This is a genomic window from Streptomyces gobiensis (assembly GCF_021216675.1).
Lineage (GTDB): Bacteria > Actinomycetota > Actinomycetes > Streptomycetales > Streptomycetaceae > Streptomyces > Streptomyces gobiensis.
Window position 1 is genome coordinate 2015515 of record NZ_CP086120.1, and the last position, 113775, is coordinate 2129289.

Consider the following 113775-nt stretch of genomic DNA (forward strand, 5'->3'; position numbering starts at 1 on the left):
ACCTTCTTCAGCTGATCGGGCTCCAGCCCGATCAGCGCGATCTTCGCGCCCCGGGCGGCGAGCTTACGGGCCAGCAGCTCACCCACCCCACGCGCACCGCCGGTCACCACCGCGACCTGGCCCTCCAGGCTCCAACGCCTCATGGCTTCCCTGCCTCCTTCGCTACATCCGGCTCCGAACCCCGCTCCACATCCCGCTCCGAACCCCGCTCCATGTCCCGCTCCGTATCCCGCCCCGCATCGGTTGCCGCCAAGTGCTCGCGTACCAGCCCACCCAGCACGTCCGTCACGGCCTCCGGTGCCTCAATGGGGGTCATATGGCCAAGCCCTGCCAGCTCATGCAGCCCGGCGCAGTCGGGCAGCGCGGCGGCCAGCTCCCGGGCGTGCACGATGGGGGTGAGCCGGTCCTGGGTGCCGATGATGACCGCGGTGGGCGCGGTCAGTTCCGGTATCCTCGCCGCCAGATCGAGATCGCCCAGCACGGCGCCCCATGCGGCGCGCACGGTCCGGGGACAGGCGTGCACGATACGGGCGCAGGCCTCGACCTTGTCCGGGGCAGAACCGGGGCCCATCGTCGCGTACTTGACCGCCTTCTTGGAGATCGGTGTGACGGGCCCCATCGGCGCCCGTGAGCCGAGCAGCAGCCGGTGCGCCCGAGCGCGGAGACGCGGTGAGCGGAACGGCAGCACCCGGGCCTCGCCGGGCAGTCGGCTGGCCCCGGTACTGCACAGCAGCAGCGCTGCCGCGCGCCGACCGAGTTCGGGGCGGTCGGCGGCGGCCATGATGGTCATGCCGCCCATGGAGTGCCCGCCTATGACGGCCCGTTCGCCCTCGTCCAGGGTGGCGTCGAGCACGGCACACAGATCGTCGGCGAGCGCGTGGGTGCTGTATCCGCCGGGTGCGGCGGGGGAACGGCCGTGCCCCCGCTGGTCGTAGACGATCACCCGGTGACCGTCGGCGGCCAGCTTCCGTATCACCGGCGCCCAGAAGACGGTGGAGCAGGTCCAGCCATGTGCCAGCACTATGGCCGGTCCGTTCTCCGGCCCATGGGTCTCGGCGTGCAGCCGCGCCCCGTCGGCGGAGGTCACGGTCAGCTCCCGGGCCGGGGCGGGAGGAGCGTAGGGGCCGCTGGATATATGTATGAGACGGCTCATGCGGCGGCCTCCCGCTGCTGGGCACCCTGCCGCGCCGCGGCTCGCAGTACCTCGTACTCCTCAAGGCGGACCTCCTTGGTCACCTTGCGGAACTCGGAGGTGGTGCCCGGCCACACCGTCGTATTGCGGCCGTTGGCGTCCAGGTACCAGCTGTCGCAGCCGCCGGTGTTCCAGACGGTGCGCTTCATACGTTCCTGGAGGTGCTGGTTCCAGGCGCGCACCGCGGCAGGGCGGGCGTCCAGGGCGACCTTGCCGCCGAGGGTGTCCAGCTGCCGCACGAAGTCGACCATGTAGTTCAGCTGGGCCTCGATCATCAGGATCATCGAGCTGTTGCCGAGCCCGGTATTGGGGCCGATGATCGTCAGGAAGTTGGGGAAGCCCGCCGCGCTCGCTCCGCGCAGCGCTTCCATTCCTTCCTTCCACTCCTCGGCCAGGGTCGTCCCGTTGGCACCCTTGACCTTCTTCGCGATCGGCATGTCGGTGACATGGAAGCCGGTGCCGAAGATGATCGCGTCGGCCTCGGTCTCGGTGCCGTCGGCGGCGACCAGGGTGCTGCCGCGGACCTCCCGCAGCCCGGAGGCGACGAGGTCGACATTCTCCTTGGTCAGCGCCGGGTAGAAGTCATTGGAGAGCAGGATCCGCTTACAGCCGATGCGGTAGTCCGGGGTGAGCTGCCGCCGCGTCTGCGGGTCCTTGATGACCCGCTTCATATGCGCGGCGGCGAGCCGCTGTACCAGCCCCAGTTCGGCCGGCCGCTTGGTAAAGGCGCTGACCTGGAGCTCCCGGATGCCCCACAGGAGCTGGCGGCGGAGATAGCGGGTGGCGGGGAGCATGGTGTGCAGCCAGCGCTCCACACCGGTGATCCTGCGGTCCACCCGTGGCATCACCCAGGCCGGGGTGCGCTGGAAGAGGGTGAGCCGTCCAACGGTGGGCTGGATGGCCGGGACGATCTGGATCGCCGAGGCACCCGTGCCGATCATGGCGATCCGCTTGCCACGCAGATCGTAGTCGTGGTCCCACTGCGCGGAGTGGAAGACCTTCCCCTTGAAGCCGTCCAGCCCGGGAATGTCGGGGATCTTCGGATCGGAGAGCGGGCCGGTGGCGGACACCACCAGGTCCGCGGTCAAGGTCCCCTGCCCGGTCTCGATGACCCAGTGCAGTTCGTCGGTGTCCCAGGTGAGCTGCTGTACCTCGCAGTTGAAGCGGATGTGCTGCCGCAGCCCGAAGGTGTCGGTGACCCGCTCCAGATACGCCCGAATGTGTGGCTGCCCGGAGAAGCTCCGTGGCCACTGCGGGTTGGGTGCGAAGGAGAAGGAGTAGAGATGTGAGGGCACGTCGCAGGCACAGCCCGGATAGCTGTTGTCGTGCCAGGTGCCGCCGACCGCCTCCCGGCGTTCCAGCACCACGAAGTCCGTGATGCCCGCGCGGCGCAGCCGCACGGCGGCGCCCAGGCCGCCGAATCCGGATCCGATCACCGCCACCCGTACATGCTCATGCTCACGCTCGGCCATGCCGCCGCCTCCCGAGTTCTCTTCGGTGCCACCGACCATGCCAGCAATCACTGGCGCAATCGCAGCGTAGGGCAGCGGCGTACTGGTGGGTAGGGGCTGTGCGGTGAAAAGTTACCGCCGGTTGCACCCCCGGCCCCCGTCCCTCTTCCGGCATAGGCTAATGATGTGGGGACCTCCGAGGAGCACAAGCAGCAGACCAGCAGTAACAGCACGACCAGCGGCACCGCCGAGCGTGAGTACCGCGCACCCGAACTCGCCGAAGCCGCCGGAATCACCACCCGTACGCTGCGCTTCTACCGCGAGCGCAAGCTGGTGCCGCCACCCCGCCGGGAAGGCCGGATCGCCTGGTACAGCGACCACCACCTCGCCCGGCTGCGCACCATCGGCGCCCTGCTCACCCGAGGCCATACCCTGGGCGGAATCGCCGAGATCCTTGCCGCCTTCGAGAAGGGCCGCGATTCCCGCAGCGCCGCCGAACTGCTGGGCCTGGCCCACACCCTGACCCCGCCCTTCTCGGAGGAGACCCCGGTCCGGCTCACTCCCGAGGAGCTGGCCGCGCACTTCCCCGGCGAGGACTCCGCAGAGAATCTGTCCGCCTGCCTTGATCTTGGCTACCTCGCGGTGGACGGCGATGAGCTGGTCCACGTCAGCCAGCGTCTCCTGGATGCCTCGTCCGCGCTGGTCGGGGAGGGGATTCCGCTCTCCGCCGTGCTGGACGCGGGCCGGGAGGTCCGTACCCATGTCGAGGCCATCGCCACGGTATTCGCGGACCTCATCCGTGAGCGGCTGCTGGCCAGCGGCCGGGACCCGGAACGTATCGCCGAGGCCGTGGACCGCCTCCGCCCGTACGCCAAGCAGGTCGTCGACGCGGAGCTGTCCATGGCCCTGGACCGCCGGGTACGCACGGAACTGGACGCCTGGCTCCAAGACCAGGCCCACGGCCCCAAGGAACCCTAGCCGCCAGGACCCCCCGGAACCGGGGCTGCGCCCCGGGGCCCCGGGGTTGGCCGGGTGCGGGCCCCACCCCCGTTGTGGGCACTCGGGCCTCCCCCAGACTTCGTCCGGGGGGACCCCCAGAGGGGCGGCACGGGTGGGCACAACGGGGCCTGGGGGCGGAGCCCCCAGTTTCGGGAAGGGGCCGGGTTAGGGGAGAACTCACCCGGCTGCCGGAGGCCCGCACGCGCCCGGCTACGCCGCTCCGGCCAAGTCGAACGTCACCGTGACCGGCGCATGGTCGCTCCACCGTGCCGTGTGGCTGGGCGCCCGCTCCACCTCGGCCTTCAGCGCCCGCTTCGCCAGGCCGCCCGTCGCCACCTGATAGTCGATCCGCCAGCCGCTGTCGTTGTCGAAGGCGCGGCCACGGTAGGACCACCAGGAGTACGGGCCCGCCTGGCCGGGGTGGAGCTGGCGTACGACATCGACATAGCCGCCGTCGGTCTCGGTGAAGATCCGGGACATCCACTCCCGCTCCTCCGGCAGAAACCCGGCGTTCTTGCGGTTGGCCTTCCAGTTCTTCAGGTCGGCCTCCTGGTGGGCGATATTCCAGTCGCCGCAGACCAGCACCTCGCGGCCGTCGGCCGCCGCGCGCTCCCGGAGCTCCTTGAGATAGGGGAAGAAGGCAGCCATAAAGCGTTCCTTCTCCTCCTGCCGCTCGGTGCCGACCTCACCGGAGGGGAGGTAGAGGCTGGCGACCGTCACACCTGGAAGGTCGGCCTCCAGATAGCGGCCGGACTCTTCGAACTCCGTCACCCCGAAGCCCACCCGCACCCGGTCCGGCTCCCGGCGGGTGAGCAGGGCCACGCCCGCCCGGCCTTTGGCGGCGGCCGGCGCGTAGGAGACATGCCAGCCGTCCGGCTCGCGCACCTCATCGGCGAGCTGATGCGGTTCGGCGCGGACCTCCTGGAGGCAGATCACATCCGCCTCGGTGGCCGCCAGCCACTCCGCATAGCCCTTCTTGGCCGCGGCTCGCAGCCCATTCACGTTTACGGACGACACCTTGAACATTCCGGCACCATACCTACGATGCAGGAATGCAGATTGTGACCGCGGGTTACGACCACCCCGACGCACAGAAGCTCGACGCCGAAGTGCAGCTGGAGTACGCCGAGCGCTATGCGAGCGGGGGCGATATCTCCCCATTGAGCCCGGAAATGTTCGAGCCCCCGAACGGTCTGTTTGTGCTGGTGTACGACGACTCGGGGCGGCCGGTCGGCACCGGTGGCTGGCGGAGCCAGGAGCGTAACGGCGAGGGCTACTCGGACGGTGATGCCGAGATCAAGCGGATGTACGTCATACCCGGGGCCCGTGGCCAGGGTCTGGCCCGGAAGATCCTCGCCGTGCTGGAGGAGAGCGCACGGGCGGCGGGACGCGTCCGGATGGTCCTGGAGACCGGCATCAAGCAGCCTGAGGCAATAGAGCTGTACACCTCCAGCGGCTACGAGCCCGTCAAGAAGTTCGGCTTCTATCGCGACTACGACGACTCCCGCTGTTTCGCCAAGCTGCTGTAAAGGACACCCTCCGGCTGCCGCGCCACGCATAACCAGCCCCCGAAGCTGGCAAGACTGTGGGGGATCGATGGGCCCGCCCGTGTTGTATTCGTGAGGAAGGTCAGACTGCCACGTGGATGAGCAGCTCCAGCACCACTACACACAGCTCGCGGACACCTACGACGACACGTGGGGCCACCGCCCCGCGTACCTGGACTGGATGGAGGAACACATCAGCCGTCGGCTGCGCGTCAGCCCCGGGGAGTGGATCGCCGACATCGGAGCGGGCACCGGCCTGTTCCTGCGCCGTCTGCTGCCGTACGCGACGGAGCAAACCCCGGTGGTATGCGTCGACCCTTCGGCGGCGATGCTCGCCCGGCTGCCACAGGACCCTCGCCTGCACCCGGTTCAGGCCACGGCGGAGGAGTTGGCCGCGGGGCAGGTGGAGCTGCCGTGCGACACCGTTGACGCTCTCGTGATCAAGGAGGCGGTGCACCACTTCACCGACCTGGACCACACCCTGGTGGGTCTGGCCGACCAGCTGTCCGCCGACGGCCGCGTCCTCATTGTGACGCTTCCGCCGCAGCTCAAGTATCCGCTCTTTCAGACGGCGCTGGACCGCTTCGCCGCCGGCCAGCCCGAGCCCGAGTCGGTCGCCGCCGCACTGCGCAAGGCGGGGCTGAAAGCGACCACCACCATCGAGGAGTTTCCCGTCTCCATTGAACGGGACCGCTGGCTACGGCTGGTAGCCAACCGCTGGATGTCCGTGCTGTCCACGTTCTCCGACACCGAGCTCAGCAGCGGCCTGGAGGAGATCGCCGAGGAACACCCCAGCCCCCAGCTGGAGTTCCCGGACCGCTTCGCCTTCATCCTCGGTCACCGCTGATTGCCCGTTCGTATCATTTACATCGTTCGTCTCGTTCGTCTCGCTTGACTCGTTTGGCTCGTTCGCCTCATTTACCCAGCCCGGCGATGGTTTCCGCACCGGGGAGCTCGCCCAGTGCGCTGCCGGGCACGATGAGCTTGCCGCGGCGCAGACCGCTGCCGATCAGAACATGGGGGGTCGCGGTGACGGCCTCATCGACCAGCAGGGGCCAGTCACCGGGCAAGCCGATGGGCGTGATGCCGCCGTATTCCATGCCGGTCTCGGCGACAGCCATATCCATGGCGGCGAACGACGCCTTGCGGGCGCCGAGGTGTTTGCGGACCGTCCTGTTGACATCGAGCTGGGTGGTCGCGAGCACGACGCATGCGGCGAGCGTGGTCTGCTGACCACGCTTGGCCGCGACCACCACACAGTTCGCGGAGACGTCGGCCGCTACGTCATAGGCCTCGCAGAAGGCCGCGGTGTCGGCCTTGTCCGGGTCGGTGTCCACGACAAGCACCGACTCCACCGGCGCCGCGGCCGCCCACTTCTCCAGCGCGTCGGCCACGGGGCGTGCCACCAGTTCGGGCCGCCGCACCGCTGGCCACGCGCCCTCGAAGGAACCGAAGGGAGTGCTGAGGGGGCTGTCCATCCGCCGAGTTTAGCCAGCGGCTTACCACGCCCGGCCGTATGGGCGCATCCCCCGACTTGGATCGTCGTTGATCGAACGTGATCACAGATGACAACGAGGTGCCGTTGTTCGACCCGGAGCGGGATCTGGTCGTACTGCCCGGGGCGCCGGGGCATACCCACCCGGCGGCTGGGCGTGTCGTGGACGCCCTGGAGCAGGTACGGTCCCGGATTCTCACGGAGCGGCTGTACAAGGTGGGGACGCTCCGGACAGGGCCGAGCAGTGACCCCTACCCCGTGATGCCCGCTGTCGCAGCACTGCACCGGCGGGCCGAGCCGGCGCTGCGGCGCCGGGCGCAGACGGCCGTGGCCTGCCTGGAGCAGCTGATCCAGCGGTACCCGGATGACCCGGAACTCCAGGATTTCCTCGATGTGCCACCGGTGCTGCACCGGTGGATTCTGCGGCATCCGGCTCCGGAGCAGCTGCGGGTCGACTTCTGCCGGCTGGATCTGCTCGGTGACACGCTGAGCTCGACGCGGGTCCTGGAGTTCAACGCGAGCAGCCCGGGTGGAGTCGTCTCCTCCGGGATGCTCAATCGCTTCTGCCGTCAGTCCTCGCTCGGCACACTGCTGGCCGAGTGGGAGGTGCCCCAGGCTCCGTTCGAACGACCGGGGTGGTTCGCCGACTGGCTGATCGACTACGGGCGGGTACGGGGAGTGCGCGAGGACGAGAGCAGCCGTGTGGGGCTGTTCCACGAACGCCTGAGCCTGAAGTTTGAGTTCAACCAGCTGCGTGCGCAGTTGCGGGGCCGGGGACGCACACCGGTGGAGACGGAACCTTCCGCGATCGACCACGTAAAGAGCCTGCGGCTGGGCTACCTCAAGTACATCCCCGAGGACCCGCGTGAGGTGGAACGCTGGGAAACGTTCTGTGCCCGGATGACCGACGGCCAGCTCGTAGCCCCGAACGCACTTGCCGCACGCTGGGTCGCGGAGAACAAGCTGTGCCTGGCGGCGCTCTCCGACCCCCGCTTCCGGCGGCTGTTCACCCCGCCGCAACGCGCCACGCTGGACGCCCTGGTGCCGTACAGCCGCAAACTGGGGGACGGTATCAGCGAGACGGAAGCGATCAACGAACGGACCCGGCTGATCATAAAGGCGCCGTACAGCCGCCATGGCACGTCGGTGGTACTGGGGGCGGAGACGCCCGCCGACGTATGGTCAGGCCTGGTCCGGGATCCCGCGCGCCGGGGCTGGCTGATCCAGGAGCGCGTCACGCCATCGGCCGTCGGCACGAACGACGGGACGTATTTCCGGGATCTTATGGTGCCGGTCCTGGGCGGACGGGTCATCGGCTACTGCGCCCGGATGAACCGGAAACGTGTGCTCAACTCGGCCCAGGGCAGCGGCACCCACGCCGTCTTCAGCCCGCACGACCTGCACAAGACCTGACCGCGGGCTGGAGGGACGTGCGGGACTCACGGAACTAGCTGGGCTAGCGGCGCACGTCCTCGGCGAGTGCGGGAATGACGCCGCCCGCGAGCACCGTCTGGCGCTGGCGTGGTGAGAGCCGGTGGTGCACCGCGTAGTCCTCACCCTGGGTGGCGTTGCGCACCCGCAGCGTCGGTTCGGCGTCCGGCGCGAGTGAGGCGTGCAGTCCCGCCAGGCGCAACTGGTCACCTACCGCGATGCGCTCCCAGTCGCCGGGATCGTCGAATTCCAGGGCGAGGACACCGTAGTTCGCGAGATTCTGCCAGTGGATGCGGGCGAAGGACTTGCTGAGCACGGCCCGCAGCCCCAGATAGCGCGGGGCGATCGCGGCGTGCTCGCGGGAGGAGCCCTGCCCGTAGTTGTCACCGCCCACGACAAAGTGCGCCCCGCCCGCTTCCGCTGCCCGGCGTGGGTAGTCGGGGTCGAGGCGGGTGAAGGAGAACTCGGCGAGTTTCGGGATGTTCGAGCGGAAGGGCAGTGCCTTGGCTCCCGCCGGGGAGATCTCGTCGGTGGAGACATTGTCGTCCGCCTTGAGCAGGACCGGCCCCTCCAGGGTGTCCGGGAGCGGGTCCAGCTCGGGGAGGGCGGAGATATTGGGGCCCCGTTCGAGGGACACACCGGTGGCGATGTCCGGGGGCGGGGGCGGTTCCAGCGCGGCGGTGTTGATCGCGGCTCGCTCGGGCAGCCGGAGGTCGGGCGGGCTCATCCTGGCCTGGGCGGCCCAGTCGCGCGGATCGGTGATGACCCCGGTCAGCGCGGAGGCCGCGGCCGTCTCCGGGGAGCACAGCCAGACCGCGTCTTCCTCGGTACCAGAGCGGCCGGGGAAGTTACGCGGGAAGGTCCGCAGCGAATTGTGCCCGACGGCCGGTGCCTGGCCCATGCCGATACACCCCAGGCAGCCGCTCTGGTGGAGCCGGGCTCCAGCGGTGATCAGGTTAAAGGTGGCACCCATTCGGGTGAGGTCCTGGAGGATCTCCCGGGAGGTGGGGTTGACGTCGAAGCTCACCCCATCAGCTGTCTGGCGTCCATGGACCATGGCGGCGGTGACGGCGAAGTCGCGCAGCCCCGGGTTGGCCGAGGACCCCACGACGACCTGGGAGACCGGTTCGCCCGCCGCTTCCCGTACGGGAACGACATTGCCGGGCGAGCTCGGCCGGGCGATCAGCGGCTCCAGTGTCGACAGGTCGATTTCCTCATCCAGATCGTAGTGAGCCCCTGGCTCGGCGGTGATCTCGGTGAAGTCCTCCTCCCGGCCCTCCATGCGCAAGAACGCGCGAACGGCGTCGTCGGCGGGGAAGACGGTGGCGGTGGCCCCCAGCTCGGCGCCCATATTGGCGATGACATGCCGGTCCATCGCGGACAGTCCGGCCAGCCCGGGACCGTAGTACTCCAGAACCCGGTCGACGGCTCCCTTCACCCCGTGGCGGCGCAGCATCTCCAGGATGACGTCCTTGGCGCTGACCCAGGGCGGCAGCTCCCCCGTCAGCCGTACGCCCCAGATGTGCGGCATCCGCAGATGGAGCGGCTGCCCGGTCATGGCCAGGGCTACCTCAAGACCGCCGACGCCAACCGCCAGCATGCCGAGCGAGCCGGCGGCACAGGTGTGCGAATCGGACCCGGCGAGCGTCTTGCCGGGGATGCCGAACCGCTGCATATGGGTGGGGTGCGAGACCCCGTTGCCCGGCTTGGAATACCACAGGCCGAAGCGGCGGCAGGCGGACCGCAGGAAGATATGGTCCTCGGCATTGCGCTCGTCGGCCTGCAGGATGTTGTGGTCGACGTACTGCACGCTCACCTCGGTACGGACCCGGTCCAGGCCCAGCGCTTCCAGCTCCTGCATCACCAGGGTGCCGGTGGCGTCCTGGGTGAGGGTCTGGTCGACGCGCAGCCCGACCTCTTCGCCGGGCGCCATACGCCCCGATACCAGATGCGCGGCGAAGAGCTGATGGGCCACGGAGCGGGCCGCGCCGCCTTGCATGCCCGGCATACTCATACGACCCACCGCAGAACCGCACCGAGCCCGCCCACCGGACCGGCCGCTACATCTCCGGGCACCAGCAGCACATCGGCGTCGGCTGCGGCGGCGGCGCGTATGAGCGCGTCATCCGCGCGGGCCCGCTCCGGCTGGGCCACGCCCATCGCCCGCGCCTCGGAGCGCTGCACCGCGACCTGCTCGGGGCTGGGCCCGATCCAGACCTCCCTGCCGGTGTCGGGCCCGTCCTCACCGAGGAGCAGGGTGGCCACCTGGCGGCCACGGGCCGCCTCAACCACCGCGGGCGCCCCCTCAGCCGCCTGACCGGGGCCGGTGTCGACACCGGCCGTCCGGTGTTCACCGGGCCGGCCCCGTCCGGTACGGAAGCGGCTGACGGCGTCCTCCAGCTGCTCGCGGGCGTACTTCTCCCGGGCCTGCACGACCTGCTCGCTCAGCCGGCTCTTCGAGGCGCCGGGGGACCTGCTGCCGTTCTCCGCCTCCACGGTGACGGCACGGATCGGCTCGGGCAGCCGGTTACGGACGGCCCGCCGTTCACGCGACTCACCGGCCAGGACCAGCAGCTGCGCCCCGGCCTCCGGCCAGCGCCGGTCGAGCTCGGCGGCGACGATGTCCGCCGTCTGGTTCAGGCCGTTCTCCACCTTGTTCTGGTAATGCCACTCGTACCGGTCCGCAGGGATGCTGCGGTGCCCACGCCCCTGCCATTCCCTTCTCTGAGCCTGGCCCAGGGGCTCGCGCCGATAGGATTCCCACAGCTCCAGATCGGCGCCGGTGCTGTCGATATACGCCACCAGACACGTCGGCTCATCGACGTGCAGACCCGCCAGCGGCGCGACATGCGGCAGCATCGACCAGAAGGCCTCGGTCTGCGGGGATACGGCCAGCGGAAGATCCAGCACGACCTCGGCGCCCGTGGCGAAGAGCGCCCGGCCAGGAGGCGTCCCGGAGACGTCCTCGTGAGCGAGCCGGTCCATCACCGCGCGACAGGTGTAGGCGTCCGCGCCCTCATCGATGAGCTGCGAGGCAACGGCACGCTCCCGGAGTTTCTGCTGCCGGGCGGCGTCCTCGGTCGTACGCGATGTGTCGATGTACACGGAGGCCCATGGGCCCGGACGGTCGAAGAGCGGTTTGAGAAAACCGGTTTCCATGATCTCCCCCAGGCTTGGGGACAGCTGAATACTACCAAGGTAGGACGTTCCGGCCAGAAGAGCCCGATGAACTGAAACGGAAACCGAAACCCGGGCCGGGAGCTCATGCGATTACGGTCAGGAGTCAGTCGTCTCACTCTGCACACCACGTCGCCCTCTCCCCGCGGTCACTTCAGCCTGACCAACACCGCAAGGAGGTCCGTCGGCGGCCGCCGGTGGCTCAACGGCCGTCGCGGACGTCAGCGTTCCTCCTCGGGCAGGTGGACCTCGGCCGTGTCGGGGCGGTGGTCGGGCAGGGATGAGCGGGCGGTCGCTTCCCGGTGGAGGCGCAGGAATTCCAGGTGCCGCTCGTACTGGTCGAGAATGTCGCCGATGAGCTGTTCCTTGCTGTAGCCCATCACGTTGTAGCCCTGGCTGCCCTCGGCGAGGTGGACTTCGAAGCGGACGTAGGTGTCATGCTCGGTAACCACTCGGACAGCGAAGGCCGGGGTGGGCACTTCGACCGGCCATACCCGGTAGAGGAATTCCTCTTTCCGGCTGATCGGCACCCGGAGCCCCAGGTGCGGCAGCCCCATGTCCTCGTCGGTCCCTTCGGTGACCGATGCGTCCGTGCCTTGCTGGCGTAGCTCCTCGGCGACGTCCTGGAACGCCGGGCGGCAGACCTCGTCGACGAATCTGGTGGCCGCTCGTTTGCCCGGGAAGGCCATCGCCCGCGCGAGCCGCTGGCGCCAGTTCCTCTCCGCCGCTGCGCCGCGGGCCGTGGTCCGTCCGGACAGCGACGACGGCAGGGAGGTGCTCGACGCGTTTTCCCGCATCCGTTCAATGCGCAGTGCCTTGTACAGGCCCCAGATGATGAGGAACATCACGAAGGAGAACGGCAGGCCCATGATGATGGTCGCGTTGGTCAGCGCGTCCACGCCTCCCACGATGAGCATGGCAAGGGTGAGCAGCCCGGTCGCCGATACCCAGAAAATGCGCAGCCACGGGGCGGCGTCGGTGATGGGGGTGGGCAGATGCGAGCTGAGGTTACTGATCACCAGGGCACCGGAGTCCGCGGAGGTGACGTAGAGCAGCAGCCCGACGAAGGTGGCCAGTCCGGCGCTGAACAGGACCCCGGGATACTGGTCGAGCAGCCCGTAGAAGCCCTGTTCGGGGGCGTTCATGGCCCTCTCGCCGAACGCGGTGTTGCCGGCCCGCACCACGCTCAGCGCGCTGTTGCCGAAGACGGAAAGGAAGGTCAGCGTAAAGAGGAACGGGATGATCAGCGTCGCCGCGACAAACTGCCGGATGGTACGGCCGCGCGAGATCCTGGCCAGGAACAGCCCCACGAATGGCGCCCACGCGACCCACCAGGCCCAGAAGAACAGCGTCCAGGCATTGAGCCAATCGGTCGGCGGGTCGTAGGCGAAAGTGTTCAGGGTCATCGAGGGGAAACGGCTGAGGTAGTCCCCGATGTTGAGGATGAGACTGTTGAGCAGCCGGATCGGGCCGCCGACGACCAGCATGTAGAGCATCAGAACGATGGCGAGCACGATATTGAGCTCGGACAGCCGCCTGATGCCCCGGTCCACCCCGGCCACGGCGGACACCGTGGCGATGAACACGGCGACGAGGATCAGCCCGATCTGCGCGGCGATTCCTTCGGGCACGTTGAAGAGGAAGTTCAGCCCGAAGTTCAGTTGCACGACGCCGATTCCGAGCGACACGGAGATACCCATAACCGTGCCGACGATGGCCGCGAGGTCGACCGTGTCACCGATCCGGCCGTGGATACGGCGGCCGATGATCGGGTACAGCGCCGAGCGGATGGCCAGAGGAAGGCGGTAGCGGAAGGAGAAGTAGCCCAGTGCCATGCCCATCAGCGCGTACATCGCCCATCCGCTGATGCCGTAGTGGAACAGCGTCCACACCACCCCCTGCCGGGCTGCCTCAATGGTCTCCGGGGTGCCCTCGGGCGGTGCGAGGTAGTGGCTGACCGGCCCGGCGACGGAGAAGAACATCAGGTCGATACCGATGCCCGCCGCGAACAGCATGGTGCCCCATGCGAACAGCCCGTAGTCGGGTCTGGAGTGCTGCGGCCCCAGCTTGATGGTTCCGTATCGGGACACGCCCACGAACACCACGAAAACCAGATACAAGGTGGCGGCGAGGAAGTAGTACCAGCCGAATCCCTCGGAGATCCACCCCACCACGATGCCAATGGTGTTCTCGGCGCCTACCGGGGTGATGATCGCCCAGACCGAGAGGGCGAGGATCAGTACGGAGGACCCGATGAAGACGAGGGGCTTGAGCCGGCTTTCTCCGGGTGGTGTCGTGACTGCTGTTCCGGGGCTTTCCTGTTCCGCTGCGTTGCCGCTCTCTCCGCCGGTCGACACGGTCTAACCCTCCTGCTCCTGGGCGCGGTGCCGGTAGAAGCCGACGGTGGACGGCGGCAATGGGGTGTTGCCGAGGATGAGGTCGGCGGCTTTCTCGGCGAGCATCATCACTGGTGCATAGATGTTGCCGTTGGTGAGGTAGGGCATCGCGGAGGCGTCGACCACCCGCAGCCCGTCGACACCGTGCACCCGCATGGAGGTTGGGTCCACCACGGACATCTCGTCGATGCCCATGCGCGCGGTGCAGGACGGGTGGTAGGCGGTCTCGGCGTCGCGAGCAACCCAGTCCAGGATTTCCTCGTCCGTGTTGACCTCAGGGCCGGGGGAGAGTTCGCCCGCGTCGTAGTCGGCGAAGGCGGGCTGTTTCAGGATTTCCCGCGCGACATGAATCGCCTCCACCCACTCTTTCCGGTCGTTGGGCGTGGAGAGGTAGTTGAACCGCAGCGCCGGATACACCTTGGGATCCGGGGACTTGATTTTCACCGACCCGCGCACATCGGAGTACATCGGTCCAATGTGCACCTGATAGCCGTGCTCGGCGCCCACCGGGGTGCCGTCGTAGCGCACCGCGATCGGCAGGAAGTGAAACATCAGATTCGGGTAGTCCACCACATCATTGCTGCGCGCGAACCCACCCGCCTCGAAATGGTTGGTGGCTGCGGGCCCGGTACGGAACAGGATCCACTGCAGACCGATTCTGGGCCGGTGACTCCACTTGATAGCCGGGTTGTACGTCACCGGCTGCTTGCACGCGTGCTGTACGTAGACCTCCAGGTGATCCTGCAGGTTCTCACCGACACCGGGCAACGCGTGCACCATCTCGATGCCCAGCGGCGTGAGCTCGTCGGGGTTGCCGACCCCGGACAATTGCAGCAGTTGCGGTGTGTTGATGGCGCCGCCGCAGAGAATCACCTCGCCGCCGTAGGCCCGTCGGCGTTGCCGGCCCCACCGGCGGTAGGCCACACCTACCGCCCGCTTGCCTTCGAACAGCACCCGGTCCACCTGGGAGAAACACCGCACCGTCAGGTTCGGCCGCTTCTTTACCGGGTGCAGATAGGCGCGGGCGGCCGACCACCGCCGCCCCCGCTTGATGTTGCGGTCGAAGGCGGCGAACCCTTCCTGCCGGTAGCCGTTGACATCGGAGGTCAGCGGGTGGCCGGCCTGCTGCGCCGCCTCCAGGAACACGGAGAACAGCGGGTTGGCCGCCGGCCCGCGTTCCAGCCACAGCGGACCGCCCTGGCCGCGCCACTCGTCGACCCCGGCCACGCAGTGTTCCATCCGCTTGAAATACGGCAGGCAGTGCGCGTAGTCCCAGCTTTCCATGCCCGGGTCGGATGCCCAGCGCTCCAGGTCCAGCGGATTACCGCGCTGAAAAATCATCCCATTGATGGAGCTCGACCCGCCGAGCAGCTTGCCGCGGCCCTGGCTGACTCGCCTGCCGTCCATGAAAGGCTCCGGTTCGGAGACGTAGCACCAGTCGTAAAACCGGTTACCGATGACCATCGTCAGCGCGGCCGGCATGTGCGTGAGAATGTCCCAGATCCAGTCCGGCCGGCCCGCCTCCAGCACCAGGACTCTATTGCCCGGGTCCGCGCTCAGCCGATTAGCCAGCGCACAGCCCGCCGAGCCACCACCGACAATGATGTAGTCGTACTCCGCCTGGCCCATGCCGCTCCTCGGATTCATTGCACTGCACAGTGTTACGGGACTAACATAGAGAGTGACGATTCCGAACGTGCAACCCAGCGTGCAACAGAGTGCAACGGTGTAGCTGCATTTGGTTCAACCGGGAAAGGAATGCTTACGTCCAGTCTGTTTATCGGCGGAAAGTGGGTGGCCGCATCGGGCGGCGCCACGCGCGATGTCCTCAACCCCTACGACCAGTCCGTGGTCCAAACGGTGGATGAGGGCGGCGAAACGGACGCGCGGGCGGCCGTGGCCGCGGCGAGGGCCGCGTTCGACAGCGGCGTATGGCCCTCTTGGACCCCGCGGCAGCGTTCCGAGCTGCTGCACCGGGTGGCCGAGTACCTGCAGCGGGACCGGGCGGAGATCGCCCGGCTGGAAACGCTGGACACCGGCAAGACGCTCGTCGAGGGCGGTATCGACGTCGACGACGTGACCGCGGTGTTCCGCTACTACGCGGGCCAGGCCGAGACCGACTCCGGACGGGTGGTGGACGCGGGCGACCCGAGCATCCGCAGCCGTGTCGTCTACGAGCCGGTCGGCGTGTGCGCATTGATCACCCCCTGGAACTACCCGCTGCTGCAGGCGTCATGGAAGGTGGCGCCCGCGCTGGCCGCGGGTAACACCATGGTGATCAAGCCCAGCGAGATCACCCCCCTGAGCACCATCAAGATGGTGGAGCTGATCGAGGAGGCCGGTGCGCCCGCCGGAGTGGTCAACCTCGTACTCGGTGCGGGCGCGACGGCCGGTGCGCCGCTGGTGGAAAGCCCCCAGGTTGACCTGGTGTCCTTCACCGGCGGCCTGGAGACCGGTCAGATGATCATGCGCTCGGCGGCCGGGACCGTGAAGAACGTCGCCCTTGAGCTCGGCGGCAAGAACCCCAACATCGTCTTCGCCGACGCCGATTTTGAGGCCGCGATCGACTACGCGTTGATGGCCGTCTTCTTCCATGCCGGGCAGGTGTGCTCGGCAGGCACCCGGCTCATCGTGGAAGACACGTTGCACGACGCTTTCGTCGCCGAACTGGTTGACCGGGCCGAGCGAATCCGGCTCGGCAATGGCCTGGACGAGGACACCGAGAGCGGCCCGCTCGTGTCCGCCGGTCACCGGGACAAGGTCGAGTCCTATGTGGAGCTCGGCATCCGGGAGGGCGCGAAGCTGATCGCGGGCGGCAAGCGCCCCGATGAGCCCGGACTGCGCGACGGCTTCTTCTACCGGCCGACGGTGTTCGACGACTGCACGCCGGACATGCGCATCGTGCAGGAGGAGACCTTCGGGCCCATCCTGACCGTGGAGCGCTTCACCGACGAGGACCGCGCCATCGAACTCGGCAACCACACCGACTACGGGCTCGCCGGTGCCGTATGGACCGCGGACGCCGCCCGGGCCGAGCGGGTGGCGCGGCGGTTGCGGCACGGCACGGTGTGGATCAACGACTTCGGCCCGTACCTGCCGCAGGCGGAATGGGGCGGCTTCAAACGCTCCGGCATCGGCAGGGAGCTCGGCCACGAAGGGCTCGCCGAGTACCGCCAGGCCAAGCACATCTACGAGAACACCGCTCCCGTGCCCCAGCGCTGGTTCGCACGACGCTGAGCATACGAAGATCCCGCCCGATCGATATGATCGGGCGGGATCTCACCGTCTGTGTCTGTCTGTGTGGACCTGAGGGGATTCGAACCCCTGACCCCCTCGTTGCGAACGAGGTGCGCTACCAACTGCGCCACAGGCCCTTGGAACGAGAGAAACTGTAGCACTCTGGCTGGCGTGCGCGGAAATCCATTCCGGTGCTGGTCACAGACCGGAAGTCACTCGTTCGCGGCACGTGGGCGGTCCTGGTCCGCGTACTGGTCGAAGAGGGGGGTGCGCCCGCGGTGGCGGGTTTTGCGGGGTGGGGTACGGGGTGTGGGGGCGGGGGTGGGGGTGGGGTCCGCGGTGGTGGAGCGGGCTGAGCTCCAGGCGTCGGAGGCGTCGAGGTCGACGCCGGGGGCGGTGCGCGGGGCGACCGGGGCGTTGACATAGGTGGGCAGCGGGACGGGGACCGGCTCCCAGCCGTCCGCCTCCCGCTGGGCGCGCTCACGCTCACGCTGCTGGTCGATCCACTCGGCGTGGTCCGTCTGCTCGACCAGTGCCCGCCGGTCGTCGCTGGGCGTGGCGGGCGGGGGCGCCGGTTCCTCGGCGCGTACGACCGGATCCGGCTCGGCGATACCCGCTGCGGGGCGCTGGCGGCGGTCGTGGAGCTGCCGCGCGGCGGCCTCCGCGCGGCGCTTGTCGAGCCGCACCGCGAAGCGCCGGCGCTCCTGGGCCCGCAGATGCACGATGTACGCGCTCAGCAGTACGGCCGGGATCGCCGGGACCCACAGAAAGCCCAGACCTCCGACGGCGGCGATGACCGCGCCGAGGGTGAAGGCGAGGAAGAGCACCATCGTGGTGCGGCGGCGCCGGGCGAGCACCTTGGCCCGCTTACCGCGGTCGCCACGGTCGTCGGCTGCCGGCTCCGGGCGGTGGTGCAGCTCGGTCGGCGCCTCGGAGACGGTCACCGGATCCGGGGCCGGGTGCACGGCGCTCGCGGGGTCGGCGAAGGCCCGGACGTCGGGCGCGTCGGGCGCGCCGCCCGGGTCACCGATATCGTCACCGTCCGTAGCCAACACGGGGGAGTTCTCCCGCGCCGCCCGTTCCCTGGCGTGGCGCCGCTCCATCGCTGCCCGGCCGGACAGCAGTCGGATGGCGGTGCTGAAGCGTTCCGTCGGACGAGAGTCATTCAACTCATCCTGGCGACGGAGCCACATCGGCACCAAGTAGGCGGCCCAGGCCCCGACGATGACTGCGTAGATGAGGCCGCTGCTGCTCACGTCACACACGGTAGAGGGGATTCGGCAAGAGCATCCGCCAATTGGCGCGGTGTGTCGCACGATCTGGCTGATATCTCGAACATTTTTTGTGATTACGAAGATCGCTGACCGCGAATGTGCTCAATTGATGTGCATCGTATGTGCGTTGGGGTATGTTCGCCGGGCGTCCAATATCGAACACTTATTTTATTTCTGCCGTGTTCCCGGCCGCACCTGATGCCAGCGGGTGAGCAGGCCTTCCGGGACTTCCTCAGCGGTCAGCGCATAGACCAGATGGTCCCGCCAAGCACCATCAATATGCAGATAGCGCGGCCGGACGCCCTCCTCCCGGAAACCCAGTTTCTCCACGACCCGGCGGCTCGGCCCGTTCTCCGGCCGGATACACACCTCGATACGGTGCAGCCCGACCGCACGGAAGCAGTGGTCGACGGCGAGGGCGACGGCCGTCGGGGTCACGCCACGGCCCGCGACCGCCTGGTCGATCCAGTACCCGACATGGCCCGAGCACATGGAGCCCCAGGTGATTCCGGCGACGGTCAACTGCCCGACCAGCCGCCCCTGGTAGGTGATGACGAAGGGCAGCATCCGGCCCGCGTGCGCCTCGGCGCGCAGATGGCGCACCATCTGCCGGTACGTGGGGCGCTGCGGCGGGAAGTGGCCCGGCGGGGTCGGCGGGATGGTGGCCTCCCAGGGGCGCAGCCAGTCCCGGTTGCGTTGGTTGACCTCACGCCAGGCACGGTGGTCACGCAGCCTTATGGGGCGGAGGGCCGTATCGCCGTCCGCCAGCTCAACCGGCCATGCGGCGTTCAGTTGGCATCCCCTCTGGGGTGATCGCCGCCGTGCAGCTGGTCGACGGCGTGCGGGAGGAGCCCGGCGAGGACGGCCAAGCCGTCCTTGACGCCCCCCGAGGAGCCAGGAAGGTTCACCACAAGGGTACGTTCGGCGACGCCCGCCAGGCCACGGGAGAGTGCGGCGGTGGGAACCTTGGCGCGGCCCACGGCACGGATCGCCTCGGGGATGCCGGGGATCTCGTAGTCCAGGACCCGCCGCGTCATCTCCGGGGTGAGGTCCATCGGCGTAAGCCCGGTTCCGCCGGTGGTGACCACGGCGTCATAGCCCGCGGCGACCGCCTCGCGCAGGACCGCTTCGACTGGATCGCCGTCGGGCACCACGGTCGGGCCGTCGACCGTAAAGCCCATCGCGGTCAGGCCCTCGACGAGCAGCGGGCCGCCCTTGTCGGCGTAGACACCGGCGGAGGCGCGGTTGGAGACCGTAACGGCCAGGGCTTTCGGGGGATTCACTGGGTTCGGGGGGTTCGGGGGGTTCGGTGGGTTCGGGGGGTTCACTTGCGGGTCCAGTCGCCGGACTTGCCACCCGTCTTCTCCTCGACCCGGAGATCCGAAATGACGGCGCCCTTGTCGACGGCCTTGACCATGTCGATGATCGTCAGGGCTGCGACGGAGACGGCCGTAAGGGCCTCCATCTCGACACCCGTACGGTCTGTCGTCTTCACCGTGGCGGCGATCTCCACCGCGTCATCGGTGACGGCGAGATCGACCTGCACCCCGGAGACCGCCAGCGGATGGCAGAGCGGGATGAGCTCCGGGGTCTTCTTGGCGCCCATGATTCCGGCGATACGGGCCGTGGCGAGGGCGTCTCCCTTGGGCAGGGTCTCTTCGGGGGATTCGCCACGCAGCAGCTCGACGACGCGCGGGGAGACCAGCACCCGCCCGGTCGCCCGAGCGGTACGCGCGGTGACATCTTTGCCCGAGACGTCGACCATCCGGGCGGCCCCGGCATCGTCGAGGTGCGTGAGGTGCTGGCTGTTCACTGATTCTTCCTCATCTTGCGTGTTACGCGTCCGGTGCCCGGTCCGGCTGGGATCGCGGCATGGGCAGACACCGTACCGGGCGGTTCCGGCGGATGAGCGCTCAGCCAAGCGGAATGACGTCCAGCTCCGTTCCCGGAGCGATGGCCGTTATCCCCTCCGGAATGACGATCAGGGCGTCGGCGTGTGCGAGGGCCGCGATGAGGTGAGAGCTGGCGCCGCCGACCGGCTGGACCGTGCCCACGGTCTCATCGCCGTGCGCGGGCGGGACGTAATTGCCCCGCAGGAACTGCCGCTTCCCGGCCGGAGAGGTGAGCGGCTTGTCGGCCGTGATCCGGGCGCGGGCGCGCGGCCGGTGGATCGGCTCGCAGCCCATCAGGGTGCGGATGACGGGGCGTACGAAGAGCTCGAAGGAGACATACGAGCTCACCGGGTTCCCCGGGAGGGCGAGCAGCGGGGTGCGGTCGGCGCCGATCAGGCCGAAGCCCTGCGGCTTGCCGGGCTGCATGGCCAGCTTGCGGAAGTCGACGCCGCCGGCTGCTTCATCGAGTCCGGAGAGCGCCTCCTTGACCACGTCGTACGCGCCCACACTCACTCCGCCGCTGGTGACGATGGCGTCGGCGCGGATGAGCTGGTCCTCGACGGTACTCCGCAGGGTGTCCGCGTCGTCCGCGACAGCGCTGACCCGGTAGGCGATGGCGCCCGCGTCGCGGGCGGCGGCGGTGAGCATATAGCTGTTGGAGTCGTGGATCTGGCCGGGGCGCAGCTCCTCCCCCGGCGGCACGAGCTCGCTGCCGGTCGACAGCACGACCACCCGGGGGCGTGGCCGGACGGTGACCGTGCCCCGGCCGATGGCGGCGAGCAGCCCGATCTGCGGCGGCCCCAGGACCGTACCGGCGGTGAGGGCGACCGAACCGGCCTGCACATCGCTGCCCCGGGCCCGTACATGCTGGCGGGGCCGGGCGGCGCGGTGCACCCGGACCTCGCCGGTGGCCGCGGCCGGGTCCGCGCTGTGCGCGGTCATCGCGGTGGCGGGGCCGCCGCCGGTGCCGCCGTCGGTCCACTCCACCGGGACGATGGCCTCGGCGCCGGGCGGCAGCGGGGCGCCGGTCATGATGCGGGCGGCCTGGCCGGGGGCGACGGACGGCAGCTCGGCGCTGCCCGCCGCCACATCCCCGATGACGGTGAGCACCGCCGGGAACTCCTCACTGGCGCCCTCGACATCGGCCGTACGGACCGCGTAGCCGTCCATGGAGCTGTTGTCGAAGGGCGGCAGGGAGGCGGGCACCAGGACATCCTCGACCAGGACGCAGCCCTGTGCCTCCTGGAGCGGGAGCTCGATGGGCTCCAGCGGGCGGACCGCCCGGAGGATGTCCTCCAGATGCTCGTCGACCGACCAGGTCTCGCTCTCGCTCAAAGCGTCACATCTCCTCGCTGACATAACGGCGCAGCCAGGCCCGGAACTCCGGACCCAGATCCTCACGCTCGCATGCCAGTCTGACAATGGCGCGCAGGTAATCGCCACGGTCCCCGGTGTCATAGCGGCGGCCACGGAAGACAACGCCGTGCACCGGGCCGCCGAGGGCAGGGTCGGCGGCGAGGGTCTGGAGGGCGTCGGTGAGCTGGATCTCGCCGCCGCGCCCGGGCTCGGTCTTGCTCAGCACATCGAAGACGGCGGGGTCGAGGACGTAACGCCCGATGATGGCCAGGTTGCTCGGCGCTTCGGCCGGGTCGGGCTTCTCGACCAGGTCGGAGACCTTGACGACATCGTCGTCGCCGGTGGGGGCGGCGGCCGCGCAGCCGTAGAGGTGGATGCTGGCCGGGTCGACCTCCAGCAGGGCGATGACGCTGCCGCCGTACTGCTCCTGGACCTCGGTCATCCGAGTGAGGAGGGGGTCGCGGGGGTCGATCAGGTCGTCGCCGAGGAGAACGGCGAAGGGCTGGTCACCGACGTGCGGGGCGGCGCACAGGACGGCGTGGCCCAGGCCCTTGGGGTCGCCCTGTCGGACGTAGTGCATGGTCGCGAGGTCGCTGGACTCCTGGACCCTGCTGAGCTTGGTGGCGTCGCCCTTGGTACGGAGCACCTCTTCCAGCTCATGGTTGCGGTCGAAGTGGTCCTCCAGCGGCCGCTTGTTACGGCCGGTGACCATGAGGACATCGTTGAGGCCCGCGGTGACGGCCTCCTCGACGACGTACTGGATCGCGGGCTTGTCAACGACCGGCAGCATTTCCTTGGGGGTGGCCTTGGTGGCGGGGAGGAAGCGGGTGCCGAGGCCCGCGGCTGGGATGACAGCTTTGCTGATCCGAGTACGTGATGTAGTCATGGTCCGCACGATAACCGCTGACATTATGCGGAAGGTAAGCGTCCGGTGCGTCTGTTGCGGTATGCGGACATAGAGACGGGCGGGGGAGGATGCACAGAGAAGGGGGCGCACGCACTGTGGATACCGAAGCTAGGGATACGGAAGCCAGGGATACGGAAGCTAGCAAGCGCGCGTTGCGGCGGGACCTCCTGGAGTTGAGGTCCCGGTTGCCGGAAGGTGACACGAGGGAGACGGCCGCGGTGCTCGCCCAGCGCGCGCTGGAGCTTCCGGAGCTGGCGGAGGCGGGCACGGTGGCGGCGTATGTCTCGATCGGCAGTGAACCGGGCACCCGCGTCCTCCTGGACGCGCTGCGCGCGCGGGGGGTGCGGGTGCTGCTGCCGGTGCTGCTGCCCGACAATGATCTGGACTGGGGCACGTACGAGGGCCCGGAGCGCCTGGTGGCCGCCCGGCGGGGCCTGCTGGAGCCGAGCGGCCCCCGCCTTGGCCCGGACGCGGTGACGTCGGCGGACGCGGTCCTGCTGCCCGGGCTCGCGGTGGATGCGCGCGGTGTGCGGCTGGGGCGGGGCGGTGGGTCCTACGACCGGGTGCTGGCCCGGTTGGAGGCGGCGGGGGCGGCGCCGGTGCGGGTTGTGCTGCTGTACGAGAACGAACTGCTCGCGGAGGTGCCCGGGGAGGCCCATGACCAGCCGGTTCACGTTGCGGTGACGCCTGCGGGGGTCACCCGCTTTCCGCGCTGAGCCGCGGCCGCGGTAGCGCGGCGAGGGGTTCCCCGTATCCCGCCCCTTCCCGGAAACCGGGGCTTTGCCCCGGGCCCCGGGGTTGGGCCGGTGCGGGCCGGTGGCCGGGTGTTGTGCCCACCCACAGCCCCTCGCGGGGCTGCGAGTGCCCACAACAGGGGTGGCGCGGCTGGTTATGGGGTCAGGGCCATCGTGTCGTTGGTTGACTTGTCGACGGCATCGCGGGAGTACGCCCAGGGCAGCAGCTCGCCCTTGGACCACTGGTCGGTCTGGTCGGTGTAGTTCTCGTGGTACGCGTGCCCCGACGCACCGGTGAGGTTTATCCAGCGGGACTTGTCGAGGTCGTCCAGGTTGACCACCATCCGCATGGACGGCACCCAGGTGACCGCGTAGCCACCGGCCGCGTTCCAGCCGGAGGCGTCGACGGCGTCCTTACCGCCGCCGAGCTCCCATGGGCCACGGTTGAGCATGCGCTGCACCAGGCTCGGGCCATTCGTGCCCAGGGTCGAGTTCCTGAGCATCAGCCGGTGCATACGGCCCCAGCTCCAGGTGTCGATGTTCTTGCCGAGCTTGGTGGTCAGCTCCTCACGGGCGCCCTTCATGGCGCGGGCGAGCAGCTCATCGCGGTTTTCGGCCTTGGGGTTGTGCAGGTTGCCGCGGGCTTGCCACCACGTGCTGTCCGGGTCCTTGAGGAGCCCGCGCACCACCTCGAACCAGCGGTCGCCGCCGTCCGGCTGGGCGGACTCAGGGCTGCGCTCGCCGCACTCGCGGACCGTACGGGCGGTGCCGTCGATGTCCTCCAGCGGGCCGGAGTCATCGGCGGGGCGGACCCGCAGGCACTTGCCGTTGAGCCGCAGCTCCTTGGGGAGCTTGTTGCCGAAGGCGAGCATGAGCGTGTTGCGCCAGACGCCGTTGAAGTAGGCGGCGGCGGCCGAGTCGGCGTCCTGGGAGTAGTCCCAGCCCTCCAGCAGCTGCTGCGCCTCGCGGACGTACTCGTCCTTGATATCGATCTTCAGCAGATACGGCACCAGCAGCTTGGCGATCTCGCTGCTGTTGTCCATCTGCATGGACTGCATATCGTCCATGGAGATCTTCCCGCCATCCTTGATCTTCGACTGGATGAGGTCGTTGATCCGCTGGCTGCGGGCTCCGTAACTCCAGTCCTCGGTCAGCAGATGCGGGTAGGTCCGCTGGTCTATGACGGCCTGGTTGGCGGTGACGATATAGCCCCGCTCGGGGTTGAGCTCATAGGGCAGCTCGGACTGCGGGACATAGCGGGCCCACCCGTACTTCGAGTCCCAGCCGGGCGCCGGATAGCGGCCGTCGCCCTTGCCCCGTATCGGGATCTGGCCCGGGGCCTGATAGCCGATATTGCCCTTGGTGTCGGCATAGATCAGGTTCTGCGAGGGAACGGCGAAGTCGCGTGCTGCCGCCTGGAATTCCTTGAAGTCCTTGGCCCGGTTGAGCTTGAAGACCGCGTCCATGGTGGTGGAGGGGTCGAGTGCGGTCCAGCGCAGCGACACCGCGTAGCCCTTGCCCCGGTCGGGGGCGACCCCCTGGACGGGGGCGCTGTCGCCGACCTTACCGAGCTCGATATGGCGGTCGGAGACGATGGGGCCGTTCTTGGTGGAGCGGACGGTGATCTTACGGTCCGTACCGCCGGCGACCTTGATGGTCTCCTTGCGGGTCTCATACGGACGGTACTCGCCGTCGTAGAGGTACTCCTCGTCCTTGATCTTCTCCAGGTAGAGATCGGTGACATCGGCGCCGAGATTGGTCATGCCCCAGGAGATGTCCTGGTTGTGGCCGATGATGACGCCCGGCATTCCGGCGAAGGTGAAGCCGGAGACATCAAAGGGGCACGCCTTGGTGACCTGGGTGCAGTGCAGGCCCGTCTGATACCAGACGGAGGGCAGCCGCGGCGCCAGATGCGGGTCGTTGGCGAGCATCGGCTTGCCGCTGGTGGTGTGCTCGCCGGAGATCACCCAGGAGTTGGAGCCGATGCCGCTGCCGTTGCGGCCGAGCAGTGCGGGGATCTTGTCGAGGGTCCTGGAGAGCGCGGACAGCTGAGTCCGCGCCCCTTCCGGGGTCTGCTGGCCCGCACGGCTGGCCTGCCGGGCCGGGGTGCCGTCCGGGTCGAAGGCGCCCGCCGCCGGGTCGACCGCGCCACGGTCGACGACGGGAGTGTTCCGTTCGTACGGATAGCCGGGATACAGCTCCTCGATCTGATCGTCGGTCAGCCGACTGGACATCAGCGCCCGGTCGACCTCGTCCCGGAGGTTGCCGCGCAGGTCCCAGGCCATGGCCTTCAGCCAGGAGAGGGAGTCGACCGGGGTCCAGGGCTGCGGCTTGTAGTCGTTGACGAAGCCGAGGGCCGCGTACTCCAGGGAGATGCCGGAGCCGCCGCGCTCCTTGAGATAGGCGTTCACACCAGCGGAGTACGACCTGAGGTGTTCCTTGGTCTGCTTGGAGAGCTTGGTGTCGTACTCCTGCTGCGCGACATCACGCCAGCCGAGCGTGCGCAGGAACGCGTCGGTCTCGACCTGGTCCTCACCGAACATCTCGGACAGCCGCCCGGCGGTCGTATGACGCCGTACGTCCATCTCCCAGAAGCGGTCCTGGGCCTGGACGTAGCCCTGCGCCATGAAGAGATCTTCGGCGCTGCTGGCGTAGATCTGCGGGACACCGTTGCCGTCGCGCTTGACGTTCACCGTGCCGGACAGGCCCTTGAGCTTGACCGAACCAGTGGTCTGCGGGAAGGACTCGCGGACGGTGCTGATCGTCCACAACGTACCGCCGCCTACGCCCGCCACGAGCAGCAGCACGACTGTGATCACGATCAAGCGGGCGCGTCGGGACCGTTTCTTGGCGGGCATCGCTGTCCTTTGAGGGGCAGGGTGGGACCTGGAAGTGCTGGAGCAACTGTAGGCGGAGCCACTGACGGCCCATACAGGGAGTCACCGGTCACCGGGGGCGATGCTTCAAGCGATGTTAAATTGTTAGGCAAGGCAACGAATGTTTTGCGCCATTCTCAGCCACTTGCGCTGTCTGTCAGACGCTGAGAACAGCTGGATGCTGAGAACAGAAAGTTGAGAACAAGAAAGAGGAACGGCCCCTGACTGTCGACCGTCTCAATGAACTCCTGCTCGTCGCTGCCGTGGTGCTCCTCATCGCGGTCACGGCGGTCCGCCTCTCCTCCCGTATCGGCCTGCCCAGCCTGCTGGTCTACCTGGGCATCGGCATCGCCATGGGGCAGGACGGCCTCGGCGTGCGCTTCGATGACGCCGAACTCACTCAGGTGTTCGGCTATGCCGCGCTCGTGGTGATTCTGGCCGAAGGTGGTCTGGGCACCAGGTGGCGGGAGATCCGGCCGACGGTCCCGGCGGCGGCGGTACTGGCGACAGCGGGGGTCACGGTCAGCGTGCTGGTCACCGCGGCCGCGGCCCACTATCTGGTGGGGCTCGGCTGGCAGCTCGCGCTGATTCTGGGCGCGGTGGTCTCCTCGACGGACGCCGCGGCGGTGTTCTCCGTACTGCGCAAGATGCCCCTGCCCAAGCGGCTGACCGGAGTGCTGGAGGCGGAGTCCGGTTTTAACGACGCGCCGGTGGTGATCCTGGTCGTCGCCCTCTCGGCGCTCGATCACGAACCGACGTACTGGTACATCCTGCTCGGCAAGATAGCGCTGCAGCTCGCCATCGGGCTGGCGGTCGGTCTGGGCATCGGCAAGCTCGGTGAGTTGGGGCTGCGGCATGTGGCCCTGCCCGCGTCCGGTCTGTATCCGATCGCGGTCATGGCGCTGTGCGTTCTGGCGTACGCCGGCGGCGCGCTCGCTCAGGGCAGTGGCTTCCTCGCGGTGTACGTCTCGGCGCTCGTCCTGGGCAACGCCAAGCTGCCGCACCGGCCCGCCGTACGGGGTTTCGCCGACGGGGTCGCCTGGATCGCCCAGATCGGACTCTTCGTCCTGCTCGGCCTGCTGGTCACTCCAAGTGAGCTGGGAGCGGACTTCTGGCCAGCGATCGTGATCGGTCTGGCGCTGACTCTGGTGGCCCGGCCGCTGTCGGTGGTGCTGTGTCTGCTGCCCTTCCGGCAGCCCTGGCGGGATCAGGCGCTGCTCTCCTGGGCGGGGCTGCGCGGCGCGGTCCCCATCGTGCTGGCCACCATCCCCATGGTGGCCGAGATCGGCCACAGTGACCGGATCTTCAATATCGTTTTTGTGCTCGTCGTTGTCCTTACGATGCTCCAGGGGCCGACTCTGCCCTGGGTGGCGCGGAAGCTACGGCTGGGCGAGGGCGAAGGCCCGACCGATGTCGATATCGAGTCGGCGCCCCTGGAGCGGCTGCGCGGACATCTGCTGTCGGTCTCCATCCCGGCGGCCTCGAAGATGCACGGCGTGGAGATCAACGAGCTGCGGCTGCCGCCAGGAGCGGCGGTGACCCTGGTCGTACGGCAGGGGAAGAGCTTTGTGCCGCAGCCGTCGACGGTGCTGATGCGCGGTGATGAGCTGCTGGTAGTGGCCACCGATCCGGTGCGGGACGCGACGGAGCGCCGGCTGCTGGCGGTCGGCCGGGGTGGCAAGCTGGCGGACTGGCTGGGCAATCGGGGTGATACGGGTAGTACGGGCATCCAGCGGGGAGACCGCTAGAGACCGTTAGCGGATCCTTTACGCCACCTTGGATTGCCAGGCAATACTGACCCGCTACACTGCAAGGGAAAGTTTTTCTCCATATCTGCCTGATGCAGAGCTGGCGCGTAGAGCGCGAGGGACAGCTCTCGGTGCATACCCGGCCGCCGGCCGTCGCACTACCAGGCAGCAGAAAGGCCAGGCCGTGGCTCCGAAGCCCGGCTACCGTCAGTTGTTGCGCACCCCTGGTGCATGGTCATTCCTGCTCCCAGGCTTTCTGGCCCGGCAGCCCTTCGCGATGCTGACCATCGGCATCGTGCTGCTCGTCCAGCACACCACCGGCTCTTTCGGCACCGCGGGGGCGGTCTCCGCCGCGACCGGTGTCGCCATGGCGCTGTGCGCCCCCCAGGCGGGCAAGCTCGCCGACCGCTTCGGCCAGCGGGCCGTGCTGCTGCCCGGTGCGCTGGTGCACGCTGCGTCCGTCTCAGTGCTCATCACCCTGGCCCTCTCCGGTGCGCCGCTGTGGGCCATGCTGTTGATGGCCCTACCCACCGGTGCCTCGGTGCCGCAGGTCGGCCCGATGGTGCGGGCGCGCTGGGCGCACCAGCTCAGCGGCGGTCGGCTGATGCCGACCGCGGCGGCCTTTGAGTCGGTGACGGATGAGTTCACCTTTGTCGTCGGCCCCGTGCTGGCCACCGCGCTGTGCACCGGCGTCCACCCGGCCGCCGGGCTGATCGCGGAGGCCACGCTGACCGTCATCGGCGGACTGCTGTTCGCCGCCCAGACCCGCACCGCGCCGCCCGCGCACCGTACGGGCCGTATGGCGGGCGGGCGACGCGCCTCGGCCCTGTCGGTGCCGGGCGTACGGGTGCTGATCGTCGCCTTCCTCGGCATTGGCGCGGTCTTCGGCGGGATGCAGGTCTCGCTGACCGCCTTCACCCAGTCCATCGGGCAGCCGGGTGCCAATGGGCTGCTCTACGGGGTCTTCGCGGGCGGCAACATGCTGGCGGGCGTGGCCTGCGGCGTCATCGCCTGGCGGTCGGCCCCCGAGAAGCGGCTGCCCGTCGCCTACGGGGCGCTGGCGCTGGCCACCGTACCGCTGTGGTTCGCGGCCTCGGTGGCCTCGGTACCGCTGGTCGGCGCGGTCGGGCTGCTGACCGGCCTGGCCATCGCCCCGGCCCTGATCACCGGGTTCACGCTGGTGGAGCGGCTGGTACCGGCGGGGGCGCGTACGGAGGCCTTCACCTGGCTGACCGGCGCGGTCGCGCTCGGCCAGGCCGGGGCGGCGACCACGGCCGGGCAGCTGGCTGACGACTTCGGCGCGAGCGCCGGATTCGCCGTACCGCTGGCCGGTACGGCACTGGCCCTGGCGACCGTGGCAGCACTGCGCGGCTGGCTGACGCCGAGGGCCGAGCGGCAGCCCGAGGGCAGGGTCGTGGCACGTGGCGAGGGTCACCGTGTGCCGGTTGCGGTGGACTAAGCCGATGGAATACTGCACCATGGAGCGTCGTTAGCACTCCACAGGGAAGAGTGCCAGGAGGAGCAAGTGCCGACCTATCAGTACCAGTGCACCGAGTGCGGCGAGGGCCTCGAGGCGGTGCAGAAGTTCACCGACGACGCCCTCACCGAGTGCCCGAGCTGCGAAGGGCGCCTGAAGAAGGTGTTCTCGGCGGTCGGCATTGTCTTCAAGGGCTCCGGCTTCTACCGGAACGACAGCCGTGGCTCGTCGTCCAGCAGCAGCCCGGCTGGCTCGAAGTCCGACTCGAAGTCCGAGAAGAAGGCTGAGGGCGGCGAGAAGAGCGAGAAGAAGAGTGACAGCTCGTCCTCGTCCTCCTCCTCTTCCACCGCTGCGGCAAGCACCCCCGCGGCCTGACCCAGGCTCTTACGGACCCCGCCCCCGGCAACGGGCAGCGGGGTCCGACGCATGCGGCCCGGCGGCCCGGGGCCGCTGTACCACTGTGCGGCTCCGCCGCGCGCCGGCTTCGCCCGGCTGCGGGTCGCCGTGGGTGGGTTTCCCGGTGTCCCTCCCCTTCCCGGCTGTGCCGATATGCGGCTCCGCTGCGTGGCGGGGCTCCGCCCGGCGCCGGGGGTGGTGCCGTGGTGTGCTTCCCCAGTCCCGCCCCTTCCCGGAAACCGGGGCTTCGCCCCGGGGCCCCGGGGTTGGACGGTGCGGAACGGTGGCCGGTGTTGTGCCCACCCGTTCCGCCCAGCGGAACGACTGCCCACAACACCGGGGGTCTGGGGGCGGCAGCCCCCAGGTTCGGGAAGGGGCGGGTCAGGGGAATCCCCTCCGCCGACAGCGGCGCCCAGCCAGCGACGCAGCAGGGACCCGTAGAGTGTCGCGCATGACTGAATGGGGTGCGCGGGCGGAGATCGGTGTCATCGGCGGGTCGGGGTTCTACTCCTTTCTGGACGACGTGACCGAAGTCTCGGTGGAAACCCCCTATGGGCAGCCCAGCGACTCCCTCTTCCTCGGCGAACTGGCCGGACGGCGGGTGGCCTTCCTGCCCCGGCACGGGCGTAAGCACCATCTGCCGCCGCACCGGATCAACTACCGGGCCAATCTGTGGGCACTGCGCTCGATCGGCGTACGGCAGGTCCTGGGCCCCTGCGCGGTGGGCGGCCTACGGGAGAAGTACGGGCCGGGCACGCTGCTGGTGCCGGATCAGCTCGTCGACCGCACCAAGACGCGGGTGCAGACCTACTACGACGGGGAGCCCCGGCCGGACGGTCAGCAGCCGAACGTGGTGCATCTGACCTTCGCCGATCCCTACTGCGAGGCGGGCCGGGAAGCCTCGCTGGCGGCGGCGCGCGGGTGCGGCTGGGAGCCGGTGGACGGCGGCACGATGGTCGTCATCGAGGGCCCGCGCTTCTCGACCCGCGCGGAGTCCAGCTGGCATGCCGCACAGGGCTGGTCGGTGGTGGGTATGACCGGTCATCCGGAGGCGGTACTCGCCCGTGAGCTGGGGCTCTGCTACAGCTCGCTGGCGCTCGTGACCGATCTGGACGCGGGGGCCGAGGCAGGCGACGGCGTCTCGCATGAGGAGGTCATGCGGGTCTTCCGGGAGAACCTCGGGCGGCTGCGCGAGGTCCTTTTCGACGCGGTGGGCGGGCTGCCTACGGAGCGGCTCTGCTCGTGTGCGGGCGCACTGGCCGGACTGGATCTGGGGATCGAGCTGCCGTAGCGCTGTCCACAACTCGTGAGTAGTCCACAGCGCTCAGCGGGATTCGGCGCGGTCGGGCACGGTGGTGGCGTTCCTTCCCGATCTCGAGGCGGTGACGGCCATGGCCCCTACCCCTTCCTCCGCTCCTCCCCCGCCCTCTCCTCCCCCGCCGTCCGTCGTACCGGAGTTTGAACCGCTGCGGACGGGCGGCTGGCGGCGGCACCGGCTGTGCGCGGCGATGCGCCGCAGACGGCGTGCGGTGGCGATCTCGCTGGCGGTGGCCGCCACGGCGATGGTGGTCTCGGCGCCACGTGCGGAGCCGCAGCCACCGGAGCGCACGTCCCGGGAGACCGCCGCTGGGCCCGCCGCCGAGTTGGTCGCGGCGCCGGTGCGGATCGCGGATCCTGCGACGGTGCGGCTGCTCAAGCCGGGCGACCGGGTGGATGTGCTGGCGAGCGCACCGGACGGCTCCGCTGCGGACCGCGCCCGCATTGTCGCCCGCTGCGCCCGGGTGGCCAAGGTGCCGGAGTCCGGCGGCACCGGGGGGTCGGCGGGGGAAGGCGCGCTGGTGGTACTGCCGGTGCCACGGCCGACCGCGGCCCAGCTCGCGGGTGCGGCGGCACACTCCCGGCTGACGGTGGCGCAGTGCGGTTGACGTACCGACCGACCGTACGGAGTCACCGACTGGACATTCGCGGCAGGGCTCGGGCAGCGTGCCTGTGGCCGGATTTATTCAGCGTGTTCAGCGTGTTCAGCTGTGAGGAAAGGCAGTCTGTTGAGCGAGGAAAAGCAGGGCGCCCTGGCGGGGTTCAAGGAATTCCTGATGCGGGGCAATGTGGTCGAACTGGCCGTCGCCGTCGTCATCGGGGCTGCCTTCACCAAGATCGTGAACTCGGTCGTGGAGGGCGTCATCAACCCCGTGGTCGGCGCGGTCGGCCCCAAGGACCTGGAGGAGTACCAGTTCTGTCTCAAGGCCCCATGCGCGGAGAACGCGGCGGGCGAGATGGAGGGCATCACCATCCAGTGGGGCTCGGTGCTCAGCGCCTCGCTCACCTTTCTGATCACCGCAGCGGTCGTCTACTTCTGCATGATCAGGCCCATGAACAAGTACAAGGCACGGCTGGACGCCAGGAAGCCGGTCGACGACACTCCCGCCGCGAAGACCGAGCTGGAGCTGCTTGCCGAGATCCGGGACGCGCTGGTCACCCAGCGAACCGAGATGGAGACGAGCAATGGAGCGGCGGTTGGCGCCCAGCGCGGACCGTCCTCCGAGCCCCGCTAGCTGCACCCGGCGGTAGCGCTACAGCGCTTACAGGTGGTGCGGTGGCTTCTCGTCCAGAAAGCGGGCCAGATCCGCCGCGCCGCCGCTGCCGCCCCCGGCGGTGGGCCGCTCGCCCCAGCCGTCGTCCGTGTCATCCGGCGAGCGCTGGCTCAGCGGATCGCTGAAGTCCAGCGCGGCCGCGGGGTCGCGGGGCTCAGAAGCAGCGGGGGTGGTCATGCGTCCAGAGTAAGCGCCTCATGCCACCAGTGGTCGCGGCCGGGGGTCCAGGGCACCGGGCGGGCCATCCGGTGGACGACCAGTACGGACCGTACCGCTGGGCAGTCCGCCAGGGCCCGGTCAAGGATCCGCTTCGCCGGATAGTAACGGTCACCGTAGAAGCAGCCGTCCGCGGTGATCACCACCCCGGCACCGGACTCCTGTATCCGGTCACGCAGCAGGTACGCGGGGTCCCCGATGGGCAGGGTGAAGCGCCGGGCTCCCAGGCGGCCGCAGGCCATGGTGGTCACCACGGACTCCGGGGTCATGGGCAGCAGCGCGGCCACCCGCTCCCCGCCATGGACGCCCAGCCGCGTCAGCGCGGCCGCCGCCCGGCGTGCCTGGTCGACCAGCCGAGTATGGATGAACTCCGCAGCCGGTACCGGAGGCTGTGCCGAGGCTGGCCCCTGCGGTGCGGTCTGGGGTATGCGGGAGATGTGGTGTTGATTGGCCGACATGTGCCACAGCCTCGCGCCGGACGATGAACGTCTGATCAACATTCGCTGTACGCGGCAACGGGCAGCAGCGGGCGGCAACTGGCGACAGCGGGCGCCACGCCCTGGCGAGTGATACGCATGGTCCGTGACTGACACGGAGACGACAACTCAGGACGCGCTGACGGATGTTCCGGGCCTGCGGGTGGGGCACGCCCAGCGGACCGAAGACGGCTGGCTGACCGGGACGACGGTGGTGCTGGCTCCGGAGGGCGGTGCGGTGACCGCGGTGGATGTACGTGGCGGCGGTCCCGGCACCCGGGAGACGGACGCGCTTGACCCGCGCAATCTGGTGCAGCGGATCGACGCCGTCGTCCTCACCGGCGGCAGCGCCTACGGCCTGGACGCCGCCTCCGGGGTGATGGCCTGGCTGGAGGAGCGCGGCCGGGGCGTGCGGGCGGGACCGGATCCGGCGCAGGTGGTGCCGGTGGTCCCGGCGGCCTGCGTCTTCGATCTGGGCCGGGGCGGCGACTGGGCGGCCCGCCCGGATGCCGCGCTGGGCCGCGAGGCAGCCGAAGCCGCCGAAGCCGCCGAAGCCGCCGAAGCCGCCGAAGCCGCCGGGAATGTGCCCGGCACTGTCGCCCAGGGCAATGTCGGCGCCGGTACGGGGGCGGTGGCCGGTGGTCTCAAGGGTGGCGTGGGCACCGCCAGTACGGTGCTGCCCTCGGGGGCCACCGTGGCCGCGCTCGCGGTGGTCAACGCGGTGGGCTCGGTACTCGACCCGGCGACCGGTGTGCTCTACGGGGAACTCTTCAGCGGCCGCCGTCCCGCCATCCCGTCAGAAGCCCAGCACACCGAAGCCCAGCGGAGGTTGGCGGAGGCCGTCAAGGCATCCGGCCCGCCCCCGCTCAACACCACCATCGCCGTTGTCGCCACCGACGCCCAACTGTCCAAGGCCCAGGCACAGAAGCTGGCGGGCACCGCTCACGACGGCTTGGCCCGCGCGGTACGGCCCGTACATCTCCTGCACGACGGGGATACGGTCTTCGCCCTGGCCACCGGCGAACGCCCGTTGCCCGCATCGGAGTCGGGGCAGCTGCAGGAGCTCAACAGCCTGCTGGCCGCGGGCGCCGACATCCTGACCCGGGCCGTGGTCAAGGCACTGCTCGCCGCCGAGACCGTGACCGGCCCAGGCGGGGTGTTCCCCTCCTACCGCGACCTCTACGGCCGCTAGGGCTCAACCCCGGGCGTTCACGCCCAAGAGGAATCCCATCCCTGAGCCCCGGACCGCGCAGCCCCGGCGAGATACCGGACAGGCGGTTGAAGCCGGGCACAGCCAGACGCACGGTCGGGCACGGGGACCCGCACAGGCCCAGGCGCGACCCGCTCCAGAGGCATCTGGGAGCAAAGAGCCCCCGGCGGTCGGGGGTCCACCGGGGGCTCGTCTATGGGGCGGCGGGTTACGCCGGGTTACGTCGGGGGTTACGCCGCGGCGTCAAAGCCAGTGTCGCGCGCCATCTTCTTCAGCTCCAGCAGCGCGTGCTTCTCGATCTGCCGGATCCGCTCCCGGGTCAGACCGTGCTGCTTGCCGACCTCGGTCAGCGTGCGCTCACGGCCGTCCTCGATCCCGTAGCGCGCCTTGATGATCGACGCGGTGCGGTGGTCGAGCCGTGCGATCAGGCTCTCCAGCTCTTCGCTGCGCAGCAGCGTCAGCACCGACTGCTCCGGGGACACCGCGGAGGTGTCCTCCAGCAGATCCCCGAACTGCGTCTCGCCCTCGTCATCCACATGCATGTTCAGGCTGACCGGGTCCCGTGCCCAGTCGAGCACATCGATGACGCGCTCGGGCGAGGAGCCCAGCTCAAAGGCGACCTCTTCCGGCTCCGGCTCCCGGCCGTGCTCACGGTTGAACTCCCGCTGCACCCGCCGGATCCGGCCGAGCTCCTCCACCAGATGGACGGGGAGCCGGATGGTCCGGGACTGGTCGGCGATGGACCGGGTGATGGCCTGACGGATCCACCAGGTCGCATACGTGGAGAACTTGAAACCCTTGGCGTAGTCGAACTTCTCCACCGCGCGCACCAGACCGGCGTTGCCCTCCTGGACCAGGTCCAGCAGCGGCAGCCCACTGCGCGGGTAACGGCGGGCGACGGCGACAACCAGCCGCAGGTTTGAACGGATAAAAATGTCCTTGGCGCGCTCGCCCTCGACGACTATCGCCTTGAGCTCCTCACGGCTCGCGGTCGCGCTCGGCGCCTCCGCGGACGGGGGTTCTTCCAGCCCGTCGAGGACCCGCCGGGCGTAGACCCCGGCCTCGATGGCCAGCGACAGCTCGACTTCCTTGGCCGCGTCCAGCAGTGGCGTGCGAGCGATCTCGTCGAGGTACATGCCGACCAGATCGCGGTCAGCGACTTCGCTGCTTGCGCGCACACTGCTTGCCGTGTCGGCACCATTGGTGGCGGCCTGACGACGGGCGACGGCACGGGTTGCCATGCGTGCTCCCTTGCGAGTGATCAATAACTGGTCGGTAACGGACCAGGAACCCTTCTCTCTTCTGCCCTCCGGGTCCCCGCTCACGAAGAAAACAACGACGAGAATCCGGACAGAATTCCCAACTTGCCCATCGTTTTCCCGATCATGCAGTACCCTGTGCCGCCACCGAAAAAGGGGCGGCCAATGACAGAGCGCAGGGAAGTCCAGGTCAGACCGGGCACCGAGGACGATCTCGAGGCCCTGACCGGCATCTACAATCACTACATCACTGAGACGCCGGTCACATTCGATACCGAGACTTTCACCCCGGAAGAGCGACGTCCTTGGCTGCTCTCCTACAGTGAAGACGGCCCCCACCGTCTCTTGGTTGCGCAGGAGACACCCTCCCGCCGGATTCTGGGCTACGCGACCAGCGGCCCGTTACACCCCAGGCCCGGCTACGCCACGTCCGTCCTGGTCAGCGCCTATCTCGCCCCGGACGCGGTCGGCCGGGGCCTGGGCACGCTGCTCTACAAGCACCTCTTCGAGGCCCTGGACGGCCAGGACCTGCACCGCGCCTACGCGGGGATCGCCCTGCCCAACGAAGCGTCGGCCCGCCTGCACGCCCGCTTCGGCTTCCGGCCCGTCGGTACGTACCGGGAGGTGGGCCGGAAGTTCGGCCGCTACTGGGACGTGGACTGGTACGAGAAGCCGCTGGGCAACTGACCGTGCGCGTACGTCGCAGGGCCCCGCTTACGCCGTGCGTGCGTAAGCGGGGCCCTGCGATCCGTACTACCGGCTCAGTGCGCCATCACCGGCACCTGCTCCGGCTCCCCGTCACCGTCGGTCGGGCCCCCGGCGGCCGCCGGGCCGCCGCTCTGAACCCGGGCGTTGACCGAGATGAACGCGATCGCCGCGGCCACCAGCAGAATTCCCACGGCCCACCAGATCGCCGAGGTGTAGCCATGCACCATGGACTCCAGCCGCAGCAGCCGCTGAGCGGGCTCCGTGGTCGCCGCGGCGGCCCGCGAGGCCACGTAGGAGGTGGTGGCGCTCGCCGCGATGGTGTTGAGCAGCGCGGTGCCGATCGCCCCGCCGACCTGCTGCGAGGTGTTGACCATCGCTGAGGCGACCCCCGCGTCCTGCGGCTGCACCCCATGTGTGGCCAGCGACATGGCGGGCATGAAGGCGGTGCCCATACCCAGCCCCAGCAGCAGCTGCGCCGGGAGGATGAGTGCGGCGTACGAGCTGTCGGTCTCCAGCTGCGTCAGCATCAGCATGCCGGCCGAGGCCACCAGGAAGCCCGGCCCCATCAGCAGCCTCGGCCGTACCCGGGTCATCAGCCGGGTGCCGATCTGCGTGGAGCCGATGATCATGCCCGTGATCATCGGAAGGAACGCGAACCCGGTCTTCACCGGGGAGTAGCCCTGGACAATCTGCAGGTAGTAGGTCAGGAACAGGAAGAGCCCGAACATCGCGATGATGGCCAGCCCCAGGGAGAGATAGACCCCACCCCGGTTACGGTCGACCAGCACCCGCAGCGGCAGCAGCGGCGCCTTCGTACGGGCCTCGACGGCGATAAAGGCGGCCAGCAGGGCGACCGCGGCGATGAACATCCAGATGGTGCCGCGCTCACTCCAGCCGTGCTCCTCGGCGCGGGTGAAGCCGTAGACGAGGGCGACCAGTCCAAGGGTGGAGAGCACCACTCCGGGAATGTCCAGCGAGGAGCGGTTGCGCGCCTCAGCGGGTTCCCGGATGACCAGCAGCGCACCGGCCGCGGCGACGACCGCAAACGGGATGTTGACGTAGAAGGTCCAGCGCCAGTCCAGGTACTCGGTGAGCACCCCGCCCAGGATCAGGCCGATGGCACCGCCACCGCCCGCGATGGCGCCGTAGATACCGAACGCCTTGGCCCGTTCCTTGCCATCGGTGAACATCACCGAGAGGAGCGAGAGCGCGGCCGGGGCGAGCAGCGCGCCAAAGGCGCCCTGTAGCGCGCGGGCGCCCAGCAGCATGCCCTGACTGACGGCGGCGCCGCCCAGCGCGGAGGCGACGGCGAAGCCGATCAGACCGGTGATGAAGGTCTGCTTACGGCCCCACAGGTCGGCGATCCGGCCGCCGAAGAGCAGCAGTCCGCCGAAGGCGAGGGCGTACGCGGTGATGACCCACTGCCGATTGCCGTCGGAGATCCCGAGGTCGGACTGAGCGGAGGGCAGCGCGATGTTCACGATGGTCGCGTCGAGCACGACCATCAGCTGAGCTATGGCGATGAAGGCGAGCGCTGTCCAGCGCTTCGGATCGGGTTGAGAAGCCGGTTCAGGCATGGCGAGGCCACCTCTTGGCGCAGATGAAGAAGAAAAGGACTGAGTGCTACTGAGCGCTTAAGTGCTTAAGTGCTTACGGTCAGGCGGTCTGCCGGAAGTCCTCCAGGGTCGCGGGCCGACCAGGCAGCCGGGACCTCGCCGGGGCGCGCAGCCCGTCGAGGAAGAGCTGCACATGGCGTTCCATAAAGCGTTCGAGCTGTGTGCATGCCGTGCCGGGCAGCGGCCGGGTGAGCTGGCTGAGGGCGACCATGAGGTCGCCGGCAGCCACATCGGTACGGACCTGATCCGCTCGCTGCGCCCGGTGGAGCAGCTCCTGGACCACCCCTTCGAGCCGTTGCCGCGCGGCGAGCAGCTCGCGGTCGTCGGCGTCAAAGCGCTGGGAGAGCAGCGGGCAGAGCGCCCCGATCCGCTCGGTCATGGCGCCGAAGACAAAACAGCGCAGCGCCTCATAGGGGTCGGCCTCCGCATCGAGGGCGGCCCGGGCGCGCTCGGCGATACGGCCGGTGACGGCGAGGACGACGCCATGGACCAGCGCGTCGCGATCCGGGAAGTGCCGGTAGAGCGTGGCGTTGCCGACACCCGCGCGGCGGGCGATCTCGTCCAGCGGCGCCTCACCGCCCAGCTCGACAAAGATCTCCCGGGCGGCGGCGACGATCCGCTCCCGGTTACGTGTCGCGTCCGCCCGCATCCCCATGTCCTCTCCTCCCCGTTCGCAGTCTGCCCAGCTAAACGGGGAAGTGTTCCCCGTTTATTTCCCGGCGGTCTGTGCCCTGCCTCACACTCCACCCAAGCGGCGCACCCAGATGGCGGAGTCCCCGTCCACCGCGGAGCATCAGCCCATGGAGCCGATAGCCCGTCCCCGTCGTCGTACGGCACTCGTCGCCGTCGGAGCACTGGCGTTCTCCCTGGGCGCCGTCCCCGTCGAGGCCAACGAACGTGTCCGCCCTGGAATGGCGCCCTCCGGCCCCTGTGCCCTGCCCGGCTATACGGGGGATGTCTCCGAGGCCATGCCCACCCCGCACGGCTACGCCCGCTCCAGCGGCACCGTGCGAGCACTGACGCTCTTCATCGACTTCCCCGACGCGCCCGCCGAGGGCAGCACGCGGGAACGCTACGCGGAATTCCTCCCGGCAACCACGGATTATTTCGCCGCCAGCTCCTACGGCCGCCTGGACTACCGGCCGGTCCCCGTACACCGCTGGCTGCGGATGTCGAAGCCCTTCGCCGCGTACGGCATAGACCGCGGCACCCGCTGGCGGGAGGGGAGCAACCGGGGCTACGACCTCCTGATACGGGAGATCGCTGCCGCCGTACGGGGCGACATCGACTTCGCCGACTACGACCTGGCCAACATCCTGGTCGCCCCCAACGCCGGGCCACCGGCCACCGAATCCGTACTCTCGGTCTCCTTCGCCGGCTATCCCCTCCTTCCCTCCCTGCGCAACATCAGCTTCATCTGGAGCCGCCAGACCGGACCCAGCGCCTTCCGGGTCCTCCCCCACGAAAACGGCCACACCTTCGGCCTGCCCGACCTCTACTGGACCCGGAAGGGGAAACCCCCGCTACTGGCCGGGCACTGGGATGTCATGGAGTCGGACTGGGGGCCCACCAATGACTTCCTGGCCTGGCACAAGTGGAAGCTGGGCTGGCTGGCCGCCGACCAGACGGTCTGCGTAACCCGCTCCGGTGTCACCGAGCACCGGATCACCCCCAGCGCCCACCCGAACGGCCTGAAGCTGGTAGCCCTCCCCATCGCCCCCGGCCAAGTCCTCACCCTCGAAGTACGCACCCGGAGCCACCTGGACCAGCTCGTCTGCCGCCCCGGAGTGCTGATAGCCCGGATCAACACCCGGGCCCGCAGCGGCCAGGGCCCCGTACGGGTCTCCGACTCCCGTCCCGACAGCGGCGGCTGCCTCACCCGGGACGACCCCAGCCTCCACCCCGAACTGACCGACGCCCCCTACACCCCGGGAGACACCTACGCCGACCACCGCACCGGCATCCGCGCCCAGATCCTCACCGCCACCCCCACGGGCACCCACCGGGTACGGATCATCCGCCCTTAGCACCCTCAGGGGCGTACGTGGCGTATTCGCCGGTACCCCGGACGACCTCAACGTCCAGCGAAACCCGGCCGGAACGCCGGAACTCAAAGACAACAGGGTGCACCTCACCCACCTGGGGGGCGCGGCCGGGCGCCCGGACGATGGCGGTCGTCGCGCCCGGTGCGCCGAGCAGAACGATCCCCCCGGCGGGGATCTCGGGCCCGGGCGAGGCGTCGGGGTTGGCCATCTCGCCCTTTCCCGGCGTCAGTTTCGCCGGAACCCCAGGCGAGCCCAGTCTGACCCCGGTCAGGGTGTCGTCGCGGGTGCCCCGATTGGAGATACCCGCGAACACCGACACCGGCCAGCCGCCATCAGGGCTGGTGACCAGCACTACGCCCTCAATATTCAGCTGCCCCAGCATGGTCGACGGCGGGTTCGGTCTGATCTGCGACGTCTCGGCTTCCGTACCAGCCCCGCACGACGCCAGGAGCAGCAGCCCGATGACCGCAGCGACGGTGCGGAGCAGCGGTCGAGTGCACGTCACAGGCACGGGTACTCCTCCGGAGTGGCCAGCGGTGGCGGGGCGGCAGCGTCGGTCCCCGCAACCACGCTCCGCGCCCCACCCCCCACCCGCAACCGGAAGTGCTCCCTCCGGACCCCGAGCACCACCCCCTGAACGATCACGCACCGCAGCCCACTCACTCGCCCGCGCCCCAATCCGCTAGTCTGTCCGTCGAGCGTCCTCGCAGCCAGGGAGCCTTAGCGCGCCCGCAGGGGTGAGAGCGCCGCTCGCACCACTTGCCAAGACCCGGGGAAGCGCGTCGCGCGTCTCGCCAGGGTTCCAGCAAGCCGTTGCCTCCGTAGCTCAGGGGATAGAGCACCGCTCTCCTAAAGCGGGTGTCGCAGGTTCGAATCCTGCCGGGGGCACCACAAAATTTGCAGGTCAGCGCACTAAAGGCCTTCCAGGGAAACGCTCTGGAAGGCCTTCGGATGCGTAATGGGAACATCCTGGGAACATTGAACTGCGCGTTAGTCGCACTTCGGACATTCGAACGGGCACGGTCAAGGGGACTCCCGTCACCGCGCGCGCTGGAACCAGGCCTACGGGAAGTGACCTGCTTCGAAGGGCCGCCGCTGGGTCAGTCGGTGCTGGTGTCGTAGAGGTGGCTGCCTGGGCTGGCTGATCGGGCGCGGGGGACGGGCGACGGGTGAGACGTTCGAGCAGCGGGGCGGTCCCGAGAGGGCAGTCGGCGATGGCGGCCCGCTTCGGGAACGAGCCTCACGAAGTGGACAACGTTGCACCTCGGAAAGCGTCCCGCCACGCCCGACTGGCCTGGCTGGCGAAGAGGCAAGACCCTCCTCGCAGGCCTTGACGGCGCCCGCAGCGCAGGGCGTCACTGCGAGGCCTAACCAGGCTCGGTAAGGGCACGGTTGTGCCCACGCGGTCGGATGACAGCCGTAGCGGCCGACCCTCTGGTGTCGCGGAGGGCCGACCGCAGGTTGCGGGGTGATTCGTTTCCCAGGCCGTCAGGCCGGGCGGTAGGCAACATGGGTTGCGTACCGCCCCGCCTGGCCTAGGGTGTCAGCTCGCCGAGGTGACCTTCACCGGCTCGGTGCCGGTTTCGCTGTGCCGCTCGGCCCAGTTCTCCAGGGCCGTGCGGCAGGCGTGGTCGAGGTGGTGCAGCCCGGACAGATCCAGCTCGACGGGCCGGTCCTGGGGCAGCGCCTCCAGGCTGCCGAGGATCTTCGGCAGGCGCAGGAAGGTCGCGTTGCCCGACAGGTACGCCTGGATCGGGCCGACGCCCTTGTCGATGACCTCCAACTTGAGGTGCGAGGCTTCCCAGGCGGTCTTGATCACCGCAAGGGCCAGGCCGATGAGCACGCCCTCGAACATGTTCACTGCGACGATCGACACGGCGGTGACGATGAGGATCAGCGCCTCACCCTTGTGGTCCCGCCACAGCGTCGCGATCTGGCGGAACGGGATGAGTTTCCAGCCCGCGTGGACCAGGATGCCGGCCAGGGCGGGCAGCGGGATCAGCGCCAGGGCGGAGGGCAACGCGGCGGCGAACAGCAGGATCCACACGCCGTGCAGCACCCGCGACGCCTTGGTCTTCGCGCCCGCCTGGACGTTCGCGGAGCTGCGCACGATCACCGCAGTCATCGGCAGCGCGCCGAGCAGACCGCATACTGTGTTGCCCGCCCCCTGGGCGATCATCTCCTTGTTGTACTGGGTGCGTGGGCCGTCGTGCAGCCGGTCCACGGCCGCCGCGCTGAACAGCGACTCGGCGGAGGCGATCAGCGCGAACGCGATGATGGTGCCCCAGATGGCCGGGTTGGCCAGCTCACCGAAGGCGTCGGACCCGGGCGGCTGGATGACGCCGAGCAGACCCTCCACCTCGACCGTGGCGACCGGCAGGCTGAAGGCGAGCGAGGCGAGAGTGGCCAGCATCACCGCCGCAAGGGCGCCGGGCACGGCCTGCACCTTCTTCGGCATCTTCTTCCACAGCACGATGACGGCGACGGTGCCCGCGCCGATCGCGAGCGAGGTCAGGGCCTCGGTGCTGCCGAGCGCGTCGGCGAACGCCCCGGGCAGGCCCACGATCTTGCCGATGCCGGTCTCCGGGGCCTTCAGGCCCGACGCCGCGTAGAGCTGGCTGGCGATGATCACCAGACCGATGCCGCAGAGCATGCCCTCCACGACGGCGACGGATATCGCCCGGAACCAGCGGCCCACCCTGAGGAAGCCCATGGCGAGCTGGAGCAGCCCGGCCATCAGCACGATCACGCCGAGCGCGGCCACTCCGAACTCGCTGACCGCCTCGAAGACCAGCACGGTCAGGCCTGCCGCCGGCCCCGACACCTGAAGACTGCTGCCGGGCAGAAAGCCGGTGACCAGCCCGCCCACAATGCCGGTGACCAGGCCCAGCTCCGCGGGGACACCGGAGGCGACCGCCACGCCGACGCACAACGGCACAGCGACCAGGAAGACGACGATGGAGGCGGTGAAATCCTGCCGCAGGTAAGGGAACCTCGACATCACAGTCATGGTGTCCCTCACAGCGCCTCGAACGTGTCGGTCTCCGCGCGGTGTTCGCGCACGGCTCCGGTGTGCACCTCGTAGTACCAGCCGTGCACCCGGAGTTGGTCCGCCTGCAGGCGCTTCTCGACGCAAGGGTAGGAGCGCAGCCGCAGCAGCTGCGTCAGGACGTGGTGCTGCACAGCCTCGGCGACCGTCGGGTCGGCGGGGTCGGAGCACTTGGGCTCGTCCGCGGCGTGCGTGAGCCAGTCACGCACGGCGGGTACGGCGTTCAGGTCATCGCCGCGCACCACAGCGCCCACGGCGCCGCAGTGCGAGTGGCCACAGACCACGATGTGCTGGACGCCGAGGACCTCCACGGCGTACTCGATGGTGGCCGCCTCACTGGTGGGGTGCTCGGAGGCGTACGGCGGGACGATGTTGCCCGCGGTGCGCAGCTCGAAGAGCTCGCCGGGGCGGGCGCCGGTGATCAGGGCCGGGACGACTCGGGAGTCGGCGCAGGTGATGAACAGGACCTCTGGCGACTGGCCTTGGGCGAGGTCCGCGAACTCCTCAGGGCGCTGTCCGAACGTGCGGGCGTTGTCGATGAGGGGTTGCATGATGTGGTGATTCCTCCTGGCGCGCCGTGGGGGCGCGTCGGCTTACAGGACAGGTAGGGGGACTGCTCTGCTGCTCAGCAGCGGAACACCTGAAGTGCCGGCAGTGAGTGGGCTGCCGAGGCTCTCGACGTGCGGTGGTGCGCGGTACGGGATGTGCCCGGCTCGCCCGCTTTCGAGGCCCCCTGCCTCAGGTGTGGACGGTCGGATGCCTCGGGTGCACAGTCGGCGGCAGTGCGGTACCGGTCGCGGGTGCGCAGGGGACCGGTCGGGTCCCCGTGACGGCTGGCGTCCCGGCAGGTGACGATCTCGTCGCGCAGCGCCTTCCCGGAGGGCTTGATTCCGGGCTGACTCTTGGCCACGGCATGACGGGCCGTGTGCGCGGATGCGAAGGACGCGGTGGGCGCGAAGACCTGAAGGCCGAGCAGGACGGCGGCGAGGATCGACACCACGGTCCGGGCCGTCGTACCTCGGAACATGAGCCTCCCTCCAGGTAGTTCACGTCTCTAGAGCATGCCAACGCTTAGTCAATGATCAACCAAGAAACACAATAACCCTGCAAAATCATTTGCAGGGTTAACTTAAGGTTTCGACCTGAAGAGAGCCTGAAGGCGTGTCGTGGGTGGCGTGAGCTGGCCCTTGATGTGCTGAAGTTGGCCGCCCGGGGCCCGGACACGAGCTCGACGAGCCGCTGGGCGTCCAGGTCGGCGCCGTCAGCCGGGAGATTGCCCGGATGCCCCTTCCTGCGGTAGCCGCCCTTCAATGTCCCCTCGCTGAACAGCGGGCCGAAGAGCAGCCCGGAGGCCAGGACCGGCACCTCAACGGCGTACAGCCGGTCTGCGAGGACGACAAGCCGCAGCGCCGTCGACTGGTCCGGCGCCAGCCGATGCCCGGCGTCCCGGTCGTCGGCGTTGCCCGGAACGCCCTGCCGCTCGCCGACTGGCTCACCGACACGCCACTGCCGTGGCTCTGTGCGGCTGGGCCACAAGAAGTGGATCGGAGCCGAACGAACTGGCCGTTGACACAAGCCTTGAAGAACCACAGGGCACGACGCCAACGCGCCCAGCAGCGCCTGGCCCCAGAAGTCGCCGCCGTACGGCACCTGGGGGAGCCTGGAGACAACCCAGGCGGAGCAGATCCTGTTCCGAACGGAGCAAGGACGAGCTAGCCTGTGATCAGGCTGCTGACCTGCGAATACGGCCACTGGCTCAACTCCCGGCCAAGGGAGCGAGCCTGTTTACTCCTCCAAAGCATCTGCGGTGCTCAATGGAATCCGACTGGGCGGCGAACCTGCGTAGATACCTCTGCCAACTCTCGAAGACCGTCCCACATGCCCTCGGCTGGGAACCTGATGGGAACAGCAAGATAAAGAAGGCCCGCGAAGCATCGTGAAAGATCACTCCCCCGCCTTCCCCCATCAGGACGCCGACCTGCGAAAACGGCGAAACATCAAGCCAGATCAGGCAAGACGAGTGAGCTAATGATCACGCTCCTAAAGCGGGTGTCGCAGGTTCGAATCCTGCCGGGGGCACTGCATTTGCGCAGCTCAGAGCGCAAAACTGGCTCCTCGCCCATTCGAACGAGGAGCCAGTTTCGTGATCAAAGTCCACATAGGGCCCACGCTCGCCGTAATGAAGTGTTCGAGTGACGGGACGCACTGCTAAGTGCGGACGCGCCCGTAACCACGCCGGCGGACTTGACTCCGCCAACCGAGCACCCCCGGCGATGCGCTCGAGCGGCCGTGCTCACCCCTGGGGTCGAACCCGCCTCCCCCTCTGTGGCAGCAGCCGCTCCGGAACCAGCGGGGTGCTGTCGTGGGCACACGCCGTCCGCCGCGACACGGACACGGCGGTGGGCTGGCTCCGCTTCCGGCGCTGAACGGAGGGCCGGGCGCGGCTTCACTGCCGCGAGGGGTCCTCCCACGGGCCGATGCTTTGGGAGCGTACGGGCTCGACGAAGCGGGGCGGCACGGTGTCGGGGTGGTCGGGCCCCCAGTTGAGCGCCTCCCCCCGCATGACCACGCGCGCGTTGCCGGTGTACCAGTCGACGAGGTCGCTGTCTGAGCGGACGAGCCAGGTGCAGCCCTTCTCGGCGTCCGCGGTGAAGTCGCCGTGGCGGATCAGCGGCGGACGCCAGAAGTAGGTGCCGGGCCACATCGTGCCGTAGTTGTACGCGAAAGCACCGTCCAGGCAGTAGGCCTCCTCACTGCACGGGTGGTGTGCCAGCGGCTCCTCGCGCCACCCCGGCTTGGCCTTGATGAGGCGGGTGTAGAAGCCCGTCTTCTGGTCGCGGTGCAGCAGCTTGATGAAGAGACCGGGCACCGGCGTGCCGCCGAGGTCGAAGCGCATGGGGCTGCCGTCCTTGACGTCGATCCACGGCATCTCGGAGGTCCGGAGCACGATGAGCTTCTGGTCCTCGCGCACATCCGGACGGTCGCGGTCGGCGAGGTCGAAACCGCAGTCGCCGTGCTCACGGAAGAGGAGTATCTCCGTTCCGGCGGCGACCTCGACCGGGGGCGTGCGGACGCCGGCGGGCGCGGTCCAGTACCCCTCGGGGCCGAGGGTCGTGTCGCCGATCGTGACCTCGCCCGACAGGACGTACCACTCCGTGTCCGCGTGATGGACACCGGCGGGCCGCGACCAGTCGCCGGTGAAACGGACCTTGAGCGAGGCCGAGCCGTCCTCCTCGTCGTAGCTGAGGTTGCGTTGTTCGGCCGTCCCCGTCGCGCGCTGGAACTCGGCGGGGTGCCAGATCAGGTCGCGCTCGTCGACGAGCTCCACGTGTGGGCGCATGGTCCTCCTCCACTGGGGTTTCCGATGCAGACCGTATCGCTTATCAAAATGCGGTGCAAGATGTATCGTCAATACGCATGACGCGACCCGGCCGGCCCGCGGGGCCCACCGACGACACCACGACGACCGTGCTGACCGCCGCCCTGGAGCTGCTGCTCACCGAGGGAGCCGCCGCGCTCACCCCGCAGCGCCTGCACACCGTGACGGGGGTCTCCCGCTCGACCGTCTACCGGCATTGGCCCACTCCGTACGCCGTGCTGGCGGCTCTCATCGACGTCGCTCCGCTGCCTTCCCAGGAGCCGACGGGCGACGTCGCCGCCGACCTGCACACCGAGGTCGACCTGCTCTGCAACCGACTGCGCGACAAGCCCGTCGGGGGGTTCCTGCAGGGCCTGAGCGCCGCGGCGTCCATCGACCCGGCCACTGCGGAGCTGCGGCGCCGGTACGTCGAGGATCTGCTGGTTCCGTTCCACCACGTGCTGCGCGCCGCCGGAATCGGCCGGCGGGACCGCGAGGACGCCGTGGCGGCCATCGCGTCGCCGCTGCTGGTGGACGCCCTGCTCCTCGACCGGCCCACCGGGCGGGCCAGGGCGCACCGCACGGTGGACGAGGTGCTCGCGAAGCTGGTGCGCGCATGACCAACGCCGTCGGCCCACGCGCCGTCTTCGGGGTCGTCGTACCCAGCACCAACACGGTCGTCGAGCACGACTACTGGACCGCGGGCGTCCGCGGCGTCGCGTACCGCGCCGGTTCGATGTACATCCCCGATCCGGTGATGGGTGACGACCGCGGCTTCGAGGCGCTGCTCGGCCAGATCAGGGCGTCCATCGGCACCGCGGTGCGGGACGTCCTGACGGCCGTGCCCGACCGTATGGTCATGGGGATGTCCGCCGAGACCTTCTGGGGCGGCGTCGAGGGAAACGCGGCGTTCGAGCGGCGGTTGCGCGACCGTACGGGACTGCCCGTGACGACGGGCGCGAGTTCCTGCCGGGCGGCCCTCCGGGAGCTGGGCTGCCACCGGATCGCGGTCTTCTCGCCCTACCAGCCGGTGGCCGACCGGGAGGTGGGCCGCTTCTTCACCGAGGCCGGGTTCGACGTCACCGCCGTGACCGGCCTGCGCTGCCCGACCGCAATGGACATCGCCCGCGTCCCGGACGAGCGGCTGCGGCAGGTGGTGGGCGAGCTGGACGGGCCGGACGTCGACGCCATCGTGCAGGTCGGCACCAACCTGTCGTTCGTGGCGCTCGCTGACACGCTCGAAGCCGAACTCGGCAAGCCGCTGATCGCCATCAACAGCGCGACGCTGTGGCACGCGCTGCGCGAGCACGGCATCGACGACCGCGTCGCCGGGGCAGGTCTGCTGCTGCGTGAGCACTGACCCCCCGGCTGCTCCGGTCGCTCCGGCGCGTCAGCGGCGGACATACCTGCCCGAGGGCTCGCCCACCACGACGCCATCGCGGTAGGCGACGCGGCCGCCGACGACGGTGGTGACCGGCCAGCCGCGCAGCTCCACTCCGTCGAACGGGCAGTGGTCCTGGCCGGACAGCAGGAGGTCCGTGGACACGGTCTGCCGTCTGTCGAGGTCGGCCACGACGATGTCCGCATCGGCGCCCACCAGCAGGGAGCCCTTGCGGGTCAGGCCGTACGCGCGTGCCGGGTTGGCGGACACCAGCTCGGCCACCCGGTGCAGCGGCAGGCCGCGGCGGTGGTGGCCTTCGGAGAGCAGCACCGGGTACAGCAGCGCGGTGCCGCCGAAGCCGGGCAGGGCGGGCCACAGTTCGTCCCCCTTGTGTTCCTCCATGCAGCAGGCGTGGTCGGAGGCGATCCAGTCGATGTCGCCGTCGAGCACCCCGGCCCACAGCGCCTCGTTGTCGTGCCGCGTGCGCAGGGGCGGGTTCACCTTGGCCCCGAGGCCGGCAACCGCCGCGTCGAGTGACGCGTGGTCCAGGCACAGGTGGTGGAGGGTGACCTCGGTGCGTACGTCGAGGCCGGGGTGGCTGCGCCGGGCGATGCGCGCCGCGTCGAGCGCGTCGGCACCGGAGAGGTGGAGCAGGTTGACCGGGCACCGGGCAGCCTGGGCCAGCGTGGTGGCCTCGCCGATGGCGACGCGTTCGGTGAGCGGCGGTCGGCCCTGGTGGTAGGCGGCGAGGGTCTGCGGATCGCCGTTCTTGCGTACGCGGTCGATGAACAGCCGCATCAGTTCGGACTGTTCGCAGTGCAGCGACAGGGAGACACGGCGCCGCCCGGGGTCGGCGGCGCCGGCTGACGCGACGCCTTCCATGAGCTCGAAGAGGTGCCCGAGATCGTACTCCTGGCCGTCGTCGGCCATCCGGAAGGACTTGGCGTCACGGGAGCTGGAGGCGAGGTTGAAGCCCTTGTAGAACATGTAGTACTTGAACGAGGTGACGCCGTGCTCGACCATCAGGCGCGGAATCTCACCGATCTGGTCGGTGGTTATCGGGGCGAGGTGGAAGCCGTAGTCGGTGAACGCCCGGCCGGCCACGGCCCGCAGCACCTCGGGAAAGATGTCCTCGTAGCGTCCGGTGCGGTTGAGGTAGTGCTCTCCGGTACGGAAGTACGACAGCACGGTGGTGGCGCCGCCGACGAGTGAGGACCGGGTCTCCTCGTAGGCGTCCAGCGCCAAGTCGCGGTAGATGCCCAGGTGGTAGTGCGCGTCGACGGCACCCGGCAGGACGACGCGGTCGGTGGCGTCGACGACCTCGTGGGCGTCGGCGGTGGACAGGTCGTGGCCCAGGGCGGCGATGCGGCCGTCCTTGACGGCGAGATCCGCACGCACCTCGCCCACATGGGGCTGGATGAGCGTGCCGTTCGTGATGAGCAGGTCGTAGCGTGCCATGCCTCGGGGCTGCCGGGAGCAGCCCCCACCCCCTTCGATGCCGGTGTAAGTCGGTGACGGTGTGAGTCGGTGACGGTGCCTCGGGGTGTGCGCTCGATGGGGCGGGGTGCTGGGACGTGCGTGACGCGGATGGCTCCGGTCGGCCGCCGAAGGCCCCTTACTTAAACCCGCCTGTTTCCAATGATGGAACAGCGTTCCCCTGTCGGGACGTGACGGCACATGCTAACTTCGGCAATCCTGTTCCACAACAAGAAACTTTATTTCACCTCACGGAACCGGGAGGCGAAACCCATGTCCGACGGACCCTTGCGCGGCGTCTCCGTGCTCGACTGCGCGACGCTCTTCGCCGGACCCCTGGCGGCGACGATCCTGGGTGACTTCGGGGCAGACGTCGTCAAGGTCGAGCACCCGCGCAAGCACGATCCCGCGCGTACGCACGGCCCCGCGAAGGACGGCATCGGCCTGTGGTGGAAGTCGCTGGCCCGCAACAAGCACACGGTGACCATCGACTTCGGCGGGCCGTCGGGGGCGGCCCTGCTGCGCCGGCTGGCCGCGCGGGCGGACGTCCTGATCGAGAACTTCCGCCCCGGCACGCTCGAACGGTGGGGTCTGGGACCGGACGTCCTGCATGAGGTCAACCCCCGGCTCGTCGTCGCCCGGGTGACCGGCTTCGGCCAGTTCGGTCCGTACGCCGGGCGCCCCGGGTTCGGCACCCTCGCCGAGTCGATGAGCGGCTTCGCCGCCGTCACCGGCGAACCCGACGGCCCTCCGACCCTGCCGCCCTTCGGGCTCGCCGACGGCGTCGCGGCGCTCACCCTGGCCGGTGCCGTACAGACGGCGCTGTACCACCGCGACGTGCACGGCGGTCCCGGCCAGGTCATCGACCTGGCCATCATCGAACCCCTGTTGACGCTGCTCGGCCCGCAGCCCACGGCGTACGACCAGCTCGGCATCGTGCCGGAACGCACCGGCAACCGGTCGGTGAACAACGCACCGCGCAACACCTACCGCACGCGCGACGGGAAGTGGGTGGCGGTCAGCACCTCCGCGCAGTCGGTCGCCGAGCGCGTGCTGACCCTGGTCGGTCACCCCGAAGTGACCACCGAGCCGTGGTTCGCCACCGGTTCCGGCCGTGCCGCGCACGCCGACCTCCTCGACCGGTACGTGGGCGACTGGATCGCGGGGCGCGACCTCACGGACGTCGTCGACGTGTTCGACAAGGCCCACGCCGCGGTGGCGCCCGTCTACGACATCCGCGATGTCTTCACCGACCCGCAGTACCAGGCGCTGGACTCGCTCACCACCGTTGAGGACGACGAGCTCGGACCCGTGCGCATGCAGAATGTCCTTTTCCGCCTGTCCCACTCCCCCGGCGCCATCCGGTGGACGGGACGCGGCCCCGGGGCCGACAACGACGCGATCTTCTCGGGCCGGCTGGGCCTCGACGTCGACGAGCTGGCCGCACTGCGCGAGGAAGGTGCCATTTGAGCAGCGGGACGAAGACGACCGGTGCCCTGTGGGAACTGGCCGCCCGCGCCCAGGTGTTCGACCTGGCGCAGCCCATGCGCCGCGGCATGCCGCAGTCCCCCAATCACCCTCCGTACCGGATGCTCCTGGAGCGGCGGCATGGCGACATGGTGCGGGCGGACGGTGGCTCGGCGGCCAACGAACTCATCGTCACGGGCGGCCATGTGGGCACCCACGTCGACGCACTCGCCCATGTCTCTCAGGACGGTTGCGTCCACGGCGGTGTGCCCGCCGGGGACGTGCAGGGCCACGAGGGCCTCAGCGCGCTGGGCATCGAGGAGTTCCCCCCGTACGTAGGTCGCGGCGTACTCCTCGACATCGCACGCCTGCACGGCGTCACGACCCTCCCCGCCGGGCACAAGGTGACGGCCGGCGAACTCGCCGCCGCCGAACGCGAAGGCGCGGCCGTCCGCCCCGGCGACGCCGTGCTCGTCTCCACGGGCTGGTCACGGCTCTGGCACGATGCCGACACCTTCGTGGGCACCATCGGCGGCGCTCCCGGGCCCGGCACCGAAGCGGCGCGCTGGCTGGCCGACCGGGGCGTGAGGCTGGTCGGCGGCGAGACCATCGCCTTCGAGCACATCGCGCCCGGCAAGGGCCACGCCACCCTCCCGGTCCACCGGATCCTCCTGGTCGAGGCGGGCATCCACATCGTCGAGACCATGCGCCTGTACGGACTGGCCGACGCGGGCGCCGCCGAGTTCCTCCTGGTGCTCGCCCCTCTCCCGCTGGTCGGCGCCACCGGTGCCCCGGCCCGTCCCCTGGCGGTGGTGGAGCGTGGCTGACGCGACCGGCACACCGGCCGTGCCGTACGCCCACCGGCTCGCCGCCTTCGCCACCGCGGCCCGGGACGAGCCGCTGCCGCCGCCGGTCACGGCCGATGTCCTCGGCCGGATCCTCGACACCGTCGGCAACTGCCTCGCCGCGCTCGCGCAGGACGACGACGCCGAGGCGCAGGCCGCCGTCGGGCGCGTCGCGCGGCGGGCCGGCGGCGTACCCGAAGCCTCGGTGATCGGCTCTGCGGAGCGGCTGCCCGCCGACCGGGCCGCTCTGCTCACCGGCACGCTCGCCCACGCGCTGGACTTCGACGACACGCATCTGCCCTCCGTGCTGCACCCCTCGGCGTCCGTGGTGCCCGCGGCCCTCGCCGCGGGCGAGGCGGCCGGTGCGTCAGGTCGCGAGCTGATCGCGGCCGTGGCCGCCGGCGGTGAGGTCTGCGTACGCCTCGGGGTCGCCTCGTACGACGCGGCCCTGCGCAACTCGGTGTTCTTCGAGAAGGGTCTGCACGCCACGTCGATCTGCGGGACCGTGGGCGCCGCCGTCGCCGCAGGGCTGCTCTACGGCCTCGACGGCACTCGGCTCGCCGACGCCATCGGCATCGCATGCTCCCTGGGCGGGGGGATCATCGAAGCGAACCGCACGGGCGGGACCGTCAAGCGCGTCCACTGCGGATGGGCCGCACACGCCGGCGTGAGCGCCGCCCAGCTGGCCGCCGAAGGGATCACCGGGCCGCCCACCGTACTGGAGGGGCGCTTCGGGTTCTTCCGTGCCTACCTGGACGACGCCTGGCAGGCGGGTCCGTTCCTCGCCCGCCTGGACCGGATGGACGAGGCCGGTTCGTGGGAACTGCTGCGCACCGTGTTCAAGCCCTATCCCTCCAACCACTTCACTCACCCGGGGATCGACTGCGCCCTCGCCCTGCGCGCTGCCGGGCTGCACCCGGACGCGGTCAAGTCCGCCGAACTGGGGGTCGCGGCGGCTCCGTTGCGGACCGTCGGCGCGCCGCGTGAGCTCAAGATCCGTCCCACGACGCCGTACCACGCGAAGTTCTCCGGCCCGTACACCGTCGCCTCCGCGCTGATCGGCGGCGGTGGGCTGGGCCTGCACCTCGACGACTTCTCGCCGGAGGCGTTCGCGGACCCACGGCGGCTCGCGCTGGCGGAGAAGGTGAGCGTGGTCGTGGACGAGCAGTGCGACGAGGAGTTTCCCAGGTCCTTCAGCGCTGTGCTCCGGGTGCGCACGTACGACGGGCGGCACTGGGAACACCGGGTGCGCTCCTCACGCGGCGGACCGGGGAGCCCGCTCACGCTGAACGAGCTGGAGACGAAGTACCGGCTCAACGCGGCACGTGTGCTGCCGGAAGAGGCGGCCACGGCGCTGGCCTCCCGGATACGGGCGCTGCCCGGCCGCGGCGACCTCCACGGTCTGCTGCCCACGCACACCGGGCGGTTCGCCCCGGGCGGCCGGGGCGGGTAGGAGGTACGGGGCGGCACCGGTCATACGGCTTCGCCCGCTGCGAGGATGCGGCGGGCGCCGCGTACGACGGCCTCGTCGATCATCCGGCCGTCGTCGGTGAGCACCGCCTGCCCGGCCCGCACGGCCGCCTCGTACCGGTCGACGAGCCGCCTGGCCCGGTCCACCTCCGCGGGCCTGGGCGTGAAGACCTCATGCACAACGGCCAGTTGAGCCGGGTGGACGCAGGCACGGGACCGGTAGCCGAGCCGTCGCAGCCCTTGCGTGGAGCGCCGCAGGGCGTCCGCGTCGCGGTAGTCGGTGAAGACGGGACCCACGGGCGGGCGGATGCCGGCGGCGGCGGACGCCAGCAGCACGTGGGTACGGAGGGCCAGCAGTTCGCGCTCGTCCTCCCCCGGTTCCATGTCCAGTTCGGCGCACAAGTCGGCCTCGCCGAGTTGGAGTTGTACGACGCGTGGTGCCGCGGCGGCAATGGCGGGGGCCGCCAGCACCGCCGCGGCGTCCTCCAATAGCGGCGAAACCGCGATCCGGCCCACGGCGATGCCGGCCTCACGCTCGCGTTCGCCGAGGACGGCGTCCAGAGCGCGGACCTGCTCGGGCCCGGCGCACTTGGCCATGCACACGCCGTCCAGAGCCGGGGCGGCAACCGCTCGGGCGTCGGCGTGGCCGGCCGCGCCCGGGTTGATCCGCACCCAGAGGGAGCACGACCCGCCGGGCCGCTGTGCGGCGATCCAGCGAGCGACCTGGTCACGGGCGGCTTCCTTCGCGGTCGCGGGCACGGCGTCCTCGAGGTCGACGATGACGGCGTCGGCGCCCCGGGTGAGGGCCCTGCCGAGGAGTGAGGGCCGGTTGCCGGGCACGTACAGCCATGAGCGCGGGGTCACGGACACTCCATCCGTTCTCGGGCGCAGCCGCCCATCGGTACCGCACACCTCAACGGGCACCGCACGCCGCGGCCAAAGCCGGGTCGGGGTGTCGGACGAGTGCCGGCAACCGTATCCACGCCCGGTTGGGGGGTCAAGACGAAATTTGTGCCGACGTTTCGCCAGCCGATCCAGCGTTTCCCGCGCAAGGCCTTGACAGTGAGGCGCGACGCGGGCTGTATAGGGGCCGAATAGGTAACTAAGTTTCCCAGACAGAAACGAGTTTCCGGCCCCACTCGCGCTCCGGGAAGGAGCACCCCATGACCGCTCAGCCACGCCGCCACCGCGTCGTACGCGGCGGGGCCGCCCTGGTCGCCGTCGCGGCCGCCGGTTCTCTGGGTCGGGCGAGGTGAGGGCGGTGCGGCCGATCCGGTCCCGGCACGCCGTGGACGCGCTCACCGGTGCCGCCACCGGACTCGTACCCGGCGCCCTGGTGGTGGGTGCTCCGCTGCTGAGCGGTGTCGTCGGGATGCCCGGCTCGGCCATCCGCTACGTCCTGCTGTCCGCGGCGCTGCTGAGCGGCCTCACGGCGGCGGTGGCCGCCCGGCGGCGCCGCCGGGCGGTGTCGCTTTCGGCCACGGCCGCCGCCCGGTGCGCCGCGGCCGCCTGCCTGCTGACGGCCGCCGCGGGGCTGTGGCCGTCGGTGGCGGTGTTCTGCACGGCGGTCCTGGCGGCGGCTGTCATCGGCGCCCCCGCGCTGTCACGGCACCGTGGTACGACGCCGTGGTACGCGGGAGCCCTGGCCGGTCTGGGCGCGGCGGGGGCGGTGACCGGAGCACTCCCGGACCGGCCCGGCACGGCGCTCGCCGTGTGCGGCTGCGCCGGAGCCGCCCTGCTGATTCCGGCGGCGGTCGGCGGCGACGGGAGGACGGCCCCTGAGGAGGGCGTGGTCCTTGTCACGGGCGCGGCTCCCGGGACGCGCGGACTCTCGGCGTCGGTCGGTGCGGGTACCACGGCCGCCTTCTTCGCCGCGCAGGACCTCTACGTCTTCCGGTGGGAACTTCTGGGCGGATCCCTCGCCACGTCCACGGCGGTCGCGGCAGGAGCGGCCGTAGGCCTCTTCACCGTCGGGGCGGCGGCCGCGTCCAGCAGTCGTGCTCCTTCGCCCGCGAGGCTGCCACTGCTCCTGCTCGCCCTGGGCGCGGCGGTGACCGCCTGCGCGGCGGCGGCGACCGCCTGGCAGCTCACCCTCGCGCTCGCGGGTGTGCTCGCGGTGGCGGCCGGGTGCGCCCGCCTGCTGTGCGCGGGCCCGGTGCCGGGCATCCCGCCCGAGCAGCACGCCAGGTGGGCGGTGGTCGGTGCGGTGGCCGGGGCGGGGATCTGGGAGTCGGCGGGGCGGCTGGTCACGGCGGGCGACGCCCTTGTCCTGGCTGCCCTGTGGCCGGTGGGTGCCGCCGTGGCGTGGACGGTGCACGCGCACCGCCGCGCTCGGGTGACCTCCTCCGTACCGGATGGCGAAGCCGCCCTCGCGGCGGCGGACCTGACCGTACGCCAGGGGCGGCGGCCGGGCGTGAAGCGGCTGTGCCTGACGCTGGCGCCGGGGGAGGTCGTCGTCCTGTACGACGCCGGGCCGGGGCGCCGGGCAGGCGCCGTGCTGCGGGCGCTGGCGGGTATCGCGCGGCCGGGCGGTGGCCGGTACACCGTCCACGGGCACGATATCCGCCGCACGGGCCCCGCAGCACGGTGGCGGCTGGGCCTGTCGGCGTTCCTGGACCCCGACGACGCCACGACGAAGGGCGCGCTGCCCCATGTCACCTCGGCCGAGAGCGTGGGCGCGGCTCTGCGGGCGGCCACGGCGGCGTACGGCGACGCCGGTCGGGCCGGGGAACCGACGGCGGCGGTTGCCGAGGCGTTCCCCGCGCCGGCGGTCCTCACCGGCGCTCCGCTCCACGCGCTGGAACCGGCGGAGCGCTGTGTGCTGGGCCTGGCCCAGACCTTGATCGCCGGTCCCCGGCTGCTGCTGCTCGATCTGACGGCACCGGCTGCCGCGCCGCTCGCCCACAACCCGCGGATCGCGGACGTGGTGCGCCGTGTATCGGCCCAGGGCACCGCCGTGCTGGTGGCCGCGCCGGGACCGGCTCCTGCCCTGCCCGGCCGCGTGGTCGATCTGCCGGGCCCGGCCCGGCGCGTACGGCATGACAGAACGGCATTGTCATGAGACTTCTCGCGCCCGGCTGGTCCGGACGGGCGGCCCCCGCCGCCGCGATGGCGTGCGCCCTGCTCCTGTGCGGCAGCACGAGCGCCGCCGCGGCTCCGAAGGAAGGGACGGCGACGGCGAGGGTCTCCGCAGCCGTCGGCCTGACCGAGGGACAGAAGATCACCGTCACCGGTCAGGGCTTCCGGCCCGGCCTCCCCTCGGTCGCCGTCGGCCTCTGCCGGAAGGGTTACACGGGCACCAAGGACTGCGATCTGGGCGGCGGCGCCACACTGGTCAACATCGACGGCTCCGGCCGGCTGCCCACGGTCACGCTCACCGTCCGGGCCAGGTTCGCCGGCGTCGACTGCCGGACCGCCGCATGCGTGGTCGGCATCTCCCCGCTGCCGTCCGCCGCCCCCGCCGCTCTGCGCGCCGCCAACACCGTCGACATTCCCGTGGGTTTCCGGGGCGGCACCGTGCCGGGCGAGCCCTCGGGCACGGGCAGCGCCGCCACCGGCACGGGCGGCGGCACTGCCCGTGCGCCGGATGCGCGCTGGGGCGGGCCGTCGACCGCGCTGTGGGCGGCGTCCACCGGCGTGACCGTGCTGTGCGCCGCCTTGGCCCTCGTCTTCCCGCGACGCAATCGATCCCCACTCCCCCACACCGGAGGTACACCATGACACCCCTATGGCTCTCCCGTTCCACCGCCGCCCTCGCGGCGGCAACGGCCCTCGCGGTCACGGCTCTTGCCGCTCCCGCCGCAGCGGCGCCCTCGCTGACGGTGAGCAAGTCGACCGGTCTGGTGCCCGGTGACAAGGTCACCGTTTCCGCGAAAGGGCTCAGCCCCAACCAGCCGTTCGTTCCGCTCGGGCTCTGCAAGCCGAACCCGGCCGGACCGACGGACTGCGCGACCGCACCGGAGTCCTCGGTCATCGGGAAGACGGACGCGTCCGGCGTCTGGCACAGCGCGTCGTCCAACGGCACCACCGCCCGGATCACCGTCAAGGCGAAGGTGGGCGGCGTCGACTGCACCGCGAAGGCGGGGGCGTGTGTCATCGCCGTCTCCATCACGGCGACCAGGGAGCTGGCCCAGGTGCCGCTGACGGTCGGCGCGGGCGGCACCACGTCCCCCTCGCCCAGCACTCCCCCGGCCACCAGCGGCGCCACCACGTCCGGCGGCGTCGGCAGTCTCCCGGAGACCGGTTCCAGCGACGGGATACCCGTGGCGCTGCTCGGCGGCGGCACCCTGCTCGTGCTGGGCGCCTCGGTGATGCTCCTGGTGCGCCGCCGACGGGCCGGCACGGACTGAAACCGGGCCGGTCGCCGGCTCAGCGAACCGGCGCCCGGCGCTCGTCCCGTTCCCGTTCGCGCGTGACACGGTCGTGCAGGCACGCCTGGTACGTGGCCGCGTGGACGGTACGGGCCAGCCGGGCGCCCCACACCGAGCGGGGGCCCATGAACATCTCCTCCACCTGGCCGTCGCCCGCGACGGGCGCGGCAACGCACACCGCATCGGTCGGCGTGCCGGACGCGTCCAAACCGGCGTCCAGCAGCGCCTGCACCTTGGCCTCCGTGGCCGTCGCGACCGCGTTGACGTACGCCGCCGGGCTCAGGGGGACGGGGAGCGCGGCGATGATGTTGATGGTCCCGGCGGGCGGCGGTCCGGCCGTGGACGGGCCGGTGGTGGCGGCCCACCCGTGCACGCCGACTCCGGCGGTGACGAGCGCTTCCGCGCCCTCCTCCGCCGCGCGGCGGACGTCCCGTACCGAGGCGGCGGTCATCAGCCCGACGCCCGGCCCGCGCAGGCCGGCTTCCGCGGCGATGGTGGACAGGTGGCGGTAGGTGTCCATCCTGCGGTAGCCACCGCGCACCTGGGCGTTCACCACCCAGTGCCGCTCGTCCCAGCCGCCGCCCAGGACGGCGGAGGACAGCATGCGCCAGCCTGGTCCGGGCGCCCATACCAGCATGGGCAGGACGGTCCCGTCTTCCCCGCGCTCCACGATCCGGGCGTCGGACAGCGCGGCGGTGCGGGTGGGAAGGGCTGCGGTCACCGGGAGACCCTAACCCACCACCCAGCGGCTTCACCGGGGCGATCGGGGCGGTCGTCCACCGAGCAGTCCACCGAGCGCGGCGCAGGCTTCGTCGAGGCCCACGGCATCGGCGTACTTGGAGTCGAGGTCGAAGAGGTTCGCCTCGTGCGGTGCGGGATCGCGGTCGGCGACGGCTTCGCGTACGACGAGGGGCTGGAAGCCGTACTGGAGGGCGTCCAGCGCGCTGGCGCGGACGCATCCGCTGGTGGAGAAGCCTCCGATGACCAATGTGTCCACGCCGTACGACGTCAGCCGTTCGTGCAGGCCGGTGCCGAAGAAAGCGCTCGGGTAGTGCTTGTACACCGTGTCGTCACCGGGGAGGGGCGGGCACGCCGCGGTGAAGCGGGCGTGTGGGCTGTCCTCGCGGAAGGCGTCGAGGCCGGGAACCTTGCGGTGGAAGTGCGGTACGTGGGAGGCGGGTTCGCGGGTGTAGCGCACGGCGGTGAACACCACCGGCAGACCCGTCTGGCGGGCGGTGCGGGCGAGGCGTTCCATGGCGGCGAGGGCGTCGGCCGCCGTCCGCAGGAAGAGTGCGGAGTCGGGGTCGGCGTAGGCCCGTACCGGGTCGACCAGCAGGACGGCCGGCCGCTCCCCCCAGCCGATACGTCGGCCGAATCCGGCGGCCCGGTAGTCCTCGTCCAGACCACCTGACGGACCGCCGGACGCCGCGTTCACGTCAGATCACCCCCTCGGCGGTGAGTTTCTCCCGCCGCTCGTCGGTCAGGCCGAGCAGCTGCCCGTAGATCTCGTCGTTGTGCTCACCGAGGGCCGGGCCGGCCCAGCGGACGGCTCCGGATGTGGCGGACAGGCGCGGTACGACGTTCTGCATGGGGATCTCGCCGAAGTCGGGGTGCGGTACGCGCACGATGGCCCGGCGCGCGGCGAAGTGCGGGTCGGCGAGCATGTCGGCGGCGGTGTAGGTCTTGCCGGCGGGGACTCCTGCCCGGTGCAGGGCCGCGAGCAGGTCCTCGGACTGCTGCTGTGCGGTCCAGGCGGTGATGAGGGCGTCCAGTTCGCGCTGGTGCGCGCCGCGCGCCGTGTGGCTGGCGTAGTGGGGGTTGTCGGTGAGGTCTTCCCGGCCCATCACCTCGGTGAGGCGCCGGAAGACGGTGTCCTGATTGGCGGCGATGAGGACGGTGGCGCCGTCGGCGGTCGGATAGGCGTTGCTGGGTGCCACATTGGGGAGGACGGCTCCGGTGCGTTCGCGCTGGTAACCGCCGATCTCCCACTCGGGCAGCAGGGACTCCATGTAGGCGAGGACGGCTTCGTACAGTGCGGAGTCGACGACCTGGCCCGTGCCGGTGCGTTCCCGGGCATGCAGCGCCATGACGGCTCCGTACGCGGCCATGGTGCCGGCGAGGGCGTCGCCGAGGGAGATGCCGGTACGGGACGGGGGCCGGTCAGGTTCGCCGGTGATGTGCCGGATGCCGCCCATGGCTTCGCCGATGGAGCCGAAGCCGGCACGGGACGCGTATGGTCCGCTCTGCCCGTAGCCGGTGACGCGGACGAGGACGAGGCGGGGGTTGAGGGCGGCGAGCTCGTCGTGGCCGAGGCCCCAGCGTTCCAGGGTGCCGGGGCGGAAGTTCTCGACCAGGACGTCGGCGCGGGCCGCGAGTTCACGGGCGAGGGCCTGGCCGTCGGGGTGGCGCAGGTTGCAGGTGACGGACTTCTTGTTGCGGGCGACGACGGGCCACCACAGCGATTTTCCGTAGGGGCGTTCACGCCCCCACTGGCGCATGGGGTCGCCGCGGCTGGGGTCTTCGAGCTTGATGACCTCGGCACCGTGGTCGCCGAGGAGTTGGCCGCAGTAGGGGCCGGCGAGCAGGGTGCCGGTCTCCAGGACACGGATGTCGGACAGAGGTCCAGTCATGTCCGTGAGTGTAGTTTTGGGAAACGCTGTTTCGCTAGAGGAATCGACGGGGCAGAATGCGGCGCATGGAGAACTCATCCGTGGACGTGCCCGCTTACTCCGTCGGCGTGGTGGAGGTCGCACCCCGCGACGGCCTGCAGAACGAAGGCACCGTCCTCACCCCCGAGATGCGCGCGGAGCTTGTACGGCGCGCCGTGGCGGCGGGCGCGCGGCGGATCGAGGCGGTGGCCTTCGTCCGCCCGGACCGCGTGCCGCAGATGGCGGGCGCCGAGGAGGTCATGGCGCTCCTGCCTCGTCCGGACGGGGTGCGCTACGGCGGTCTCGTGCTCAACAGGCGGGGGGTCGCGCGGGCGGTGGACGCCGGGATGCACGAGGTCAACTGCGTGGTGGTGGCCACGGACGCCTTCTGCCGCCGCAACCAGGGAGTGAGTACCGAAGAGGCACTCGCCGCCTGGGCGGACATCGCGAAGGCGGCGCATGCGGCCGTCGTCTCACCGACGCTGACGATCGCGGCCGCGTTCGGCTGCCCCTTCGAGGGCGAGGTGCCCGAGGAGCGCGTCGTGGAGATCGCGCACCGCGGTGCCGCGACCGGGGCCGCCGAGATCGTCCTCGCGGACACGATCGGCGTCGCCGCACCGGACGCGGTGACCCGGTTGCTGCACGCGGTGCGGGAGGCCGCGCCCGGTGTTCCGCTGCGCTGCCACTTCCACAACACGCGGAACACGGGGTACGCGAACGCCGTGGCGGCCGCGCAGGCGGGCGCCGCGTGGCTGGACGCGTCCCTGGGCGGGTTCGGCGGCTGTCCCTTCGCTCCAGCGGCGACCGGCAACATCGCAACGGAGGACCTGGTCTATCTGCTGGAGCGGATGGGGACGCGAACGGGGATCGGCCTGGACGCCGCCTGCGCCACGGGCACATGGCTCGGCACGCTGCTGGGGCGGGAGGCGCCCGCGCTGCTCGGACGGGCCGGCGGGTTCCCGTCCACGGCCGACGGCCGGGCATGAGGGAGGGACCCCATGGGCGCGCACCCGCACGGCTGGTGGATCCTGCTCCACCTCGTCCTGTTCGTCTTCTGGCTCGGCGGCGACCTGGGGGTCTACGTCTCCAGCCGCTACGTCCTGCGCGCGGAGCTGCCGTTCACGGCCCGCGCCACCGCACTGCGCATCATGGGGATCCTCGACCTCGGCCCGAAGATATGCCTGGTGCTGTTCCTGCCCAGCGGCGTCACGCTCATGGCGCTGGAGCCGCACGGGGCCGAAGCCGTCCTGAACGGCTGGACGGTGGCGGCGGCCTGGGCGGGAGCCGCCTGCTGGCTGTGGGTGACGGTCGCGGACCATCACCATCCGGGCCGACGCCCCTGGGTGCGGCGCGCCGACTGGACCGCCCGTATCGCCGTGACGACGGCGCTGCTCGGCGTGGCGGCGTACACGCTGGCCGCTCCCGAGCCCTTCGGGGTGACCACCGAGCCGCGCTGGCTCGGGGCGAAGGTCGCGCTGTACGCCGCCGCCATCGCGTGCGGGCTCGGCATCCGGCTCACCCTGCGGCCGTTCGGCCCGGCCTTCGCGGCCCTCGGCGCGGAGGGCTCGACGCCGGCGACGGAACGGGCGCTGCGGCGGGCGGTGGACGGCTGCGTCCCGTACGTGGTGACCATCTGGTGCTGCGTACTGGCCGCGGCGGTGCTGGGCGTGCTCAAGCCGGGGGCGAACCTTTGAGGGGCGGTCCGGGACGGTCCGCTGGTCAGTCGGCGGCGGGCCGGTAGCCGAACTCGGCCGACAGCCGCTCGGCCGCTTCGAGCAGCAGGGGTGCACATTCGCCCATGCGGGACTTGAAGCGGGTCTGCGGACCGGCGACGCTCAGGACGGCGATGACATGGCCGTCGTGCCCGAGGACGGGAGCGGCGATGGAGGCGGACCCGGCCTCGCGCTCCCCGACGGACGTCGCGTAGCCACGGCGGCGGATGGTGGTGAGCTCCTTGCGGAGCTTCGCAGGGTCGGTGACGGTCCGGTCGGTCAGCGGCTCCAGCGGGTGCCGGTCGAGGTACGCGTCGATCTCGGCCTCTGGCAGGAAGGCGAGCATGGCCTTGGACGAACTCCCCGCGTGCAGGGGGAAGGGGATGCCGAGGGCTACTTCTATCCTCAACTCCTGGACGGGCACCACCTGGTCGACGTACAGGCGTGTGTCACCGCGCCGGATGGACAGGGTGGCCGTCTCCCCGCACTGGTCCGCCAGGCGCCGCAGTTCGGGCGCGGCGAGGATGCGCAGATCGGTGCGGGCCAGGTAGGCACGGCCGAGCGAGATGGCCGCGGGGCCGAGGGCGTACCGGCGGGTGACGGAGTCGGTGATGATCAGGTCACGGTTGCGCAGTGCGGTGAGGATGCGGTGCACCGCGGCCTTGGTGATCCCCAGCTCCTGGGCGATCTCGGTGACGCCCAGATCGGGGCGTCCGGCGCGGCCGAAGAGGAGGAGTACGTCCATGGCGCGCTCGACCGCTGCGATCGACCTGCTGCTGTTCTCGTCGGTCACGGTGTCCCCCGGTGTGGTGCGGACGTGCTGAGCCGGCCGGGGCGACTCCGCCGACCACGGCCCAGCATAGGGCGCGATTTCCCCATGGGAAACGCTCCCCCGCCCACGTATCGCATTCCCATTGACCCCACTCTCGCGTCTCGTTACGCTGTACGTGACACTGTTTCGAGTGAGGAAACGACGTGGAGGCGGAAGTGGCCGTGGACACCGGTACCGCCGTGGACGAGACCACCTTCCGCCGGGTGCTGGCCCGCTGGCCCAGCGGAGTCGGCATTATCACCACCGCGGGACCCGACGGCCGGCGCCACGGGATGACGGCGAGCTCCTTCAGCAGCGTCAGCCTCGATCCTCCGCTCGTCCTGGTCTGCCTCGACCGCCGCATCCGCTCCCACGAACTGGTCACGCGATACGGCGTGTTCGCCGTCAATGTGCTGGGGCGCGACCACATCGGGCTCGGCCGCCGGTTCGCCGGGCTCACACCGGGCGTCACCGACCGGTTCGCCGAAGGCGACTGGCTGCCGGGCGCCACCGGCAGTCCGGTGCTCACCGACGCCGCGGCCTGGGTGGACTGCCGGGTACGCCATGTCTACCCGGGCGGGGACCACACCATTTTCGTGGGTGAGGTCATCGCGGCCGGGGTGCCCCGCATCACCTCCCCGCTGCTGTTCCACTCCCGTTCCTGGGGCCAGCTCGCCGATCCCCTGCCGGAGAGCGTCACCGTCGCCGACACAGAGCTGGCCCGCACGCCGGCGGCGGAGGCGGGGAACCGGCGGCGCGCGGCGCGGCTGACGGCCGCCGTCCGCGCCGCCGGTGTGCGGGTACGGCTGCCCCGCGACGAGCTGCGCCGCTCCCCCGCCCTGCCGGAGCGCGTCTCGGTCCTGGTGAGGGACGCCGCCGAGGCGGCGGAGGCGGCCGCTGCCGGCTGCCGGGCGGTGGAGGTGACCGTCGCGGCGGACGGCATCGCCGCCGCGGCCGTCTCCGTTGTCGTCGCCGTGGCCGGCTCGGGCACCACGGTCGTGGGTCGCATCGACGACGCCCTCGATCCCGCGCGCGGCCGGGCCGTGCTGCACACCGTCGACGCGCTGCGGGAGGCGGGCTGCGGTGAGATCGCGCTGGACGAAGCCGGGCCCCGGGGCGGTGAGGACCGCGACGACGGCTCACCGCGCCATCTGCGCAGGCTGCTCCAGGACGCCGTACCGCAGGCGGGAGACGCCCGGCTGCGGCTCGCCCTGCGCGACCACCACGGTCTCGGGCTGGTCAACGCGCTCACCGCGATGAAGAACGGCGTCAGGGACTTCGACACCGGCCTCGCCGGCTGCGGCGGACTGCTGCCCACCGAACGCCTGGTGCTGCTGTGCTCGCGGCTCGGCGTCGAGACGCCGGTGGAGAGGGAGGCCCTGCGCCCCTGCCTGAACGAGCTGCACACCCTGCGGTGCGGGCAACGGCGAGGCGGCCCCGTCCGGCCCGCCGTCTCCTGACCGTACGCGGTACGCCGTACGCCCCGCCCGAGGCACCCGAAGCCAGTGAGGAGCCGCACCCATGCCAGCGTCCCCACCACCCGCTGCCCGCCTGACCGCCGAACGCCTCCTCGACGCCATGACCCCGGCCGAGCGCGCCCGGGCCGAGCGCGTCGAGGCCGTCCTGCCCGCCCTGAGGGCCTCTGCCGCCCGGGCGGACGCCGACGCCGCGTTCCCCGCCGGCCACGTGGCGCTGCTGCGCGACGCCGGGCTGCTCGGCCTGGTCATACCGGAGGAGCACGGCGGACTCGGCGGGACGCTGCGGGACCTGGCGGCGGCGACCTTCGCCATGGGCACCGCCTGCCCGTCCACCGCGCTCGCCTACTTCTTCCACAACACCAGCGCCTCGCGCGGGCTGTTGCCCCTCGAAGCCATCCGGGCCGGGCTCTTCGACCCGGAGGAGGCGGGCGAGGTGACCGCCTTCGCCGAGCGGGTGCTGACGACGATGGCGTCCGGGCGGTGGCTCGCCAACTTCGCCAGTGAGTCGGTCAAGAGCTCCGGAGCCAACATCTCCATCGCCACCACCGCCGAACCGGCCGCCGGCGGCTGGCTGCTGTCCGGCGAGAAGTCCTTCGGCTGCGCCACTGGCGTCGCCGACACCTACCTCGTCACCGCCAAGTTGGAAGGGAAGGAAGGGCCTGACGCACTGGCCCTCTTCCTCGTTCCGCGCACCGCCCCCGGAGTCACCTCCCGCGAGCAGTGGAACGGCCTCGGCATGCGCGCCAGCGCCAACCACGGCATCCGGCTCGCCGACGTCTTCGTGCCCGACAACCAGGCCCTCACCGTGCCCGGCGCGTTCACCCGCATGCTCCAGGTCAGCCGGGGCAGCTTCGTCGGCAACCAGCTCGCCATCGCCGCCGTGTACACGGGGGCGGCGCAGGCGGTGTACGACCACACGCTGGAAACCCTCACGCGCAAGACGTTCGCCGACACGGGCAGGCCGATCGCGTCCAGCCCCGTGCACCAGGTCCTCATCGGTGACATGACGCAACGCCTGCAGACCGCCCACCTGTGGCTGCGGCGCCAGTTGGAGCTGGAGTCCTCCGAGCCGCCGGTGCGGCCCAAGTCCGAGGTGTTCACGCACTGGCGGCTCGGCAAGGGCTCGGTGACCGAGGCCTGCTTCGACGTGGCGCTGGGCGCGCTGAAAGCCTGCGGTACGTCAGGGGCCACGATGGACGGGCCGGTGGGCCGCGCGCTGCGTGACCTCGCCATGGGCCTGGTGATGACGTTCCCGGCGGAACGCGGTCGGCTCGAAGCGGCCAGGATCGCCACCGATGCCCGGGAGAACGCCCTGTTCGCGACCGTGGAGGCCGACCGGTGAAACCACCCGCGAAGTCACCCGCCGCGACCGCCGACCTGGTGGACGGTGTCTGGCAGCCCTGTTCCCGAGAGCTCGACGTGGTGCTGGAGGACCCGGCCACCGGTGAGCCCATAAGCCGGGCGGTGGCCAGTTCGCCGGAGCGCGTTGAGCGCGCCCTCACCGCCGCGGCGTCGCTCCACACGGGCGAAGGCTGGGCGGGGCTCGCCGACGAGGAGCGGGCGGGCGCGCTGGAGACGGCGGCCGCCGCGGTGGAGGCCCGCGTCCCGGAGATCGTACGGGCCGAGGCGTTCGCCACCGGCGTCCCGCTGGCCCAGACGTCAGGGCTGGGCGTCATCGTCGGCGGGGCCTTCCGCATGGCCGCCGCGCGCCTGCGCGCCGGGCTGCTGCACACCACCGCCGTCCGGCCGGACGGCCGGTCCGTCGAGGTGCGCCGTGCCCCGCGCGGGCCCGCCCTGTGCGTCGTCCCGTACAACGCGCCCGCGCCCATGGCCGCCCACAAGGCGGCGAGCGCGCTGGCCGCCGGATGCCCGGTCGTCGTCAAGGCGCCGGAACTGGCCCCGTACGGAACGCAGATGCTGGTCGAGGCCGCCGCCGAGGGGCTGACCGCCGCCGGGGCGCCGCCGGCCGTCCTCCAACTGCTGCACGGAGACGGCTCCACCGGAGCGCGGCTGGTGGCGGACGACGGGATCCGGGTGGTGTCGTTCACGGGAGGCACGGCGGCGGGCCGAGACGTCGCCGCCGTGTGCGGGCGCGCGCTGAAGCCCGTCCAGCTCGAACTCGGCGGGAACAACCCGTTGATCGTGATGCCGGACGCGGACGTGGACATCGCGGGCCGCGTCGCGGCCGAGCTGCTCACCACGCTGAACGGCCAGTGGTGCCGGGCGCTGGGCCGGCTCGTCGTCCCGGCGCGTCTGCTCACGGAGGTCCTCGACGCGACGGCGGCGGTGCTCACCGGAGTGCGGGTGGGCGATCCGCTCGACCTGGACACCGGGTACGGGCCGCTGGCGCACTCACGCCACCGTGCGAAGGCGCTGGCGGCGGTCGAGTCGCTGACCGGTGCGGGGGCGAAGGCGCGTCCCCTCACCGGTGTTCCCGAGCGGGGCAATTACCTGCCGCCCCTGCTGGTGACCGGTGCACCGGAGGCCGCCACCCGCGAGGAGATCTTCGGGCCGGTGGCCGCCGTGCACCCGTACGCCGACGAGGCCGTGGCCGTGGCCCTCGCCAACTCCACCGGATACGGGCTGGAGGGGTACGTGGTGGGCGGAGACGAGACGGCTGCCCTGAGCGTCGCGCGGCGCGTCCGGGCGGGCGAGGTGAAGGTCAACGGCTCATCCCTGCTGAGCCTGCACACCGAGACGCCCCGCCCCGCCTGGGGCTTGTCCGGGCTGGTGGACGAGGGCACGGACGAGACGATCCTGCACTTCACCGGCGCCCGGGTCACCGGCGTGGAGGGGGCCTTCGCGCTGCATACCCCCGGCGTCGGCGCGCAGCGCGGTGCGCCGTGAGCCGTGTCCTGGTCGCGGGCGCGGGGCCCGTGGGGCTGACCGCCGCGCTCCTCCTGACCCGGCGCGGGGTTCCGGTGACGGTCCTGGAGAAGGGGGCGGGCCTCGCGGCCCAGTCGCGGGCGTCGACGTTCCATCCGCCGACCCTGGAGATGCTCGACGAACTGGGGGTCGTCGCGGCGCTGCTCGACCGGGGGCTGGTCGCCCGCACCTTCCAGTACCGCGATCGCCGCACCGGACGGCCGGTCGCCGAGCTGGACCTGGCGGTGCTCGCGGACGACACGCCGTACCCGTACCGAGTGCAGTGCGAGCAGAGCAAGCTGACGCCGATCCTGCTCGACGCGCTGAGCCGGCACCCTGCGGCCGATGTGCGGTTCGGCTGTCCGGTCCGGGATGTGGCGCAGGACGGCCGTTCGGTGTCCGTGGTGCTCGGGGACGGCTCGCGGTTGCGCGGCGACTGGCTGATCGGCGCGGACGGGGCGCACTCGGTCGTACGGCGTGCCCTGGGCGCGGGCTTCGCGGGGGTGACGTATCCGGAACGCTTTCTGGTGGCGTCGCTCGACGAGGACTTGACGGCCGCGATGCCGGACCTGGCGCCGATCGCGTACGTCCTCGATCCGGACGAGTGGCTGGTGCTGCTGCGTACGCCCGACCACTGGCGGGTGCTGCTCCCCACGCCGGACGGCACACCGGACGCGGCCGAGCCGGCGCGGCTCCCGGAGCGGCTTCGCGGCGTGGGCGCGGACGGTGTGCGGCCGTGGCGCGTCGCGCACGCCGGCCTGTACCGGGTCCACCAGCGGGTGGCGGACGGCTTCCGGTACGGCCGGGTGCTGCTGTGCGGGGACGCCGCGCACGTCAACAACCCGCTGGGCGGCATGGGTATGAACAGCGGCATCCACGACGCCGTCCTCATGGGCGGCGCGCTCGCCGACGTGATCGCCGGGGAGGCCGGGGACGCGGAACTGTCGCGTACCGCCGAGCGGCGTCGGCGTTGTGCCCTGACGTACGTCGGAGCCGAGACCCATCGCAATTGGGAACGGCTGCGGGCGCGCGACGAAGCCACCCGGGCGTCGGTGCGCGAGGAGTTGCGGGCCACGGCGGCGGACCCGGGCAGGGCCAGGGAGGCGCTGCTGCGCAGTTCGATGATCGCCTCTCTGAGACCGCCGGGTGCTGCGGAGGGGGGCGCGCATGCCCGCTGAGGTCATCCTCCGCCGGAACCCGGCGCGGGTGGACGAGGTCGTCGGCAGCGTGCCCGTGGCCGAGGACGCGGCGGTGGACCGGGCCGTCGCGGCGGCGGACGTGGCCGCCCGCTCCTGGGCCGGGGAGCCGGCGGAGGAGCGGGCCAGTTCGCTGCTGCGCGCGGCCGCCGCGCTCGATGACGTGGCGGCCGAGGCCGCGCTGTTGCTGGCGAGCGAGTCGGGCAAGCCGCTGGCGGACTGCGCGGGCGAAATCCGCTTCTCCGGGGCCGTCCTGCGCTGGTACGGCGAGCACGCCCCCGGGCTGCTCACCGACCGTGTCACCGACGACGCGGCGGGCCGGCTGACGGTGCGCCACCGGCCCTTCGGCGCGGTGGCGGCGCTCACGCCGTGGAATGCCCCGGTGGTGCTTACCGTCGTCAAGCTGGCGCCCTCGCTGGCGGCGGGCAACGCCCTGGTGGTCAAGCCCTCCCCGCTGGCCCCGCTGGCCGTGTCGCTGGTCCTGGGCACGCTCGCGCGTCACTTCCCGCCGGGGCTGCTGCATGTCGTGCACGGGTACGCCGGTACCGCGCGCGCCCTGGCGGGGCACGCACGCATCCGGAAGGTCTCCTTCACCGGCGGGCCGGAGGCGGGGCGTGCCGTGGGCGCGGTCGCCGCCGCCGCGCTCACTCCGACCACCATGGAGCTGGGCGGCAACGACGCCGCGGTACTCCTGGACGACGCCCGGCTGTCGGAGAGCGACCTGGAACGGCTGGTGCTGGCCAGTTTCGCCACCGCCGGACAGGTATGCATGGCGGCCAAGCGGATCTACGTGCCACGCCGGCGGTACGAGCGTTTCGTGGCGGAGTACGTCGCGGCGGCCGAGCGGGCGCTGGTGCTCGGCGATCCGCTGCGCCCCGCCACGACGGTGGGCCCGGTGATCAGCGCCGAGGCGGCGGACCGGGTCCGGCGGCTCGTCGCCGATGCCCGGGATCGGGGCGGACGCAGCGTCGAGGTGGGCAGGGCGTGCCCGGACACGGACCTCACCGCCGGGCACTTCGTGCGGCCAGCGCTGCTGCTGGGTCTCGACGACGGCGCGCCCGCGGTGCGGGAGGAGCAGTTCGGCCCGGTGGTCCCGGTGCTGCCCTATGACGACGAGGACCAGGTGGTGGCCCGCGTCAACGCCACCGAGTACGGCCTGGGCGCTTCGGTGTGGAGCGCCGACGAGGACCGGGCGTTCGCCTTCGCCCACCGCCTGGAGGCCGGTTTCCGCTTCGTCAACACGCATAACCGCACGGGGATGTCGCTGCGGGCGCCCTTCGGCGGGGTCAAGCGCAGTGGGCACGGCCGGGAGTACGGGGCCGAGGGGCTGTACGCCTACACGCAGCCGTGCGTCACGCACGCGCCCGCGGCCTTCCGGCCGGGCGGTCCGGGGATGCCGCCCGGTGCGTATCCCGGCCTCGTGTGACCAGCGCCCGGGAGCGGGGCGCTCAACTCCCTTCAGCGGCGGGTATTGACAGGTGCGGCCGCCTCCGCTGTCATCCCCGTAACGCGAGCAGAAACTTTGTTTCCTGAAAGGAAACAGCTGCTCGTCCTTGGAGGCTCGAATGCGCCTGCCCGCTCTGCGCAAGGTGATCGTTCCGGCACTGGCCGCCCTGCTCCTCGGCGTCGTCCCGGCCACCACCGCCCATTCCGCGTCCGCACCGTCCACCACTTCCACCGTCACCAAGGCGTCCACCACCGTTGACGTGTCGTGCGCGGTCTTCACCTACCGCCAGTCCGCCGACTGGTACTTCCCGTCCGGTGCGTCCGGCGCCCCGAAGGGCCTGATCTGGCTCCAGCACGGCTTCGCCCGGGCCAACGACCACATGACGGACCTGGCCGGCCGCTACGCCGCCGCCGGGTACCTGGTGTTCGCCCCGACCCTGCGCAGCGCCGACATATTCGGCTGCACGCTGCAGAACATCGGCAACAACAAGCCGTTCCTGGACAACGTGGCGAAGTGGTTCGCCGCCGCCGACAGTCCAACGTCCCAACTGGCCCGCAGCTACGCGTCGGCCAAGAGCCAGGCCGGTCGCACCGATCTCGGCGCGCTGCCGACCGCGTTCGTCTTCTCCGGCCACTCGGCGGGCGCCGAGACGACGGAGTACGTGGCGCACAGACTGCGGGCCGACCACCCGGCCGCCTTCACCAAGCTGCGGGGCCTGGTGCTGCTGGACCCGGTGAAGTCGTTCATCGGGAACAACACCGACGCCTCGCTGTCCCAGCTGGCGAAGACGTCCCTGCCCATCCTGACGGTCTCCTCCCCTGGCTACAGCTGCAACAACGGCGGCAGCGGCACCACCGCGCTCCAGCAGCTCCTGCCCCGCCCCTTCGTCGGCGTACGCCTGGCGACGGGCGCCCACACCGACGCGGAGGGCTCCTCCACCGACGACGCCGGCACGTTCCTGTGCGGCACGCCGCAGCAGAAGAACGTGTCGGCGCTCCAGACCCTCGCGGTCGGCTGGGCCAAGGACGCCTTCACCGGGGCGCGCACCACGGACCTCTACCCCGGTGGCGCGTACTACGCGTCTCTGCTCGCCGCGGGCACGATCCAGACCCTGCCGGGCCGCACCTCCTGAACCCGTCGCGGCGGACGAGCCGGTCAGTCACCGGCGGTCTCCACGTAATCGACCGTCACCCGGTCCGCGAGTCGCGGTCGCAGCCAGTCACCCAGCGCGCGATGCGCTGGGTGACTCTGATATCCGGCGAGCGCGGCGGCCGAGGCGTGCCGGGTGGTCATGCACAGGTCGTACGAGACGGCCGACCCGGTGACGTCGAGGCCGACGCGCATCGACTCGATCTCGCTGACCAGGGCGGGCAGTTCCGCCAGCCGCTTCTTCGCCTCTGGGGCATCGGCCGGGTCGGTGAACCTCATCAGGACGACATGGGTGAGCACGGTGGAACCTCCGGTCGGTCGTCGCTCCGCACCCCTGTCGCGGGGTGGCACCCGAGTGTATGTTTGGGAAACACTGTTCCGCTAGAGGAACCAGGGGAGGCTGTCATGGCCAAGGGCGTCACCGTGCGCGTCGCCGCTGCCCAGTTCGCCGTCGGCGGCGACCGCCAGGCCAACCGGGCCACGTGCCTCCGCGCGATCGACGCGGCGGCGCGGCGCGGCGCACGTCTGGTGGTGCTGCCGGAATTCTGCAACCACCTCTCCTGGTACGACGACCGGGCGCACGCGCTGCGCATGGCGTGCCGGCCCGGTGACGACTTCCTGGCGCCGGTGGCCGCGGCGGCCGGGCGGTACGGCATGTTCGTCAAAGTGCACGTCACCCTGGCCACCGCCGACGCACACCGGGTCACCGCGGCGAGCCTGCTGTACGGCCCCGACGGCGGGCTCGTCGCCCATGCGGACAAGCAGGTCCTGATGGGCAGCGAGCGGGACCACCTCGACCCCGCCCTCGACGCGGGACCCGTGGTCGACACGGCACTCGGCAGGCTCGGCCTGTACGCGTGCATGGAGGGCGTGATCAGCGAGGTGTGCCGGGGACTCGCCCTGCGCGGCGCCCAGGCGCTCCTCAACAGCCTCAACTCCTTCGCCCTGGACGAGGCTTCGCTCCACATCCCGGTGCGGGCGGCGGAGAACAAGGTCTGGGTCATCGCCGCCAACAAGGTCGGTCCCCTGCTGCCCGACGAGCACGCCGACGCCGTCGCCGCCGGGCTCGGAGTGCCGCGCGAGGCACTGCACGGGGCCGGGGAGAGCCAGATCGTCGCCCCCGACGGCACCGTGGTCGCCCGTGCCCCACGCACGGGTGAGGCGGTCGTCGTCGCCGACATCGAGCCGGCGCGGGCCGGCGACAAGCGGCGCCCGGACGGCACGGACGTCTTCGCCGCCCGCCGGCCCGGGTTGTACGTCCCCATCGCGGCTCGGCCCCGCCCGGCACCGGACTTCCCGGGACGGCGGGCCGACGAGGTGACGGCCGCGGTCGTACGCCCCGGCGCGACCGCACCGCGCGAGGCGGTGGCCGAGGCGGCGGAACTGACCACGCGGGCGGCCGCACGCGGCGCGTCCCTGGTCGTGGTGCCGGAGCTGTTCTGTTTCCCCGGCGGGATCGTCGAGGAGGCGACCGGCGAGCACGAGGCGCTGGCCAGGGAGGCGTTGGCCAAGGAGGCACTGGCGGCCCTGACCGGCGCGCTGGCCGACACCGACACGTACCTCGCCTGCACCCTGCCCCACGAAGGCGTCCACACCGGGTACGTGCTCCGTGCCGACGGCCCGGTCCTCGTCCAGCCTCAGCTGCACCGCAGCGCGCGGCACGCCGCCTGGGCCGACGGTCCGCCCGGGCCACGGCTCCTCACGTACGACACCCCGTGGGGCAGGGTCGCGGTCATCGCCGGCGACGACAGCCTGTACCCGGAGACCTTCCGGCTCGCCGCGCTCACCGGAGCGGACACGGCCGCCGTCTGCTTCACCGGGACGGAGTCCTGGGAGAGCGCCCTCGGGCTCCCGGAGCGCAGCGCCGAGAACCGGATGAACGTCGTGGCGGCCGGTCACGCCACCGGCGCGATCCATGGCCTGCCACGGGACTTCGGCCTGTGGCAGACGCGCTCCGCGCCCTTCGACGGCCGAATCAGCCACCCCGACACCACCCCGGCGGACGGCCGCCTCACCCTCGCCCCGATACGGCCGGCGCAGGCCGCCCGCCGTCTCGTCTCGCGGGGAACCGACCTCGTCGACGGGCGTCCATGGCACCTCGCCGGAGCCCTCGTCCCGGCCGCACGCCCAGGAGGAGCATCGTGAGCGAAACCCTCAAGGCCGTCCAGGACATGACGGACGACACCCCGGCAACCGACGTGACCGACACCTTCGAACAGTGGCGCCTCCTGCTCACCGAGCTCAAGGAGAAGATCGACGCCCGCTTCGAGCTCCACCGGGATCCGTCCAGCAAGGACCTGGACACCTACGGCTCGCCGCCCGAGAGCCCCGGCGGCTCGCTGGCCGCCTACACCGGCCCGGAGGTCGACTGGATGGTGCACTCCTGGCTGGGCAACCCCACCCGCGGCTTCGCCAATCTCCACCTGACCGTCTGGCTCGGCCCGCACATCCGCGTCCCGCACCTGGGCATCGCCCTGCTGTGCTGGCCGGGCGGCTGGTTCTACCTCGATTCCGTACCCCGTACGAACCTGCTCGCGGACGGCGGTTACTACGACCGCTACTACGGGCCCGTCGCCCGCGAATGGCTGTCCGTACGCGAGGAGAACCCGCAGCTGTCGTGGTTCACCAGCCGCGCCGGATTCATCCGGGCGAGCCTGTCCCCCACCGCGTACTGCTACTCGATGCCCCGCGACGATCACCACATCGCGCTCGTGCGGCGGCTGACGCACGCGCACGTGGACCGGTGGCTGGGGTGGGTGGACGAGGCGGAACCCGTACCGGAGGAGCAGCGGGCCGCGCTCGCCGCCGCCGACCTGGCGACCCGCCGCAACATCGCCGAACGCGACCCCGCCAACGTCATGGGCGTGCGGTACTTCGGCGAGGAGACCACCGACCGGCTGGTCCGCGCCCTGTGGGGCGGGGACCGCGAGTCGCCCCGGCCCGCGTCATGAGCCAGGTCCGGTCCCTGTGGTGGGCCCGGCGGGTGCCCGGCCTCAAGGAACCGTTCGACACCGTCCACCTGCGCGTCTTCTACCCCGCCCGGCACACGGGCTCCGACGCCGAACGCCTGACCGGCGAGGTCCCGGCCGATCCGTCCCGCGCCCCCTACCCCGTCGTCCTGCTCCTTCCCGGCATCAACATCGGCCAGGACGCGTACCGCTGGCTCGCCCTCGCCCTCGCCGAGAAGGGGCTGATCACGGTCACGGCCGACCTGGTCGGTGAGCTGTTCGCCGGCAGCCACGGCCTCACCCCGGCCATCGACCTCGACGCCGCCTCCCCGGCCGGGTACGGCTCCCGGCCCACCTCCCCCCTCATCGCGGCGCTGCTCGCCGCGATGGGCGAGCTCGTCGGCCGGCCTCCCCTGGACGGCCTGCTGGACCTGGACCGCGTCGCGCTGGGCGGGCACTCGGCGGGCGGCACCGTGGCGTTGCAGTCCGCCGGGTTCACGCCGGGCGTCCGCGCGGTCTTCACGTATGGGGCCCATACGCTGGTCGCCTCGATGCTGGGCTGGCCGCCCGGCACGGTGCTGCCGGTGAGCGGCACCGCACCGGTCATGCTGCTGTCCGGCGAGACGGACGGCGTGATCGCCGCGAGCACCGACCGGTACGGGGGCGAGGGCGCGACCGATCCCGTGGAGCGCACCTTCACCCAGGCACTGCGGGACGCGGACGGGGCGCACGTCTGGGCGCGGCTCACCGGCGCGGGACACTTCACGCTCTGCGATCCGCACGACCCCACGACGGCCCGTGGGTTCCTGGAGCGGCCCGGCGGAGCCCAGCGCTCGGCACGGGCTCTGCTGGCCCGGCTCGTCACGCTCTTCTGCACCGCCCATCTTCGCCGTGACGCCGCGGCCCGCGGCGCACTGATGTCACTGCTCGCCCCGCCCCATCCCGGCCTCGCCCTGGTGCGTCGCCGCTGAACCCCCGACATCCCCGACTCGATTCCGAGGAGCGGCACGGATGCTCAAGAATTTCTGGTACGCGGTCGAGTTCGCCGGCCGCGTCGGGCGCACGCCCCGGAGAGTGGTGTGCCTGGGCCAGTCGCTCGCGCTGTACCGCACCGGCGCCGGCCGCCCCGTCGCCCTGTCCGACCTCTGCGCGCACCGGGGCGCGGCCCTGTCCGCCGGCACCTTGGCGGGCGACTGCGTGGTCTGCCCCTACCACGGGTGGCGGTTCGACGCGGACGGGGCGTGCACCCTCATCCCGGCCAACCAGCCCGGGCGGGGCATCCCCAGGAAAGCGCGGGTCGACTCGTACCCCGTACAGGAAAAGTACGGCTTCGTGTGGGTGTTCCTCGGCGACCTGCCGCCCGAGCAGCGGCCCCCGATCCCGGTCTGGCCCGAGTTCGACGACCTCGTCGAGCACGGTGGGCGGTTCAAGGCGGTCAGGGGCGAGTACCTGTGGCACTCCAACTACGAGCGGGTGCTGGAGAACGGCTGCGACATCGCGCACACCCCGTTCGTCCACGCGGGCTCCTTCGGCAACCCGGACCGGCCTGAAGTCGAGGAGTACACGCTGGAACAACCCGACGAGTGGTCGGCGTTCGCAACGGTCGCCCTGCATCCGCCCACCGCCAGAGGACTATGGGGCAGGCTGTACGCGGACCGCAGGGCACGGGCGAAGGACCGGCCGCCGGTGGTGACCACGGCCGGCTGGATGCTGCCGAACCTCATCAAGCTGCGGGTGCGGCTGCCCCTCGGCAGCATGGTCATCTACGACACCAACATCCCCGTCGACGAGACGACGACCCTGGTGAAGTGGGTGGCGCTGCGGGACTTCCTCACCGGGGCGTGGGCCGACGGCAACACGCGCAAGCGGGTCATGAAGATCTTCGGCCAGGACGCTCCCGTCGTGGACGGCACCCGCCCCGAACTGCTGCCCGCCGACCTGGGCGCGGAGCTGCACCTGCGGTCCGACCTGATCTCGGTCGCGTACCGCCGCAAGCGTCAGGAACTGGCCGCCAAGGGCTGGATGGTCGGTGAGGCCGACCGCATCACCGGCGACGTCCCGCAACGCACCGCCACCGTGATCCCCTCACCGGGCCGGCGGGACATCCCCGAGTTCGCGCGCGCCTGGGAGCAGAAGGCGCACGGATTCCACCCCACCGTCGAGAGCGAGTGATCATGTCAGAAGCGGCGATGTCCCCGTCCGCCCGGCTGTCGGCCCTGGTCCTCGACCAGCTCCTCGCCGGTACGGGGGTGAGCGAGCGGCCCACCGAGTGGACGACCCTGCGCGGCCCCGCCTTCCCCGAACCGGTCGGCCGCGTACGGTACTTCACCGGCGGCCTCCGCTCCGTCTCATCGGTGGTGTACATCGGGCTGATGCTGCCCGCAGCGGCGCTGGACAGCCACATGGTGTTCGCCTTCGGCGCGGACGACGGCCCGCTGCCCCACTTCACGCTCGACTCGGTGTACGCGGGCGGTGGTTACGCCTTCCACCTGGACCTGGTGCAGCGGGCCGACCTGGCCGCCCACCCGGTGTACGCCGACACCGTGTACGGTCCGCTCACCAAGCCCCACGCCCGGGCCGCCGACATCCCCGGACTCACCGCCGCGGCCATCAGCCCGCGCCAGCGGTCCCTGATGTCCCCGTGGATGCTGGTCCACCGCGCCGACGAGGCGGCCCTGCGCACGGTCGGCCCCCTCGCGGAGGAATACGTGGAGCACTGGCTGTCGCTCGCCGCCGCGATGCCGGCGGAGGTGGCCGGCGAACTCGCCGACACCGACCTGCCCGTACGGGACCGGCGGCTGCGCACCGCGCTGTTCAGCCGGGCGATCGACCCGGTGTGGGGCAGGGTCGACCGGCTGCTCGGCACCGCGACCACGGACCGGCTGCGGCACCTGTTGATCACCGGCCGCCCCGACCGGGAGGCGGTCCGGTGACGGCACAGGCGTCCCCCAGTGTCTGGCAGCAGCGCATCGCGGGCGAGTGGCACGGCCGCCCGTCCCTCTTCGACGCCCACGGCACCTGGTGCGGCTACGAGGACATCCGCCGCTCGTCCGACGTCGAGGACGGCGCCACCGTCTACCGCATGGACGGCGGCCTCGCGGGCGGCGGGCCGCTCGCCGGCCGCTTCCGCCTCGCCGCGCCCTTCGCGTTCGCGGTGAGCGACGCGGACGACAACCGCCTCTACTGCGGTCCCGACTTCCACGGCAGTGGGCAGCCGTACGGCGCCTTCGTCGACGCCCACTACTACGGCCCCGGCTGGCAGGTGGGCCTGAACACCTGGAACCACGTGCTGCCCGGCGGCACCACCCAGGTCTACTCCTCGGTCCTGTACCAGGGCTGGACGGTCATCGGCTGCTTCAACGGCCTCTATCTGAGGACCACCGACCATGACACCAACCCCGGCGCCCGGCGGGCCGTCACCGCGCACCGGGACGCCGAGACCGCCAACGGCCCCGTCCCGTGGATCCTGCCGACCAAACAGTCGGGGCGCTACGCGGGTGACTGCGAGCTGTGGGGAGCGGACCAGAAGCCGCTGGGCACGGTGCGGGTCGTCGACCGGCTCACCCCGCTGGACCTGCTCCGCACCGAGCACCGCGTCACCTGGACCGGAGGCGGAGCCGACCGGGCGTTCACCGTGGTGCGGCGGCGGGACGGGACGCGCGAGTTCTGGGAGGGCCCCGACGCCTGGGGCAGCGCCCAGGCCTTCGGCCGCGCCAACTTCCCGCTGTGGCACTTCGCGGGCGGTGACGTACACCGGGTCACGGGGCGGGAGTTCGCCCTCGACGCCACGCCTGGCATGTCAGCGGGCGGGCGGCTGGCCGTCACCTACGAGCTGTTCGGCGGCAACGTCCTCAGTGCCGTCCTGCACGGCGTACTGACGTGGGAGGGCGAGGCGTGAGCGGCACCGTCGTGGTGGTCACGGGTGGCACGCGCGGGATCGGCCTGGGGCTTGTGCGGGCGTTCCTCGCGCGCGGCTGCCGCGTGGCGCTGTGCGGCCGCGGTGACCGCAGGCCCGGCGCGGCCCTGGAGCCGCTGCCCGGCCCGGCGGACCGGGTGCTGGGGCGCGTTGCGGACGTCACCGACCGCGCCCAGGTGCAGGCGCTGTGGGACGCCGCGTACGAACGGTTCGGGCGTGTCGACGTCTGGATCAACAACGCGGGTTCCGCCGCGCCGCGCCGCCCGTTCTGGGAGCTGGCCGCGGCGGACGTCGAGGCGGTGGCGGCGGCCAACCTGCTGGGCACGGCCCACGGCTCGGCCGTCGCGGTGACCGGTTTCCTCGCCCAGGGGCAGGGGCGGCTGTGGAACATGGAGGGCTTCGGCTCCGACGGACGCCAGCTGCCCGGCCTCGGTGCGTACGGCGCCACGAAGAGCGCGGTCACGTACCTGACGCGGGCCATCGCCGCCGACCTCGACGAGCGGGCCAGGACACGCCCGCACGACGTGAGGGCGCTGCGCCTGTCCCCCGGGATGCTCGTGACCGACCTGCTCGTCCACGGCTACACCCCGGAGCAGTACGCGAAGGCCCGCAAGGTCCTCAACATCCTCGCCGACCGGGTGGAGACGGTGACCCCGTGGCTCGCGGACCGGGTGCTCGCCGACCGCACCCGCAACGGAGGCCGCGTGGCCTGGCTGACCCGACGTAAGGCCGCCGCCCGGTTCGCCACGGCGGGCCTGCGCGGCCGGGACGTGCTTCCCGCGACCGTTCCGGAAGGGTGAGCGCCGTGGAGTACGCCCTGGAGTACCCCGTCTCGCTGGCCCTGGAGGACTTCGTACCGGTGGTGCTGACCGGTGTCGCGGCGGCACGGCTGGTGAAGCCGATCGGCCGCGCCGCCCCACGCGCCCGTACCGTCGCGGCCACCGGCGCCGCCCTGGTCTTCGCCGGCGGCCTGTCGAAGGCGGGGTGGAAACTCACCGTCGCGCTGGACGGACCTGACATCCAGCCCCTGAACAAGGCGCTCTTCCCCCTCCTCGCGCTTGGTTTCCTGCTCCTCGCGCACGCGCTGCTCAGCGCGCCCCTCACCGGCGACACCCCGCGCGCACGCCGGTCGCCCCCGCTGTGGGGCTTCGCCGTGACGTGGACGGCGGCCGCCATCGGCTCCCTCGCGCTCCGCTCGACGCTGCCCCTCATGGTGCTCACGATCGCCGCGGTGACGGTCTGCGGCGTACGGCTGATCCTGCTGGCGAGCTCGGCCGGGGAGCCCCGCGCGGCCACGGCCACCGGTCTCTGGCTGCTGGGCACGTACGCACTCGGCCCACTCGCCGCCCGGCCCGACCAGAGCGTGGCCCTTCAGTGGGTGGAGCAGTCCTGCAACACGCTCACGCAGGCCGCCCTCGTGTACGCGGCCTGGCGCCTGTCCGTTTCGTCCCCCCGGAAGGTGACGCTATGACCGATGCCCTCGGCTGGCGCCGCACGTTCGGCGTCATCGCGCCCAGCACGAACACCATCGTCGAACCGGACTTCTACCGGATGACGGTGCCGGGCGTGACCGCCCACTTCTCCCGCATCCACATCCGCGACCAGAACATGGCGGGCGACGCGGGCATGGAGCGGCTGCTGGAACAGATACGTGACGAGATCGGCGCCGCCTGCGAGCGGGTGCTCACCTGCGAACCCGACTACATGGTGATGGGCATGTCCGCCGAGACGTTCTGGGGAGGCGTGGCGGGCAACCGGGCCTTCGTCGCACAGATCCACGACATCACCGGGCTCCGGGTGGCCACCGGCGCGGAAGCGTGCGAGCGAGCGCTGCGGCTGTACGGGGCCCGGCGCATCGGTGTGGTGACGCCGTACCAGCCGGTCGGGGACGCGAACGTACGCCGCTTCTTCGGCGAGCTCGGCTTCGAGGTGGCGGGCGTGACCGGCTTGCGCTGCCCGACGGCGGTCTCCATCGCCCACGTCGGGGAAGGGCGGCTCCGCGAGGCGCTGACCGGCCTGGCCGCGCTGGGCGGGGTGGACGCGCTGGTCCAGTGCGGAACCAACCTGTCCATGGTGTCGCTGGCCGACGAGGCGGAACGGTGGCTCGGTCTCCCCGTGATCGCCATCAACGCCGCCACCTGGTGGATGGCGCTGCGCGACAACGGGATCGAGGACAAGGTGTACGGCGCCGGGTCACTGCTGCGCGAGCACTGATCCGTTACGGGAGCGGTCCGTGCGCAGTGCGGCCACCAGGCCGGCCAGCATCAGCGCCTCCCCCGCGTTGCCAAGCGGCGGCACCGCGACAGCCGCCGCCGAGGCGACCAACAGGGCCACCGCCCCCAGAGCGAGCCACGGCACGCGCCGACGTCGCCAGAGCACCACCCCCGCCCCGAGGAGCAGGAGCATCGCCGCGACAGCCGCGAGCGGCACCCCGCCGGGCTCCGCGTCCGCGTACCGCACGGTGTCCGCCCAGTGCCGCGGTTCGAGGTCCAGGCCCGGCAGAGTGGCCCAAGTCCCCGCCACGGCCAGTACACAGGCCGTGCCCCACGCCCCGGCCACCACCGCGCGGCCGCTTCCCAGCAGCATCGCGGCGCACGGCACCACCAGCGGCGTCAGCACGGCGTGGAGGAGGTACCGGCCGGTGCTGAGCGTCTCCAGCGGTGGGCCGTGGCCCAGCACCGTACCGACGGCGACGACGGCCGAGTCGTACGCCAGCGCGCAGCCGAGCAGAGCGATGGACCGTCCCGGGCGCGGACCGCGCAGCGCCACGGCGGCGAGCGCCGCCTCCAGGACGGCGACCAACGCCAGAGCCGTGGAGAACACGGTTGTCCGCCCCCGACCGGCTCAGCGGGCGTAGAACGACTCGATGAGCTGCGCGTACCGCTGCTCCACCGCTCCTCGGCGTACCTTGAGCGTCACGGTGAGCTCGGGCCCGCCGGGTTCCCATGCGTCCCGCAGGACGGCATGGGCGCGGATGCGTTCGGGGCGGGAGAGCCGGGTGTTGGCGTACTCGACGGCGGCGGCGATCTCCCTCTCGGCATCAACGGCTCCGGTCTGGGCGGCCCGGGCGGTGACGGCCTCTCGGTCCGGGGTGATGAGGGCGACGTTGTAGGGGCGCCCGTCACCGATGACCACGACGTGCCCGATCAGGGGCGAGGCCTCCAGCAGGACACTCTCGATGCGGGTGGGTGACATGTTCTTGCCGCCCGTGTTGATGATGATGTCCTTCTTGCGGTCGATGATGCGGACGTTCCCGTCGTCGTCGACGGTGACGACGTCACCGGTGTGGAGCCAGCCGTCGGAGTCGATGGCCCCCGCGGTGAGTCCGGGCTCGTCGCGGTAGCCGCGCATCACGAAGGGCGCGCTCACCAGCAGTTCGCCGTCCTCGGCGACCCGTATGCGAGCGCCTGGCACCGGCCGGCCGACGGTGCCGGGCCTGGGGTCGCCGGGTGGGTTCATCAGCGCCATGCCGGACAGCTCCGACATGCCCCAGGCGTCGCCCAGCGGCACACCGATCGCGTGGAAGAACTCCACCAGCCCCGCCGACGCGGGTGCGGCTCCCGTGACACAGACCCGGGCACGGTCGAGGCCGATCCTCTTGCGCAGCTCGGCGAGGACCGGCTCGGCCTCGTCGAGTTCCTTGGCCTGTTCCGCCGTCAGTGTTCCGGCGCGCCGGCCGGCGGCGAGGCGGCATGCGGTGTCGATGCAGCCCTCCACCAGGGCACGCAGTCCCGGGTCGGCCTCGGTGAGGGCCGCGTCGAGCCCGGCTTTCAGCCGCTGCCATACGGCCGGCACCGCGCCGAAGAGGGTCGGGCGTACGGAAGTGAGGGCGTCGGGCAGATCCTTGAGGTCGGGTACGCAGGTCAGCCGCGTACCGAAGCGGATGTTCGTGTAGTGCGAGGCCCATCGGTCGGCGATGTGCGCGGCGGGCAGGAAGGACAGGTGGCTGTCCTCGTGCGTGATGCCGAGCAGCTCGTCCGTGGCGTCCAGCTGGGCCGTCATACCGGCGTGGGTGATCTCGACGGCCTTGGAGCGGCCGGTGGTTCCGGACGTGTGGATGAGCGTGAGGAGATCCCCCGGCCGTACGCGCTGCCACGTCGCCGCGAAGTCGAAGCCCGTCGGCGCGGCGGCCTCCACCGCGGCCAGGCCGATCGCGTCGTCACCGGGGCCGGAGCCGTCCACGGTGACGAGGTGTTCGACGTCCGTACCCGCGAGGGCCGGGCGCAGCAGGGCCAGGAAGCGCCGCTCGGTGACCAGGACGCGCGCCCGGGCCCGGGTGAGTACGTCGGTGAGTTGGTCCGGGGGCAGGGTGTTGTAGAGCGAGAACGGTATGGCGCCGAGGTGGAAGGCGGCGCAGTCGGCCACGTGGAACTCCGGCCGGTTGGTCAGCATCAGGGCCACGGTGTCGCCGTGCCGGACGCCCAGGCCGTGCAGGCCGGCGGCGACCGAGGCGACGCGCTCGGCGTACTGGGCCCACGTCAGGACGTCACCCTGGACGGTGCGGAGGGCGGGGGCCCGGCCCCGGGTGGCGGCAGTGCGCTGGAAGGCCTCGCAGAGGGTCGCGGCGTCGGACATGACGGCTCCTTGGCGTCGGGTGGTACGCGGAAGGAAAATCAGGACGCCGCGCCGAACCGCAGGCGGAAGTCCCGCAGCACCAGGCTGAGCAGCGGTGACCGGCGGACGAGGCGACTGAGCGGGCTGCTGTCGGGCACCGCCCAGCGCGCGGTGGCAAGGGCGACACCGGTCCGGGTGCGGACCGGGCTGGACTTGGTCCGCCCATGGAGGGTTTGGGCGACGTGGTACGTGAGCGGCCAGCGGCCCGGCAGGCGGCGGGTGCGTCCGAATACGGCGGTGGCCAGGATGCCGTGGCCGGCCTTGGCGCCGGCGCGCAGGCCGGCCGAGCGGTCGATGTCGAAGGACGCCAGGTCCTTCGGGATGCCCCACAGCTCCCGCCCGCCGGCCATGGAGGCGGGGCTGTCGACCCAGATGTCGGTGATGGTGACCCGTGGGCGCGCGCCGTCGCGTACGAGGACGGCGGCGAGGAGCTCGTCGTAGTGCAGCACGCTGTCCTGCTCGTACACGACCCACGCGATTCCGGCCACGCCGCGTCCGGCGACGGTGACCGGCCGGGTGCCGGGCGGGAGGCCGGGCGGCAGTGCGTGGCGTGGTACGAGCCAGAGGGACAGGTACATCTGCCCGGCGAGGTGCCAGGGTTCGGGCGGGTAGGCCGTCACGGTGGGGTCCTTTCGGCCGGCGGCCCGTCCACCCAGGCGCAGCGCGGCGGGTGCCGTGGCGGGCACGGACGGGGTGCGCGGGGGGACGGGTGCCAGGGTGCGGTAGGGCTCGCCGGGGGCGGGCCGGGGGTCGGTTTCGCCCTTGTTGGGCCACAGCGCGGTGGCGCGTTCGGCGAGGGCGGTGATGGTGAGGGAGGGGTTGACGCCGAGGTTGGCGGAGATGGTGGAGCCGTCGATGATGTGCAGGCCGGGGTGGCCGTGCACGCGGTGGTAGGGGTCGACGACGCCCGTCTCGATCGTGTCTCCGATGGTGCAGCCGCCGATGAGGTGGCCGGTGGTGGGGATGTCGAAGAGGTCGGCCCACGTGCCGCAGGGCATGCCGTCGATCCGGCGGGCGGCTTGCCGGGCGGCGCGGTGTCCGGCGGGGATCCAGGTGGGGTTGGGGTCGCCCTCGCCGGGTCGGCTGGTGAGCCGGCGTCCGAAGAGGCTCCGTCGCGTGTAGGTGGTGACCGAGTTGTCGAGTGTCTGCATGACGAGGAGCACGAGGGACTGCTGTGCCCAGCGGCGCGGGTTGTGCAGGGCGGGCAGGTCGCGCAGGTTCTTCGCCATGGCGGCCAGGCCCAGCAGCAGCCGGGAGCGGCCGGGCACGGGGTCCACGAGGGTGGCACCGAGCAGTCCGAGGAGGTTGCTGCCGCGTCCGTAGCGGACCGGTTCCACGTGGGTGGTGTCGTCGAGGTGGACGGAGGAGGTGATGGCGACGCCCCGGGTGAAGTCGGCGTTCCGGTCGCGGGAGCGTACGGCGAGTACCGCTTCGGAGTTGGTGCGGGTCAGCCGCCCCAGGTGCGGGGACAGCCCCGGGAGTGCTCCGGTGTCGCGCATTCGGTGCAGGAGGCGTTGGGTGCCCAGGGCGCCGGCGGCGAAGACGACGTGCCGCGCGGTGAGGGTCCGCTTCCGGCGGCGCAGGGCGGGGCCGGTGCGTACGGACGTGACGGCCCAGCCGTCACCGGCGGCGCGGACGTCGGTGACAGTGCGCTGCGCGTGTACGTGGGCTCCGTTGCGCTCGGCGAGGCCGAGGTAGTTCTTGGGCAGGGTGTTCTTGGCGTTGTGGCGGCAGCCGGTCATGCAGGCGCCGCAGTGCAGGCAGGCGTCCCGGTCGGGGCCCGCACCCCCGAAGTAGGGGTCGGGGACGACGGTGCCGGGCGCGCTGCCGGGCGTCCCGAAGTGCACGCCCACCGGGGTGGGGCGGAAGGTCTCCTCGCGGCCGAGGTCGCGGGCGGTCTGCCGCAGCACGTGGTCGGAGGCGGTGACCAGCGGGTTGAGGGTGACGCCGAGCATGCGGCGGGCCTGGTCGAAGTAAGGAGCGAGTTCGGTGCGCCAGTCGGCCAGGGACGCCCAGTGGGAGCCCTCGTAGAAGGCGGCGGGAGGCTCGTACAGGGTGTTGGCGTAACCGAGGGATCCGCCTCCGACGCCCGCTCCGGTGAGCACGAGCACGTCACCGAGGAGGGTCATGCGCAGAATGCCGGTGCAGCCGAGCCGGGGCGCGAAGAGGTAGTCGCGCACGTGCCACGAGGTACGGGGGAAGTCGGCGTCGTCGAAGCGGCGCCCGGCCTCCAGTACGCCGACCCGGTAGCCCTTCTCGGTCAGCCGCAACGCGGTGACGCTGCCGCCGAATCCGGAGCCGATGACGAGGACGTCGTAGTCGAAGTCCGTCACCGTCATGGGCGTCGCCATGGGCGTCGTCATGGGCGTTCCTCCGCGACGAACCCGGCCATGAGCGGGATCACCAGCCGCTCGATCGCGGCACGCCGTGCCCCGGGCCGGTCCTCGGTGAAGGCGACGGGTCCGGCGAGGCCCGGGGCGAAGGGGGCGAGCGCCATGTGCGGCAGGAGCAGGAGGAGCAGGGAGAGCAGGGCGTCGGTGTCGGCGTCCTCACGGATGTCACCGGTCTCGACGGCACGCTGGATGAGGGGCCGCAGACCGGCGAGGTAGAGCCCGTGGACAGGGGCGCGCACGGCTTCCCTGACGGCCGGGTCCATCTCCATATTGGTGGCGGCGGTGACGCCGCGCTCCAGGGGGTGGGTGGCGAAGTAGTCGAGCCATGCTTCCAGGGCGTCGGTCAGGTAGGTGGTGAACTCCTTGGTCCCGTCGTATCCGTCGAGCCACGGCTGCATGGCCGCGTAGATGCGCAGCGAGGTCTGCTCGGCGACGTACGCGAACAGGTCGAGCTTGCCCGCGAAGTACTGGAAGAGGGACCCCTTGGCCACTCCCGCTGCGCGGGCGATGACGTTGAGGCTTCCCGTGGAGTAGCCGTGCGTGCCGAACTCGTCCATCGCGGCGACCAGGACCCGCTCGCGCCGGGCGGGCGAGAGATGCGTCCAGGTGAAAGTGGGCATGGGGTGCTCCCGCTGTATGACCGGGCGGTCATGTGACCGCCCGGTCATCGTCGCGAACACACCGTTCGGTGTCAATGCCCCAGATGAACAGAACAGTTGACATCCAATCAGCCCACGCCCACCCTATGACCACTCGGTCACATGACCGGGTGGTCATTCCCGTGCGTCTCTCGTCGGAAGGCTCGTGATGAAACGCGTCTGTGTCATAGGAGCGGGATCGTCGGGCATCGCCGCCTGCCAGGTCCTCGCGGAGCGGAACGTCCCGTACGACTGTTACGAGGCCGGCTCCGAGGTGGGCGGCAACTGGCGCTACCTCAACGACAACGGCATGTCCTCGGCGTACCGCTCCCTGCACATCAACACGTCACGGCAGGTCATGGAGTACGCCTGCTTCCCCATGTCGGAGGCGTATCCCGTCTATCCGAGCCACTTCCACATCGCGCGCTACTTCGACGAGTTCGTCGACCACTTCGGCCTGCGCCCGTCCATCACCTTCCGAACGGAGGTCACCCGGGTCGAGCCGTCCCCCGACGGGCGACGCTGGTCCATCACCACGCGGCACCGCGACACCACTGAGCAGACCACCCGCTCGTACGACGCGGTGCTCGTCGCCAACGGCCATCATTGGCAGCCCCGTTGGCCCGAGCCGCCGCTCCCCGGCTCGGACTCCTTCGCCGGGTCCCAGACGCACTCGCACCACTACAAGACGCCCGAGCCCTTCGCCGACAAGCGGGTCCTTGTCCTCGGAATCGGCAATTCGGCGTGTGACATCGCCGTGGAGACCTCGCGGGTGTCCCGGCGGACCTTCCTCGCGATGCGGCGCGGCGCCCACGTCCTGCCCAAGTACCTCTTCGGGGTCCCCACCGACCATCTCACCGGCTCCTGGCTGGCCCGCGCGCCGCTCGCCGTCCAGGACCGGGGGCTCCAGCTGCTGCTGCGGCTCAGCCGCGGCCGGCTGAGCGACTACGGCCTGCCCGTGCCCGCCCACCGCGTCCTGGCCGCCCACCCGACGATCTCCGACGACTTGCTGTCCCGGCTCGGCCACGGTGACATCACCGTCAAGCCAATGATCGAGCGGCTCCACGGTGACCAGGTGCTCTTCACCGACGGGTCGCGCGAGGCCGTCGACGCGATCGTCTACTGCACCGGCTACGCCATCAGCTTTCCCTTCCTCGGCCGCGAGCTCATCGACCCGGCCGGCAACGACATCAGGCTCTACCGCCGGGTGGTGGACCCCGGTCACCCCGGGCTGTACTTCATCGGGCTCGTCCAGCCGCTGGGAGCGATCATGCCGCTCGCCGAGGCCCAGTCGCACTGGGTGGCGGACCTCATCGAGGGAAAGTGCGCTCTGCCCGGACGCGCGGCGATGCGGCGGGAGATCGCGACGTACCGGGCCCGTACGGCACGTCGGTACGTCGCGTCCTCGCGTCACACGATCCAGGTCGACGCTCTCGCGTACCTCCGCGAGATCAGGGCGGAGCGCCGCCGCCGTTCGCTCAGTACGCCTGCTCCACGGTGACGGTCCGGTCCATGGCGTCGCCCCAGTACCGCACATAGGAGGCGGCGACGGGGTCACCCAATGACGCCTTGAGCCACAGAGCCGACCAACGGCCCGCGGCCCGTATGCTCTCGGTCTGGACCAGGGTCTGGGCAGAGGTGTCCGGGTTGGCGCCCGGCGGGTTCTGCACGTCGGTGATCCCGAAGTGGTTGGCGCCGTGCAGGCTGACCAGCGCCTTGGGCTTGGCGGACAGCGCCCGGTAGGTGTCCCGCGCCGCGACGGGCGCGGCGACGCCGTCCGCGTCACCCTGGACCAGGGCGACCGGCACACCGGCGTTGTCGATGGGGCCGACCGGCCCGCCGCCCGGCGGCACGCTGTTCGTACCGAAGAAGGCGGCGGCCTTCAGCTGCGTCGGCTTGACCGCGCCGGGCGGCAGCCCGGCACAGAAGGGCGGCACACACAGCCCCTGAAGGGTGGACAGTCCGGCGGCTCCGCCGAAGGAGTGACCGAGCAGGGTCAGCGTGCCCGTGTCGATACGGCCGACGAGCGGGCTGCCGTCCCGGCCGTTCTCGGCCGCCGCCCACGCCACCGCACCGAGGGCCTGGTCCGAAGAGGCCCACAGGCCCGGCACCCCGAACACCGAACGTACGTGGTTGGGCACGACGACCACGAAGCCGAAGGCCGCGACGGTACGCGCGAAGCCCGAGTAGTGGGCCTTGTCGACATTCGCGCCCTGCAGGAGCAGCGCCACCGGCAGCCCGCGGCTCCTGGTCGCCGGGTAGTACACGTCCGCGGCGTCCGCGCCGACCCTGGCGGCGTACGAGCCGGTCGGGAAGGTCGTCGGATTCTCGGGCGTCACGGCCTCGCGGGCCTCGGCGTGACCGCCTGCCGCCGCCAGCAGAGCGAAGCTCAGTAAGCCGGCGAAGAGGCCGCGCCGGAGACCGTGCGCGCGACGGAGAAAGGTATGTGCCATCGGTACCCCGATCCTTGAGCGTGATGACCACGGTTCGTTTCGTTGAGTGAAACAGCGTTTCTCAGTCGAGTTAACGGGGGCAGCAGCTGCCGCGTCAACCCATCAGAGGCTGCGAACGCGCCGGAGATCCGGCAGACACCACCTGGACACCGCCGTTCCGGCCGAAGCCGTTCGAGAAGCACGCGTTGCCGTTCGGTGCGGTCGAGGGCGATCGAGCGGCTGGACCGCTGCCGTGCAGGCGGAGCGGCACCACGCGATTCGCGGAGTTCGGTCCTGTTGCGCGTTACATGGGCCCCAGCCCCACCAGCGAAGCCGAAGCGTCACCAAGAGTGATCATACGGATGGCGGGCCTGCCGGTGCTGCATCAGAATGGATGTGGCCCCGAATCCTGCCGGTCGCCCCCACACCCCGGGAGGGCACTGATGCTGAAGCCTGACGCTGATGTGATCACCAGGTTGATGGCCCGCTACCAGGCACAAGGGCACCTGCTGCGGCTCGATCCGCACGATGCGATGGTCCGAAGTCGTTTCGGGGGCACCGCATATACGTTGTGCGCGCTGATGGGCGAACGCACGGGCCGTGAGGCGATCCGTGCCACGGAGCGTTACGTGGGGTGTGCCCGGTCGGCTCCGCGGCGTATTGAAGGCCAGTCCATCTCCGGTTGGCCCTGACGCAGTGCCGCTGGCCGAACTCGTCAAACGACGCCGGGATCCCGCTGTCGTCCAGACGGTGCGCTCGACTGCGGCCGCGACCATCGCCTATGTCGTGGCCGTGCGGGTGAGCAGCGAACCCGCTCCCCTCACCGCGCCTCTGACCGCGCTGCTCGTTCTCCAGGTCACCCTCTACACCACGCTCACCACCGGCATCCGACGGGTGAACGCCGTTGTCGCCGGTGTGCTGATCGCCATCGGCTTCAGCGCCCTCGTCGGGCTCACGTGGTGGAGCCTGGGTCTGATCATCCTGGCTTCCCTGATCGTAGGGCGATTCGTCCACGTGGGCGAGTTCCTCCCAGAGGTCGCGATCAGCGCCATGCTCGTCCTTGGAGTGACCCAGGTGGGAGGCGCGGCACGGGACCGGGTCCTGGAAACGCTGACCGGCGCCGTGGTGGGCCTCCTGTTCAACGTACTGTTCGCACCACCGGTATGGGTCAGCACGGCCGGGGAGTCCATCCAGGACCTGTCCCGACGCATGCGCCAACTGCTCCTGCACATCGGAGCGCAGCCGACCAGTCCCACCCGCGTCGAGCAGGCCGCCGCCCGCCTTCACGAGGCGCGTCGCCTTGACCACGACATCGCCAACGTGGATGCGGCGCTGCGCCGGGCGGAGGACAGCGTCCGGCTCAATCCGCGGGTCAAAGAAGGACTGCTGTATCGCGTCGTCCTGCGTACCGGGCTCGACACCCTCGAAATCTGCACGGTGGTCATGCGTGTACTGGCCCGTACCCTCACCGATCTCGCCAAGGAACGCAAAGGGGAGAGCCTGTTCCCGGAGGAGTCGGGCGTCGCCATTGAGGAACTGCTGGACCACGTGGCGAACAGCATGGTCAGCTTCGCTGTACTGGTCACCTCCCAGGTCAGCGAGAACGCCGAAACGGCGGAGTCCCGGCTGACCGGAGAGCTCACCGCAGCAGGAGCGAAGCGCAAGGAGGTGGCACAGCTGCTGCTCCAGGACGTTCAGCGGGAACCCCGCCACTGGCAGTTCCACGGCGCGCTGCTCACGGAAATCGACCGGATCCTGGACGAGCTTGATACGGACCACCGCTCCCGACGTCTGATGGAGGAGCTGGACCGCTGCACGCGGGAGCAGCATGAACGGCACCCTCGCCTCACAGCGCTCCGTCAATGGGTACGCCGCAAGAGCCCCCGCCGCCCCAGAAGACCGTCTCCCGTCCCCTAGACCCCCGATTTCTCCCATCGATCGCGGACGGACGACGAGGGGCCCGCCTTCGTCGTCCAGGGCGGGCGCTGTCTCCCGGCCCGTCGGCCGGGTGACAGGCACACCCTCGCGAAATGGCTCGCGGCCATGCTGACGTCGGCTCTCGCACTCCGGAAGCCGGAGCAGGCAGGATGAGGGGCATGAGCAATGATCTGCCCCATGTAATCGCTGAGATTGTCGAGTCCGAGAAACAAGCGGCCCGAGGTGAGCTGGACCGGTTGGATCTCGGGAAGGCGACTGGCCCCGGAAGATACGACATCGAGTTCACCTACGATCCTCACGACAGGGACACCGGCCCGATCGCCCGGTTCGGCTCCGACGTGCCCCTGCCGATTCCGGTGGTCGGCCAAACGGTGCATGTGCACGGGCACGGCCCGCTGACCGTTCGCAAGGTTGACATCGGCTACGAGATCAACGAAGAACACGGCGGCCTGTACGTGGAAGCCACCGTCGATGTGGCCGTGCCCTCCGGGGGCTGAGCGCCGTTGAGCTGACGCCTCAGCATCAGCCCATCAGCCCACGACTCCACCGGAGAACGCCATGCCTGCCCCTGCCCCCGCCCCTGTCCCCATTGTTTTCGTTCCGGCCAGCGCGGACGCCGAAGGGCCGTCAACCAGGATCGGCGGGCAGCCGGCCTGGCTGGAGGCCCCGCAGTGGCCGCTGTCGAGGGAGCTGGGCGAGCCGATGCGGTTCTTCGGCCAGTTCCGGATCGATCCGGACGACGAGGGTGATCCGGCCCTGGCTTATCTCTTCATCACCGATGGTCACACCTCCGTGGACGGCACCTACGATCCGGAGGGCGGCGAGAACGCGCTTGTCGTCCAGCCCGGCGGCCGGCTTCCGGACTTTGTCCGGAGCCGCTCCGATGAGCGAGGGCCCACCTTCGGTACGGCGCATGTGCCCTCTCCCGCGCAGCTCCCGGCCGGGCAGAGCCAGCCCTGGCAGTTCCTCGGCGGACCCGGTATCGAGCCGGTGTGGCTTCAGGGCGAGGAGACTCCCGGCCCCGACTGGCAGCTGGTCGTGCAGCTGGACTCCGGCGATCTGCCGTTCCCCGTCGACTTCGGTGACGGCGGCGTCGGCTACGCCTTCGTTTCGCCCGACCGCAAGGAGGGCCGTTTCCTCTGGCAGTCCACCTGACCTAGGACAACCTAGGACGGAAAGCCATGCTGCCCACGCAGCCGGACGAACCGGGCCAGCGTGAGGACCTGCCGCCGCTCCAGACCCGAGGCGGTGCGCTGGAATGACACGACCTCCTCCTGCCCGCCCGGTCCGATGGGCTGAACGAGGCGGCCGCCCAGCCGCAGCTGCTCGACCAGCGGCGGAGGGACCTCCGGGAACGCCGCTGAGACGATGATGGCGTCGTACGGGGCGTGGTCCGGCGCGCCGCGGCTGCCGTCCCCGACGAGCAGCCGCACATTGCGAAGGCCCTGGCGGTCCAGATGACGCCGCGCCTGCTGGACCAGGTCCGGCCACCATTCGATGCTGACGACGTCGGCGGTCAGGCGAGCGAGCAGCGCGGTCTGGAAGCCGACACCGGTACCGATCTCGAGAACATGCTCGTCACCGGTCAGTCCCAGACCTTCGATCATCGTCGCCGACAACGAAGGCTGGGTCGTCACCTGCCCGTGCTCGATCGGGATGGGCCGGTCGGCGTAGGCCGCCGCCGCGGGGGCGGCGGGGACGAACTCCGCTCGCGGTGTGGCACGCACTGCAGCCAGCACCCGCTCATCGCGGACACCGGCCACACGTATGGCCGTAACGAGGTCTTCGGGGGAGGCTTCCGCGGTCACATGAGCAGTAGGCATCATTCCGGCCGTGCGCGCTGCGTGATATCCGCTGAGCGGGTCACTTCACGGTGGGGCGGTATGCCGAATGGGTGTCCCCGTGGCCACCGCGCCGCCCTCGGCACCCGTCGATCGCGGCAGATCACGCCATGCGTACTTCCGTAGGCTTCCGTAGAGATTACGCCGGGGGATAAGGAAGACGGCGCGGGGCTGGTGGCCTGAACCGGCCTCGCCTACTTCATTGGCCGACTCGGCTTACGGGGCCCGTTACCCCCGTTTACACATTCCGACCTGCGGTGGTGTCTGGCCGCTGAGTTAGCGGACAGGAGTTGACGGATTGGGTTGCGGCGAATTAAAGCCAGCAGCGAATCGGCTGTTTTGCGTGCTTGCACGGCATACCGCGTCTACGGGAATCCAGAAGATTGAATTTGTGACTTCCGGCTCAGTGCACTGACTTAAACCTGTCTTCCTGCGCGGCCGTGATTTGCCCTAGGTTTTCCCAACGAGGCGCAAGCCTCCGCCCAGTTGCACATTCATTTCCTCCGTTACGTGACTCGCGAAGTCACAGGAAAGGAAGGAACGTGGCAAGGATGAAGAGAGCCGCCGTCGCCCTGTCCGCCGCAGCCATGCTCAGCGCTGGCCTGCTGGCCACCGCAAGTCCCGCGGCAGCAGGTGAGGCGTCCGCCGAGTCGGGCCACTGGTACACGTTCCAGAACGTCAGCAGCGACCTGAACCTCGACGCGTTCGGGAACAACACCGTCAAGTCGTGGACACCGGATGGCTCCGGCACACAGGGCTTCAACCTGCGTACGGGGCAGTACCCGGGGTACCAGCTTGAGAGCAGGTACTACCCCGGCAAGTGCGTCACCGCCAAGAGCATCAGGGGAGCCGTGACGCTGGAGTCCTGCAACAAGTACGTGCAGGCGCAGTACTGGACCTATTCCGTCACGGAAGACGAGGGCTCCTCCTTTACGAGCCGCAAATTCCCCCGTGGGTGCATCCAGGACAGCGGTAACCGTAACGCGGTGACGCTCATGCCGTGCACCGGAGCCGACAATCAGCGGTGGATTCCTCTTATCCACTGACGGCGCACAGCCCGTAGCGAGATGAGCCCGGCAATTCTGCCGGGCTCATCCCGCACGCTACGGCTCGTACGCTACGGCGCGGTCCATGTGGCCGCCGTCGCGGCCATCGCGTCAACCACCTGTCTGCTCCGATCCTTGCTCGCCCGCACATCGCGGTTGAACTCGATATGCAAGAACGGCACCTTCTCGGCGGCGGCCCGCCGGCCCTGCACATTGGTGCTTCCCGCCAGCTCGCACGGGCGAGCCCAGGCCCGGCATACCTCCAGGCCCTCCCCGCGCAGCGCACCGGCCAGCTCGCGCGCCTGGTCGCGGCCCTTCGTACCCTTCCCCGTCGACAGGACTACGTCGAATTCCGGTACGGACTCATTCGCGAACCCATGGATCTGCACTCCCGGCAGCTGACGTTCCAGCAGTTCGTCGCAGATCGCGTGGAACACCGTGTCGCGACGGTGCGCGACATCCGCCGCGTTGCCCTGCCCGGCCTCACGATGCGCACCCGCAAGCACCAGAACACCGCCCGGCGTGCCACGCAGTACCCCGACGCCAAGCCGCTCGCTGTCCTGGTCGGCGACCGGGTGGGGCACCTGTACGGACCACCGTGCCGTAGCGCTCAGATCGATATAGATACGGCCCCAGCCCCGGTTCGCCTCGCCGTTCTCAGCCGTGTCGGCCACCTCGGCGAACTCCCGGCCGCTGACCCGGTCCGTAAGCATCCGCAATCCGAAGTCGACGTCCGAGAGGCGCCGTTGAGAGTCCTCCGGACGGCCGTCGAGGAGCAGGCCCACGCCTTCCGCCACGGTCTGCCGTTCCTCGCGGTCCGGCGGACGGTAGCCGACGCGCTTGTCGAATCCGGCGGTGAACTCGGTGACCCGGTCTTCCAGATCTATACCGGCTTGCTGCTGTATGGGCGGGGTGGCTGGCTCCTCGGACAACCATCCTCGCCAGGACGTGACGGTTGCCACAACAGCGAGCAACACCGCTGTGACCAGCACTGTTGTTACAATCGTTATCTTCTTGGCGGAGAGCGGCTTCATATTCGTATAAAAATACCCAAGTGAACAAATGCTCTGACCGCCTACGCATCATCCGCGTCACCGCACTCGCTTTCATCATGAGCGTCACCGCGGGATGCGGGATGCTGACCACGGATGACGCACCCAAGGCGGACGGACCGTCGTTCACCGTCGCAGCCGCGGGCGACATTCTGATCCACCCACAGCTGACCGAGCAGGCGGCGCTGGACGCCACGTCAGCCGGTGGCAAGGGGCTGGACTTCGACCAGATCATGGCCGGAGTGAAGCCCGTCATCAGCAAGGCGGACCTGGGTATCTGCCACTTCGAGCCGGTCGTGGGTAAGCCTCAGGGCCCCTTCCAGAGCTACCCGGACTTCCTGGTACCGCCGCAGATCGTCACGGCCGTCAAGAATGTGGGCTACGACACCTGCTCGACCGCCTCGAACCACACGCTCGATCACGGCGAGTCCGGAGTGAAGCGGACCCTGGACACCCTCGACAAGGCGGGCATCCAGCACACCGGATCGGCGCGCAGCCGGGAGGAAGCGGAGAAACCGCTCATCCTCGACATCAAGGGCGTCCAGGTCGCCCAGCTGTCGTTCGCCTTTGGCTTCAACGGGCGCGAAGTGCCCAAGGACAAGCCGTGGCTGGCCAACCAGACCTCCTTCAAGCGGATCTCAGCCGCGGAACGCAAGGCGCGTGAGGCGGGCGCGGACGTGGTGATCCTCAGCATCCACTGGGGCCGCGAGCACCACCCGAACCCCAGCGCCGCACAGCTGAAACTGGCCCGCAGGATCGCTGAACAGACCGGTGTCAACCTGGTGATCGGCCACCACGCGCATGTCGTCCAGCCGATGGAGAAGGTGAACGGCACCTGGGTCGCTTACGGCCTGGGCAACCAGCTCGCCCGGCACGACGTCCCGACCGGTCTGTCGGAGGAAGGCGTCATCGGCTGGTTCCGGTTCAGCAAGCGAGGCGGCGAGTGGGACGTCGAGGCCCGCTATGTGCCCACTCTGGTCGATATCCCCCCTGATGAGGTGGACGAGGAGGACGCCGAGGGCAAGGTACGCGCCACGGGGCACCACCGGCTGGTGGATGTAGCCGCCTCGCTGCACGAGGACAAGGAGCTGACCGACGAGCAGCGCTCCCGCTACCGGCTCGCCTTTGAGCGGACCCAGGGGACCATGCTCAACCGCGGCGCCGCCAACGACGGCCTCACACCACTGAGGGGCCTCCCGGGCTGATCACACCGGCTGAGCACGCGAGCCCGCCACATTTTTCTTCTCGCGTACAACCTTTCGAGACGCTCAGGTGTCTTGAACCCTGTTGACCTCCGTGCGCCCTCGGCGCAATCAGGCACAACACGCCACAGAACAACCAAAAACCACGACGTACCACACCACGACGTACCACACAGGAGAGGAGCCCGCGTTGGCCGCTTCGCGGACGAAGCGGCGGCAGAAGGTCCGCCGACGGGCCGACATGTCACTGCTGGGTGGCATACGGCCGCCCATCGCGGTCCTGTCGGTCCTGCTGCTCTCCCTGGCGGGCATCACCGCCCTGAGTCTCGGCTCGGTCAACCACGACAGGCTCCCCAAGGCGGTGCTGACCTCCCAGCAGCACTTCGCCGAGGACGGCGCCAACGCACTGCGCGCTTCCCTGGACGAGAGCGTCACCGACCTCAACCGGACAGCCGCCCTCTTCAACTCCGGAGATCCCGTCTCCCCCGACGCGGTCCTCGACAAGGTCGGCAGGGTCTACCAGAAGTGGCGCGGTACAGCCGTTATCGGGATCGAGTCGGGCAAACTGCTCGCCGCCCGCGGCGAGAACCTGCCACTCACCGCGATTGACCGGCGGAAACTCTCCGAGGAGGGCGGGCTCGGCCCCCGCATGATCCGGCTGGAGAACGGCGAGACCCGGCTGCTCTCCTTCGCCCTGCTGTCCTGGGAAGGCGAACCACAGCAGCTGCTGATCGCCTCCAGCAGTCTGCGGTTCCCCGGCATCAGTCTCGGCAAGTTCCGCTCCATCGCCGTCCTTGACTCCACGGGCGAAATCGTCAGCAGCGCCGGGATCCCCGAGCCCGAACAGGTGCTCACCGACCTGCAACGCGCCGGGGTCAAGCGGGCCAACAAGCAACTGGAAGCGTTCGCCGAGGTGGCCGCGGAAAAGGCCAAGCAGCATCCGCTCAAGGCCAAGGAGCCCGGCTCCGGTGGCTTTCCCGGGGTCAGTGGAAGCCTTACCGGTGAAAGGTTCAAGGGCGAGCGCGCCGCGGCCGGATACGCCACGCTCGCCGCCACCGAACCCGGCGAGAGCACCATCGCCAGCAGCCTCGGCCTCACCGTGCTCGCCATGGTGAACGTCGCCGAGGACCCGACCCGCACCGCCGACCCGCTCTTCGGTCTCCTCGCCGCGGGCGCGCTCATCGCCATCGGCACCCTGACCATCGCGCTGCTGCTCGGCGTCGTGCAGCGCCCGCTGCTCCGGCTGTTCCTGGAGAGCCGCCGTCTCACCCGCTCGGATCTGCGCCGCCCGGTGACGGTGCCCAGGTCCGGGGAGGCCGCCCGTATCGGTGTGTCCCTGGAGCGGCTACGGCGGCAGCTGCTCGGCGAACCGCCGGGCGACGGCCCCCACGACACCCCCACCGCCTCCCGGCCCCACCGGCTGCGCCGCCTGGGCACCCGTACACTGCTCGCCGTCTGCGCGGTACTCCTGCTGGCCTGGTCCGCACCGCTGGCCCTGCTGCTCAACCGGGCCGACGACACGGTCGTCGTTCCCCAGCAGCTCGTCAACGATCAGCGGGAACGCACCGACACCCTGACCGACCGGGTCAGGCGGGCGTTCAACGAGGGTCACGCCGACCTCACCTCGGTAGCCACCCTGATGGGTGACCAAACGACCGCCGCTCATATGACCACGGTTCTGGAGCGGACCCTCCACGAGCACCCGCGCTACCGGTCGCTGTACGTCCTTGACCCCGACGGCGAGATCCTGGCCCGCGCGGGCGACAAGCCGCGGCACCCGTCCGGTGAGGGCCCCGGCGAGGAGTCGGTCACCCTGCTCAATGACAGCGGCAAGGAGCCGGTCATCGCCGGTTACGCCGAGGTGCCGGGCCGTGCGGGTGCCGCCGTGGTGGGCGAGTTCCGGGTGGATTTCCTGAACGGGATGCTCAAGCGGCCCGGCCTGGGAGAGATCCGGGTCGTCGACGCCGAACACCGGATGATCGGCGGGAACACCGGCTACCGGGCCTTTTCGGAGCTGCCGTCCAAACGGCTCGACTCGCTGGTCACGGGCTCGAACGTACGGGTCGGGATGAACCCGCGCCCCGGCGGTGTCCTCTACCGCGACGGCGACGGTGTGCAGCTGGCCGCCGCCGCCCCCTTCACCGGAGGCGGCGTCGCCAACGGTCTCGGCTGGACGGTGGTCAGCTGGCAGCCCGCCGCCGGTCTCGCCATACCCGAGTACAGCCTGCAGAACCGTACGGTCCTGGCCGGGCTGCTCGGCCTCACCGCCGCCGCGGCCTGTCTCGGCTGGCTGCACATCGTGGTGGTCCGCCCGCTGCGCGAACTGGCCGACCGGGCCGAGGCGCTGGCCGACGGGGACCGCCGTACCGTCCTCTACCCGCGCCACCATGACGAGGTCGGCGCCATCACCCGCAGCCTGGAGCTGATCCGGCAGAGCCTGCTGGAGCAGCGCAAGCAGGGCGCCGCCGTGGATGACCCCACTGTGGCCGGAAGGCACTGATCGGCCGTGCTCTTCCTCTACACCGTGCTCGTGGTGAGCTGTGCCATCCTGCTGATCGCGGGCATCCTCGAGCAGCGGCGGCACTTCGCCAACCTCGAGCACATACCGGCCCGGGTGCTGGTCAACGGCATCCGCGGCAAGAGCTCCATCACCCGGCTGTGCGCGGGCGCGCTGCGCGGCGGCGATGTGGTCACCGTGGCCAAGACCACCGGCACCGCGGCCAGGTTTATCCACCCGGACGCCACCGAGGAGCCGGTCTACCGCAAGTTCGGCATCGCCAATGTGGTCGAGCAGATCGGCATCGTACGGCGGGCGGCCTCGTACGACCCGGATGCCCTGGTGATCGAGTGCATGGCCGTCATGCCCGCGCTGCAGGAGATCAACCAGAGCAAGCTGATCCGCTCCACCATCGGTGTGCTCTGCAATGTGCGTGAGGACCATCTGGAAGAGATGGGCCCCACCCTCGACGATGTGGCGCGCTCGCTGTGCCGCTCCATGCCCGAGGGCGGCATCTGCGTCACCGCGGAGCGGGACCGCTTCCACATCCTCCAGGAGGAGGCCGACGCCCGGGACTGCGAGCTGGTCTACGCCGACCCCGAGACCGTCACGGACGAGGAGCTACGCGGCTTCAGCTGGTTCACCTTCAAGGAGAACGTGGCCATCGCGCTGGCCGTCGCCGAACTCCTGGGCGTGGACCGCGAGACCGCGCTGCGCGGCATGTACGACGCCCCGCCGGACCCGGGTGTGCTCTCCGTCGAGCGGTACCGCACCCCGGACGGCAAGCGGCTGCGGTTCGCGAATGTCTTCGCGGCGAACGACCCCGAGTCCACGCTGATGAACATCAATCAGCTGCTCGATCTGGGTGCCATCCGCCGGCCACTGAATGTGGTGATCAACTGCCGTCCCGACCGGGTTGAGCGCAATGGCCAGATGGGCGAGATCATCCCCGATCTGGCACCGGAGTCGGTGTTCCTGATCGGGCATCCCACCAAGAGCGCCCTGGACGCGATGCCCGCCCAGTGGCGGCCGCACGCGGTTGACCTCGGCGGGGAGCGCAGAGACCCCGAGGAGTTCATGGCGGAGCTGCTGACGCGGCTGGGCCCGGACTCCTCGCTGGTCGCCATCGGCAATATCCATGGACAGGGTGAGCTGCTGCTGGAGCAGCTCGCCGAACTGCCGGCCGATGACATGCCGGACGACGCCGACGGCCCGCCCGCCCTGGGGGCGACGACCGCCGCGGAGCCCTACGCGCCGCGCCTCGACCCTTATGCGCGCTATCCGTTCGCGTACGAGGCCCGGTACCAGCCTGAACCGCCGTACCAGCCGGTCGAGCACACCCAGCCGACTCAGCCGATCCAGCACGCCCAGCCGTACACCCAGCCGTACGCCCAGCAAGGGCACACCCCGTATTCCGAGTATTCCGATCCGTGGCAGAGCCCAGGAGAACCCCGTTGATCCCCGCCGTCCTCACGCCCGAGATAGCCGCGATCGGCATCGCCCTGGGCCTGCTGTTCTCGCTGGTCTGCTATCTGACGACCAACCTCTCCCCGGGCGGGATGATCACCCCGGGCTGGCTGGCCCTCACCCTCGTGGAGGACCTGCAGCACGCCTCGATGGTCGTGGGCGTCACCGTCCTGACCTACGTCTGCACCCTGCTGATCCAGCGTCTGGTGATCCTCTACGGCAAGCGGCTGTTCGCCGCGGTCGTGCTGATCGGCGTGGTTCTCCAGGCGACCCTGCTCTTTGTGCTGCAGCGGGAGTTCCCGCTGATGTACTCCAACCAGACACTCGGCTTCATCGTCCCTGGCCTGATCGCCTATCAGCTGGTCCGCCAGCCGAAGGGCGCGACGATCCTGGCCACCGGCTCGGTGACGCTTATGACGTATGTCGTCCTCACCGCCGGGATCCTGCTCGGCGCCCTGCCGTCCGCCTGATCAACGACCGGAGCTGAGCCATGAGTGCCAAGACCAAGCGCAAGTCCCATCCCGTCGTGCACGCCGCGACGGTCCTCGCCCTGCTCGCCGGCAGCGCGTATCTGACCGTGGAACTCCGCAAGGAAGAGCAGGCCAAGGCGCCAGCCGTACAGACGGTCACCGACACCCCGGTACTGAAGTCGTCCAACGCCGGTCAGAACACCGGCGAGCGGACCTGGGAGCGGTTGAAGAACCCCGCCCGTTCGGTCCTGCGGGGTGAGAAGGGACAGGTGCTGGCCACCTTCACCGATGGCGCCCGTACCGCCACCCTCACCGGCCCCAGCCGCACCTTCACCGAGCCCGCTCACACAAAATCCCGGGTCGTCACCGAGAACTGGGTGCGGCTGATGCCCGAGGTCTGGAAGAAGGGCGCCGAGAAGGAGCAGTGGTTCAAGGACTGGTTCAAGGAGTATTTCGGCAGCGAAGAAGACGACATCTTCGCGATCGCCTTCCAGTACGTCCACCAGGCGCCGGTGAAGAAGGACGACGAGGGCGTCTCCTACGCGGGTGACGCCGAATTCGGCCCCATCAACCCGGACGGCAAGGAAGGCGCCGACTACCGGCTTGAGCAGTCCGACTTCTACGACTACCTGGGCATTCCCTACACCTTCCGGGACGGCACCACGCTCCAGCCCGAGGCGAAGCGATACCGGGCGATGGACTGCTCCGGCTTTATCCGTACGGTTTTCGGTTACCGGGCGCGCTATCCGCTGATGGCCACGGACAAGCGGGGCGACGGCCTCCCCCGTACCGCCAACGGCATGGCCCGCTCCAAGCTCGGCGCCGACATCATTCCGCTGACCGGGGACGCGCCGCGTTATGACCGGCCCACCTCCATCGACGTTCTCCAGCCGGGTGACCTGACGTTCTTCTGGCTCGACGCGCGCACCGGAAAGCGGCTCGACCACGCCGGCATTTATCTGGGCCATGACACCGACGGCCACAAGATCTTCATTTCCAGCCGGGAAGAGATCAACGGCCCGACCATGGGCGACAAGGGCGGCACCGCACGGCTGGACGGCAACGGCTACTACGCCTCCGCGCTGCGCAGCGCGAAGCGGCTGTGACACCCCAGGGCGGGGCGCTGCGCTGCAGCCGGGGCCGGGGCCCATGGCCGAAAAGTGGTCATGGGCCCTCCCCCGGACCTCCTAGCATGTCCGGATGACCGCTGCCCCCACTGCCGCGCCCGAGGTGCTGCGCCGTGTCTTCGGCTACGAGTCGTTCCGCGGTGAGCAGCAGGAGATCATCGACCATGTCGCCGCTGGCGGTGATGCCCTCGTACTGATGCCGACCGGTGGCGGCAAGTCGCTGTGCTACCAGATTCCCGCGCTGGTGCGCGACGGCGTCGGCGTCGTGATCTCACCGCTCATCGCACTGATGCAGGACCAGGTCGACGCCCTGAGAGCCCTGGGCGTGCGCGCGGGCTTCCTCAACTCCACCCAGGACCTGGACGAACGGCGCCTGGTGGAGGCCGAGTTCGTCGCGGGCGAACTGGACCTGCTCTATCTGGCACCGGAGCGGCTACGGGTCGAGTCGACGCTGCGGCTGCTGGACCGGGGCAGGGTCTCCCTGTTCGCCATCGACGAGGCGCACTGTGTGGCGCAGTGGGGGCACGATTTCCGGCCGGACTATCTGGCCCTGTCCCAGCTGCATGAGCGGTGGCCCGAGGTGCCCCGTATCGCACTGACCGCGACGGCCACCGAGGCTACGCACGCCGAGATCGCCTCCCGGCTGAAGCTTCAGGATGCCCGGCACTTCGTGGCGAGCTTCGACCGCCCGAACATCCAGTACCGGATCGTGCCCAAGGACGACCCGAAGAAGCAGCTTTTGACGCTGCTGCGTGAGGAGCACACGGGCGACGCGGGCATCGTGTACTGCCTCTCCCGGAACTCCGTGGAGAAGACCGCCGAGTTCCTGGTGAAGAACGGGATCGAGGCGGTGCCGTATCACGCGGGGCTCGACGCCCGCACCCGTGCCGAGCATCAGGCGCGCTTTCTGCGTGAGGACGGGCTCGTCATCGTCGCCACCATCGCGTTCGGTATGGGCATTGACAAGCCCGATGTGCGGTTTGTCGCCCATCTCGATCTGCCCAAGTCCGTTGAGGGTTATTACCAGGAGACGGGCCGGGCCGGGCGCGATGGCCTGCCGTCCACCGCGTGGCTGGCGTATGGGCTCCAGGATGTGGTGCAGCAGCGCAAAATGATCGACGGCTCCGAAGGCGATGACGCGCACCGCCGAAAGCTGACGGCCCACCTTGAGGCCATGCTGGCCCTCTGCGAGACGGTCACATGCCGCCGTGCCCAGCTGCTCGACTACTTCGGCCAGCGGACCGATGCGTCATCTGCGTCATGCGGCAACTGCGATACGTGCCTGACCCCGCCGGAGTCCTGGGACGGCACGATCCCCGCTCAGAAAATCCTGTCGACCGTGGTCCGGCTGAAGCGGGAGCGGGGCCAGAAGTTCGGGGCGGGCCAGATCATCGACATTCTGCTGGGGAAGAAGTCGGCCAAGGTCATTCAGTTCGACCATGACGCGCTGAGTGTCTTCGGCATCGGCACGGAGCTGCGGGAAGCGGAGTGGCGCGGCGCGGTACGCCAGCTGCTGGCCCAGGGGCTGCTCGCCGTCGAGGGCGACTACGGCACGCTGGTCCTCACCGACGCGAGCGCCGAGGTGCTGGGCGGTCAGCGGGAGGTACGGCTGCGGCGCGACCCGGTACGGGCCGCGAAGGCGCCGAGGACGAGTACGCCCCGTCAGCGCGCCGCGCCCGTGGACCTCCCCGAGGCCGCTGTGCCGGTGTTCGAGGAGCTACGGGCCTGGCGGGCGGCCACCGCGAAGGAGCAGGGGGTGCCCGCGTACGTCATCTTCCACGATGCGACGCTGCGCGAGATCGCTACCGCCTCCCCGACGACCCTGGACGAGCTCAGCGCGCTCAACGGCGTAGGCGAGACCAAACTAGCCAAATACGGCCCCCAACTCCTCACCCTCCTAACCCCCAACGCCTAGCTTTCCCCCAGCTGTTGTGGGCAGTCGTTCCGCAGGGCGGAACGGGTGGGCACAACACCGGCCACCGTCCCGCACCCGCCCGCCCCGGGGCCCGGGGCGAAGCCCCGGTTTCCGGGAAGGGGCGGGAATTGGGGAAACCCACCCCGGCACCGGCCCGCACCGGCCAGCCCCGGGGCCCGGGGCGAAGCCCCGGCACGCTCCTACCGCCGGGAGCCCTCCACAAAGCGCCGCACCACCTCACCACGCCGCGCAGCGTCAAGCCGCCGCAGCCAGCGAACCTCCGCGTCAAGCCCCTCCAGCCCCCCATCCGCGACCTGCGTCGCGGAGTTCGCGCCACCCCGCCGCGCCACAACATCCACAGGCGCGCACCCCGCAAGCTTGGCGCGCCGCGCCGCCTCTACCCAGCACGCGTCAGCGACGACCCGCTGCCCAGCGCCGACCGCCTCCGCCTGGACCCGCCGCTCGGCACAGACATAGGGCTGAAGCGCGAGAATCGCATCGCGGATCTCCACCACCCGGCGGTGCAGCCGCATCCGTGGCTCGCCACGGCGCAGCTCCTCATGGAGTACGACCGCGGGGACAGCCGTCGTCAGGTCGGCCCACAGCGGACGGAGCCAGCGCAGATACAGCCAGTGCTGGGCTCCTCGCCAGGCCGCCCCGATGGGGTGGCTGCTGAGGGCCCGGTCGAGGGCCCGGTCACTGAGGATGGTCGCCAGCAACTCGGCGTCGCGCTCCTCGTCATCGCGGTAGCTGGTGCGGCCGAAGACGCCGAAAACGCCGAAAACATCGCGGAGCTGGTCGAGATCCAGCTCATCGTCCTCAGCGAGAGCGCCGGATCCGGCCTCCCCCAGCAGCCGGGTCGTGTACGCGGGGCGCTCGGCGTCCGGCTCGCCATGTCCGAGCAGCAGATGCGCCAGCTCATGCAGGATGATCTGCAACCGGTGCACGGCGCTGGTCGCGGGCTCGTAGAAGATCACATCAGTGGTGCTGGTGGCCACCCACACCCCGGAGGGCAGCTCGCCGTCCGGCGCTCCGTCGAGCGCGACCAGCCGGAGCGGGCGGCCGCTCTCCGCGGCGATACGGTCACACAGCACATCAAGGTCGAACGGGCGTGGAAAGTCGAGAGCGTCGGCGACGGCCTCGCAGCGGGCACGGCGGCTCGTCTTGGGCATACGATCTCCTTCGGCGCCGTATCTTAAGCGACTTCGGCGCCGAACACCCCCGATTTTCCCGCCGGAATCCGGCGGCTACTGCCTGCCGCCGGGGGCGTCCGGCAGCCCTTCGAGCCGCCGCGCCTGGTCGATCACTCCCCGGATCGCCCGGAGGCTGCCGGGGGACAGCCCGTTCATCCGCACCGCCACATCCCGGACATCGCCGTCGCCGAGGATGTCCACCAGCTCCCGCTGGGCCTGGGTGAGCTCGACCCGCTCCCGGACCTTGGCCAGCTTGGCGTCGACCCGGTCGGCCACGGTGTCGTCGAAGAAATAGGTCACCGGCACTCCGAAGAAGCCCGCGATCACGGTGAGCGTGCTGACCTTGGGATCGGTGATTTCACCCTTACGGATCTTCTGGATCGTCGCGTGCGAGACGGTCTGGCCACCGGGCCCGGCCTTCTCCTTGATGCGTTCGGCGATCTCCATATAGCTGAGCGGGCCACGGCCCGGTGGATGGACAGTACCGATCAAATGATCGAGTTTCTGTGCGATGGTGCGCCCGTTGCCGGGCTTCCCCCTGGTCACCCCACCACTCCTTGTACTCCGCACCACGGTGTGGTCAGCACCGAGGCCCAACACTGTGGCTAGTCACTAATGAAGTTTACGCGGCTACCGGCAATCCATCCCCCGCCCGTCAATTCCGCTTGAAAAAGAGGCCACTTGCACCGTACCCTCTCCCTGGTACGTAAAATGAAATAGACGGCATGGGCACGGCGTGCGGCACGGGGGTTCGTACGGCTGGCTGATGTATGGGGGAGTGGAGGCCCGGCATGGTCGCGATGACCGCGCCGGGCCGTTCCGCGTGCCGTACTCCAGCCGTACCGCGGGGTCAGTCTCCCAGGACCGGCAGCAGCTCCGGGAGATGGCCGTCGGAGGCCAGGGCGGCCTGTTGGCGTTCGGCGGGCACCTGACCATAGGTGGTGGTGCGGGGCCGTGACGGGCGTCCGGCCGCCTCGGCGATGGCGACCAGCTCCCTGACCGAGCGGTACGAGCCGTAGGAGGAGCCCGCCATCCGGGAGATGGTCTCCTCCATCAGCGTGCCGCCTACGTCGTTGGCGCCCGAGCGCAGCATCTCGGCGGCGCCCTCCGCGCCCAGCTTCACCCAGCTGGTCTGGATGTTGGTGATGTGCGGGTGCAGCAGCAGCCGGGCCATGGCCGTCACCGCGCGGTTGTCGCGGCTGGTGGGGCCGGGGCGGGCGATGCCCGCGAGATAGACCGGGGCGTTGGTGTGGATGAAGGGGAGGGTGACGAACTCGGTGAAGCCGCCCATGTTTTCGGACAACGCGGCTTCCTGGATCCGGGCCAGCGTGCGGAAGTGACCCAGCCAGTGGCGGGGCTGGTCGACATGGCCGTACATCATCGTGGAGGAGGAGCGGATGCCCAGCGAGTGGGCGGTCCGCACGACCTCGGTCCAGGTGGCGGTGGGCAGCTTGCCCTTGGTGAGCACCCAGCGGACATCGTCGTCCAGGATCTCGGCCGCCGTACCGGGGATGGAGTCAAGTCCCGCATCCCTGGCGGCGGTCAGCCAGTCACGGATGGACATCCCCGTGCGCGTAGCACCGTTGACGACCTCCATCGGCGAGAAGGCGTGGACGTGCATCCCCGGGACGCGTTCCTTTACCGCGCGGGCGATGTCGAAGTAGGCGGTGCCGGGCAGGTCGGGGTGGATGCCGCCCTGCATGCACACCTCCACCGCGCCTACCTCCCAGGCCTGTTCGGCCCGGTCGGCGACCTGGCTGAGGGAGAGTGTGTAGGCGTCCGCGTCCGTACGGCGCTGCGCGAAGGCGCAGAACCGGCAGCCGGTGTAGCAGACATTGGTGAAGTTGATGTTGCGGGTGACGATGTACGTCACCTCGTCGCCCACGGTGTCCCGGCGCAGCTCGTCGGCGACCCGGCACAGGGCGTCAAGGGCCGGACCGTCGGCGTGCAGCAGGGCCAGCGCCTGGTCGTCCGTCAGCCGGGTGGGGTCGGCGGCGGCCTGCGCCAGGGCGGACCGTACATCGGTGTCGATACGCTGCGGCACCATCCCGGGCGCGGCCTGCTCACGCAGGGCCGCCCAGTCGCCGTAGACCTCATCGAAGTCATCGCGTCGGTCGGCCGTACGCCCCTCGGTATCGATGCTGCGGTGCAGGTCCGTGCGCCCGCTGGAGCTGACGGTGAACGCCTCGTCCGGCTCCTGCCAGGGGCGGCCCTCGACCACCGCGTCCGTACGGGCGAGGCCGGTCTCCGGGTCGGCCAGGGCCCCCACGTGCGGCAGCAGCCGGGGGTCCAGCCAGGGCTCACCGCGCTGGATGAACTCGGGGTAGACGGCGAGCCGTTCCCGCAGCTGGAAACCCACGGCGGCGGAGCGCTCGGCGAGCTCGTCGATGTGCGGCCAGGGACGCTCCGGGTTGACATGGTCCGGGGTGAGCGGGGAAACGCCGCCCCAGTCGTCGATTCCGGCCCCGATGAGCCGTGCGTACTCGTCGTCGACCAGGTTCGGCGGCGCCTGGAGACAGGCGGCGGGGCCCAGGATGTGGCGGGCGACCGCGACGGTGGCGACCAGCTCGTCCAGCTCGGCGTCCGGCATACCGCGCATCGCCGTATCCGGCTTGGCGCGGAAGTTCTGGATGATGACTTCCTGGATGCCGTGGTAGGCACGCTGAACCTTGCGCAGCGCGAACAGTGACTCCGCGCGCTCCTCGTAGGTCTCCCCGATCCCGATCAGGAGCCCGCTGGTGAACGGGACGTTGGAGCGGCCGGCGTCCTCCAGGACGCGCAGCCGGACGGCGGGCTCCTTGTCCGGAGAGCCATAGTGCGGCCCGCCCGGCTCGCTCCACAGCCGCTCGGCCGTGGTCTCCAGCATCATGCCCATCGACGGGGCGACCGGCTTGAGCCGCTGGAAGTCCGTCCAGGACATCGCGCCGGGGTTGAGGTGCGGCAGCAGCCCGGTTTCCTCCAGGATGCGGATCGCCATGGCCCGTACATACGCGACGGTGTCGTCGTAGCCCTCGGCCTCCAGCCACTCGCGCGCCTCGGGCCAGCGGTCCTCGGGGCGGTCCCCCAAGGTGATCAGCGCCTCCTTGCAGCCCAGTTCAGCGCCGCGCCGGGCGATGCTCAGCACCTCGTCCGGGGACATGAACATCCCATGGCCCGCGCGGCGCAGCTTGCCGGGCACGGTGGCGAAGGTGCAGTAGTGGCACTTGTCGCGGCAGAGCCTGGTGAGCGGGATGAAGACACTGCGCGAGTACGTGATGACCCCGGCCCGCCCGGCAGCCTCCAGACCCGCGTCGCGCACCCGGGCGGCGGAGGCAGTCAGACCGGCGAGATCGTCACCACGCGCCTGCAACAGCACGGCGGCCTCGGTCGTATCCAGTGCCACGCCCTCCCTGGCCCGGCGGAGTGCGCGGCGCATGGCGTTGGCGGTGGGTCCGGTAGGTCCAGTAGGTCCGGTAGGTCCCTGCGCGTCTGAGGTCATTACCGAAGGGTACGACGCCAGTCCACAGCCCGGAGTACGGAGATCCAGGCTCAGAGAACACGAGCGATCTTCGACCCGGTACCGGGTTCGGTGAGCTCCTTCCGCAGTGCGACCGGAACCTTCACCTGGCCCGGTCCCCCACCGACCGTCAGCGTGCCGACCCTGGTGCCCGCGTCGGCCTCATGCGGGACGGGCTTGTCGCCGTTGGTCAGGTCGAGCCCGACCCTGATACCGGGCCAGCCGACGGCCGTAACGTCCTTGGTCGCGACGACGGGGGTCTGACCGCCCAGGCCGTCGTCGACATGGCCGACGACATCGCCCTTCTTGACGATCTTCTCCGCCTCCAGGGCCTGCTGGGCGGAGCTGATCAGATCGCGGCCCGCGCTGAGGGCGCCCTCCAGGATGGAGTTGCCGGGACCGGCCGGCGGCTGGCTGAGCACCGCACCGATGATCAGCTGCGTGGTGCCGCGGATCTCTTTCTCGGCGGCGAAGAGCAGATTGCCGCCCGCGGCGGTGGTGGTGCCGGTCTTGATGCCGACGGTCTCGTTGTAAGGGACGAGCTGGTTCCAGTTGTGCTGCTTCTTGCCGTTGCGGTCGTGGTAGTACGGCAGCTTGACGGTGTTTCGGAAGGCCTCGTACTTCATCGCGGCCTTGCCCAGCTTCACCTGGTCCTCGGCGGTGCTGACGGTCTCCTTGAGCAGGCCGCTGGGGTCGGTATAGGTGGTGTTCTTCATACCGAGTTCCTTGGCGGTGTCGTTCATCTTCCTGACGAACGCGTCAAGGGAACCGGAGTCCCAGCGGGCCACGAGACGCGCCACGTTGTTCGCGGACGCGATCATGATGGCGTTGAGAGCTTCCCGCTCGGTGAGGGTCTCGCCCTCCGTCACATCGACCGTTGACTCGCCCTGCTGGCTGAGGCCCGCGTCCTCCTCGGCCTGCTTGTCGACCTTGATCGGCTTGCCTTCCTCACCCGCCTTCATCGGGTGATCACGGAGCATGATGTACGCCGTCATCGTCTTCGCCACGCTGGCTATCGGCACCGGTTTCTGCTCACCGGAGGTGCCGAGGGAGCCGAGCCCGTCGATCTCCAGCGCGGCCTGGCCCGAGCTGGGCCACTCCACACTGGGCTTCGCTCCCGCGAACGAGTAGGTCTGCTGCGCGGTGAGCTTCAGCTCCGGCTCCGGGAGGGGCCGTACGAGCTGCACGACGACAAAGATGATCGCCACCAGCGCGACCAGCGGCGTCCAGATCTTGACCCGGCGCACCACGGTACGCATCGGCGTCTCCGGCGGCGCGGGCTTGTTGGTTAGCTGGGCCAGCAGATCAAGCGGCTTCTGCTCGGGGGCCGGGGGCATCGGCTGCTGCCGGGTCCGCTCCACCTCGGGCAGCTCGGCCGTCAGCGCGTCCACCGGGCGCGGCCGTGGCGGTACGTCGGTGGACTTCAGCGGTACGAACTGGCTCGTCCGCCCGGCCTCCGGCTCCTCCGTGGCGCCCTCAGGGGGCGGGGCGGCGGGCGCACGGAAGGCGGCCGTCGGCTGATCGACGCGCTCAGCGCCGGACCCGGCGGGCTCGCCCCGATCGTCACCCTCGGGCTGAGCGGGCTCATCCTCCGGCACGGCAGCGGAACCGTCGTCCTCGGCGGCACCCTCCAGCTCAGCTTCAGCACCCTCCGCCCCGGCCGCCGAATCCTCAGCGCCCGACCCGGCGGGCTCACCCCGCACCGCACCACCAGCGCCGTCCTCCTCAGCGGCGGCCTCCGGCTCAGTTTCGGCCCCCTCCGCCGCGCCACCTTCAGCGCCACCTTCAGCACCGCCCTCGGCGGCCTCCTCAGCGGCACCCCCCGCCCCGACCGCCGAATCCTCACCGCCCGACCCGGCGGGCTCACCCCGCACCGCAGCACTAGTGCCGTCCTCCTCAGCGGCGGCCTCCGGCTCAGTTTCGGCCCCCTCCGCCGCGCCACCTTCAGCGCCACCTTCAGCACCGCCCTCGGCGGCCTCCTCAGCGGCACCCTCCGCCCCGACCGCCGAATCCTCACCGCCCGACCCGGCGGGCTCGCCCCGTCCGTCAGCACCAGCGCCACCATCCTCAGCGGGGGCCTCCGGCTCAACGGCAGCGCCCTCAGTGGGGCTGGCGTCGGCTGAGGGCTGCGCCGATCGGGCGGCGAATGTCGGGCGGGGATCGATTGGGGTGCGGTCCTCGGGAACCGCGTCACGTTCTGGTGTCGTCTCCCCCGACGACTCCTGCTGCTTCGACGATCTGTCGGGGGACTCGCCCGCCACCGTGCCTCCTGATGTCCTGCCCATCGCTCTGCCAGTTAACAGTGTCCTGTGCACCCGCCCAGGACCCGCTGTCCGACTCGGCAGACGAGAACGACATACCTACTGGTTCCATCACATAACCACCAGGCACTCTCGACAGAACTCTGTGAGAGGGGTCACCCTGTCATTCATCCACGCGGGGAGGCATGGATGGGCAGGAGCCGCAGAACGATTCCGGAGGAGCTTCTGTTGCTCGCTCTGGACCCGGCCACGGGTACCACAGCGCAGCCGCAGTCGCTTGACCTTGGTCTTGCCGGGGCCCAGCTAGTAGAGCTGGCCATGGCAGGACGGATAGCCCCTGATGGGGATCGCATTGCCGTGGTGCTGCCACGGCCGACTGGAGATCCGACACTGGACTCCGCACTTGAGTTGCTGCGCAGGCGCGGCAGCCCGGTGCGCGCTGTCCACTGGATTGGCGGGCCCCGGCTTGGGCTGCGCCAGACGTACCTCAGCCATCTGGAGCGCTGCGGCATGGTGCATGCCGTGAACGGCCAGATGTGCGGGGTACTGCCGACGACTCGCTACCAGGCGACGGAGACGGCCATCAGCCGGGAGATCAGGTCCCGGCTGGATTCAGCGATCCGCACCGGCGTACCGCCGGACCCGCGGACCGCGGCCCTCGCCGCGCTGGCCCACGCGGTCGGCCTCGGCAAGCACCTCTATCCCGGCAATGAGGGGCGGTCCTGCCGCTCCCGGTTGCGGGATCTGATCAGGCACGACCCGATGGGCGGCCTCGTGGCGCACGCGGTGATGGATGTGCAGAACGGAGTGGCGGCGCAGCCACGGCGCGTGACGGCCACCAGCTCCGGGAACCACAGCGCTCCCCGGGCTACCGCATCCGCGTCCGCGTCGGCCACGTCCGCACCGGCGCGACAGCTGCCCCAGCAGCCTCGACGGGGCGGCATGGCACGGGCTGGAGTCCGCTGACGCAACACCTGGACCCACCACAATGGGAGCCGCTCAACCGCTGCGGGGTGGTTGCGCGAGCCGCAGGAGACGGCGGCCCGCTCAACCACCCCGCGCGTGCGTCCACACACACTCCGTGCCCGATTCTTGTCAAACTACCGACGGAACCGCACCGTTGGTGGCAATCTGCTGAGAAGTATTCGTACTTAACAGCGGAGGTGCTCGTCCCGTGGCGTCCAACGTCAATCCCACCGTGCGAAGGCGCCGACTGGGGCAGGAGCTGCGAAAGCTCCGTGAAGAGAAGGGCATGACGGCTGAAGAGGTCGCCGACCGGCTGCTGGTCTCGCAGTCGAAGATCAGCCGGCTGGAGAACGGCCGCCGCTCCATCAGCCAGCGGGATGTGCGCGATCTCTGCGGCGTCTACGAGGTCGATGACCGGCGGATAGTCGACTCGCTCATGCAGATGGCCAAGGAGTCCCGGCAGCAGGGCTGGTGGCATGCCTTCGGCGATATCCCCTACAGCGTCTACATCGGTCTGGAGACGGACGCGGCCTCACTGCGGATCTATGAGCCGCAGATCGTGCCGGGCCTGTTGCAGACCCAGGGCTACGCGGATGCCGTGGTCGCCGGTGCGCTGCCGGAAGCGTCACCGGCCGAGGTCGAGAAGCGGGTGCAGGTACGGATGCGCCGCCAGCAGCGGATTGCCGCGCCCAGGAATCCACTGCGCCTGTGGGTCGTGCTGGATGAGGCGGCGCTACGGCGTGCCGTGGGCGGTCGGCAGACAATGATTGAGCAGCTGGAGCATTTGATCGAGCTGTCCCAGCTGCCGCATGTGACCGTGCAGGTGATGCCGTTCTCGATGGGTGCGCATCCAGGAGTGAACGGCCAGTACGCGATTCTGGAGTTCCCGGATACGGCCGACTCCACGGTCGTCTATCTGGAAGGCGTGACAAGCGACCTCTATCTCGAGAAGGCCAACGATGTGCACAGCTATAGCGTGATGTATGAGCATTTGCGTGCTCAGGCGCTGAACGCCGATCAGACACGGGCCTTCATCGAGGATGTGGCCAAGGACTACGCGCGCGGATAGCGGGCGGCAAGGTACACCTCTGCCACCGTTACTGGGAAGAGCACCCCGAATATGCCATCCGGTCGAGTGAACGACGCTACCAGCCGTCCAGGGCGACTAGTAGCGTCGATCATGTGCCAGTCAGAAGAAGCTGGCTCCTCCCCCGATTACCTCCCAAGGGAAACTTGGGAAGACCGGAGCAGACATGGCAATTCAGCAAGGTAAGACCGACCGTTGGAAGAAATCCTCATACTCCGGCGGGAATGGCGCCTGTGTCGAGGTGAAGTCCCCGGTAGTGCAGACCATCGCGGTCCGCGACTCCAAGAATCCGCTCGGCCCCTCAATCGCCTTTGCTCCCGCTTCCTGGGCGGCCTTTGTCGGCGCTGTCGACAACGGAGCGCTCGACCGCAATTGAAGCGGCGAACGACCCCATGCCGCCCCGCAGACTGAGCCCTCTCGGCTGGCCCGCCGTCCTGGCCGAGGGGGCTCGGCCCTGCCCGGTTATGTAAGGTCAGCGGGACGACCACGGGGCAGAGGGCGAAGAGGACACGGTGACCGCGGACGGGCGGATACGGGCCGCGCTGCGGCACCCGGTGAGTGCGGCGCTGCTGCTCGCCGTCGTACTGCATCTGCTCTGGGTGACGCTCGTCGCCAACGACGGCGGGGATCTGGCCGCCCAGGACGCCTGGGCGGAGTTCGCCGGACGGCACCCCGGCTCCGCGTACAACCTCGCCTGGTACGGCGGCATGCACCCCGTCTCCTACAGCGTGATCTCGCCGTATCTGATGGCCGCGATCGGAGTGCGCAGCACCCTGGCGGTCGCCGGGGTGCTCTCCTCCGGGCTGCTGGCCTGGATCCTCGCCCGCAGTCCCCTGCAGCGTCCGCTTCTGCCCGCGCTGGCGGGCGCGGTCGCCATGGTGTGCAACGCCGCCTCCGGCCGGGTCACGTTCGCGCTCGGCATGCTCTTCGCTCTCGGTGCCGTCGCCGTCGTCTGGGCGTGGCCGCGCCGCTGGGCGCACTGGCGGCGCAGCCGCGGCACGGCCGCCTTCGTACTCGCCGCGCTGGCGACGGCGGGCAGTCCGGTCGCGGGGCTGTTCCTCTGGGTGGTGGCGGGTGCGCTCCTCCTGGCCAGGCGTCGGCAGGCCGCCTGCGCGCTGGCGCTGGCGCCGCCGATCGTGGTGGCGCTGTCGGCGTGGCTGTTCCCCTTCCAGGGCGTACAGCCCATGCCGTGGGACTCCACGGTCTTCCCCGTCTTCACCGCGCTCGCGGTCTTCGGCTTCGCGCCGCGCGAGTGGCGCGCGGTGCGGCTCTCGGCCGCCATCTATGCCGCAGGGACGGTGCTGACCTGGGCGATTCCCTCGCAGGTCGGCTCCAATGTGGAACGTATGGGGCTGATGTTCGGCGCCGTGGTGCTGCTCGCGGTCCTGCTGGAGCGGCGTCCCGACCTGACTGCACGCCGCAGGGCCGCGCTGCTGCTGGCGCTGAGCGTTGTCGTCGGCTGGCAGTTCTACAAGCCGGTCTGGGATGTGGTGAAGACAACCCCGGACGCCGCCTGGGCCCGGGAGCTGGCCCCGCTGGTGGACCGGCTGAAGCAGGAGGAGGCGGAACGCGGCCGGGTGGAGGTGGTCCCGGCGCGCAGCCACCGGGAGGCGTCCGCGCTGGCGCCCTATGTGAACCTCGCCCGGGGCTGGAACCGGCAGGCGGACACCGACCGCAATCCGCTCTTCTACGACAAGACCCTGACCTCGGAGAGCTATCACGCCTGGCTACAGCGGTGGGCGGTGCGCTTTGTCGTGCTGCCGCACGACGAGCCCGATGGCGCGGGCCGGGGGGAGGCCAGGATCGTACGGGCCGGACCGCCCTATCTGCACAAGGTCTGGTCGGATGCCAATTGGGAGCTGTACCGGGTCGTCGACCCGACGCCGCTGGCCGAGCCACCGGCGGAGGTGGAGCGGGCGGCGGCGGGCGAGGTGAAGGTGACGGTACGGGACAAGGGCCGGGTGCTGGTCCGTATCCCCTGGTCGCCCTGGCTCGGGCTGGTCGATGTGGACGGTGAGCGGATCGCGCCACCGGGTGCGGGGCAGCCCAATGAGTTCGGCTGTCTGCGGTCCGCCGAGCCGGTGTCGGCAGCGGGCGCGGACGGGGCCACCGACACCTGGACGCTGCTGGAGGCCCCGGGCCCGGGGACGTACCGGATCGCGGCCCCGTACCGGCTGCCGCGCGGCACGCCCTGCCCGGACGGCTGACCGTCCCGCGTCAGGAACCGCTGGAATCGCTGGAACCGCTGCCGTAGGGCCGGGTAATGATCTCCATATTGTGGCCGTCGGGGTCGTCGAAGTACGCCCCACGGCCACCGTCCATCCGGTTGATCTCGCCCGGCCTGGTGTGGCTGGGGTCGGCGTAATAGGTGAGCCCGGCCGCTTCGATCCGGTCGAAGATGGCGTCGAAGTCGTCCTCGGAGACCAGAAACGCATAGTGCTGCGGGGTGATCGGGCCTTCGCCGCCCTCATAGAAGTCGAGGGTCACCCCATTGCTGGTGACCACGGGGATGAACGGTCCGAACGGGGCGCCGACCTCCAGGCCCAGGATGCTGGCGAGGAATTCGGCTGACATCTTCTTGTCCCGGGCGTACACGATGGTGTGATTGAGCTCGACGGACATATGCGGCTACCTCCTCTTATCTTCCATGATGTCTTCTGGCCAGGACCCTACGCCTCAGCGCCACTTACGGCAGCGGAACTGTGCGTATTCTGTGGGGCATGGCAGTTCGGCGCGGTGGCATCAGCGCGCACAGGCTCATCGCTCTGTGCGCGCTGATGCTGTTGCTGGCGAGCGCCATCGCCGGAGGAACACGGTCGGCGTCCGCGCAGACGGACCCGACCGGCCC

102 protein-coding genes, 2 tRNA genes and 1 pseudogene (2 of these 105 cut by a window edge) are annotated in these 113775 nt (G+C 70.4%); 58 read left to right on the forward strand and 47 right to left on the reverse strand.

What is annotated here, in order from left to right; genetic code table 11:
* The 3 genes in view from test1122_RS09185 to test1122_RS09195 are tightly spaced (each overlapping or abutting the next) and all read right to left on the reverse strand, a layout consistent with a single transcriptional unit that may run on beyond the window.
* Nucleotides 1–143, reverse strand: the start of a protein-coding gene (locus test1122_RS09185; RefSeq protein WP_232268670.1) for an SDR family oxidoreductase. 748 nt of this gene lie to the left of the window's left edge; only the first 143 of its 891 coding nucleotides appear in the window; the start codon lies at nucleotides 141–143; its stop codon lies beyond the left edge, outside the window.
* Complete coding sequence (locus test1122_RS09190) at nucleotides 140–1153, reverse strand: alpha/beta fold hydrolase (RefSeq protein WP_232268671.1); 1014 nt, start codon at nucleotides 1151–1153, stop codon at nucleotides 140–142. Before test1122_RS09190 ends, test1122_RS09185 begins: the two co-directional genes overlap by 4 nt.
* Nucleotides 1150–2664 carry a flavin-containing monooxygenase gene (locus test1122_RS09195; RefSeq protein ID WP_232271837.1) on the reverse strand — a complete coding sequence of 505 codons (1515 nt, stop codon included), beginning with the start codon at nucleotides 2662–2664 and terminating at the stop codon, nucleotides 1150–1152. The genes test1122_RS09190 and test1122_RS09195 overlap by 4 nt, the downstream gene beginning before the upstream one ends.
* A 270-nt stretch (nucleotides 2665–2934) precedes the next feature.
* On the opposite strand from test1122_RS09195, the gene test1122_RS09200 reads away from it, so the two are divergent.
* Nucleotides 2935–3621: a MerR family transcriptional regulator gene (locus test1122_RS09200; protein ID WP_232271838.1), complete on the forward strand. Its 687-nt coding sequence runs from the start codon at nucleotides 2935–2937 to the stop codon at nucleotides 3619–3621.
* A gap of 231 nt (nucleotides 3622–3852) precedes the next feature.
* On the opposite strand, the gene test1122_RS09205 is transcribed toward test1122_RS09200, so the two are convergent.
* Entirely contained in the window at nucleotides 3853–4668 is an 816-nt protein-coding gene (locus test1122_RS09205; protein WP_232268672.1) for an exodeoxyribonuclease III, read from the reverse strand.
* Between the two features lie 26 nt (nucleotides 4669–4694).
* Here test1122_RS09205 and test1122_RS09210 point away from each other — a divergent pair, with 26 nt between their 5' ends.
* Nucleotides 4695–5171: a GNAT family N-acetyltransferase gene (locus tag test1122_RS09210; protein WP_232268673.1), complete on the forward strand. Its 477-nt coding sequence runs from the start codon at nucleotides 4695–4697 to the stop codon at nucleotides 5169–5171.
* A 112-nt stretch (nucleotides 5172–5283) separates the two neighbouring features.
* Nucleotides 5284–6036, forward strand: a complete 753-nt coding sequence (locus test1122_RS09215; RefSeq protein WP_232268674.1) for a class I SAM-dependent methyltransferase — start codon at nucleotides 5284–5286, stop codon at nucleotides 6034–6036.
* A 67-nt stretch (nucleotides 6037–6103) separates the two neighbouring features.
* Here test1122_RS09215 and test1122_RS09220 read toward each other — a convergent pair whose 3' ends face one another.
* On the reverse strand, nucleotides 6104–6667 hold the full coding sequence (locus test1122_RS09220; RefSeq protein ID WP_232268675.1) for a YbaK/EbsC family protein: 564 nt from the start codon (nucleotides 6665–6667) through the stop codon (nucleotides 6104–6106).
* Nucleotides 6668–6744: 77 nt separating this feature from the next.
* Here test1122_RS09220 and test1122_RS09225 point away from each other — a divergent pair, with 77 nt between their 5' ends.
* The gene (locus test1122_RS09225) at nucleotides 6745–8097 is read left to right on the forward strand and encodes a hypothetical protein (RefSeq protein WP_232268676.1); all 1353 of its coding nucleotides are present in this window, start codon (nucleotides 6745–6747) and stop codon (nucleotides 8095–8097) included.
* Between the two features lie 43 nt (nucleotides 8098–8140).
* Here test1122_RS09225 and test1122_RS09230 read toward each other — a convergent pair whose 3' ends face one another.
* From test1122_RS09230 to betA, 4 genes are all read right to left on the reverse strand, one after another.
* Nucleotides 8141–10129 carry an aconitate hydratase gene (locus tag test1122_RS09230; protein WP_422396956.1) on the reverse strand — a complete coding sequence of 663 codons (1989 nt, stop codon included), beginning with the start codon at nucleotides 10127–10129 and terminating at the stop codon, nucleotides 8141–8143.
* Nucleotides 10126–11274: a baeRF2 domain-containing protein gene (locus test1122_RS09235; RefSeq protein WP_232268677.1), complete on the reverse strand. Its 1149-nt coding sequence runs from the start codon at nucleotides 11272–11274 to the stop codon at nucleotides 10126–10128. The genes test1122_RS09230 and test1122_RS09235 overlap by 4 nt, the downstream gene beginning before the upstream one ends.
* Nucleotides 11275–11513: 239 nt before the next feature.
* On the reverse strand, nucleotides 11514–13649 hold the full coding sequence (gene betT / locus test1122_RS09240; protein WP_277879817.1) for a choline BCCT transporter BetT: 2136 nt from the start codon (nucleotides 13647–13649) through the stop codon (nucleotides 11514–11516).
* Between the two features lie 3 nt (nucleotides 13650–13652).
* A complete protein-coding gene (betA, locus tag test1122_RS09245; RefSeq protein ID WP_232271841.1) occupies nucleotides 13653–15317 on the reverse strand; it encodes a choline dehydrogenase in 1665 nt (554 codons plus the stop codon).
* Between the two features lie 129 nt (nucleotides 15318–15446).
* Here betA and test1122_RS09250 point away from each other — a divergent pair, with 129 nt between their 5' ends.
* Complete coding sequence (locus test1122_RS09250) at nucleotides 15447–16925, forward strand: aldehyde dehydrogenase family protein (protein ID WP_232268678.1); 1479 nt, start codon at nucleotides 15447–15449, stop codon at nucleotides 16923–16925.
* 64 nt (nucleotides 16926–16989) lie between these two features.
* Here test1122_RS09250 and test1122_RS09255 read toward each other — a convergent pair.
* The 7 genes from test1122_RS09255 to galU all read right to left on the reverse strand — a co-directional run bounded on the left by test1122_RS09255 (nucleotide 16990) and on the right by galU (nucleotide 22333).
* A tRNA-Ala gene (locus test1122_RS09255) sits at nucleotides 16990–17062 on the reverse strand.
* 75 nt (nucleotides 17063–17137) lie between these two features.
* A complete protein-coding gene (gene sepX / locus test1122_RS09260) occupies nucleotides 17138–18181 on the reverse strand; it encodes a divisome protein SepX/GlpR (RefSeq protein WP_232268679.1) in 1044 nt (347 codons plus the stop codon).
* Between the two features lie 186 nt (nucleotides 18182–18367).
* The gene (locus test1122_RS09265) at nucleotides 18368–18991 is read right to left on the reverse strand and encodes a GNAT family N-acetyltransferase (RefSeq protein WP_232271842.1); all 624 of its coding nucleotides are present in this window, start codon (nucleotides 18989–18991) and stop codon (nucleotides 18368–18370) included.
* On the reverse strand, nucleotides 18988–19482 hold the full coding sequence (locus test1122_RS09270) for a MogA/MoaB family molybdenum cofactor biosynthesis protein (RefSeq protein WP_232268680.1): 495 nt from the start codon (nucleotides 19480–19482) through the stop codon (nucleotides 18988–18990). Before test1122_RS09270 ends, test1122_RS09265 begins: the two co-directional genes overlap by 4 nt.
* 41 nt (nucleotides 19483–19523) lie before the next feature.
* Complete coding sequence (moaC, locus tag test1122_RS09275) at nucleotides 19524–19964, reverse strand: cyclic pyranopterin monophosphate synthase MoaC (RefSeq protein WP_232271843.1); 441 nt, start codon at nucleotides 19962–19964, stop codon at nucleotides 19524–19526.
* Between the two features lie 148 nt (nucleotides 19965–20112).
* Nucleotides 20113–21426 carry a molybdotransferase-like divisome protein Glp gene (gene glp / locus test1122_RS09280; protein ID WP_232268681.1) on the reverse strand — a complete coding sequence of 438 codons (1314 nt, stop codon included), beginning with the start codon at nucleotides 21424–21426 and terminating at the stop codon, nucleotides 20113–20115.
* Between the two features lie 4 nt (nucleotides 21427–21430).
* On the reverse strand, nucleotides 21431–22333 hold the full coding sequence (galU, locus tag test1122_RS09285; RefSeq protein ID WP_232268682.1) for a UTP--glucose-1-phosphate uridylyltransferase GalU: 903 nt from the start codon (nucleotides 22331–22333) through the stop codon (nucleotides 21431–21433).
* Between the two features lie 89 nt (nucleotides 22334–22422).
* Here galU and test1122_RS09290 point away from each other — a divergent pair, with 89 nt between their 5' ends.
* Complete coding sequence (locus tag test1122_RS09290) at nucleotides 22423–23070, forward strand: 5-formyltetrahydrofolate cyclo-ligase (RefSeq protein ID WP_232268683.1); 648 nt, start codon at nucleotides 22423–22425, stop codon at nucleotides 23068–23070.
* 173 nt (nucleotides 23071–23243) lie between these two features.
* Here the strand turns inward: test1122_RS09290 and test1122_RS09295 are convergent, their stop codons facing one another.
* Nucleotides 23244–25946 (reverse strand): penicillin acylase family protein, encoded by a 2703-nt coding sequence (locus test1122_RS09295; RefSeq protein WP_232268684.1) that lies wholly within the window; start codon nucleotides 25944–25946, stop codon nucleotides 23244–23246.
* 239 nt (nucleotides 25947–26185) lie between these two features.
* On the opposite strand from test1122_RS09295, the gene test1122_RS09300 reads away from it, so the two are divergent.
* From test1122_RS09300 to mscL, 6 genes are all read left to right on the forward strand, one after another.
* Nucleotides 26186–27712 carry a potassium/proton antiporter gene (locus test1122_RS09300; protein WP_232271844.1) on the forward strand — a complete coding sequence of 509 codons (1527 nt, stop codon included), beginning with the start codon at nucleotides 26186–26188 and terminating at the stop codon, nucleotides 27710–27712.
* Between the two features lie 214 nt (nucleotides 27713–27926).
* The gene (locus test1122_RS09305) at nucleotides 27927–29171 is read left to right on the forward strand and encodes an MFS transporter (protein WP_422396957.1); all 1245 of its coding nucleotides are present in this window, start codon (nucleotides 27927–27929) and stop codon (nucleotides 29169–29171) included.
* A 66-nt stretch (nucleotides 29172–29237) separates the two neighbouring features.
* On the forward strand, nucleotides 29238–29564 hold the full coding sequence (locus tag test1122_RS09310; RefSeq protein ID WP_232268686.1) for an FmdB family zinc ribbon protein: 327 nt from the start codon (nucleotides 29238–29240) through the stop codon (nucleotides 29562–29564).
* A gap of 472 nt (nucleotides 29565–30036) precedes the next feature.
* Entirely contained in the window at nucleotides 30037–30876 is an 840-nt protein-coding gene (locus test1122_RS09315) for an S-methyl-5'-thioadenosine phosphorylase (protein WP_232268687.1), read from the forward strand.
* A 100-nt stretch (nucleotides 30877–30976) separates the two neighbouring features.
* Entirely contained in the window at nucleotides 30977–31510 is a 534-nt protein-coding gene (locus test1122_RS09320; RefSeq protein ID WP_232268688.1) for a hypothetical protein, read from the forward strand.
* 120 nt (nucleotides 31511–31630) lie between these two features.
* Complete coding sequence (mscL, locus tag test1122_RS09325) at nucleotides 31631–32137, forward strand: large conductance mechanosensitive channel protein MscL (protein WP_277879819.1); 507 nt, start codon at nucleotides 31631–31633, stop codon at nucleotides 32135–32137.
* Between the two features lie 27 nt (nucleotides 32138–32164).
* Here mscL and test1122_RS09330 read toward each other — a convergent pair whose 3' ends face one another.
* Both test1122_RS09330 and test1122_RS09335 read right to left on the reverse strand, forming a co-directional pair.
* Nucleotides 32165–32353 carry a hypothetical protein gene (locus tag test1122_RS09330; RefSeq protein ID WP_232268689.1) on the reverse strand — a complete coding sequence of 63 codons (189 nt, stop codon included), beginning with the start codon at nucleotides 32351–32353 and terminating at the stop codon, nucleotides 32165–32167.
* Entirely contained in the window at nucleotides 32350–32850 is a 501-nt protein-coding gene (locus test1122_RS09335; RefSeq protein ID WP_232268690.1) for an AMP-binding protein, read from the reverse strand. Before test1122_RS09335 ends, test1122_RS09330 begins: the two co-directional genes overlap by 4 nt.
* A 124-nt stretch (nucleotides 32851–32974) precedes the next feature.
* On the opposite strand from test1122_RS09335, the gene test1122_RS09340 reads away from it, so the two are divergent.
* Nucleotides 32975–34060 (forward strand): P1 family peptidase, encoded by a 1086-nt coding sequence (locus test1122_RS09340; protein ID WP_232268691.1) that lies wholly within the window; start codon nucleotides 32975–32977, stop codon nucleotides 34058–34060.
* Nucleotides 34061–34308: 248 nt separating this feature from the next.
* Here test1122_RS09340 and test1122_RS09345 read toward each other — a convergent pair whose 3' ends face one another.
* Entirely contained in the window at nucleotides 34309–35319 is a 1011-nt protein-coding gene (locus tag test1122_RS09345; RefSeq protein WP_232268692.1) for a sigma-70 family RNA polymerase sigma factor, read from the reverse strand.
* 183 nt (nucleotides 35320–35502) lie between these two features.
* Between test1122_RS09345 and test1122_RS09350 the strand changes: the two genes are divergently transcribed.
* Nucleotides 35503–36024, forward strand: a complete 522-nt coding sequence (locus test1122_RS09350; protein WP_232268693.1) for a GNAT family N-acetyltransferase — start codon at nucleotides 35503–35505, stop codon at nucleotides 36022–36024.
* A 74-nt stretch (nucleotides 36025–36098) separates the two neighbouring features.
* Here the strand turns inward: test1122_RS09350 and test1122_RS09355 are convergent, their stop codons facing one another.
* Nucleotides 36099–37622 carry an MFS transporter gene (locus test1122_RS09355; RefSeq protein WP_232268694.1) on the reverse strand — a complete coding sequence of 508 codons (1524 nt, stop codon included), beginning with the start codon at nucleotides 37620–37622 and terminating at the stop codon, nucleotides 36099–36101.
* Nucleotides 37623–37701: 79 nt separating this feature from the next.
* On the reverse strand, nucleotides 37702–38316 hold the full coding sequence (locus test1122_RS09360) for a TetR/AcrR family transcriptional regulator (RefSeq protein WP_232268695.1): 615 nt from the start codon (nucleotides 38314–38316) through the stop codon (nucleotides 37702–37704).
* Nucleotides 38317–38461: 145 nt separating this feature from the next.
* On the opposite strand from test1122_RS09360, the gene test1122_RS09365 reads away from it, so the two are divergent.
* Entirely contained in the window at nucleotides 38462–39688 is a 1227-nt protein-coding gene (locus test1122_RS09365) for a M6 family metalloprotease domain-containing protein (RefSeq protein ID WP_232268696.1), read from the forward strand.
* On the opposite strand, the gene test1122_RS09370 is transcribed toward test1122_RS09365, so the two are convergent.
* On the reverse strand, nucleotides 39675–40211 hold the full coding sequence (locus test1122_RS09370; protein ID WP_232268697.1) for a copper chaperone PCu(A)C domain-containing protein: 537 nt from the start codon (nucleotides 40209–40211) through the stop codon (nucleotides 39675–39677). The two genes, test1122_RS09365 and test1122_RS09370, sit on opposite strands and share 14 nt — an antisense overlap.
* A gap of 310 nt (nucleotides 40212–40521) precedes the next feature.
* Between test1122_RS09370 and test1122_RS09375 the strand changes: the two genes are divergently transcribed.
* Nucleotides 40522–40597 (forward strand) — tRNA-Arg (locus tag test1122_RS09375).
* Between the two features lie 652 nt (nucleotides 40598–41249).
* Here the strand turns inward: test1122_RS09375 and test1122_RS09380 are convergent.
* The 5 genes and pseudogenes from test1122_RS09380 to test1122_RS09400 form a co-directional block, all read right to left on the reverse strand.
* Nucleotides 41250–42707, reverse strand: coding sequence for a SulP family inorganic anion transporter (locus test1122_RS09380; protein ID WP_232268698.1), 1458 nt, complete (start codon nucleotides 42705–42707; stop codon nucleotides 41250–41252).
* A 17-nt stretch (nucleotides 42708–42724) separates the two neighbouring features.
* Nucleotides 42725–43306 (reverse strand): carbonic anhydrase, encoded by a 582-nt coding sequence (locus test1122_RS09385; RefSeq protein ID WP_232268699.1) that lies wholly within the window; start codon nucleotides 43304–43306, stop codon nucleotides 42725–42727.
* Between the two features lie 74 nt (nucleotides 43307–43380).
* Nucleotides 43381–43782, reverse strand: coding sequence for a hypothetical protein (locus tag test1122_RS09390; protein ID WP_232268700.1), 402 nt, complete (start codon nucleotides 43780–43782; stop codon nucleotides 43381–43383).
* 229 nt (nucleotides 43783–44011) lie between these two features.
* Nucleotides 44012–44189: pseudogene (locus test1122_RS09395) on the reverse strand (cell division protein ZapE); the annotation flags it as partial.
* Nucleotides 44190–45201: 1012 nt separating this feature from the next.
* Complete coding sequence (locus tag test1122_RS09400) at nucleotides 45202–46095, reverse strand: DUF4437 domain-containing protein (RefSeq protein ID WP_232268701.1); 894 nt, start codon at nucleotides 46093–46095, stop codon at nucleotides 45202–45204.
* Nucleotides 46096–46172: 77 nt separating this feature from the next.
* Here test1122_RS09400 and test1122_RS09405 point away from each other — a divergent pair, with 77 nt between their 5' ends.
* Complete coding sequence (locus test1122_RS09405) at nucleotides 46173–46733, forward strand: TetR-like C-terminal domain-containing protein (protein ID WP_232268702.1); 561 nt, start codon at nucleotides 46173–46175, stop codon at nucleotides 46731–46733.
* Complete coding sequence (locus test1122_RS09410; protein ID WP_232268703.1) at nucleotides 46730–47473, forward strand: maleate cis-trans isomerase family protein; 744 nt, start codon at nucleotides 46730–46732, stop codon at nucleotides 47471–47473. The genes test1122_RS09405 and test1122_RS09410 overlap by 4 nt, the downstream gene beginning before the upstream one ends.
* Before the next feature lie 30 nt (nucleotides 47474–47503).
* On the opposite strand, the gene test1122_RS09415 is transcribed toward test1122_RS09410, so the two are convergent.
* On the reverse strand, nucleotides 47504–48952 hold the full coding sequence (locus test1122_RS09415) for a dihydroorotase (protein WP_232268704.1): 1449 nt from the start codon (nucleotides 48950–48952) through the stop codon (nucleotides 47504–47506).
* A 291-nt stretch (nucleotides 48953–49243) separates the two neighbouring features.
* On the opposite strand from test1122_RS09415, the gene test1122_RS09420 reads away from it, so the two are divergent.
* Genes test1122_RS09420 through test1122_RS09430 form a run of 3 tightly spaced genes read left to right on the forward strand, consistent with a single transcriptional unit; the run spans nucleotide 49244 to nucleotide 52735 of the window.
* Nucleotides 49244–50440: a CaiB/BaiF CoA transferase family protein gene (locus test1122_RS09420; RefSeq protein ID WP_232268705.1), complete on the forward strand. Its 1197-nt coding sequence runs from the start codon at nucleotides 49244–49246 to the stop codon at nucleotides 50438–50440.
* A complete protein-coding gene (locus tag test1122_RS09425; RefSeq protein ID WP_232268706.1) occupies nucleotides 50437–51264 on the forward strand; it encodes a cyclase family protein in 828 nt (275 codons plus the stop codon). Before test1122_RS09420 ends, test1122_RS09425 begins: the two co-directional genes overlap by 4 nt.
* Nucleotides 51257–52735 carry an MmgE/PrpD family protein gene (locus test1122_RS09430; RefSeq protein ID WP_232268707.1) on the forward strand — a complete coding sequence of 493 codons (1479 nt, stop codon included), beginning with the start codon at nucleotides 51257–51259 and terminating at the stop codon, nucleotides 52733–52735. Before test1122_RS09425 ends, test1122_RS09430 begins: the two co-directional genes overlap by 8 nt.
* Nucleotides 52736–52755: 20 nt before the next feature.
* Here the strand turns inward: test1122_RS09430 and test1122_RS09435 are convergent, their stop codons facing one another.
* Nucleotides 52756–53616 carry an HpcH/HpaI aldolase/citrate lyase family protein gene (locus test1122_RS09435; protein WP_232268708.1) on the reverse strand — a complete coding sequence of 287 codons (861 nt, stop codon included), beginning with the start codon at nucleotides 53614–53616 and terminating at the stop codon, nucleotides 52756–52758.
* Nucleotides 53617–54013: 397 nt separating this feature from the next.
* Between test1122_RS09435 and test1122_RS09440 the strand changes: the two genes are divergently transcribed.
* Genes test1122_RS09440 through test1122_RS09450 form a run of 3 tightly spaced genes read left to right on the forward strand, consistent with a single transcriptional unit; the run spans nucleotide 54014 to nucleotide 57101 of the window.
* The gene (locus tag test1122_RS09440) at nucleotides 54014–55813 is read left to right on the forward strand and encodes a P-loop NTPase family protein (RefSeq protein ID WP_232268709.1); all 1800 of its coding nucleotides are present in this window, start codon (nucleotides 54014–54016) and stop codon (nucleotides 55811–55813) included.
* Nucleotides 55810–56472, forward strand: a complete 663-nt coding sequence (locus test1122_RS09445; protein WP_232268710.1) for a neocarzinostatin apoprotein domain-containing protein — start codon at nucleotides 55810–55812, stop codon at nucleotides 56470–56472. Before test1122_RS09440 ends, test1122_RS09445 begins: the two co-directional genes overlap by 4 nt.
* On the forward strand, nucleotides 56469–57101 hold the full coding sequence (locus test1122_RS09450) for a neocarzinostatin apoprotein domain-containing protein (RefSeq protein WP_232268711.1): 633 nt from the start codon (nucleotides 56469–56471) through the stop codon (nucleotides 57099–57101). The genes test1122_RS09445 and test1122_RS09450 overlap by 4 nt, the downstream gene beginning before the upstream one ends.
* Nucleotides 57102–57120: 19 nt before the next feature.
* On the opposite strand, the gene test1122_RS09455 is transcribed toward test1122_RS09450, so the two are convergent.
* Genes test1122_RS09455 through test1122_RS09465 form a run of 3 tightly spaced genes read right to left on the reverse strand, consistent with a single transcriptional unit; the run spans nucleotide 57121 to nucleotide 59752 of the window.
* The gene (locus test1122_RS09455) at nucleotides 57121–57843 is read right to left on the reverse strand and encodes an adenosylcobinamide amidohydrolase (protein WP_232268712.1); all 723 of its coding nucleotides are present in this window, start codon (nucleotides 57841–57843) and stop codon (nucleotides 57121–57123) included.
* Between the two features lie 30 nt (nucleotides 57844–57873).
* A complete protein-coding gene (locus tag test1122_RS09460) occupies nucleotides 57874–58557 on the reverse strand; it encodes an isochorismatase family protein (protein WP_232268713.1) in 684 nt (227 codons plus the stop codon).
* Nucleotide 58558: 1 nt separating this feature from the next.
* Nucleotides 58559–59752 (reverse strand): CaiB/BaiF CoA transferase family protein, encoded by a 1194-nt coding sequence (locus test1122_RS09465; RefSeq protein WP_232268714.1) that lies wholly within the window; start codon nucleotides 59750–59752, stop codon nucleotides 58559–58561.
* A 65-nt stretch (nucleotides 59753–59817) separates the two neighbouring features.
* Between test1122_RS09465 and test1122_RS09470 the strand changes: the two genes are divergently transcribed.
* Complete coding sequence (locus test1122_RS09470) at nucleotides 59818–60756, forward strand: hydroxymethylglutaryl-CoA lyase (RefSeq protein ID WP_232268715.1); 939 nt, start codon at nucleotides 59818–59820, stop codon at nucleotides 60754–60756.
* A gap of 12 nt (nucleotides 60757–60768) precedes the next feature.
* On the forward strand, nucleotides 60769–61464 hold the full coding sequence (locus test1122_RS09475) for a hypothetical protein (protein WP_232268716.1): 696 nt from the start codon (nucleotides 60769–60771) through the stop codon (nucleotides 61462–61464).
* Nucleotides 61465–61489: 25 nt separating this feature from the next.
* Here the strand turns inward: test1122_RS09475 and test1122_RS09480 are convergent, their stop codons facing one another.
* The gene (locus test1122_RS09480; RefSeq protein WP_232268717.1) at nucleotides 61490–62275 is read right to left on the reverse strand and encodes an IclR family transcriptional regulator; all 786 of its coding nucleotides are present in this window, start codon (nucleotides 62273–62275) and stop codon (nucleotides 61490–61492) included.
* Between the two features lie 182 nt (nucleotides 62276–62457).
* Here test1122_RS09480 and test1122_RS09485 point away from each other — a divergent pair, with 182 nt between their 5' ends.
* From test1122_RS09485 to test1122_RS09510, 6 genes are all read left to right on the forward strand, one after another.
* Complete coding sequence (locus tag test1122_RS09485; protein WP_232268718.1) at nucleotides 62458–63753, forward strand: flavin reductase; 1296 nt, start codon at nucleotides 62458–62460, stop codon at nucleotides 63751–63753.
* 61 nt (nucleotides 63754–63814) lie between these two features.
* Nucleotides 63815–65113, forward strand: coding sequence for an acyl-CoA dehydrogenase family protein (locus tag test1122_RS09490; RefSeq protein ID WP_232268719.1), 1299 nt, complete (start codon nucleotides 63815–63817; stop codon nucleotides 65111–65113).
* Nucleotides 65110–66618, forward strand: coding sequence for an aldehyde dehydrogenase family protein (locus test1122_RS09495; RefSeq protein WP_232268720.1), 1509 nt, complete (start codon nucleotides 65110–65112; stop codon nucleotides 66616–66618). The genes test1122_RS09490 and test1122_RS09495 overlap by 4 nt, the downstream gene beginning before the upstream one ends.
* Nucleotides 66615–67814, forward strand: a complete 1200-nt coding sequence (locus test1122_RS09500) for an FAD-dependent oxidoreductase (protein ID WP_232268721.1) — start codon at nucleotides 66615–66617, stop codon at nucleotides 67812–67814. Before test1122_RS09495 ends, test1122_RS09500 begins: the two co-directional genes overlap by 4 nt.
* The gene (locus test1122_RS09505) at nucleotides 67804–69258 is read left to right on the forward strand and encodes an aldehyde dehydrogenase family protein (RefSeq protein ID WP_232268722.1); all 1455 of its coding nucleotides are present in this window, start codon (nucleotides 67804–67806) and stop codon (nucleotides 69256–69258) included. The genes test1122_RS09500 and test1122_RS09505 overlap by 11 nt, the downstream gene beginning before the upstream one ends.
* Nucleotides 69259–69397: 139 nt before the next feature.
* Nucleotides 69398–70411, forward strand: coding sequence for an alpha/beta hydrolase family protein (locus test1122_RS09510; RefSeq protein ID WP_232268723.1), 1014 nt, complete (start codon nucleotides 69398–69400; stop codon nucleotides 70409–70411).
* Nucleotides 70412–70434: 23 nt separating this feature from the next.
* Here the strand turns inward: test1122_RS09510 and test1122_RS09515 are convergent, their stop codons facing one another.
* Nucleotides 70435–70728: a Dabb family protein gene (locus test1122_RS09515; RefSeq protein WP_232268724.1), complete on the reverse strand. Its 294-nt coding sequence runs from the start codon at nucleotides 70726–70728 to the stop codon at nucleotides 70435–70437.
* Nucleotides 70729–70833: 105 nt separating this feature from the next.
* On the opposite strand from test1122_RS09515, the gene test1122_RS09520 reads away from it, so the two are divergent.
* Genes test1122_RS09520 through test1122_RS09560 form a run of 9 tightly spaced genes read left to right on the forward strand, consistent with a single transcriptional unit; the run spans nucleotide 70834 to nucleotide 79506 of the window.
* On the forward strand, nucleotides 70834–72573 hold the full coding sequence (locus test1122_RS09520) for a nitrilase-related carbon-nitrogen hydrolase (protein ID WP_232268725.1): 1740 nt from the start codon (nucleotides 70834–70836) through the stop codon (nucleotides 72571–72573).
* A complete protein-coding gene (locus test1122_RS09525) occupies nucleotides 72570–73379 on the forward strand; it encodes a hypothetical protein (RefSeq protein WP_232268726.1) in 810 nt (269 codons plus the stop codon). The genes test1122_RS09520 and test1122_RS09525 overlap by 4 nt, the downstream gene beginning before the upstream one ends.
* Nucleotides 73376–74347, forward strand: coding sequence for an alpha/beta hydrolase family protein (locus test1122_RS09530; RefSeq protein WP_232268727.1), 972 nt, complete (start codon nucleotides 73376–73378; stop codon nucleotides 74345–74347). The genes test1122_RS09525 and test1122_RS09530 overlap by 4 nt, the downstream gene beginning before the upstream one ends.
* A gap of 40 nt (nucleotides 74348–74387) precedes the next feature.
* Complete coding sequence (locus tag test1122_RS09535; protein WP_232268728.1) at nucleotides 74388–75548, forward strand: aromatic ring-hydroxylating dioxygenase subunit alpha; 1161 nt, start codon at nucleotides 74388–74390, stop codon at nucleotides 75546–75548.
* A 2-nt stretch (nucleotides 75549–75550) separates the two neighbouring features.
* Complete coding sequence (locus test1122_RS09540) at nucleotides 75551–76309, forward strand: hypothetical protein (RefSeq protein WP_232268729.1); 759 nt, start codon at nucleotides 75551–75553, stop codon at nucleotides 76307–76309.
* Nucleotides 76306–77274, forward strand: coding sequence for a hypothetical protein (locus test1122_RS09545; protein ID WP_232268730.1), 969 nt, complete (start codon nucleotides 76306–76308; stop codon nucleotides 77272–77274). The genes test1122_RS09540 and test1122_RS09545 overlap by 4 nt, the downstream gene beginning before the upstream one ends.
* On the forward strand, nucleotides 77271–78092 hold the full coding sequence (locus test1122_RS09550) for an SDR family NAD(P)-dependent oxidoreductase (protein ID WP_232268731.1): 822 nt from the start codon (nucleotides 77271–77273) through the stop codon (nucleotides 78090–78092). Before test1122_RS09545 ends, test1122_RS09550 begins: the two co-directional genes overlap by 4 nt.
* Before the next feature lie 5 nt (nucleotides 78093–78097).
* Nucleotides 78098–78763, forward strand: a complete 666-nt coding sequence (locus test1122_RS09555) for a hypothetical protein (RefSeq protein WP_232268732.1) — start codon at nucleotides 78098–78100, stop codon at nucleotides 78761–78763.
* Nucleotides 78760–79506 carry a maleate cis-trans isomerase family protein gene (locus test1122_RS09560; protein ID WP_232268733.1) on the forward strand — a complete coding sequence of 249 codons (747 nt, stop codon included), beginning with the start codon at nucleotides 78760–78762 and terminating at the stop codon, nucleotides 79504–79506. Before test1122_RS09555 ends, test1122_RS09560 begins: the two co-directional genes overlap by 4 nt.
* On the opposite strand, the gene test1122_RS09565 is transcribed toward test1122_RS09560, so the two are convergent.
* Genes test1122_RS09565 through test1122_RS09585 form a run of 4 tightly spaced genes read right to left on the reverse strand, consistent with a single transcriptional unit; the run spans nucleotide 79486 to nucleotide 84919 of the window.
* Complete coding sequence (locus tag test1122_RS09565; RefSeq protein ID WP_232268734.1) at nucleotides 79486–80115, reverse strand: hypothetical protein; 630 nt, start codon at nucleotides 80113–80115, stop codon at nucleotides 79486–79488. The genes test1122_RS09560 and test1122_RS09565 overlap by 21 nt on opposite strands.
* Nucleotides 80116–80136: 21 nt before the next feature.
* On the reverse strand, nucleotides 80137–81867 hold the full coding sequence (locus tag test1122_RS09570) for an AMP-dependent synthetase/ligase (protein ID WP_232268735.1): 1731 nt from the start codon (nucleotides 81865–81867) through the stop codon (nucleotides 80137–80139).
* Nucleotides 81868–81905: 38 nt separating this feature from the next.
* Nucleotides 81906–84269 carry an FAD-dependent oxidoreductase gene (locus tag test1122_RS09580; RefSeq protein ID WP_338423524.1) on the reverse strand — a complete coding sequence of 788 codons (2364 nt, stop codon included), beginning with the start codon at nucleotides 84267–84269 and terminating at the stop codon, nucleotides 81906–81908.
* Nucleotides 84266–84919 carry a TetR/AcrR family transcriptional regulator gene (locus test1122_RS09585; RefSeq protein ID WP_232268736.1) on the reverse strand — a complete coding sequence of 218 codons (654 nt, stop codon included), beginning with the start codon at nucleotides 84917–84919 and terminating at the stop codon, nucleotides 84266–84268. Before test1122_RS09585 ends, test1122_RS09580 begins: the two co-directional genes overlap by 4 nt.
* 187 nt (nucleotides 84920–85106) lie before the next feature.
* Here test1122_RS09585 and test1122_RS09590 point away from each other — a divergent pair, with 187 nt between their 5' ends.
* Nucleotides 85107–86438 carry a flavin-containing monooxygenase gene (locus test1122_RS09590; RefSeq protein ID WP_232268737.1) on the forward strand — a complete coding sequence of 444 codons (1332 nt, stop codon included), beginning with the start codon at nucleotides 85107–85109 and terminating at the stop codon, nucleotides 86436–86438.
* On the opposite strand, the gene test1122_RS09595 is transcribed toward test1122_RS09590, so the two are convergent.
* On the reverse strand, nucleotides 86416–87390 hold the full coding sequence (locus tag test1122_RS09595; RefSeq protein WP_232268738.1) for an alpha/beta hydrolase: 975 nt from the start codon (nucleotides 87388–87390) through the stop codon (nucleotides 86416–86418). The two genes, test1122_RS09590 and test1122_RS09595, sit on opposite strands and share 23 nt — an antisense overlap.
* A gap of 422 nt (nucleotides 87391–87812) precedes the next feature.
* On the opposite strand from test1122_RS09595, the gene test1122_RS09600 reads away from it, so the two are divergent.
* From test1122_RS09600 to test1122_RS09615, 4 genes are all read left to right on the forward strand, one after another.
* Nucleotides 87813–88061: a DUF5133 domain-containing protein gene (locus test1122_RS09600; RefSeq protein WP_232268739.1), complete on the forward strand. Its 249-nt coding sequence runs from the start codon at nucleotides 87813–87815 to the stop codon at nucleotides 88059–88061.
* A gap of 10 nt (nucleotides 88062–88071) precedes the next feature.
* Nucleotides 88072–89286, forward strand: a complete 1215-nt coding sequence (locus test1122_RS09605; protein ID WP_422397064.1) for an FUSC family protein — start codon at nucleotides 88072–88074, stop codon at nucleotides 89284–89286.
* A gap of 179 nt (nucleotides 89287–89465) precedes the next feature.
* Nucleotides 89466–89804 (forward strand): hypothetical protein, encoded by a 339-nt coding sequence (locus test1122_RS09610; RefSeq protein WP_232268741.1) that lies wholly within the window; start codon nucleotides 89466–89468, stop codon nucleotides 89802–89804.
* 61 nt (nucleotides 89805–89865) lie between these two features.
* On the forward strand, nucleotides 89866–90462 hold the full coding sequence (locus tag test1122_RS09615) for a DUF1963 domain-containing protein (protein WP_232268742.1): 597 nt from the start codon (nucleotides 89866–89868) through the stop codon (nucleotides 90460–90462).
* Between the two features lie 11 nt (nucleotides 90463–90473).
* On the opposite strand, the gene test1122_RS09620 is transcribed toward test1122_RS09615, so the two are convergent.
* Complete coding sequence (locus tag test1122_RS09620) at nucleotides 90474–91115, reverse strand: protein-L-isoaspartate(D-aspartate) O-methyltransferase (RefSeq protein WP_232268743.1); 642 nt, start codon at nucleotides 91113–91115, stop codon at nucleotides 90474–90476.
* Between the two features lie 584 nt (nucleotides 91116–91699).
* Between test1122_RS09620 and test1122_RS09625 the strand changes: the two genes are divergently transcribed.
* Nucleotides 91700–92194 (forward strand): RICIN domain-containing protein, encoded by a 495-nt coding sequence (locus test1122_RS09625; RefSeq protein ID WP_232271847.1) that lies wholly within the window; start codon nucleotides 91700–91702, stop codon nucleotides 92192–92194.
* Nucleotides 92195–92265: 71 nt separating this feature from the next.
* Here the strand turns inward: test1122_RS09625 and test1122_RS09630 are convergent, their stop codons facing one another.
* The gene (locus test1122_RS09630) at nucleotides 92266–93126 is read right to left on the reverse strand and encodes a hypothetical protein (RefSeq protein WP_232268744.1); all 861 of its coding nucleotides are present in this window, start codon (nucleotides 93124–93126) and stop codon (nucleotides 92266–92268) included.
* A 179-nt stretch (nucleotides 93127–93305) separates the two neighbouring features.
* Here test1122_RS09630 and test1122_RS09635 point away from each other — a divergent pair, with 179 nt between their 5' ends.
* The 6 genes from test1122_RS09635 to recQ all read left to right on the forward strand — a co-directional run bounded on the left by test1122_RS09635 (nucleotide 93306) and on the right by recQ (nucleotide 101924).
* On the forward strand, nucleotides 93306–94451 hold the full coding sequence (locus test1122_RS09635; protein WP_422397065.1) for a CapA family protein: 1146 nt from the start codon (nucleotides 93306–93308) through the stop codon (nucleotides 94449–94451).
* A gap of 238 nt (nucleotides 94452–94689) precedes the next feature.
* Nucleotides 94690–96948: a HAMP domain-containing protein gene (locus test1122_RS09640; RefSeq protein ID WP_232271849.1), complete on the forward strand. Its 2259-nt coding sequence runs from the start codon at nucleotides 94690–94692 to the stop codon at nucleotides 96946–96948.
* 6 nt (nucleotides 96949–96954) lie between these two features.
* A complete protein-coding gene (gene pgsB, locus test1122_RS09645) occupies nucleotides 96955–98403 on the forward strand; it encodes a poly-gamma-glutamate synthase PgsB (protein ID WP_232268745.1) in 1449 nt (482 codons plus the stop codon).
* Nucleotides 98400–98882, forward strand: coding sequence for a poly-gamma-glutamate biosynthesis protein PgsC/CapC (locus tag test1122_RS09650; RefSeq protein ID WP_232268746.1), 483 nt, complete (start codon nucleotides 98400–98402; stop codon nucleotides 98880–98882). Before pgsB ends, test1122_RS09650 begins: the two co-directional genes overlap by 4 nt.
* Before the next feature lie 20 nt (nucleotides 98883–98902).
* Entirely contained in the window at nucleotides 98903–99988 is a 1086-nt protein-coding gene (locus tag test1122_RS09655) for an NlpC/P60 family protein (RefSeq protein ID WP_232268747.1), read from the forward strand.
* A gap of 94 nt (nucleotides 99989–100082) precedes the next feature.
* Complete coding sequence (recQ, locus tag test1122_RS09660; RefSeq protein WP_232268748.1) at nucleotides 100083–101924, forward strand: DNA helicase RecQ; 1842 nt, start codon at nucleotides 100083–100085, stop codon at nucleotides 101922–101924.
* Nucleotides 101925–102124: 200 nt separating this feature from the next.
* Here recQ and test1122_RS09665 read toward each other — a convergent pair whose 3' ends face one another.
* From test1122_RS09665 to test1122_RS09680, 4 genes are all read right to left on the reverse strand, one after another.
* Nucleotides 102125–103096, reverse strand: a complete 972-nt coding sequence (locus tag test1122_RS09665; RefSeq protein WP_232268749.1) for a DUF6545 domain-containing protein — start codon at nucleotides 103094–103096, stop codon at nucleotides 102125–102127.
* 75 nt (nucleotides 103097–103171) lie between these two features.
* A complete protein-coding gene (locus test1122_RS09670; RefSeq protein WP_232268750.1) occupies nucleotides 103172–103663 on the reverse strand; it encodes a helix-turn-helix domain-containing protein in 492 nt (163 codons plus the stop codon).
* A gap of 304 nt (nucleotides 103664–103967) precedes the next feature.
* A complete protein-coding gene (locus test1122_RS09675) occupies nucleotides 103968–106595 on the reverse strand; it encodes a bifunctional FO biosynthesis protein CofGH (protein ID WP_232268751.1) in 2628 nt (875 codons plus the stop codon).
* 50 nt (nucleotides 106596–106645) lie between these two features.
* Nucleotides 106646–108874: a D-alanyl-D-alanine carboxypeptidase family protein gene (locus tag test1122_RS09680; RefSeq protein WP_232268752.1), complete on the reverse strand. Its 2229-nt coding sequence runs from the start codon at nucleotides 108872–108874 to the stop codon at nucleotides 106646–106648.
* A 189-nt stretch (nucleotides 108875–109063) separates the two neighbouring features.
* On the opposite strand from test1122_RS09680, the gene test1122_RS09685 reads away from it, so the two are divergent.
* The 4 genes from test1122_RS09685 (at nucleotide 109064) to test1122_RS09700 (ending at nucleotide 113134) form a co-directional block, all read left to right on the forward strand.
* Nucleotides 109064–109840, forward strand: a complete 777-nt coding sequence (locus test1122_RS09685) for a GOLPH3/VPS74 family protein (RefSeq protein ID WP_232268753.1) — start codon at nucleotides 109064–109066, stop codon at nucleotides 109838–109840.
* A gap of 208 nt (nucleotides 109841–110048) precedes the next feature.
* Nucleotides 110049–110909 carry a helix-turn-helix domain-containing protein gene (locus test1122_RS09690; protein ID WP_232268754.1) on the forward strand — a complete coding sequence of 287 codons (861 nt, stop codon included), beginning with the start codon at nucleotides 110049–110051 and terminating at the stop codon, nucleotides 110907–110909.
* Between the two features lie 184 nt (nucleotides 110910–111093).
* Complete coding sequence (locus test1122_RS09695; protein ID WP_232268755.1) at nucleotides 111094–111303, forward strand: DUF397 domain-containing protein; 210 nt, start codon at nucleotides 111094–111096, stop codon at nucleotides 111301–111303.
* A 136-nt stretch (nucleotides 111304–111439) separates the two neighbouring features.
* Nucleotides 111440–113134 carry an MFS transporter gene (locus test1122_RS09700; protein WP_232268756.1) on the forward strand — a complete coding sequence of 565 codons (1695 nt, stop codon included), beginning with the start codon at nucleotides 111440–111442 and terminating at the stop codon, nucleotides 113132–113134.
* A gap of 10 nt (nucleotides 113135–113144) precedes the next feature.
* On the opposite strand, the gene test1122_RS09705 is transcribed toward test1122_RS09700, so the two are convergent.
* Nucleotides 113145–113549 (reverse strand): VOC family protein, encoded by a 405-nt coding sequence (locus test1122_RS09705; RefSeq protein ID WP_232268757.1) that lies wholly within the window; start codon nucleotides 113547–113549, stop codon nucleotides 113145–113147.
* 98 nt (nucleotides 113550–113647) lie between these two features.
* On the opposite strand from test1122_RS09705, the gene test1122_RS09710 reads away from it, so the two are divergent.
* Nucleotides 113648–113775: the start of a hypothetical protein gene (locus test1122_RS09710; protein WP_232268758.1), read on the forward strand. The gene runs 247 nt beyond the window's last position; only the first 128 of its 375 coding nucleotides appear in the window; its start codon is at nucleotides 113648–113650; the stop codon falls past the right edge of the window.

Excerpts from the sequence above, each read along its gene's own strand:
- test1122_RS09190 (WP_232268671.1), bottom strand. The coding sequence starts at position 1,153 with ATGAGCCGTCTCATACATATATCCAGCGGCCCCTACGCTCCTCCCGCC.
- test1122_RS09195 (WP_232271837.1), bottom strand. The coding sequence starts at position 2,664 with ATGGCCGAGCGTGAGCATGAGCATGTACGGGTGGCGGTGATCGGATCC.
- test1122_RS09205 (WP_232268672.1), bottom strand. The coding sequence starts at position 4,668 with ATGTTCAAGGTGTCGTCCGTAAACGTGAATGGGCTGCGAGCCGCGGCC.
- test1122_RS09210 (WP_232268673.1), top strand. The coding sequence starts at position 4,695 with ATGCAGATTGTGACCGCGGGTTACGACCACCCCGACGCACAGAAGCTC.
- test1122_RS09220 (WP_232268675.1), bottom strand. The coding sequence starts at position 6,667 with ATGGACAGCCCCCTCAGCACTCCCTTCGGTTCCTTCGAGGGCGCGTGG.
- test1122_RS09230 (WP_422396956.1), bottom strand. The coding sequence starts at position 10,129 with ATGAGTATGCCGGGCATGCAAGGCGGCGCGGCCCGCTCCGTGGCCCAT.
- test1122_RS09235 (WP_232268677.1), bottom strand. The coding sequence starts at position 11,274 with ATGGAAACCGGTTTTCTCAAACCGCTCTTCGACCGTCCGGGCCCATGG.
- betA (WP_232271841.1), bottom strand. The coding sequence starts at position 15,317 with ATGGGCCAGGCGGAGTACGACTACATCATTGTCGGTGGTGGCTCGGCG.
- test1122_RS09250 (WP_232268678.1), top strand. The coding sequence starts at position 15,447 with ATGCTTACGTCCAGTCTGTTTATCGGCGGAAAGTGGGTGGCCGCATCG.
- moaC (WP_232271843.1), bottom strand. The coding sequence starts at position 19,964 with ATGGTCGACGTCTCGGGCAAAGATGTCACCGCGCGTACCGCTCGGGCG.
- galU (WP_232268682.1), bottom strand. The coding sequence starts at position 22,333 with ATGACTACATCACGTACTCGGATCAGCAAAGCTGTCATCCCAGCCGCG.
- test1122_RS09290 (WP_232268683.1), top strand. The coding sequence starts at position 22,423 with ATGCACAGAGAAGGGGGCGCACGCACTGTGGATACCGAAGCTAGGGAT.
- test1122_RS09295 (WP_232268684.1), bottom strand. The coding sequence starts at position 25,946 with ATGCCCGCCAAGAAACGGTCCCGACGCGCCCGCTTGATCGTGATCACA.
- test1122_RS09315 (WP_232268687.1), top strand. The coding sequence starts at position 30,037 with ATGACTGAATGGGGTGCGCGGGCGGAGATCGGTGTCATCGGCGGGTCG.
- test1122_RS09320 (WP_232268688.1), top strand. The coding sequence starts at position 30,977 with ATGGCCCCTACCCCTTCCTCCGCTCCTCCCCCGCCCTCTCCTCCCCCG.
- test1122_RS09330 (WP_232268689.1), bottom strand. The coding sequence starts at position 32,353 with ATGACCACCCCCGCTGCTTCTGAGCCCCGCGACCCCGCGGCCGCGCTG.
- test1122_RS09335 (WP_232268690.1), bottom strand. The coding sequence starts at position 32,850 with ATGTCGGCCAATCAACACCACATCTCCCGCATACCCCAGACCGCACCG.
- test1122_RS09345 (WP_232268692.1), bottom strand. The coding sequence starts at position 35,319 with ATGGCAACCCGTGCCGTCGCCCGTCGTCAGGCCGCCACCAATGGTGCC.
- test1122_RS09350 (WP_232268693.1), top strand. The coding sequence starts at position 35,503 with ATGACAGAGCGCAGGGAAGTCCAGGTCAGACCGGGCACCGAGGACGAT.
- test1122_RS09355 (WP_232268694.1), bottom strand. The coding sequence starts at position 37,622 with ATGCCTGAACCGGCTTCTCAACCCGATCCGAAGCGCTGGACAGCGCTC.
- test1122_RS09360 (WP_232268695.1), bottom strand. The coding sequence starts at position 38,316 with ATGGGGATGCGGGCGGACGCGACACGTAACCGGGAGCGGATCGTCGCC.
- test1122_RS09365 (WP_232268696.1), top strand. The coding sequence starts at position 38,462 with ATGGAGCCGATAGCCCGTCCCCGTCGTCGTACGGCACTCGTCGCCGTC.
- test1122_RS09380 (WP_232268698.1), bottom strand. The coding sequence starts at position 42,707 with ATGTCGAGGTTCCCTTACCTGCGGCAGGATTTCACCGCCTCCATCGTC.
- test1122_RS09385 (WP_232268699.1), bottom strand. The coding sequence starts at position 43,306 with ATGCAACCCCTCATCGACAACGCCCGCACGTTCGGACAGCGCCCTGAG.
- test1122_RS09390 (WP_232268700.1), bottom strand. The coding sequence starts at position 43,782 with ATGTTCCGAGGTACGACGGCCCGGACCGTGGTGTCGATCCTCGCCGCC.
- test1122_RS09400 (WP_232268701.1), bottom strand. The coding sequence starts at position 46,095 with ATGCGCCCACACGTGGAGCTCGTCGACGAGCGCGACCTGATCTGGCAC.
- test1122_RS09405 (WP_232268702.1), top strand. The coding sequence starts at position 46,173 with ATGACGCGACCCGGCCGGCCCGCGGGGCCCACCGACGACACCACGACG.
- test1122_RS09410 (WP_232268703.1), top strand. The coding sequence starts at position 46,730 with ATGACCAACGCCGTCGGCCCACGCGCCGTCTTCGGGGTCGTCGTACCC.
- test1122_RS09415 (WP_232268704.1), bottom strand. The coding sequence starts at position 48,952 with ATGGCACGCTACGACCTGCTCATCACGAACGGCACGCTCATCCAGCCC.
- test1122_RS09420 (WP_232268705.1), top strand. The coding sequence starts at position 49,244 with ATGTCCGACGGACCCTTGCGCGGCGTCTCCGTGCTCGACTGCGCGACG.
- test1122_RS09445 (WP_232268710.1), top strand. The coding sequence starts at position 55,810 with ATGAGACTTCTCGCGCCCGGCTGGTCCGGACGGGCGGCCCCCGCCGCC.
- test1122_RS09450 (WP_232268711.1), top strand. The coding sequence starts at position 56,469 with ATGACACCCCTATGGCTCTCCCGTTCCACCGCCGCCCTCGCGGCGGCA.
- test1122_RS09465 (WP_232268714.1), bottom strand. The coding sequence starts at position 59,752 with ATGACTGGACCTCTGTCCGACATCCGTGTCCTGGAGACCGGCACCCTG.
- test1122_RS09470 (WP_232268715.1), top strand. The coding sequence starts at position 59,818 with ATGGAGAACTCATCCGTGGACGTGCCCGCTTACTCCGTCGGCGTGGTG.
- test1122_RS09475 (WP_232268716.1), top strand. The coding sequence starts at position 60,769 with ATGGGCGCGCACCCGCACGGCTGGTGGATCCTGCTCCACCTCGTCCTG.
- test1122_RS09490 (WP_232268719.1), top strand. The coding sequence starts at position 63,815 with ATGCCAGCGTCCCCACCACCCGCTGCCCGCCTGACCGCCGAACGCCTC.
- test1122_RS09505 (WP_232268722.1), top strand. The coding sequence starts at position 67,804 with ATGCCCGCTGAGGTCATCCTCCGCCGGAACCCGGCGCGGGTGGACGAG.
- test1122_RS09510 (WP_232268723.1), top strand. The coding sequence starts at position 69,398 with ATGCGCCTGCCCGCTCTGCGCAAGGTGATCGTTCCGGCACTGGCCGCC.
- test1122_RS09520 (WP_232268725.1), top strand. The coding sequence starts at position 70,834 with ATGGCCAAGGGCGTCACCGTGCGCGTCGCCGCTGCCCAGTTCGCCGTC.
- test1122_RS09530 (WP_232268727.1), top strand. The coding sequence starts at position 73,376 with ATGAGCCAGGTCCGGTCCCTGTGGTGGGCCCGGCGGGTGCCCGGCCTC.
- test1122_RS09535 (WP_232268728.1), top strand. The coding sequence starts at position 74,388 with ATGCTCAAGAATTTCTGGTACGCGGTCGAGTTCGCCGGCCGCGTCGGG.
- test1122_RS09540 (WP_232268729.1), top strand. The coding sequence starts at position 75,551 with ATGTCAGAAGCGGCGATGTCCCCGTCCGCCCGGCTGTCGGCCCTGGTC.
- test1122_RS09560 (WP_232268733.1), top strand. The coding sequence starts at position 78,760 with ATGACCGATGCCCTCGGCTGGCGCCGCACGTTCGGCGTCATCGCGCCC.
- test1122_RS09570 (WP_232268735.1), bottom strand. The coding sequence starts at position 81,867 with ATGTCCGACGCCGCGACCCTCTGCGAGGCCTTCCAGCGCACTGCCGCC.
- test1122_RS09580 (WP_338423524.1), bottom strand. The coding sequence starts at position 84,269 with ATGACGACGCCCATGGCGACGCCCATGACGGTGACGGACTTCGACTAC.
- test1122_RS09585 (WP_232268736.1), bottom strand. The coding sequence starts at position 84,919 with ATGCCCACTTTCACCTGGACGCATCTCTCGCCCGCCCGGCGCGAGCGG.
- test1122_RS09590 (WP_232268737.1), top strand. The coding sequence starts at position 85,107 with ATGAAACGCGTCTGTGTCATAGGAGCGGGATCGTCGGGCATCGCCGCC.
- test1122_RS09595 (WP_232268738.1), bottom strand. The coding sequence starts at position 87,390 with ATGGCACATACCTTTCTCCGTCGCGCGCACGGTCTCCGGCGCGGCCTC.
- test1122_RS09600 (WP_232268739.1), top strand. The coding sequence starts at position 87,813 with ATGCTGAAGCCTGACGCTGATGTGATCACCAGGTTGATGGCCCGCTAC.
- test1122_RS09610 (WP_232268741.1), top strand. The coding sequence starts at position 89,466 with ATGAGCAATGATCTGCCCCATGTAATCGCTGAGATTGTCGAGTCCGAG.
- test1122_RS09615 (WP_232268742.1), top strand. The coding sequence starts at position 89,866 with ATGCCTGCCCCTGCCCCCGCCCCTGTCCCCATTGTTTTCGTTCCGGCC.
- test1122_RS09625 (WP_232271847.1), top strand. The coding sequence starts at position 91,700 with ATGAAGAGAGCCGCCGTCGCCCTGTCCGCCGCAGCCATGCTCAGCGCT.
- test1122_RS09635 (WP_422397065.1), top strand. The coding sequence starts at position 93,306 with ATGAGCGTCACCGCGGGATGCGGGATGCTGACCACGGATGACGCACCC.
- test1122_RS09640 (WP_232271849.1), top strand. The coding sequence starts at position 94,690 with ATGTCACTGCTGGGTGGCATACGGCCGCCCATCGCGGTCCTGTCGGTC.
- test1122_RS09655 (WP_232268747.1), top strand. The coding sequence starts at position 98,903 with ATGAGTGCCAAGACCAAGCGCAAGTCCCATCCCGTCGTGCACGCCGCG.
- recQ (WP_232268748.1), top strand. The coding sequence starts at position 100,083 with ATGACCGCTGCCCCCACTGCCGCGCCCGAGGTGCTGCGCCGTGTCTTC.
- test1122_RS09665 (WP_232268749.1), bottom strand. The coding sequence starts at position 103,096 with ATGCCCAAGACGAGCCGCCGTGCCCGCTGCGAGGCCGTCGCCGACGCT.
- test1122_RS09675 (WP_232268751.1), bottom strand. The coding sequence starts at position 106,595 with ATGACCTCAGACGCGCAGGGACCTACCGGACCTACTGGACCTACCGGA.
- test1122_RS09685 (WP_232268753.1), top strand. The coding sequence starts at position 109,064 with ATGGGCAGGAGCCGCAGAACGATTCCGGAGGAGCTTCTGTTGCTCGCT.
- test1122_RS09695 (WP_232268755.1), top strand. The coding sequence starts at position 111,094 with ATGGCAATTCAGCAAGGTAAGACCGACCGTTGGAAGAAATCCTCATAC.
- test1122_RS09705 (WP_232268757.1), bottom strand. The coding sequence starts at position 113,549 with ATGTCCGTCGAGCTCAATCACACCATCGTGTACGCCCGGGACAAGAAG.